The sequence below is a fragment of the Rhodohalobacter barkolensis genome, assembly GCF_002834295.1.
Lineage (GTDB): Bacteria > Bacteroidota > Rhodothermia > Balneolales > Balneolaceae > Rhodohalobacter > Rhodohalobacter barkolensis.
In genome coordinates this window covers 1-115,343 of the sequence record NZ_PISP01000002.1, presented here as the reverse complement: position 1 = coordinate 115,343, position 115,343 = coordinate 1, and the positions used below count along the sequence as shown (strand labels likewise).

Below are 115,343 nucleotides of genomic sequence, written 5' to 3'. Positions count from 1 at the left end.
CATCAGCCTGTTGGGCCTGATTTTCATCACCGATACAACCTACACAGAATTCTGGGCCTCATTGCTGGGTATTAGCCTTGGAGGCTGCTTTGGAATGGCCTTGCTCTTCATTGTTCTTCGTACAAAAGATTCAGAGACGGCAAATGAACTGTCGGGCATGGCACAATCTGCCGGATATACACTTGCCGCAATTGGACCTGCTCTATTCGGTGGATTGCACGATTTAATAGGCAACTGGACCACTCCGCTTATGTTTCTTCTGATTGTTTCCATTTTAAAATTTTGGTCAGGCTGGATTAGCGGCCGGTCGGAATACATTTAAAGTTCAAATTTCCTCAAATGAAAGCTTTTTTCCTGGATCGGGACGGCACACTGAATGTCGATTACAATTTTGTTCATAAGCCCAAAGAGTGGACATGGTGTAAAGACGCTCTGAAAGCCATTCGATGGATGAATGAAAACAAGTTCAAAATCATCGTTGTGACCAATCAATCGGGAATAGCCAGAGGACGATATTCTCTCGATGATGTTATTCAACTCCACAAATGGGTAGATCAACAACTTGAGAAGAAAGGACTCCATATTGATGATTGGTATGTTGCACCCCATCACCCCAAGTTTGATGAAAAACCTCATGATTTTGATCCTAACGATCGAAAACCCGGCACCGGCATGTTTCTTAAAGCGATCAATAAGTACGGAATAGACCCAAAACAGTCTTTCATGGCAGGTGATAAAATTACTGACCTGAAACCTGCTGTGGAGCTCGGTATTAAACCGTTTTTTATCCGATCAAGACACGAGCCCAATCAGAACAAAAAATGGCTAAAACAGTACAATATTGAAATGTTTGATACTCTTTTTGAAGCTATCAAAACCGTTTAGACCAAGAGACTAAACTTTAAAATTATTTTCTCTCCCTGATCATAATAATCAGTTTTCTGCGTATTATGCTAGTTGGTGTCGAACAATTCCGGACATCGATCAATAATAGCTTTCCCCAGGATGATACATGATCAAGATTCCCATCAAAAAACAACCCGACGAAACCACCTGCGGGCCAACTTCGCTGCACTCTCTCTACGAATACTATAAAGATCCGGTTACGCTGAGTACGGTTATCGATGAAGTTTTGCAATTTGAAGAGGGGGGTACGGTTGGAGCATTATTAGGCGTACATGCTCTTTTGAGAGGCTATAACGCTAAAATTTACACGTACAACCTTCAGGTATTTGATCCAACGTGGTTTGTTCTCGATAAGGAAAGTCTCATTGTAAAACTCAATGAACAACAATCCATAAAAAACGAAACTAAACTCACAACTGTGACCGAGGCCTATGTAAGCTTTCTGAATTTAGGCGGGAAACTTCATTTTGAAGATCTAAGGCCTGCACTGCTGAGAAAATACCTTAAAAATGGCCACCCAATTATTGCAGGATTAAGCGCTACATATCTGTATAAATCGAAAAGAGAATATGGACCTAATTCTGATTATGATGATTTGCGCGGAGAACCCGCCGGACACTTTGTCCTATTGAGTGGTTATGATCCTGAAACACGGGAAGTTCAGATCGCCGACCCTATTAGCCACAATCCGTTGGGAGAAGGGATGATTTACAGAATGAAAATTGACACGGTAATTAATGCCATTTTACTTGGAATTATCACATACGATGCCAACCTGATTATTATCACACCGAAAAAGAGTCCGAGAGATCATGAAACAACTTATCATCGTTGACAACCCGAAAAGCTGGGATTTTGATATTCCGGGTGTAGATGTTGTGCCCGCAAAAAAGTACCTGATGGATGAGATGTACAGCAAACTCAGGCGTGCAAAAGTTTACAATCTATGCAAAAGTTACAGGTACCAGTCCACCGGCTACTATGTTTCACTTTTGGCAGCTGCCAGGGGTCATACTCCCATACCCAATATTTTAACCATTCAGGACTTTAAATCTCAAACCATTCTACGGTTTGTATCCGAAGAGCTGCAGAAGTTGATTCAGAAGAGTTTCTTAAGCATTCAATCAGAATCGTTTACCTTGAGCATCTACTTTGGTAAAAATCTTGCCAAACGATATGATAAATTGGCATCACGGCTTTTTAATCAATTCCAGGCTCCATTTCTTCGGGCAGAATTTTTTAAAAAAGATGGGGAGTGGAACCTGCGAACCATTCATCCGATTTCTACCAGTGACATCCCTGAAGGGCATCGGGATTTTGTAATTGCTGTAGCTCAGGAGTATTTCAAAAAACGGAATAGAACCGCCGAGAAAAAGCAATATGTCTACGATTTGGCCATTTTAGTGAATCCTGAGGAAGAATTTCCTCCATCCGATGCCAGGGCGATCCAACGATTTACGAAAAGCGCTGAGTCGATGGGGTTTTACACCGAAATCATCACACGTGAAGATTACTCACGGCTCAATGAGTTTGATGCACTTTTTATCAGAGAAACAACCGGTGTAAACCACCACACATACAGATTCGCCCGGCGAGCAATGGCCGAAGGCCTGGTTGTCATTGATGATCCGGAGTCGATCCTGAAATGCACCAATAAAGTTTACCTTGCTGAACTGTTGACTCGACATCAAATTCCGGCACCGGAAACACTTATCATCAGCAGTGAGAATGCCCAAACTGCAGCCAAAAAGCTCGGATTTCCGTGCATTCTTAAACAGCCGGACAGCTCATTTTCGCAGGGTGTGGTTAAAGCGGATGACCAGGAAAATTACGATCGGTTGACGAAAAAGCTCTTTAAACGATCTGATCTACTGATTGTTCAGTCGTTTATTCCGACCGATTTTGATTGGCGAATCGGAGTACTAAACAATAAACCGATCTATGCCTGTCGATATCACATGGCCAGAAAACATTGGCAAATCTACAAAAGAACCGGAGATGGTAAAACTCACGCCGGAAACTCAGATACCATTCCCATTCAAGAGGTTCCGAAAAGCGTATTGAAGATTGCACTGAAAGCCGCCTCTTTGATTGGCAACGGGTTATACGGTGTAGACATAAAAGAGAAAGACGGCCAGGTTTTTGTTATTGAAATTAACGACAATCCAAGTATTGATTCAGGCTTTGAGGATGTTTTACTGAAGGAACAGCTCTACGACATCATTATCGGAGATATATTGCGCCGAATTGAGGAAAACAAAGGAGTTCGAGCAAAATGAGTCTTTTGATCAATAAAAATAAGCCCCTTCATCTTTTTGAAGGATTTGGGGTGGAGCTGGAATACATCATCGTAAACCGGGAGAGCCTCGATATCATGCCAATTTCTGATCGGGTACTCAGAAATTCTTCAGACAAAATTGTAAATGAATTAGTGCTGGATGGTGTAGCCTGGAGTAATGAACTGGCTCTGCACATTATCGAAATAAAAACTGCCGGACCCGCTAAAGACTTGTCCACCGTTGGATTTGAGCTTCAAAGGCATGTAGAACAAATTGACGCTTTGCTCGAACCTTTTGATGCACGCTTGATGCCCGGCGCTGCTCATCCCTGGATGGATCCATTCAGCAGTGTCGAATTGTGGCCACACGAGTATAACCCGATTTATGAAGCCTATAATCGAATATTTGACTGCTCAGGCCACGGTTGGTCGAATGTACAAAGCACACATCTGAACCTCCCTTTTTACGGTGAACAGGAGTTTGAAAAATTACACGCTGCCTTACGTCTTGTCTTGCCTCTTATCCCCGCAATGGCAGCAAGTTCACCTATTGCCGATTCGGAACGAAAGCCATTCCTGGATTTCAGAATGGAGATGTATCGAACCAATGCAATCAAAATCCCGTCTATTACGGGGCTTATTATACCGGAGGCAATTTTTAGCAAGGAGAAGTATCAAAAAGAAGTTCTGGATAAAATGTACAGAGAAATTGCCCCCTATGATCCGGATAAAATACTCCAGGAAGAGTGGTTAAACTCCCGTGGATTGATGCCTCGCTGGGATCGAAATTCAATTGAAGTGAGGGTAATGGATGTTCAGGAGTGTCCTACTATTGACCTCGCTATACTCGAGTGGGTCGTTGCTGTGACAAAAATGTTCATTTTTGAAGATTTATATCCTCTTGAACACCAAAGAAACTGGCATGAAGACGAACTCTACCCAATACTTTTATCAACTATAGAGCATGGAGAAAAAGCTGTGATTACCGATCAGAAATATCTCAACATATTTGGGCTTTCAACTCCGTCTATATCAGCAGGTGACCTTTGTGAGCATATTTTCAGGGAGTACATTACGCCTAACAGTTACACATCCGAAACCTCGGAAATCTTGGAGCTTATTTTTGAAGAAGGGCCGCTTGCAAGAAGAATTCTAAACTCATTGCCACAAACCATTCAAAAAAATGATTTAGTGAACACTTACCATCGATTATGTGAATGCCTGAAGTATGGAAAACCATTTATACCCTGAAATTATTATTAGTTGTGAGCATGCCGGCAACCAGATTCCTGTAAAATACCGGCATCTGTTTCTGAAGGCTGCTGACATATTAAGTTCCCACCGGGGCTGGGATCCCGGAGCTTTAGGTTTGGCTTTGACCGTTTCTGACCATCTAAAAGTCCCCCTATTTAAGTTTAACATCTCACGTCTGCTTGTTGAAATCAATCGCTCTGAAGGCCATCGAAGAGTGTTCTCTGAGTTTAGTTCGGTACTATCCGAGCTGGATAAACAACGACTCCTCGAATCCTATTATCTTCCTTACAGAAAGTCGGTTGAAGAGAAAATTGGAGAGTTAAACAGATCCGGTAAAACGGTCCTGCATATCGGGATCCATACATTTACACCGGTATTTAAGAATAAAACCAGAAACTGTGATATTGGCATTCTATATGATCCCACCCGAGATTTTGAAAAACAATATTGTAAACGTTTAAAACAACTTCTAAAAGAAAATCTGCCGCACTTAAATATCCTGAGTAATCAACCCTACAAAGGTGTTGATGACGGACTGACCAGTTATTTACGTTCTCAGATCAACGAAACACAATATCTGGGAATTGAGTTGGAGGTCAATCAACGATTTTTAAATCGGAAAAATCAATTTCCAAAGGACACCGGCCGGGCAATTGCTCATTCTATCGAGTTATCGCGCTTGAAAGCCAGCTAACTCCAGGGATCAATTCCCTCTACAATCCAACCATTTAGCGGGTGCCGCGGTGAGGAGCTGCATAAATTATAATGCTCCGGTTTATGAACCCATCCATATTGAACCATTCGGTTGGATATCATCTCAGCGTGTTTATCATGCTGTTCTTGTTTGATCAGTTTCTCGATCACGGGAGATAGTTCCCAAATATTACTGTTTCCGGCCTGATCCTTATCTCCAAATCGATCAATCAATTTCAGCATCCAATCGGCTTGCTTTGAGTGCCTTTCTGATTGCAATACCTTTAGTATCGCTTTGGAAGAAAACCCTCGAAAAGAATCAATAACATCCTGCAGTGATCCCCAGGCTGTTTCAGCAACGAACATCAAACGATCCGGTAAAATGGTGTAATCATAAATTCGAAGTCCTCTCTTCTCACAACACCATTTTAAACCATCTGTCACCTTAGAAAGGGTTGATTTTCTCAGGAAAACCGGAATGTCTCCGGCCACTTTCATTTCAATAAAATAGAGCTCCTTTGTTCTGTTTCTTGATCTTCTTCTCATATCTTTTCCCTTTAAATGTTCTCCTTTTTCTATAAGAGGCGAAATTTTGAAAAGCCTTACACAGAAACCTTTCCCTCACTTTTATTTGCCTGCTTATTTGGGTATTATTCATCCGAATTTATTTAACCAAAAAGCTGACTGATTAACCAATTGAATTATGAAAATTCACGAGTATCAAGCCAAGGAGCTATTTAAAGAAGCCGGTGTTGCTGTTCCCGACGGAGTAGCCACATCATCCGTTGAAGAAGCGGTGAAGGCTGCTGAAGAGATGAAAGCCAACGGCACAAATTTATTTGTTGTAAAAGCTCAGATTCATGCCGGGGGACGCGGTAAGGGACGCACCAAGAAAAATAATGCAAAAGGAGTTATTCTCTGCCGGTCTATTGATGAAGTTAGAGAAGCTGCCGAATCTCTGCTGGGCGACACACTGGTCACCATTCAGACCGGAGAAGAAGGGCAGGAAGTTAAAACCATCTATGTTACCGATGGTGTTGACATCGAAAAAGAGTTCTATCTTGGAATTTTGCTCGACCGTGCCAATAGTCAAAATGTAATTATGGTTTCAACCGAAGGTGGTGTTGAAATTGAAAAAGTTGCCGAAGAAACTCCGGAAAAGATCGTGAAAGAGTGGGTTGAGCCGGGAATGGAACTGTTTCCATCACAAGCTCGGCGTCTTGCTTTTGCACTCGGCTTCGAAGGCGCTGCTTTCAAAAAAGCCGTAAAATTCATTATGGCTCTTTACAACTTCTACGTTGATACAGATGCCAACATGGTGGAAATTAATCCGCTGGTTCTTACAACCGACGACGATGTGATGGCGCTTGATGCTAAAGTGACATTTGACGGAAATGCATTGTACCGCCACAAAGATATTGTAGAACTTCGCGATACTTCAGAAGAGAACCCGATTGAGCTGGAAGCTTCCAAGTTCGACCTGAACTACATTAAGCTCGACGGAAACGTTGGCTGTATGGTGAACGGCGCCGGACTTGCTATGGCAACCATGGATATTATTAAACTTTCAGGTGGTGAGCCTGCCAACTTCCTCGATGTAGGTGGCGGCGCAAATGTTGAAACTGTAAAAAATGGATTCCGCATTATCCTGGATGACAAGAACGTGAAAGCCATCCTCATTAACATCTTTGGTGGAATTGTACGCTGCGACCGAGTTGCCAACGGTGTGATTGAAGCCGTTAAGGACCCTGAAATTGCCGATAAGGTGAAAAACGTGCCGATTATTGTACGTCTACAGGGAACCAATGCTGAGGAAGCAAAAGAGATTATCGATAACAGCGACCTGAATGTTATTTCCGCTGTACTTCTGAAGGAAGCGGCAGAAGAAGTTTCAAAAGTACTGGCAGCCTAAGTCAGAGACTTTTAAATAATTAAAAATCTCCGTCACAAAAACCCCTTTCTCTTCATGAGATTGGGGTTTTTTATTATTGGTATTGGGCTTCTCCGTTGGTCGGTAATTCAAATCGAATAGTAAAAACTGCTCCATTGTCTGATTCAGCCTTGAATTCTCCCTTAACTTGTCTTGTAAAAGCGCGAATGAGTGTCATTCCCAGGGATTTTCCTGTTTTCTCTTCAAAATTTTCAGGCAGTCCCTCACCGTTATCTCTGACGATCAATGTAACTAGTGAATCTTCTTCCTCTTTTAATTTCACTTCAATTGTGCCGCTCTCTTTGTTTACAAAAGCATACTTGTAACAGTTATTCACCAATTCATTAACGATCAGGCCAATAGGAACAGCTTTTTTATTGTCAATTTTGATGGAATCAACATCGCTGATTAAATCAACTTTCTTGTATTCCGAACCCAGAGAACTCTTGATCATATTAACAAGGTCAACAATATATTCTGAGAGATCCACATCTGCGAGTGTATCCGCTTGATAGAGTTTTTCGTGTACAAGTGCAATTGATCGTATCCGGTCCTGAATCTCCTTTAAATCATTCTCTGTTATCTTATCCCTGCTATTTTTTTGAAGTTCAATCAGGCTTGATACAATCGACAAATTATTTTTAACCCGATGATGAATCTCCGAAAGCAACATCTCTTTATCTTTCAATGATTTATCAAGTGCATCGACGAACTTCTTGCGTTCCGAAATATCCCGGACATTTCCAATGATATACTTTGGATTCCCACTTTCATCACGCAGCAGAGTTCGCTTGTTATAAACCCAAATGTATTCGCCGTTACTTTTTTTAATGCGGAACTGAGTATCAGAAGCCAATCGATTCTCTAAATCATCAGAGTTGTAGTTTTTGACTTCTTCCTGCATCGCTTTCAGGTCTTCCGGATGTGTAAACTCAAGCAGGAATTCAGCCCCACCTGCTTTCATTTTTTCGATATCGTAACCGAGCATCGTTTCGGCAGAAGGGCTCATATATACATATTTACCTGTCTCAAGGTCCATTTGATAGATCACATCCTGCGAGTTGTTTAAAACACCTTTAAACTTCGCGTCCGACTCCTCCAGCTTCTCCGCCCATTTACGAATGGATCCCATTTGCAGGTAAGTAAATGCACCCAGCATAAGAACCAGAATCATAATCGCAGCCAAATTGATTCTGTTTACAATGTTATCGACCCAGATTCCCGCCTCATTTATAGATGTGAAAAATTGCTGATCAATAGAGGTGATCTGTTCAGAAATTGCAAAAACCCTGATCAAATATTCTTGTCTCGTAGCCTGATCCAGCTCACCATTTTCAGATAGATTTACTACCTCATCTGCAACACTTTGCAGTTCTGCTACTTTTTGATCGGCTTGCTCCCAAAGCGTAATTAAATTCTGAACAGATTGCCTGTGAGACAAAAACTCATAAAGCCTGATCAGCTCAATTGTACCATAAGGCTCACCTTCTCCAAGATGCAGGTACTGAGCAATTTGTTCTCTTTCCTCGTAGTCAGAAGTCATTAACTCACGGCCGCGTCGAAGATTTTCAACCACTGCCACATGATCATAAAAAGACTCAATGTGTTCAGGGTTATCGGTATGAATAAACTGAACAATTTCATTGACAGCTTGCTGTTGAGACTTCATAAATTGGCTGCTTCCAAAATTGAAGGAGCGCATTCCAATCTGCAAACTGCTGCTATAATACTGAACTGTATACAGAGCTCCCGCAAGCAGCAAAAAGCTGAGTACCAACCATACCGTTGTTTTGTTCCGAGAGTTAAACCAAGCGCTTAATAGCATGATTTTTTAACCGTAAAATAGCCTGTCTTAGTTTTCAAGCTTATTACCCTAATATCTTAATCTTTTATGGGTTGATTTCTGAAGTGAAATCAAATGCCTAGCTTTGAAAAATACAATATTTACCGAATTAATCTACCCCTTTACCCGTATAATATTATCTAATAAACTGTTCACTCTCAATACATCTTTCTGTTCAGAAATTGTACACTCGATTATAAAGATCTATAGTTATCAGTGTACTAAACTTAATGAAAAACGACTTTTGATAATTCCGAACGGATATCCCTTAAGTTCGGATAATTTCCATTTTCATTAACACCAACGTGCTGTCTGTTGGTCAAAAATATATAATACATGTTACCATTCGGACTCAGAACAAAGTTTGTCCCGGTAAACCCTGTATGTCCGACGCTGCCGGGCGGAAGCTCTTCGGCATTGAGAAAATCCGGATCCATTGCCCATCCCAAACCATTTCCAAATTCATCCTCAGAAATAAATTCGTTAATGGTTTCAGGTGAAATCAATCTGTTATCATCCCAATTACCATCATTCAGAACAAGCTGAAGCAGCCTGGCCAGATCTTCAGCTTTTGCAAATAGGCCCGCATGACCCGCCACACCATTAAATGTATAAAACGCATTACCGTCATTAACTTCTCCCTTTAAAGAGTACTCTCTCCATTCATCCCAAAGCTCGGGATCAATATCTATTTGGTAGCCAAATTCATCATCATAAACCATCTTCTTCTCAAACGGATTACCGTGAGAAGTAGAAACAATTTGATCTGAAATAGCTGGTCCGAGACTAAACCCAATCCGGGTCAGACCAAGTCGTTCATATAGCCTCTTATTTAAATAGTCTGATAGTGATTCACCGGATTCTCTTTCAATTATTTCTGCCAATACCATGAATCCTAAATCACTGTAACGGCGAGTTTCTCCGGGAGTTCCAATCAATGACTGATCTACAACCCATGGAATAAAATCTTCCGAATCTGAAAGAACATAGTAGGTAGGATACCACTGTAAAAGTCCCGAGGAGTGCGACAACAGATGACGTATTGTAATATCAGAGTGAGAATCCGTTGCAAATTCATCAATATAATCGGCTACCGGGTCATCCAAGTTGATTCGGCCATCACTATGCAGCGCCATGATTCCATAGGTGGTTCCGAAAATTTTAGTCAGGGAAGCAATATCAAATAGATGAGAGATCGTCATACTGTCCGGTTCCTCAACCACAGATAGGTCTTTATCATAAAGTGTGGCATATCCGTATGCTTTCTGATACAGAATCTCCTCATCATTCCCAATCAAAACAACGGCACCCGAATATAGTGACTCGCTCAATCCCTCCTCTATAATTTCATCGACTTCAGGAAACTCCTCGTATGAATCTGTCTCCTCTCCTTTACCACAGGAAACTGCGAAAAGAATAAAAGTAAAGATGAATAGTAAATTGGTCCGGCTCAAAATTCCCATATTATTTACGTGTCGAAATTCTCACTACATGTTCGCCTTTACTTCCAAATAATACTCTTCATAGATCGATACAATCTTGTCGATCTCAAACAATTCTGCGCGCTTCCGGGCAGCTTTAGACATTTTTTTGTGAAGTTTCTCATCCTTTAAGATTTTGGTGGCAAGACGCCCCATACATTCCACATCTCCCAATTCACAAACATACCCGGTTTCACCATCAATATTGACTTCCGGCAAGCCACCAACGTTGGAGCTTATCACCGGAACACTGCAGCTCATGGCTTCCAACGCAGCGAGACCAAACGTTTCACTGCCTGATGGAATCATAAACAGGTCAGCAATAGAGAGAACCTCTTCTACCTGTTCCTGTTTTCCTAAAAACCGAACGTGTTCACACACCTTCAAATCCCGACATTTCTGCTCAGCTTTTGAACGATCCGGGCCATCACCGACCATGAGGAGCTTCGAAGGCACACCATTTTTTAGTAGCTGTGCAAAAGCTTCCACAACATCTGTAACCCGCTTCACCTCCCTAAAATTAGACACGTGAGTTATTACTTTTTCTCCTTCGGGACATATCGCTTTTTTGAAATGCTCTTTTTTGGATCGTTTAAACCTGTCCAAATCAATGAAGTTTGGAATCACTTTGATCTCTTTCTTGATATCAAAAAGTTTGTAGGTCTCCTGCTTCAGATATTCTGATACGGCCGTAACACCATCACTCTGGTTGATTGAAAAATCGACAACTTTTTTATAGGTGGGATTACTCCCAACAAGTGTAATATCTGTACCATGCAGAGTTGTTATAACTGGCACTTTACAGGAGTTCTCATTCACAATCTGTCGGGCAAGGTATGCACTTGTAGCATGCGGTATTGCATAGTGTACGTGTAGTACATCCAGATTAGCATACTCTATTAACTCAACCATTTTATTGGCAAGGGCCAGATCATAGGGAGGATATTCAAAAAGCGGGTAACTGCTGAGGTCTACTTCGTGAAATGTAATATCTGTGCGAAGTGTATCGAGCCTGGCCGGCCGGGCATAACTTAAAATATGCAGATTGTGTCCGCGATTGGCCAATCCTTTAGCCAGTTCGGTTGCTACAACACCACTGCCACCGTAGGTGGGATAGCAGACAATACCAATATTCATATCAATCTTTTTTAGTCGTTATTTCCATTTCATGTTGAAGGAATATTAATCTGAACTGAATGTACCAATATCCTCACTTTGCTCTAAACTGAACTTTAAAACAAACCCCGTTGATGATTCGTTTTTAAAACAGAATAAAATTATTTCAATGCATTGTATCCATTAGGGTAAATTTGACAATTCCTTTATATTTAACCCTTCAAATTCCTCTTTAATAATAGAATAGACACTTATGGCAGGACATTCCAAATGGGCTAACATCAAGCATAAAAAAGCCAAAGAAGATGCTAAGCGAGCCAAAGCTTTTACCAAGCACATCCGAGAAATAACTGTTGCAGCTCGTGAAAGCGGAGGAGACCCTAGTGCAAACCCAAGGTTATCTCTGGCCATAGAAAATGCCAAAGCCGTAAACTTACCTAAGGACAACATCGAACGTGCCATCAAAAAAGGCACTGGTGAGCTTGATGACGGGTCAGGGAATTATGAGGAAGTAACATATGAAGGGTACGGACCCGGTGGGATCGCCTATTTTGTGGAAGCTACCAGTAATAACCTCAACAGAACCGTAGGGGAAATTCGACACATTTTTACAAAGCACGGCGGAAACCTGGGTACAGACGGATCGGTGGCCTACTTGTTTGAACAGAAAGGTTCCATAAAAATAAGTGCCGATGGACTGGATGAGGATGAGTTTATGCTAACGGCTATTGATGCAGGCGCCGAAGATGTAAACATTGAGGAGGAATTTTTTGAAGTGATTACATCGAGGGAGCAACTGTTTGAAGTTCGTGAAAACCTTGAGAACAATGATATTAAAGTTGAAAGCGCCGAACTTATCCGCATACCCATGACGGAAGTATCTGCCGAGCCTGATACTGCACGGAAGAATCTTAGAATGATGGATAAATTTGACGATAATGACGATGTATCCAATATTTTTACCAATATGAAACTGGATGATGAAACGTTGGCTCTGCTCGACGAAGAATCCTGATTTCATCTATACTTCCTGAACTCTTCCGACGTTAGTTCAATCGACCGTTCGACTATATCTGTGATCTACCATGAATAAGCTGATTCTTTTATTTATCGGATTCATTTTTCTTGCATCCTCGCTAAGTGATGCAAGAAAAGCCAATGAAGCGTTTAAAAATGGTGATTATGAACTCGCAGCCCAGCTATATCGTCAGGCGATAGACCAAAATCCTGATGATGCACGACTATATTTTAATCTGGGTAATGCACTCGCCGAAGCCGGATATCATGAAGAGGCCATGAGTGCTTTTGAGCAGTATCGGGGTATGACAGAACCTGCCGAGCAGAAGGCCTTGGCTGATTATAATCAGGGTAAGATTTTGTCTGATCTTGAAGAGTATGATGAAGCAATTTCTCATTTCAAAGATGCACTCCGAAAGAATCCTAATGATGAGGATGCTCGTTTCAACTACGAATTGGCTCAACGAAAAAAACAGCAGAAGCAACAAGAGCAGGAAGATCAGCAGCAGGATTCAGATTCTGATGACGAAGATTCTGAGAGTGATGAAGACCAGGAAAGCGATCAAAACCAGGATCAGGATCAGCAACAGGATCCTTCAGAACAACAGCCCCAGGATCAACCTCAAAATCAGGACGGGCAGCCCGAACCTCAAAATATGAGCCGTGAAGAAGCTGAGAATATTCTCGATGCATTAGAACAGCTTGAAAAAGATTTGCTAGAGAACCGAGAAAAAGAAGCAACCGATAGCAGACCGCAAAATGATAAAGACTGGTAAAACGTTTTTTGCTTATTGGTGTGGATTATTGATCATTTTGCTCTTCCCAAATCTCCTGGCTGCGCAGGATTTTTCGCTTGAAGCAACAGTTTCCGAAAACAAAATCTTTGTCGGGGAGCAGTTTAATCTGAATATAGAAGTCAAGGGTTCATCCATGCGTGATGTTTCCCTGCCAACTCTTCCTCAGTTGTCCGGAGTTCGCGTTTTATCATCAACTCCCTCACGAAGCACAAGTATCTCCATTGTTAATGGAAGAACAACTACCAGTACCACCTACAGCTTCTCACTCATCGCGCGGGATACCGGTTTGCACACCATTCCGCCCGTTTCTATTCAGATAGACGGAGAAACCCGTACCACAAGCCCCATCCAGATAGAGATTATTGAAAAGGGCAATCTCTCTACAGATAGCAGCCGACAGCTTCCGGATATCTTTCTGGAAGTTGAACTGGATGATGAAAATCCGGTTACCGGTCAGCAGATTGTAGCAAGTATCGTTCTCTATTTTAAGCAGGGTATTGAAATCACATCTTTTCAACCTACAGCCGGGTGGAAAACGGATGGATTCTGGAAAGAAGAGCTAGAAAATATTCGTCAGCCCGAACCCGAGTCCGTCATTTTAAACGGCGTGCGTTACCGTACTGCAACCCTGCTTCGCTATGCGCTATTCCCAAGCAGAAGCGATTCACTTACCCTGGCGGAATATCCCATGAGCGTAGGAGTTCGTACCCGACCCGCGAGAAATGATCCTTTTGGCAGTTTTTTTGGCGGTGGCACTAATCAGCGAAGAGTTTCTCTGGAATCTGAACCTGTAGAATTGAACATTCGTCCACTTCCGGCTGCTAAATCCGATGCTGTTACTATCAACGCTGTCGGGGAATTAAGCATTGAACGCCGGCTGAATCGCAATGAAGTGATTACTGGCGAATCGGTAGAGCTCATCACCACCATTCGCGGAACAGGAAACATTCCATTGGTGCGCCGGCCGGAATATAATTTACCGGATGGCCTGGATCTCTACACCCCACAGGAGAGCAGCAATGTTGAGCGAAGAGGACTTAATATTCGCGGTGAAAAAACGTACACAGAACTGTTGGTTGCACGAGCTCCCGGCCAATTTACTGTTCCTGAAGAACAAATTGCTGTATACGATATTCAAAATAATCGCTATCGATACATTACACTACCTGCTGTTTCTTTTGTAGCAAATCCGGGCACTGAATCGGCTTTAACCTCAGCGAATCGTTCCGTCTCAGGAAACCCTCAGCCCATTACAGGTCTCGCTGTTTGGAATAGTAATGAGACACCACCCTTTCACAGAACTCCACTCTTCTGGATTCTGCTTGCCCTTCCTGCTGTTGTACTCATCGCCGGATATCTAAAAAAATCTCAATTAGACCGGCTCCACTCAGATCGGAATTATGCACGATCGCACCGTGCAATAGATAAAGCGAATGAGCGCATCAATCAAGCCAAGGAGGCCAAAGAAAATCAACAACCTAAAGAACTTTATAACCATCTACACAAAGCATTGGCAGGATTTATCAGCGATAAAATTGGATTACCAGAAGCGGGTTTGTCAGACTCCCAACTCATCGAGAAAGTAAAGGAAAAGGGTGCCTCGCCGGAAATCTTAAAGTCTATCAAACAACTGCTTAACAAATGTGCTACCATAAGCTATGCCCCGGCAGGATCGTTGGCTGACCAGCAATCCGATATTGACAAAACTGAACAGTTAATTAAGGATTTGAAGAAGCTGCTTTGAAAAGATTAATCGTTTCAACATTTCTGCTCTTATTAACGGCTCACCTCCTTTCTCCGGTTGCAAATGCACAGCAAGCACAATTCGACCGTGCTACCGAATTCTTAACAGAGCAGAACTATCGTGAAGCCATTTCTGAATATCAAACTATTGTAGAAAATGGTCATCAATCCGGTGCTTTATGGTTTAACCTTGGCATTGCTTATTCACAGCTCGATTCCTTAGGCCTGGCAAAATATTATTTTCTAAAAGCTGCTCATTACCCTGAAACCGAAAGGGAAGCACTAGCAGCCGTTGATTTTGTAAACGATCGCTTCAGCAGAAGATCTGCCGTGTTACCACCTCTGCCATGGGACCGTTTTTTCAATTACCTTGAACATGACGTGGGTATAGAATCCCTATTTGTGATGGGTTTTATCTTCCTCTACATCGGGATTCTGAGCCAGTTGATTTTTTGGTTTTATAAAAAACATCAAACCTACTCTTACCATTTCAGCATTAGTTCTTTATTCATGTCGTTGGTGCTATTCGCCACATCATACTATGTTCAGTATCTTGATAACAGGTACGACACAGGAGTTATGATTGATAGAGAATCCGTTGTTTATCAAACTCCCGATTCAACCTCAGCTGCAATTAGCACTGCCTTCGAGGGATATACGATGAGAGTAGATAATAGCACCAGTAACAATCATCAAAATTGGATCTATGTCAGGCTGGAAAATGGAATGGCGGGATGGGTTCAGGATAAATCTGTTAAGCTATTATAGCATTCTCAGATTTTCAAACTCAGCTTGAAGCCCAATCCAAAATGACTTTCGGCCGCTAATAACGTATCTTTTTTTAAATAATCTAACTGACAAAATCGATTTATGAGTTCTGTAGAAAAATATATAAAGGAAAACGCTAAAAGTTTTGAAGAACAACTATTTAATTTTCTCCGTATTCCAAGTGTAAGTACGGATTCCAAGCATAAAGGAGACGTAAAAAAAGCAGCACAATTTTTGATTGATCAGCTTAATGAAATTGGACTTGATAAAGTAACATTGCATGAAACGGAAGGACATCCAATCATCACAGCAGAAAAATGTCCACACGAAGATCGTCCTACTGTTTTGATTTACGGACACTACGATGTGCAGCCGTCTGATCCCGATGAACTGTGGGAAACACCGCCGTTTGAACCAACCGTAAAAGACGGACGTGTTTATGCTCGCGGTTCCAGCGATGACAAAGGGCAATCCTTTACTCACGTAAAAGCCATTGAGGCATACATGAAAACCGGAACTGATCTGCCGGTAAACGTGAAGTTTATTCTGGAAGGTGAAGAGGAGATTGGCTCGCCAAATCTGATTCCGTTCATCAAAGCGAATAAAGAGCTGCTGAAATGTGACATGGTATTAATTTCAGATACAGCCATGTTTGGTGAAGATCAACCATCCATCACCTACGGACTGCGCGGATTGGCTTACATGGAAGTTCATGTTACCGGACCAAACCGCGACCTTCACTCCGGGGTTTTCGGAGGAGCCGTGGAAAATCCCGCCAACGCTCTGGCTGAAATCATCGCTAAGCTGAAAGATGAAGATGGAGTTATTCAGATTCCCGGATTTTACGATGATGTGGAGCCGATGACAGCCGAGATGCGGGAAGCATACAAGCAGTTGCCGTTTGATGAGAAGGGTTATAAAAAGGATTTAAATCTAACGGCTCTTCATGGGGAGAAAGGTTACGGCACTTTAGAACGTGCATCAGCCCGCCCTTCACTGGACGTAAATGGTTTATGGAGTGGTTACCAGGGCGAAGGAGCTAAAACCGTTCTACCTGCTAAAGCGGGAGCAAAAATCAGTATGAGACTGGTGCCGGATCAGGAACCGCAAAAAATTGCCGAGCTCTTTTCAGATTACGTCAACTCCATCGCGCCCGATACCGTTACTGTAGAAGTTGAAGAGCATCATGGTGGATACCCTGTAGTTATTGATCTCGATTTCTATGGCTTGAAAGCAGCTGCCAAAGCTTTTGAAGAAGTCTATAACAAAGATGTTTTGTTTGCACGTGAAGGCGGTTCCATCCCTATTGTTGCGGATTTCAAAAAGGTACTGGGAGTAAACTCTATTCTGATGGGGTTCGGACTGACCAAAGATGCCCTGCATTCGCCAAATGAGAGTTTTTCTCTGAAGGATTTCCACAGAGGAATCCAAACTTCTGCAAAGTTCTTTGAACTGCTGCCGGAGTATTCAGAGTAAGAGATTAAGGCCTCCCCCCTTCGAAGGGGGGAATTCCAACAAAAAAGCCCCGATCTGAAATTTCAAATCGGGGCTTTTTTTCATTCTCTGAATTTTTCTTTATTCCGGATTCTCAATCATTCCGTTCTCGAGACCGTATTTTTTACCGTGACTCACACTTTCAAGAACATCTTTGGGTTCGTTATTCTCATCCACCACCACAACGGTCGGTTTGTAGTTCCTGGCCTCTTCCGGATCCATCTGAGCATACGCCATAATAATCACACGGTCATCAACCTGAGTTAGACGTGCCGCAGCACCATTCAGGCAGCATACCCGACTGCCTCGTTCACCGGGAATAGTATAGGTTTCCAACCGTGAACCGTTGGTAATATTCACCACCTGTACCTTCTCATAAGGAAGGATATTTGCCATATCCAGTAAATCTTCATCAATGGTGATACTTCCCTCATACATCAGGTTCGCTTCGGTAACCCGCATCTGGTGCAGTTTGGATTTAAACATCGAAAGTTTCATAACGGATTTTACTTCTTACAATTCAATCAAAAAATTATCTATTAAACGCGTTTTACCCAACCAAACGGCGCCGGCAAGTATATATTCTTCACTCTTCTTTAACACCTTTGCCGGCTGCAACGTTTTTTTGTCAAACACATTAAGATAATCAATTTTAAAACCTTTTGCTTCAAGCTCGCTCTTCTGATGATCCAACAGCAGTTTTGGAGTATCCACTCCACCCCGAATCTGCTTTTCAATATAGGTCAAAGTCCGATAGAGCCCCGGAGCAATCTCACGCTCTTCATTTGACAGGTACTTGTTACGGCTGCTTAGTGCCAGTCCATCATTTGCACGTTTGATCGGTGCCATTAAAAGCTTCACTTCATGATTGAACTCCTTCACCATCTGGTTGATGATCAGAAACTGCTGGATATCTTTCTGACCAAAAACAGCTACATCGGGTTCTACAATATTGAACAGCTTATTTACAATCAGAAGAATCCCCTCAAAAAATCCGGGACGGCTTCCACCGCACATATTGCGATTCAACTCATCTACTTCAATTCGGATGAATTTTTTCTCATCATAAATGTCGTCCCGATTTGGAGCAAATACCGCAGCGACGCCCTCACTTTCACATTTATCTAGATCAGACTGTAACTCTCTGGGGTAGTTTTCAAAATCTTCATTTGGGCCAAATTGTTCCGGATTTACGAAAATTGAAACAACTACCACATCCGATTGCTCTTTTGCGATTTGAATCAAAGAGAGATGACCTTCGTGCAAAGCACCCATTGTTGGTACAAATCCAACACTTTTCCCCTCTTTCTTATACGCTTTGATTACACCCCGGATTTCATCAATAGTTTTGCAAACGTCCATTCCAACTCAGTTAATTTTTTTCCTAAACTAAACAAAAGAAGCGGCACAATCACTTATGCCGCTTCTTTAAGAATTATACGATTTTACTTTACACGAAATCAGATTGCCCGATTGGGATCAAAGTTTTCGAGCAGTTCTTTTACGCGGGTTGTAAATGCACCGCCGTGAGCGCCATCAATAATTCTGTGGTCGTAACTCATGGTCAGATACATCATATGTCGGATTCCGATCATATCCCCTTGCGAGGTTTCCATTACAACCGGTCGTTTTTCAATCACACCGGTACCCAGAATGGCCACTTGTGGCTGATTGATAATCGGAGTACCCATCAGGTTCCCCACACTTCCGTAATTGGTTAATGTGATCGTGCCACCAACCAGGTCATCCGGACTCAATTCTTTATTCCGAGCTTTTCTTGCCAGATCATAAACCGCTTTAGCAATTCCGATCAGATTCAGGTCCTGTGCTTTCTTGATCACCGGAACAATCAATCCGCCTTTACCACCTTCGCCGAGCGCAACCGCCAGGCCAAAGTTGATATCCTTCTTCAGAATAATTTCATCTCCGTCGACGGAACTGTTTAGAAGCGGGAATTCACCAATTGCTTTAATAAATGCTTCAATAAAGATCGGAGTATAGGTCAGTTTGATTCCTGTCTGCTCCTGAAATTTCTTCTTATTCGCATTTCTCCAGTTCACGATGTTGGTCACATCAATATCACTGAATGTACTTACGTGTGCAGAAGTCTGCTTGGATCGAACCATATGTTCTGCAATCATCTTGCGCATACGGTCCATCTTGATCACTTCAATATTCTCATCCGGACTGGCGATATTCAGCTCGCCCGCCGAAATCTTACCGGAACTTTTACCGGATGCAGACGCTCCCGGTTTGGTCAATCCGCTGCTTTTCGATGCGGATGGGGCTTTCACCTTACCTGCCTTGCGATCTTCAAGATATTGAAGTACATCGTCTTTGGTTACGCGATTATCTTTTCCGCTTCCCTCAATAGACTCAAGTTCTTCCTGGCTAATTCCTTCCTCTTTGGCAATAGATCGAACCAGAGGTGAGAAGAAACGACCGTCACTTCCCATTCGTTGAGGCTCTGATCCTTCAGCAGCTGCGGGTGCCGGCTCTGCGTCATCCTTGTCCTGTGCTTCCGCTTTTTTCTCTCCAGCTTTTGGTTTAGACTCTTTTTTAGGTGCAGAGGAACCGCCTGAGGCTGCTTTTCCGGTACCAATAATTGCAATGGGCTGACCCACTTCCACCGTGTCGCCGGCTTCAACTAAAATTTCCACAAGTGTACCGCCTTCGGGAGAGGGTACTTCGGTATCCACTTTATCAGTGGCAATTTCAAGCAGCGGTTCATCCACCTCTACGGTGTCGCCCACGCTTTTCAGCCACTCGATCACTTCTCCTTCCATTACAGACTCACCCATCTGTGGCATAACCACTTCAATGCGTTCACCCTCATCTCCACCGTCTGATCCTGAATCCGGCTGTGGTTCTGATGCTTCCGGAGCAGCTTCCACTTCTTGTTCTTGCGGTTCTTCCTCAGCAGAGTCCTCTTCTTTCTCGTCATCTCCCGAGTCATCAGAGGAGGAGGCGGAAGCGTCACCATCAGTGTCTATTATAGCAATAGGCTGGCCTACTTCCACCGTTTCATCGGCTTCAACTAAAATTTCTACAAGTACTCCTGCCTCTGGGGATGGGACTTCGGTATCAACCTTGTCTGTTGCAATTTCAAGAAGAGTTTCATCTACTTCTACCTTGTCCCCTACTTTTTTTGCCCACTCAATAACGGTTCCTTCCATTACGGATTCACCCATTTGGGGCATCACGACTTCAACCTTTGCCATGTTAATGTATACTTAATTTCTGATTGTGAATATGTTTTTTGCGTAAAAAAATTATGAGCTGAAAGATCAGAATAATCGCTATCAGATCAAAATTGAGACCGTAAGTTCTGCGCCTTTGATTCGTATTTAATCGTAAGAAAAACGCTTTTTTAAAAGTTTTTATCTATTATTTTAATTCCCGTTGCGCCAAAACAATGGCGGCACTCCTTTTTATTTCGGTTTAATCTTTAAACTGCTATACTCCAACCTTGCACAATCAAACCTGAGTTGTTCGCATGCTCTCATTTTTTATCATTTTTATTCTAACCTGGGTTTTGAACCTATTCCTTCCTTGGTGGGCAGGAGTTTTACCTGCTTTTATTATTGGCGCCTGGATGCTCGACCGATGGGTCCACGCCTTTTTAATTGGTTTTTCGGGAGTTGGCTCAGCGTGGTTTATACAAGCATTTTACATCCATGTAATGAACGAGGGTATCCTTTCTAACCGAATCGCCACTATGCTGCAAGTGAATACACCTGAAAATGTATTGATTATCACATTTGTAGTAGGCGGCTTGATGGGAGCCGTTGCTGCGTCAACAGGATTTCTATTTAAGGCAGCTTTTAAACCGGAGCTTACTGCCTACTGATCTGCAAAAAATCAAACCTTAGACATCTCTTAGCTTTATGAGTGAATATCCAAAAACTGACGATCCTAATGTACCGGAACAAAATTCGGAGAAGAGATCCCTCTTTACCCGTTTTCTCGATTTTGTTGAGTGGCTCGGGAATCTACTTCCTCACCCCGTTACACTCTTTGCGCTTTTTGCATTTGGCGTAGTATTGCTCAGTGGATTTGCAGAATGGATGGACTGGAGTGCAGCCGATCCACGGCCTGAAGGTTCCGGCGGACGAGCACCGGATGGCATCATCCGGCCGGTTAGCTTGCTGAATGCCGAAGGTCTTCGAATGATCATCACAAATATGGTCTCCAACTTTACAGGTTTTGCACCTCTCGGTGTTGTACTGGTAGCTCTGTTGGGAGTCGGCGTTGCTGAGCATTCAGGACTGATAAGCGCCGTAATTCGAGGAATTGTTCTTAAAGCCGCCTCATTTAAACCGGAAGGCGATATCGGATCCGGCATTACAGCCATCCCTAAAAGAATCTATCGATTTATTGTTACCCCGAAAAACCTGGTAACAATCGCAATCTGTTTCTCCGCCGTGATATCAAATACAGCTTCAGAGATGGGTTACGTGGTACTTGTACCTCTCTCCGCAGTCATTTTTCACTCCATGGGACGTCACCCAATGGCAGGTCTTGCCTGTGCATTTGCCTGTGTTTCGGGCGGTTACAGTGCCAACCTACTTCTCGGAACCATTGACCCGCTTTTAGCCGGATTGACCCAGGAAGCTGCCAACCTGATCGATCCCGACTATGTAGTGGTTGCCACAGCAAACTACTACTTCATGTTTGTAAGTACTTTCATGATTACAGCTCTCGGTGCATTTGTTACACTCCGGATTGTTGAGCCGAAACTTGGCGAGTACGACGAAAGCATGGCGATGGAAGATCTCTCCGACGAAGCCTCCATGGACCCATTGACTGAAAAAGAGATCCGTGCGCTTAAATGGACCGGAGTCTCCATTGTTATTATGTTTGGTATTTTGGCGCTCACAATCGTTCCGGAAAACGGTGTTTTAAGAAACCCCGAAACCGGTGATTGGAAAGACTCTCCATTCCTTCGTGGTGTAGTGGCATTTATTTTTATCTGCTTCCTCATTCCTGGTTTTGTATATGGAAAGCTTGTAGGTACCATGGAGTCTGATCGCGATATCATTAAAGGAATGTCGAACGCAATGTCCACTCTTGGGCTCTATATTGTGATCGTCTTTTTTGCTGCTCAGTTTGTGGCTTATTTCGGATGGAGTAACCTGGGGCAGATTTTCGCAGTGAAAGGTGCCGAGTTTCTTCAAAGCATGGGAGCAACCGGGCCGATTATTTTTATAGGATTCATCCTGGTCTCCGGCTCGGTCAACCTGATGCTAGGTTCCGCTTCTGCACAGTGGGCGGTAACAGCTCCTATCTTCGTGCCCATGCTGATGCTGATTGGATATACACCGGAGGTGATTCAGGCAGCCTACCGAATTGGTGACTCAGTCACTAATATCATCACTCCGATGATGAGTTATTTCGGACTAATCTTGGCTTTTGCCAACAAATACGATAAAGATCTCGGTATCGGAACTATAATAGCCATGATGTTGCCCTATAGTATTTTCTTTTTAATCGGCTGGATCATACTATTTTATGTTATGGTATTCGGACTTGGAATCCCCGTCGGACCGGGAGAAGAGATTTACTACATGATTGAAGGAGCAGTTGGAAACGGTAATTAAAATATACTTTCCCTCATAGGTAGTCTCTAAATTTGAGCAGACATTTATTTAATCTTATAAATCATAAAAAATCCTTTCAACTTTTAGCCTGTATTCTTACCTTATCGAAACCTTGAAACAGAGCTGATGAATTCGCCAAATCCGACCATCTGCACATACGAAATTTCTTATCACAAATCCGACGCGGTTTCCGTTGTCGGATTTTTTTTGGCCCGCCAGTTTCAGTTTTCTCTTCCCGTTTCAAAGTTCTTGAAACCCCAAAATATTATCTTCGAATCCTCGAAAAAGACCTCTAACTCAATTCAGATATGACTCCAGTTATGCCTAATACTACACCTGCAAAACTTGCACTCTCCGATGGAACCGTTGTTAAGGGTCGTGCAGTGGGACATATTGGAACCACAGGCGGTGAGCTCTGCTTTAACACCAGTATGACCGGCTATCAGGAAATTTTCACCGACCCGAGCTACTACGGTCAGTTGATGATGATGACCTACCCGCACATTGGAAACTACGGGACCCAGCCGCGGGATGATGAAGCCCGCAAGGTGATGGTTGCAGGTATAATTTGCCGCGCTTTTTCTGATGAATACAGTAACCCGATGGCCGACCGAAGCCTTCAGGAGTACCTTGAAGACAATAAAATTACCGGCATCAGCGGAGTCGACACCCGCAAACTGGTCCGCCATGTACGGGAAAAAGGTGTAATGAATGCGGTAATCTCCAGCACGGAAATGGATGACGAAAAACTTGTCCGGATGGCTAAAGACTGGGACGACATGGAAGGCCTGGAGCTGGCAACAAAAGTTACCCGATCCGAAGCTCAAACCGTAAATGGTAAAGATGACTTCAGAGTAGCCGCTTTTGATTATGGAATTAAACAGAACATCATCAATAATTTGAATCAACGCGGCTGCACCCTGCGGGTTTTTCCGGCTAAAACTCCACTCGAAGAGATCAAAGCCTGGGAAGCAGACGGTTACTTTTTCAGTAACGGTCCCGGCGACCCAACCGCCACTGCAGAATATGCAATGGAAGCTGTGAATTATGCGAAGGAATCCGGCAAGCCGATGTTTGGAATCTGTCTTGGCCATCAATTGATGGCCCTCAGTGAAGGCCTTAAAACAACCAAAATGTTTGTGGGACACCGCGGAGCCAATCAGCCCGTAAAAAATCTGAAAACCGGTCTTGTGGAAATTTCAACCCAGAACCACGGATTTGCCGTAGATGAGGATTCGCTGGATGAAAAGGTTGCAGAAGTAACTCACATCAACCTGAATGACGGAACTATCGAAGGGTTGAAGTTCAAAAACTTCCCGGGATTTTCGGTTCAGTATCACCCCGAAGCATCGCCCGGTCCGCATGACTCAGCGTATCTGTTCGATCAGTTTATCGACATGATGAAAGAACAGAAATAGATGTGAGATCTGAGTCTTGAGATTTGAGATCTAAAGATTCCTACAGCTGAAAAACCACCAACTAACATTTTTTAAAACGACTACAAAAAACCTCGAAAAATGCCCAGACGCGACGACATCAACAAAATTTTGATCATTGGTTCAGGACCTATTGTAATTGGCCAGGCTTGTGAATTTGACTACTCAGGCTCCCAGGCTTGCCGCTCTCTTCAGGAAGAGGGATACGAGATTGTACTCATCAACTCGAATCCGGCTACCATCATGACAGATCCGATTATGGCCGATGCGGTCTACATGTTACCCATGACTACTGATTCCATCCGGGAAATTGTAGCCAAAGAGAATCCCGATGCTGTTCTGCCAACCATGGGTGGTCAAACCGGCTTAAACCTCTGCCGTGACCTTGAAAAGGTGAATTTCTGGAAAGAGAACAATATTCAAATCATTGGAGTGGATATTGATGCGGTAGAGCTGACCGAGGATCGCCAGTTATTTCGCGACAAAATGGAAGAGATTGGCATTGAGCAGTGTAAAAGCCGAACGGCTCAGTCTCTGCTGGATGCAAAGGAGATTAAAGAGGAGTTGGGTGGTTTGCCGATCGTAATCCGTCCGTCATTCACCATGGGTGGCGCCGGAGGCGGAATCGTCTGGAATGAAGATGAATTTGAACGAAAGGTGCTGCGCGGACTGGAAATGAGTCCGGTGCACCAGGTGCTGATCGAGGAATCCATTTTTGGGTGGAAGGAGTACGAGCTGGAGCTGCTGCGTGATGCAAACGACAATGTGATCATCATCTGCTCCATTGAGAATATGGATCCGATGGGTGTTCACACCGGAGATTCTGTAACTGTTGCTCCGACACAGACGCTCAGCGACAAACAACTGCAAAACATGCGTGATGCCGCCATCAAGATGATGCGCAGTATCGGGACCTTTGCCGGAGGATGTAACGTGCAGTTTGCGATGGAACCGGGATCAGACCGATTGGTAGCGATCGAGATCAACCCGCGAGTGAGTCGCTCATCAGCGCTTGCGTCCAAAGCGACCGGTTATCCGATCGCAAAAGTAGCAACCAAACTTGCCGTCGGTTACACGCTCGACGAACTTAAGAATCAAATCACGGGAACCACTTCAGCTTGTTTTGAACCGAGTATTGATTATGTGGTCTGTAAAATACCGCGTTTCAACTTCGACAAATTCCCCGGTGTAGATGAAGAATTGACCACACAAATGAAAGCTGTGGGTGAAGTGATGTCGATCGGGAGAAATTTCCCTGAAGCGCTGAACAAAGCATGGCAATCCCTGGAAGTGGGTCGAGATGGCTTGGGAGCTGACGGCTATGAAGATTTCGACCGAAAAACGGTTCGTGAGCGTTTGTTAAAACCATATTGGGATCGTTCTATGCAGATTCGAAATGCTTTTAAGCTGGGTGCCTCCGTAGAAGAGATCGCAGACATCACCAAAGTAGACGCGTGGTTCCTGCAACAGATCCGTTATATGGTTTCGCTGGAAAACCGAACCGAAGGGCAAGCATTGAAAGAGATCTCCAAAGAGGATTTCTTTGAATTGAAGCAGGCCGGTTTCTCCGATTCGCAGATCGCTTACCTGCTTAGCAAAAGCGGGGAAAAAGTAAACGACAAAAAAGTTCGGGACCGACGAAAAGAGCTCGGGCTTACACCATCCTTCAAAATGGTGGATACCTGCGCGGCTGAATTCCCGGCTCAAACGCCCTATTACTATTCCGCTTACGAAGGAGAGAATGAAAGCGAAGTTACAGATCGCAAGAAAGTGCTGATTCTCGGCAGTGGTCCAAACCGAATTGGGCAGGGTATAGAATTCGATTACTCCTGTACGCATGCTGTCTTAGCAACCAAGGAAATGGGCTACGAAGCGATCATGGTGAACTGTAACCCTGAAACGGTATCCACCGACTTTGACTTTGCCGACAAGCTCTACTTTGAGCCGGTGTATTGGGAGCGTGTTCTGGATATCATCGATCACGAAAAACCGGAAGGAGTAATTCTGCAAGTGGGAGGACAAACGGCCCTAAAACTCGGAAAACGATTTGTAGAGGAAGGAATCAGAATCTTCGGCACCGATTTTGCGATGATCGACTTTGCAGAAGATCGTGGAGAGTTCTCCAAATTTCTGAAGAAATTGGATATCCCGTTTCCGGAATATGGAACAGCAAGAGAAGTAGAAGAAGCTATAAAAATTGCTAAAAGAATTGGCTACCCGGTGCTGATCCGGCCAAGTTACGTACTCGGCGGACAAGGAATGCGGATTGCCGTGAAGGAAGAGGAACTGCGAAAATATGTAGCCAACATCCTGAAAACTCATCCGGAAAATGCCTTCCTCATTGATAAGTATCTGGAACACGCCATAGAGGTTGATGTGGATTCGGTGTACGATGGAGATCAGCTTCATATTGCCGGAATCATGCAGCATATCGAGCCGGCCGGTGTTCACTCCGGTGACTCAACTGCCGTTCTACCTCCCTACTCTCTAAGTGATGAGGTTATCAAAACGATCGAAGACCATCAGCTTAAAATCGCAGAAAATATGGAAATTCTTGGGTTCCTGAATGTACAGTATGCGGTGAAGGATGATAAAGTATATGTACTGGAGGCCAATCCCCGAACCACCCGAACCATTCCGTTTCTGGCCAAGGCAAATCAGATTCCCGAAGCGGCCATTGGTGTAAAAGTGATGCTTGGTGCCAAACTCAAGGAATTCGACCTGAAGTCAAAATTGGTGAACTGGGCCATTAAAGAGCCTGTGTTCCCATTTGATAAATTCCCGGAAGTGAAGAAGGAGTTGGGGCCGGAGATGAAATCAACCGGAGAAAGCATCTACTTCGCGAAGGACTTTAATGATGAGCACTTTAAAAAGCCGTATGAGTTTAAGAGTTTGTATTTGTCTAAGTAGAGCCGCGGATTAAGCGGATTTTTGGATTTCACGGATTTTCTTTCTGTATTCTAAATCAAAAACTGTAAGGGTTTTAAATATTGGGTTCCATTTATCAAATACAGCGATATAATGGACCATTTAAAACACAAAGAGTTAACAGGCAGGATCATAGGGGCTTGTATGAGAGTTCATTCAGAACTTGGAAATGGGTTTCCCGAGGTCATATATCAGAGATCACTGGCAATTGAGTTCAGTCATTCAAATCTTGAATACGACCGTGAAATATCCATGGCATTATATTACCAAGGACAAAATGTCGGCTCAAGAAGAGTTGATTTTTTAGTTGAAGATAAAATTCTTCTTGAATTGAAAGCTGTATCTGAAATTACATCAGTCCATTATGCTCAAATATTGAACTATCTAAAGGCATACCAATTACAAATTGGCCTTCTTGTAAACTTTGGTGAAGAAAGCTTAAAGTTTAAAAGGTTTATTAATTCAAAATTTGAGTAAAATTCATCTGTGAAATCCAAAAATCCGGTCAATCCGCGTCACTATCAGCGACTAAACGTACCACTCCGCGTCATCTCTCCCCAGCTTTTGTTCCCTTTAAAGAAGTCAATCAGCCCCTTTAATCTCCACCAGGCATGGATTTGTCGATAGCCTATATTTTCGAAAAAGGCATACAGAATTAAAATCGCCACATCCCTCATTCGATCATATCTGCGAAACGTCAGTTCCTCCATCAGAACGGACAGCACAGACAGTATCATACCCAGCAGTATTGCAGCGGCTAAGAAAAGAAGAGCAAACTGCACGTTGATCACACCCAGCCAAAGCGAAATAAATAAAATGATAAATCCCCCAAGCTCAATAATTGGGGATAGCAGCTCCACAAACAGAAAAAATGGCATCGCTAAGAATCCAAGCCTGCCATATTTAGGATTGAACAGCATTTTTTTATGTCTCCATAACGTATCCGCTAATCCACGCTGCCAACGGTTTCTCTGCCTTCCCAAAACCGTCCAGGTCTCCGGAACCTCTGTCCAGCAGACCGGTTCAGGCAGAAAACGTACCCGATATTTTTCATTCCGATCCCGGTAGTAGCGGTGTAGCCGAACCACCAGCTCCATATCCTCACCAACCGTATCATGCAGGTATCCGCCCACTTTAATCACAGATTCCCGATCAAAAACACCAAATGCTCCGGAGATAATCAACAGGCTGTCAAAGTAGTCCCAGCCGGTGCGGCCAAATAGAAATGCCCGGAGATACTCCACGGCCTGAATGCGTCCAATAAACGTTTTCGGGACTTTTACCTCAGAAACTTCCCCCATCTCAAATTTGCAACCGTTGGCTACACGAACCACTCCGCCCACTGCTACCGTTTTGGGATCGGCTACAAATGCCATCAACATCTGCTGAAGTACCGTCGGTTCAAGAAGAGTATCAGAATCCACCGCACAGATCAGATCTTTTCGTGAAACATTGATACCGGCATTCAACGCGTCTGCTTTCCGTCCGTTTTCCTTGTCTACAACAAACAAATTCGGATAACGATGACTCCCATATATTGCCTTTATTGGCTCTGTCTCAATCGATTTCGGCACATACCGGTCAATCTTTTTCAGCTTAAAATGTTTGATCAGCTTCTCCAACGTACTGTCTTTACTCCCATCATTCACAACGATAATCTCATAGTCTGCAAATTCCAGGTGCAGCAGTGCCTCTGTCGATTCAATTATCGACGCCTCTTCGTTATAGGCCGGGGCCAGAATACTAATCGATTTATAAAGGCGGGTGTCGAAAAGTCCACTGAGTTGAAATATTGAACTCTCTTTTTTTGATCGTTTCGTCTGGATGTAGGAAAATATAATGAGAGTGATATACGAGAAATTCACAAAGATGAAGTAGAAGAAAATCAGAACATTAATCGCTACCAGTACTGAAGCTAATATTTCCATCAATACCCCAGCTCTTTTGAAGATTCAATCTCTCCCAGAAGTTCTCGGTAGTCCTCACTGTCCGAACCGGGCAGATTCAATTCACCCAACTGAATATCCGGATAGTTGGAAAGCGACTTAGCCGCATAAAACCGCACATAAAAATCAGGATCGAGCATCATCCATTTTAAAATCGGTTTGCTGACAGGATCAGTAAAAGCTCCCAAAGCCCTGGCCGCTGACTCCCGTACTTCCCGGTTTTCTGAAACAGAATAGACCGTATGCAGATCTTCAAGAATTTCATCCATCCCAAATCCTGACAGCACGTCAATCAATGCACAAGCAATTTCCGGGGAGTAATGACTTTCATCAAGATTTAAAAATTCTTTCAGCAAAAGCCCGGCACTTTCATAAAAGTGGAGCTCCCCCAAGGTTCGAATCAATAATGACGTCCGTTTATCGCTGTAACTTTTATCATCAATAAAATCCATCAATAGCTGAGATTCTACTTTACTGTCTTCACTCGACTGGGCCTGAAACTCTTTGAAGATGTCATTCAAAGCTTGGTCAGAGATCCCCTCATTAATCAACAAATTATGTATAGCCTTCTCAATTTGATCTGCAGATCCGTGAATAACAACTGCCATACAGGCTGAATACGCCAGCATCGGATACTTACTCGATGTGTGAGCCAGTAACTTAGGCAGGATGCTTTTTTTGATCTTACTCTGTCTGGAAAAATAAAGACAGGCTTTTGCTTGCTCAAGTGGGTCATTAGTTTCGAACCGATCCACAAAAAAACTTCGGATTGGAGGTAAATTCAGCAACCTTTTAAGACGTTTCTCCTCTTCACCTTCCAGCGCTTTATCCAGTTCATTTGTAAGCTGCATTAAGATACTGTAGTCCGTTTCCGTAGAAAGCTTTGACTTCAACTCTTCAAATTTTAAATCGCCGGACACATATCGGATTACAAGGTTAGACAACTTATCCCGAATCTGTTTCTCTCTTTTTTCCCTCAAATTCAGCCTCCACCGGCTGTAAATGGCCCCGATAAATACCATTAAACTAAAAATTGCCAACACGATGACAACTAAGAGCACGATTCGCTCGGCATGTGTATTTAGAAAATCGATCAGCAAATGCTATTGATTTAAAACCCTGTTCAAACGCAGCAAAAACTCATCCATTTTGAACGGTTTAGGAACATACTCCATCGCTCCAAGGTTAAACCCGCGAGAAACGTCTTCTGCTCTTTTTTTACTGGAAAGCATCAACACTTTTATACTGTCTGAATCAAAACTTTCATCATCCTGGAGTTTTTGTAAAATCTCAAATCCGGAAAGCCCCGGTAACATGATATCCAAAACCACTAAATCCGGTCTGAATTCCTTAATTGTTTGAAATCCCTTCACACCGTCTTTTTCGTGTTGAACTTCGTGACCTAAAGATTTGAGCCTGTAGGTAATCAGCCGTGCCGTCATCTCCTCATCTTCAATAACAAGGATTTTATGTTTAGACATCTATACAATTATGAGTTGAATTCAAGAACTAACGAACAGCCGAATATAAGAATTTTAGCACCAACTCGGGACAGAACCGTTTGATATGCAAATAAAATCAATATAAGCAGATAAGACGCTGTTAATTAAAAAGTGAACTTTGTATCATCAATCAAATTCAGTAAAAATAATTATGGAAAAAAACTTAGTTGTAGCATTTGGCGGTGCATCTCCGGAGCATGAAGTATCTGTTTTAACTGCGATGCAGGCCATTTCAGCTCTTGAAAATACTCCCTATCAAATTATACCGCTCTACATTGCAAAAAACGGAATGTGGTTTACCGGAGATTATCTTTTAGACCTGAAGCATTATGAAGACCTTGGAAAGATTACCGACAATGCAACTCCCTGTCACATTACCCATAATGAATTGGGGCAAGCTGTTTTAGAAAAGAAAAAAAGCGGGATATTCTCAAAAAATGAGCATACCGTTATTTATGCTGTATTGACCGCTTTTCACGGTTCTGCGGGTGAGAACGGATCATTTCAAGGTGTATGCGAAACATATAACATCCCCTATACCGGCAGTGGGGTTATGGGATCTTCGGTTGGTATGGATAAAGTTACAGCTAAAGCGCTTTGTCGATCGGCCGGAATTCCTGTAGTGGATGGCATTGATTTCTTCGAAAACGAGTGGGTTGACGATCAAGCCGGAATTCTGGATAAGATTGAAAAACTTTCCTATCCCGTCATTATCAAACCGGTCCATCTGGGAAGCAGTATCGGTGTTGAGGTCGTTAAAGACAGAGATGCTTTAATCGAAGCTGTTGAGACCGCATTTCGATATGATGATCATATTTTGGTTGAAAAGGCGATTTCTCCCTTAACTGAAATTAACTGTTCGGTAGTGGGAACACCTCAGTCACCAAAGGCTAGTGTTTGTGAGCGCCCCATGGGAACTGAAGAGCTACTTTCGTTCAAGGATAAATACATGCGTGATGATGCTTCCAAAGGAATGGCATCTGCAGATCGCGTGATTCCCGCAGATATTTCAGAATCTTTGACAACGTCCATTCAGGAAACCTCTGCAGAAGTTTTTAAGTTATTTAACTGCAGCGGATTGGCCAGATTAGACTTTTTGGTCGAATCCGGAACCGAAACCTACTTTTTCAATGAAATCAACACCATTCCCGGATCTTTCTCGTTCTACCTTTGGAAAGAGTCCGGTATATCATTCGATAAACTGCTTTTGGAATTGATTGATATTGCCGTATCAACTCATCAAAAGAAAAATGGCCGAATTCTCACTTACGAAACAAACTTACTAAGCCAAAAAGCTGTTAAGGGGATCAAAGGTCTAAAAGGAAATAAATAGATATGAAAAAACCGATTACCAACTCACTTCTCCTCCTGATCCCTTTAATCATTCTATTTTATGGATGTGGCTCATCAGATACCATTACGGTAGTAGAACAAAATCCGGAATCTGCCTCAGGCGAATCTTCCGAAAGCACCGATCAGCCGAATGGTGATGACTTTACGCAATTGCGGGTTGGCATCCTTGAACCAGTCACGAATTTTGATCCGCTCTACGCAGAGAATCTCAGCACACTGCGAGTAGTTTCCCTGATATATGATGGCCTCTTTAAATTGGACAGTGACGGCAACCCCGAACCTGCACTCATTAATGACTACACAGTTTCTGATGATGGCACACAGTACGAGTTTAAATTAAACCGGGATCTTTACTTTCACGACAGTACTGTTTTCGGGGCAGGTGTTGGCCGGAGAATTCACGCAGAGGATGTCCGGTGGGTATTCGAGCGTACCGCCAAAGTTGATGTTCCTCCCACAGCTTCTCAGCTTTTGATGAATATTGTAGGCTACGACAACTATTTTACTGAGCAGCGAACAGTTTTTGATTCCTCCAAACGGGTACTCGATGGGATATCCGGAATTGAAGTTATCGATGCTGAAACGATTCGATTCACCTTAAAAAACCCGGATGAGGATTTTCTCAAGAAATTGGGCTCTCCATATCTTTCCATTTATCCAAGTGAAGCTTTGCAGAATAGGGATGATGATTTACGTACAAGTCCTGTGGGAACCGGTGCTTATATTCTTAATTCACAAAATGAAAATGAGATTGTGCTCACCCGTAATCCTTCCCCAAGATTTACCGACAGGCAAGTAGACTACCCGGTAAATCGCATCGATTTTATTTACCAGTCCAGCGAATCCGATGCTTTTCAGCAGTTTGCACGGAAAAACATCGATTGGGTACCGGAACTGGGTCCGCAGATTAAAACACAGGTAACCGACAGTAGCCAAAATCTTGTTTCATCTTATCAGGATCAATTTGAGCTGGTTCAAAATTCTGCAACCCGTTTTACCATGATCTATCTAAATGAAAGCAGTGAGCGTGATCTTGACTATGTCAAATACCGGTTGGCGCAGTTGGAGCAAGATCAACTAACATCACCGGGAGAAATCTCTTTCGAAGAGCCGGAAATTCCAACAGAATATGAGCCCGAATCTGTACCATCCGAACTTTACGTTACCTTTACGGAAAATCCATTCGCCACAATGCTCTTTACAGATATCAATAACTCTGTCTTTAGGCCGGATGTATCACTTTCGTTTCTTGACATACGAATCCCAACTGCTGAGTCTGTACTTTTTAGTCGTTCCGTAGATTCGTTTCACTATCCATACTTCAACACCGACAATGATCAAGGCCAATGGCTCACTGCAGAATCGGTCATTATCGGTATTTATCACAGCTACATTGACGGCATTGAGCCGACGGCTGTTCCATGGCAGTTGCCTTTACGAGGACTTGAAATTGATCAGGCTGAAAGGGACGCCTCATGAAATTTTGCATTTTAGCAAATCCGGAAAAATATTCCGTTCAGGAACCGCTTGAGCAGGTTTTAAATTGGTGCTCAGCCAATAAACAGACACTTTATATAACAGCTTCTTTAAAATCTCACTTTCCAAAAGTGAGTGAACATAACAATATTAAAATTGTAGACTCTGAAAAAGAAGCTGTTGAAAATTCAGAAATCGTGATCGCGATCGGTGGAGACGGAACGCTGTTACACACTGCTCATCTGATAAAGGAAAATGACATTCCTGTGCTGGGGATCAACTCAGGAAAGTTGGGCTTTATGGCCAATGTACAACCTGATTTTATTCATCATTCCCTGGAACAGATCGTCAACCATAATTTCAAAATTGACAAACGGCACTTGCTCCGAGCCGACTCATCTGCCGGTAACACATACTACGCACTGAACGAGTTTCTCTTCACCAAAAAAGAGACCTCATCCATGATCACGCTTCGCGCAGATTATGACGGGGAGTTCATCAACAACTATTGGTCTGATGGATTACTGGTTTCCACACCAACCGGTTCAACAGCTTATAATTTGTCGGCTGGCGGGCCAATTGTATTACCGTCCACTCCGGTGATGCTGCTAACTCCCATCAATCCGCACACGCTCACCACCCGGCCACTGGTATTGCCCGATCACAACACGCTGACGATAAAAAGTGCTGAAAGCGGGAATCACACACTATTTGCATACGATGGCATTACTCAGCCAAGTGAGTCTGAGTTTGAAGTGCACATCAAGCGAAGTGAATTCTCCATAAAGCTGATTCAGCTTCCCGAGCAAAACTACTTCGAAACACTTCGCAATAAGCTCATGTGGGGGCTCGACCGGAGAAAAGGATAAAACTCTCCAAAATTACTTCAATTCTACTCATTTTTCCTTTATTTTAAAGAAGGGCATTTTTCAAGGAGAACTACTTGAAATGCTAAAGAGTCTTTCGAAATACTATATTTAAAACTTAAAAAATAGAAAAATCATGAAAGTAACAGTTGTAGGAGCCGGTGGTAATGTTGGCTCAACCGTAGCACTAAGTATTGCTGAACGGGATTTCGCGAAAGAAGTTGTAATGGTTGACATTGAAAAAAAAGATGGGGATAACACTTTTTACCCTTCAAAAGGACGCGCACTCGACCAATGGGAAGCATCACCCATCTCAGGATTTGACACACGACTGACCGGAACCGTCGATTACGAAGACACCAAAGGATCTGATGTTTGTGTGATTACAGCCGGTGTGCCCAGAAAACCCGGAATGAGCCGTGACGACCTGCTCGAAATTAACAGTAAAATTGTAAAGGGTGTTACCGAAGAGCTGGTAAAATATTCACCGGATACAATTATTATCATTGTTTCTAACCCGCTTGATGTGATGACCTATGTAGCACACACTGCCAGCGGTCTGGACAAAAGCAAAGTAATGGGAATGGCCGGTATTCTGGATACTGCCCGATTCAGATCCTTTTTAGCACAAGAACTGGATGTGTCACCAAAAGATATCCAATCTCTGCTAATGGGTGGACACGGCGACACAATGGTTCCACTTCCGCGTTACACAACCGTTTCCGGTATTCCGGTCACTCAATTGATCGACAAAGACAAACTGGACGCCATTGTTGAGAGAACCAAGAAAGGTGGCGGCGAAATTGTTGGCCTGATGGGAACATCCGCATGGTATGCACCCGGCGCAGCCGCTGCACAGATGGTTGAGGCAATAATGCTCGATCAGAATCGTATATTCCCATGTGCCGTGCTACTTGAAGGCGAGTACGACATTAAAGATATTTTCCTCGGAGTACCGGTAAAACTGGGACACGGTGGAATTAAGGAAATAATTGAGGTTGATTTAGACGAATCAGAAACCGACCTTTTAAGAGCATCAGAAAAAGCAGTCCGCTCCACGTTGGAAGACTTCAAAAAGCTGATGGACAAATAAACAAACCGCAAATAAAAGAAGGCTTAGTCTTCACTACTTGCATTTTAAGCCCCAATATGGTCCCGCCGTATTGGGGTTTTTTAATCGCAGAGCCCCTCAATTAAGAAAACTGTAACAAAATCGTCCCCATTTTCTCTTTATACTATAGATGGTACGTCAGCTTAAGTAATAGCTGACCCAAAACATTTAATTTAATTCCTAACGTTATGATGGGATATACTGAAGTCATACAGGTCATGGGAGCCATGATCATTTTTGCTTTAGTGCTGACTACAGCAAATCGCTTCATGCTGAACAACGATACCGTTAGAGTCAGCTCTGAAGTTGAAGTCCGTGCTGTTTCCATTGCGCAGGATCTGATCGAATTTTCAAAAACAGTACCTTTTGATCAGGCAACTGCCGGTAATACCGTTCCTGACGATGTTCCCGATGATTTTGTGAATGGCAATCCTATCTCCACAACAACAGCTACGAATCGCCAGACTATTGATTCCTTTGAAGAGTTAAACGAATACTCCGAAACACTGAATACTGATCTGGGAGAGTTTGAAGTCACTTCAATCATTGAGTATATGGATCCCGCCGATTTGACATCTAACGCACCAACATCTGCTACGATTTATAAAAGAATTTCCGTTACTGTATCGAATGAATCCATGATGAATGACGTAAATCTGAGCTATATTCGGGTTTACAATAATACCAACTGAGAGAAATTATGAACTTAGGCTTAGTTACAAGTTTTATTATCGCCGCGCTTCTGATGCTCTCTATCGTATCCATGAACTTGAGAATGAGTCAGAGTACACAGGATATTTCCCTGCATACCATGAGCCAAAGCCATGTGAGTGCAATCAGTGATTTGATCCAGTATGACTTCCCAAAAATCGGCTATAATGTATCGGGCCCGATTAGCAATCCGATTGCTTTTGCTGATGAAGATGAAATTCAATTTCAAGCCAATTTAGATAATGATGCAGGTGAGTCTATTGAAGCCGTTACCTGGAGGCTGGAAGATGATGTCTTAGCCGGATCAAACAACACAGACCATCGTTCACTGGTTCGGATAACGGGTGGAGATACACAAGAAATTAATGTAGGCGTAACCCGGTTCGAAATTCGATACTACAGTTTTGGAGATCCAAATCCACTGACAACTCCGGTAGCAAATACTGCTGATATTAATCGAATCGAAGTTATTTTAGAAGTACAGCCGAGAGAGGGTACCGGCCGCAATAACCAATACACAACATCATCCTGGCACCGAGTGTTTACTCCGCCAAATTTAAATTTATGAGGTAATTCCTATGGGACGAGCCATGCTTATTATTGTAGCCGGCGTGTTGATTTCGCTCGGCATCACACAAACATCCGTTTTTGGTGGGCTGAACAATTTAGCCGGCCATTCGGCTAACTACGCTGAGGCAACGCAAGCGCAAAATATTGCCTATATGGGATCAGAAATAGCTATTCGGGCTATGCTCGATGATCCGGATTGGAGAAATGGACAAAGAACGTTCAATGTGGATGGTGGCCAGGCCTCCGTTGGGGTTGAAGAAACCGGTACAGATGATCAAATCAGACTGGTTTCCGTTGGTCGATTTAATGGTGAAACACAGAGACTTTCTTTACTTCTTGATGAAAGTGAAAATAGTTTAGTGCCAAGAATTAATTCCGCATTAGGTTTATATATGGATAATGCATCAGATTATTCTTTCGGTATAAGTGGTGGCGGAAATAATAAAGGACAAATTATTGATGGACGAGATGCTTCAGGGCAATGTGAAGATTTGCCGGGTGTTATGGCATCAGACTCAGATGTGTATAAAGATGGCAGTGATTTAGATGATGAATCTGATAACATTAATGGAGATTCAAAGTTTGGATATGATCCTGACATGGATTTCAATGATGTCGTTACATTGATTGAAGCATTGCACTCCGGAACTTCCGGCGTTGATTACACAAATTTGCAAAATAAAGTTGATCAAGATGATTTTGGTGATGTAAACCCTGAAACAGGCATACCTGATCCCGGTGTTTTTGTTGTGGATAATACCACTGCTAAAATTAGTGGGAATACTGTGGGTTCTGGTATTTTAATTGTTAGAAGTTCCGGAAATGTAGATGTTGAAGTAGAAGCTGATCTGCAAACAGCCGGTACTCCTGAATTTCATGGATTAGTTATTTTTGAAAACGCATTCGCATTGAGTTCAAGTGGTGCTGTGGAAATCTTTGGCTCTGTTCTAGTCGGAAAATCAAATGAAAATGCTCCCAAATTTGACATTCAGTTTAATGGAAAGGCAAAACTTCAGTATGATTGCAGGGCTCAACAATATGCTGATATGGCAGCTTCACGTACTGCCCGGAGGGTTTTTCAACAGTTAAGTGTATATCAAACGTCCGTAAACCCATCATCCAATAGTAACTCTGAAGAAGATGATAGCCTTCTTGAAGATGTTATTAATGGTTTACTCTAATATCCAACTCATCAATTTCTATCCCGGAACTCCGCAAGCTAATTGCGGAGTTTTGTAGTTTCTGGCCGCTATCATCTCCGTTCGGGCCGTAGATTGGATCGTCAACAATGGGGAATCCTGCATATTTTAGGTGGAGGCGAATCTGATGGGTTCTGCCTGTTAGCGGCTCACATCGAACTACTGTTTTCCCGTCTTGGACTTCTTCCGGAAAGAATTTCGTAATCGCAGACTTTGCTCCAGTTAATCCTTCTCCGCACTCAAACACGAATCCTCTTTTTCTTCGGATAGGCACTTCAATCGTAATCGGTTCCGTCATCTCTCCAAGCACAACCGCATGATACACTTTTCGAACAAGGCCACTCTCAAATGCGACTCTCAAATTTTTAGCCGACTCTTTGTGCTTTGCCAGTAAAACTACACCGGAAGTCACCGCATCCAATCTGTGAACCATTTTCAGATTATCGTATCCCATCTCCTTTAACATGTAGAGAAGCGTGTTTTTGTAATATCTTCCACCCTGGTGCATCGGCAGGGGTGCCGGCTTATAGACTGCCAGCCAGTCGTCGGTCTCATCCAACACACGAATATCGGAAGCAACTGCGGGCTCTTTCACTTTTGGTGAAAAGTGGTTCAGACGCAGATGTGGTTTTATGGTAAAGTCTGATGAAACGGGTTGAGTACCTTCAGTTATCCAACCGTGATTGATTCGATCGATCCAAATATCCCGCCCTAAATAGGGAAACCGTTCATCAAAAAAATCGAGTACGGTTTTTCCGGCATCAGCGGGTTTAATGTTAATAGTGCGGTTCAGCTCATATGGAGCAACCACCCGAACCGGGCACGCTGACTTCTCTCTCTTTAAATTCATCATCGAAATAATTATACCATTTTCTGAACGGGCGGAAGGCATTCTCGGGATCAAACGGCCGCCTAAATTCGCTCTGTTTACACTCTTCGCTGCAGCAGCCTTCCATTAATCTTGCCCCCTCTTCGGAGCAGACAAAAAGCTTATTGCACTCCATATTCGCACAGTTGATGTAATTATCAGCCGGTTTTCCGGTAATTTCGCAGTGCGCCACCGGCTCCAGGTTGTTCTTATTGACCGGAACCACAAGACGATCATCAAACACAAAACACTTCCCTTTAAAGTGCTCGCCGCCCTCCTCTTTAGCATAGTTCAATATTCCGCCGTGAAGCTGATTGACATCTTCCCACCCCTTCTTTTTCATCAGAACGGAAAACTTTTCACAGCGGATACCACCCGTACAGTACATCAATACTTTTTTATCCTTTGGAATCTCCTTCTCTTTTTCTTCGAGCCACTTTGGGAAATCGAAAAAGTTTTCAACCTGTGGTTTTACTGCACCATCAAAGTGGCCCACTTTAGATTCATAATCATTTCGCACGTCGATCATTACATAATCCTCGCCGGACTCCATCGTCTCTCTCCACTCGCTAGGAGGCATATGGTAACCGCCATCTTCGGGGTTTACTCCGTCCATATGAAGCGCCACAATCTCTTCACGAACTTTACACTTCAGCTTGGCAAAGGGTATTGTTTCGTGTTCATCACACTTGAACTCAGTGTCTTCAAAACCGGGCAGACTCCACACATACTCCTTGTAAGCCTGCATCTGTTCAGGTGTGCCGCCAAGCGTACCATTCAGCCCTTCATCACTGATATAAACCCGCCCTTTTGCACCCAAGCCTTTCAAAAAGGCTTTGTGATCCTTGCAAAACTGTTCCGGATTTTCAATATGTTTAAAGTTGTAATAGAGAATGACTTCGTACTTCATGGTCATAGACGTTTTATTCACGGGAGTCGTTATGCTTGTGATTATGTGTTAACTTTGCGGTGCCGGAAAATATTTTGAGATTGATTTTTAAACGTTAATTAAGCAGCTGAAAGTCCCCTCATTTTCAAGGAGGGGATTTAGGGGTGGTTGAAAAAGTAAATTCTGTACATTGAAGACAAAAATTTATTAGGCTACCACCCCTGTCCCCTCCTTACACAGGAGGGGAACGCAGTGATCAAATTCATCAATCAAACTCAAGGTAATACCTGTTTTTACACAGCCTTAAAATTACGAATTTTTCAATACTTTATTATCTCTCTTTGTTGTAAAACATGTCTAATTCTAAATATCTGATTTTACTTTTTCTGCTGTTTGGCTTAACCGTCGTTTCTGTCGACAGTTCTGCCCAAACTGCGCAGCATCCGGTCTTCAGAGAGTTGGATGAAGCATTGAATCGTGGGGAAATCACAAGGGAAACTGCACTGATTGAAAAGCTTCGGTTTACATATAGATCCGGCGAATCAGATCAGCAGTTGAATGATAACATTGAGCACCGACCGATCAAATGTACGGTTCCCATCCATGCCGAATTTCACCATTTAAAAGATCAATTACCTCATTCTGATGTTTCAGAAATTGAATCCTATTTTAACCGGCCCGAATCCACTCACCTCAACGAGTATATTTCCTCAGAAGGTAATTTTATTCTCTACTACGAAACTGAGGGAGATCACGCCGTGCCGTCAGAGAGCACCATCGAAGCCGGTGTGCCCGATTACATTTACCTGGCCGCAGAAGCCGCTGATTCATCATACAGATATCAGGTTGAAGAGCTCGGCTTTGTCGATTTTATACAAAGCGAACCGTATGAGATCTACTTTGAGAACATTAATTTCTATGGCACCACCACGTCATCCGGATCTACGAGCTACATCACCATTCACAACAATTTTCAAAACTTCCCGCCAAATACTCACCCCGAGGGCCAAGTATTTGGAGCGCTCTACGCAACCATCGCACACGAAATAAAACACGCTATCCAATATGCCACCAATCGCTGGGACGGCAGCGCAGGCAGTACGGACTGGATTGAGATGGATGCCACGCTCATGGAAGAGATTGTCTACCCCGACGTAAATGATTACTACAACTATATCCGGGATGGATTTGATTCGGAAGAGCCCAACAGTCAATCCATATTTGGTACACCCGGCAATCCTACACCCGGCGCATACAATCATATAACCTGGATGCTCTATTTTGCCGAGCAGTACGGAATGGAATTCTGGGTAGAAGTTTGGGAGCAGTTTATAGACGACCGCACCAAACCCTTTTTCGATGCAGTTGAGGTTTCACTGAATAACAGGAATCGACAACTGAGCCGGGAACATCTGAATAATATGCTTTGGCATCTCGGAGCGGGACCGGTCTACTCACTTTTTGATTACGGTTTTGAGGACAAGGAAAACTATCCGAATCCGAATTTAACGAACAATATCGGAATGGCTCCGGGCAGTACACAGGGGTTTACACTACGGAGTAAAGCTGCACATTTTTTGAGCGCGTCTCCTTCTAATGTGGCTCTCGGGCAACCTCTTTTTACTCTTGAATCGGACGAACCCGGAGTAGGACTGGGTGTTATCGGTTATTTCACTGACGGAAGTGCTGAAGTTCAATTGGCCCTTCAGTCTGATAGCGACATTCAAACATTGCAAACAACCTGGGAATGGGAGGATCTTATTGATATTTCCATAGCCATTGTAAATACCAATCGATCCGGCACTGCCAATTACACTCTCAATATTACATCAGCACTGCCTGAGGAAGATCTGATCGCTCAAAATTATCCCAATCCCTTCAACCCTGTCACAAAAATTGAATACGCTATCACTGAAACACAGCCCGTAAAAGTTGAAGTTTTTGATGCGATTGGCAGAAAAGTTCAAACCCTGGTGAATGAAGAACACTCAGCCGGTTTCTACTCTGTTGATTTTAATGGAAGCGGGCTCGCTTCGGGATTGTATGTATACCGGATTACAACAGACCGGACTGTTCTTTCCAAAAAAATGTTATTGGTCAAGTAGAGACGCGGATTGAATGGATTACTGGATTTCGCGGATTCCGTCAGGCGGATTTCCAGCTTCATACGTACCCTCTTGAGCCCATTTTCTACTAAGTAGTGGAAAGGCTCGACTCATAGTGAACACACCTCTGAAGGAAATGCTGAACGCATTTACCTTCTGTCTCCTCTCAAGAGGAGAGGATAGTTAATCAAACCCGTCGGTCCGCTTGAAACGTTTTGACGTAGAACCTGTCTCAGAAACTTTTGTGACACGACTTTGAAGCGTGATACGAGAACAAAAATTTATTCTTGCTCTCTCTTCTAGTTGTTCTCAAAAAATGGAAGGCGCCTGAAATACGAATTGTTATCAATTAACAATTCCGTAGGAGTGACCTGTATATAGCCCGGGGTTTCACCCCGGGTTTGTTGAGAGCTCACTATTGCCCGCCGAACAGAGGGATTGGCTTGCAGTAAACATGAATAGAGGCGAATTCCAATGAACAATATTTCAAACAAAAACTCCATGGCTAACCGATTATATTTCCAATTCAAATCCGTCTGACTGCTTGAAGCGTTCTGACGTTGAAAGTGATAAAAACACTCGTGGCACGACTTTGAGGCGTGCCACGAGTTCTTTCAAACCTCACCAACCCAATTGACCGACTTTAGCGGTCTGTCGGGGACGAAGATCAATAATTCTCTTTTATAAACTCCATAATTTTCTGCATCTCCAGTCTCATTTGGTTATTACCGATAACGTAATTGTTGTTCAGAATACTAAAGTTCAATCGCCGGCCGGAATCGGTAAAGATGTATCCACTCAGTGCAGTGGTATTACTGAGCGTTCCTGTTTTTGCATAGACGTACGGTTCTTCCCCTTCCGGTGCTCTGTAAAGTCCGCTAATTGTACCCCGAACTCCCCCAATTGGGAAGTAGCTTAGAACTTTCTCTTCACCGAAATCATTAACCAGTTTTTCAAGCAACATCACAAGAGAGTGTGGCGTAACCAGATTGTATTTCGTCAGACCGGAGCCATCACGCCAATTTGGTCGTTGCGGCAGATCATCAAAATATTCATCCAGTGCAAACCGGATACCCCGAGTGGTATTCATCTCTCCAAACTGCTGTTCAGAAATCATAAGCATGAGCTGTTCTGCGATGAAATTGTCGCTAACCACCATAAATCGCTTGTAAAGTGAATCAGCCGGTGTAGCATATAGGGTATCCGTGAAATCAAGATCTACAGATTCTGCATATTGAACCTCTCTGCCCAGTGTATCTGACAGCATCTCTACAAAAAGATCATTGTCATAAACAAACGGCACATTTCGCTCCTGCCTTGCGGTATCTGCTTTCGGGGTGTACAGAATGTCGTTTGATCTCTGTGAACGTTTCACCAGCTGAATCTCCTCACCGTTCCATTCGTCGCGCTCAATATATCGCTCGAAAAATTTCGGCTTCACTGGTGTCTCTTCATTCAATTGAACCAATGCAACCTGCTCGGTCTGCAGTCTCATCATGTTACCATAGATGGGGAACGGTGATTTTTCGGGAGCATAGGCTGCCGGATACCAATCCCACGCCCAGCCGGCACCAAAATGTTCATCCGAATAATTCTGATCCGTAAACACCATCACTTCATCCCGACTCTTTAAAAAATCATACACCTCTGTAAATTCGAAATTGGGATTCAAAAATCCCGGATCCCCTGTTCCCTGGAAATAGAGAGTATCGTTTCTAACTGCGTACCTCAGAGAGGGGAGCGTGTCCGGCAACTCATTCATTGCAGCGTACAGTGTCAGGATCTTGGTATTGGATGCCGGTACATAAAATTGGTCGGACTCCCTTTCGTAGAGCATAGTTTCCGTTTCCGGATCATAAAGAGCAAAACCGGTCATACTTTGAGAGAACACTTCAGACTCTTCAAAAATCTGATGCAATTTGGGCATATCATCTGAATCGGACTCATCTGAGGTAACAATCTCCGAAGTTTGGCAGGATAAAAAAATCAGGCTAATAACGGATAAAATGAGAAGTCTGACTATTGATTTAAGGAGCATGAGTAGTGATAATTATATGGTTTATGAGAAATTAGAACACGCACCAAAAATGGTGAACTTATCAATGAAAGTTTGTAAAAGAATTCTGCATTGCAAATTAGTAAAAACAGCCCAATACAAGTGGTTGAAACTTCATCTAATTATTTAATAAGAACTTAAAACAATATTTATCCTGTTTTATATCAAAAAATCCTTATCTCGTGCTCCCATTCTTTCTATGAATAAAAGCGCTTTTTCCATTGATAATGATTCAGATATTGGTGAATATTGAGAGTGTTATATTCAGTAAGAACTCACATTTACTGAAACTGCTTAAATAAAAAATGATGGGAAAAAATCGGAAAGTAAGCTCAATTCAACTTTCGAACTCTCATATCATCTAAATAGAAACATATAAGAAGGAGAATTATGCAAAAAGTGCTACGATTCAAATTACTCTCTTTGCTCGGTATTTTCTTCCTGTTATCCGCCTCACAGGCCTTTGCACAAGGTTCTGTTTCCGGTACGGTAACAGATGCAGAAACCGGCGAAGAATTGATAGGTGTGAATGTGGTATTACCCTCACTCAACATCGGTGACGCAACAGGATCTGACGGAACTTATCTGCTTACAGATGTTCCTGAAGGTGAATACCGTATTGAAGCTCGATACGTCGGTTTTGAAACAGTTCGCCGCACTATTACAGTAGAAGATGGCCAGGAAACCATCGTTAATTTCGAAATGAGCGCTGCTGTTGACGAACTGGGCGAAGTGATTGTAACCGCCTTCGGTGTGGAAAGAGAAAGCCGGTCTATCGGCTATTCCATCCAGGACGTAAGTGCCGAAGACATTGGACGTGCCGGCTCTGACAACCTTTTGGGTGCACTCCAGGGGCAAGTATCCGGTGTTCAAATTAATCAAGGTGGTGGTGGTGCCGGCCAGGGAATGCAAATCTTCATTCGAGGATTTAACTCTCTTGACCCAACCGCAGATAACCAGCCTCTTTTTGTTGTAGATGGAGTGCCTATCGACAACTCTACCACTGAAGCCTCTATCGGAGTCAGAGGTATGTCTAACAGAGCCATGGACTTAAGCCCTAATGATATTGAATCAATTTCAGTTCTTAAAAGTGCTCCAGCTACCGCTCTGTACGGCGTACGTGCTGCAAATGGCGCTGTCATCATTACAACTAAAAAAGGAGAGGCTGGGGACATTCAAGTTGACTTCGCACACAGCATCAGCCGCGAAGATGTAATTAACCAACCTGACTACCAGGATGTTTATGGGCCCGGTTTTGGTTTCTCATCTGCACCCGATGGATTCTGGCCAGCATGGGGAGCACCATATAGTGAGACTCCCGAATTGACCTACTATAACAATTGGGAGAACTCCATGAGAACCGGGATTGGTATTAACAATTCAGTAAGTGTTTCCGGTGGTACAGAAAACGTCACTTTTTATACTTCTATTTCTAATTCTAACAATAGAGGTATTCTCCCGAACAACGATTGGGACAGAACTTCTATCCGGGTTTCCGGTGAGTTGTTTCAAGGACCTTTAACTGTAGCAGCTAGTGCTAACTACATCAACTCGGGTGGTAGCCGGGTACCATTTATTAACTTTATGGCGCGTCTTGCTTATTGGAATACAAGTGCTGATGTAACAGACTGGAGACACGAAGATGGCACCATGAAATCTGACAGCCGCGACGGAAGAGGATCTGGACGAAATCCTATTTATGATGCCGAAATAAATACATATGAAGATGACGTTAACCGCCTCATTGGTAATCTCAGAACATCTTATGAGTTTGCAGACTGGTTGTCTCTTGAGTACATGTTGGGTATAGATACCTATTCTGATGAACGTACCGACATTGAACCCGGTCCGCGGGGATTAGAAAATGAATTCGTTTGGAGTAACGTTGGCGGATATCGTCAAGAAGGACGCATTTCCAGTACTGATTTATCTTCCAACCTTGCTGCTAACATCAATTTAGATCTAACGCAGGACATTGGAATGAGTTTACGTGTGGGTAATGATATTTTTGATAGATCATCTAATACTGTGCGAGCTAGAGGTGAGCGATTTTCAGCTAGTGAATTCAATCATTTTAGTAACGCAGCGAATATCAGCATTTATCAAAGATTATCACAACGTCGATTAATTGGTCTTTATGGGGACCTAAATCTTGATTGGAATGACGTTTTATACTTGAATGTAACTGGCCGAAATGATTGGACTTCTACACTTCCTAAAGATGAACGCTCATTTTTCTATCCATCAGTTAATCTAGGGTATGTGTTCAGTGACATGATTGAATTACCAAACTGGATGACGTATGGTAAATTCCGAGCTTCTTATGCAGAGGTGGGTAAAGATGCCCCTCCATATTCAACTCAAGACGTTTACGTTGCACCATCTATTTTCCCACTCGATAGTCAGATTGGATTTACCAAAGGAGCTACTATTAACAGTTCAGATTTAAAACCAGAAAGAACAACTTCATCTGAACTTGGTTTTGATTTACGATTCCTGAATAATAGATTAGGTTTCGACTTCACATGGTATAAGGCAAACAGTAAAGACATGATTATTCCTGTACCTGTTTCAAACGCTACAGGATCTTCTCAGTTTATAACTAACGCCGGTGAAATTGAAAACAGAGGAATTGAACTTTCTGTTAGAGCTACTCCGGTTGAGACCCGCGATTTCCAATGGAATATCAATTCAAACTTCACCCGAAACCGCAACGAAGTTGTGGCAATCCGTGATGGTGTAGATGCGATTTTCCTGGGACAAATTTCAGCCTACATTAACAATCCGTTTATGCAGCTGATACCGGGTGAATCTTATGGAGCCATCTGGGGCACCCATTATGCTCGCTACGGAGCGGATCCCGAGTCGAACACAATAGACACCAGTCTTCCAATTATCATTGGCGACGACGGATTTCCTGTTGTAGAAAGTGATCCGAAAATTGTAGGTGATGCTACACCAGACTGGACAGCGAACTTATTCAACCAGTTCAACTATAAGTCATGGGACTTCTCCTTCAACATTGACATTGTTTACGGTGTTGACAAATACAACAAACTGGATAACTGGGATGCTGCTTTTGGTCACACAACCAAAACACTCAACAGAGAAGATTATGTTGTGTTTGACGGCGTTTTAGAAGACGGTTCTCCCAACACTCAGGAAGTTTGGCTGGGACAAGGAGTGGATCCTGAAACAGGACGCAATTACGGAGCAGGTTACCACAGAAACACATATCGTGTTGCTGTAGAGGAATCAACCGAAGATGCTTCATACGTTAAATTGCGAAGCGTGGCTCTCGGTTATACGTTACCGCAGTCTGTACTCGAAAATATACCGTTTACAAATATTCGGGCCGGCGTGAATGCTAACAACATTCTGCTTTGGACTCCCTTCTCACAGTACGATCCTGAAGCGTTCGTAAGTTCAGGAAGTAACCTGGTGGGTTTGGTTGATCTGGCATACCCGGGTACAAGAAGCCTGACGTTCTCACTTAATTTCTCCTTTTAATCCATGAGGTATTACACAATGAAACATTCAATAAAATTACTTTCTGTATTTGTATTGACTACACTCATGGCATTAGGGTGTAGTGATTATTTAGATATTAATGATGACCCGAACAATCCGACTTCAGCACCTATCGGGGCACTTTTATATCAGACAACATTTGAAACCACTCGTAACACACAGCGAGTCGGTTCTACTACTTCATTCTTTGTTCAGCACTTTGCATCACCAAACCAGGCCTCAAGTACGGATATCCATGAGTCTGTTTCTTACGGCGGAACATGGTCTAATCTTTATTTTAATATTGGTGACCTTAATGAAATAATTAAACAAGCCGAAGAAGAAGATTCGCCTCACTATAGTGGGGTAGCCAAAGTATTACGTGCTTATAACCTTGGGTTATTAGTAAATATGTTTGGTGACGTTCCATATTCAGATGCTTTCTCTCAGGAGTCACTACAACCTACCTATGACAATTCTGAAGATATCTATGAAAATATTCTTCAGGATCTGAGTGATGCCGTTACTGAGTTATCAGCTACTGAATCAACAGCTTCTCCTAGCGACGGAGATATGATTTATGGTGGTGACCTTACAGCCTGGACGCGCACTGCCTATTCATTGCAGGCACGATTCCTGAACCACTACAGCAAACTCGGCAATTATGACCCAACAGCCGTTTTAGAAGCTGTAGATAATGGGTTTTCCGGAAATAATGAAGACTTCGAAATGGAGTTTTTTGACGAAAGCACTGCCAGCCAGAATCCATGGTACCGGGTTGCTGTAAATAACGCGGATCTGCTTCTTGGCGGATGGTTATCTGAACAAACAGTTAATCAACTGAACGGTGACACATACGGTGTTGAAGATCCAAGAATTGAATTCATCACTGAACCTGTTTCAGATGAAGAGGACCCACGATTTGGTGAATATGTGGGTACCCGTAACGGTGCAGGTCGTGGCGAAGATCCTGAACAGGGTGTACGCGCTGTTCTTGCCGTAGACTCATACTATGCATCAGGACCAACCGCTCCCCTGGAGAATATGACCTATGCCGAGTTAAAATTCATTGAAGCTGAAGCGGCATTGGCTGCAGGCGGACAGGAAGCTCGTGCATATGCTGCATACGAAGAGGGCATTCGTGCTCACATGGAAAAACTCGGTGTTGAGCAAGCTGATATCGACGCCTACTGGAGTGATCCAGTTGTTTCCGTTGGCTCAGCCAATCTAACCATCGACGAAATCATGAAGGAGAAGTACATCGCTACTTTCCTGAATCCTGAAACATGGAATGATGCACGCCGATACGACTATCAGTATGCTGATTTTGAAGCACCGGAAAACTCAGCACTTGGTGGTGAGATGATCCGATTGGTACGCTATCCCGACTCTGAACTTCAGAGAAACGAGGCAAACGTGCCTAACCGGTCTATGACTGATCGTGTATTCTGGGATGCTCAGTGATTCACTGAATAAAGCTTAGAAACTGAACGAAGCCCGATCTCTTCACTGAGGTCGGGTTTTTTTATTTTCAATAAGCTAGAGTATCAGGTTTTTCAAAAGCATTTTTTCCCAAAAAAGATGGTGCATTATTAAAGCCAAAAAATCTCCTGCTTTGGTAATCTTAAGAGCCACATAAACTTAATGTTTGAATATTGTCCGGATTTTAACCAATATAGTGAGTGGTTAACCAAAATATTTCATATGCGAGATTTTGATACAGATAAATTATTAATTCAACTACGCTTGGGTGACGAGCAGGCATATGAGAAAATTTATAGCCGCTACCATAAACGGATCTACTGTTTTGCATTTTCATATCTAAAAAGCCGCGTGTTATCAGAAGATGCCGTCCAGGTTGTGTTTATCAAGCTTTGGGAAAATAGGAGCTCAATATCATCGAACATAAAAGCTTTTCTGTTTACAACAACACGCAATCATGTGTTAAATATGATTCGAAACCAGAAAGGGAAAGTGTTGAAATCCATAAAGTACGAGCAGCAAAAAACTTCCAGCTCAAATCAACCGGAATATATTGTCCTTTATTCACAGTATCAGGCTATCCTGGATAAAGGGTTGGAACAACTTTCTGAGGGGAAAAGAGAGATTTTTAATATGAAATCTAATTTGGGACTAACCAACAGTGAAATCGCGAACGAGCTGGGAATCACAATTCACACTGTAAAATCACAGTATTACCAAGCTTCAAAATTCATAAGAGAGTACCTCAGCCGCCATGCGGGGATTAAAACAAATAAAGCCAAACACAGTTAGCTTAGTAAACTCAGTTCGAGTTATAAAATTTTCAATTATTTGGCTTTAAGTTTCCCCAACAAGGCGTTCCGAGCCGCAACCGTTTCCCGGTGATGCGAAATTTTGAGGTCATTATTAAACACTCCTTACTTGATGTCTCGCTGATTAATTCGTCTTGCCAATTATAAAAGCACTCTCCTTACGGCCATGATATGCCCATATTTCCAGGGTAATGAAAAAAATTTATAAATCTCGCCATACTTATGCCCTCGGCGTGTGTCTTACTTATAAATCACATCAAAATTACTATTTGTTGAATAAACAACTACTTAAAAAGTTTTTTAGAAATCAGTGTAACTCTGAAGAGTTGGAGCAGGTTTACGATTGGTTTAAAACGAAGGAAGGTGCCGAGTATCTTGAAATGAAATTAGAGCAAGATATGCATCATTACGCAGAAGAAGAGAATCTACTGCTCTTCCCAGATGTCCCCACGGATCGAATGCTTCAAAATATTCGAAAAAAAAGATCCAAAAGTATAAATAAACAGGATGATTTTAAATGGATCATACGAGCTGCAGTTGTACTATTGTTTTTTACCATCCTGGGTGGCAGTTATTTAATCCTGCAGCATTCAAATCCTGTGAGTGAGCAAACAGCTAAGCAGGTGTACAAAACCATATCAACTCAAGAAGATCAGCACAGGTTAATGACTCTGTCTGATGGCACACAAATTAGATTAAATTCAAATTCTTCAATTGTTCTGCCTGAGGTATTTTCTGACAATGTGAGAGAAGTACGTCTTAAAGGGGAGGCTTGGTTTCAGGTCGCAGAAGATAGTTCCAAACCATTTATTATTCAGGCTGATAAAGCTCAAGTGAGGGTTTTAGGAACTGAATTTAATGTAAAAGTAGATACTCTTGCCCGCAATGTACAAGTAGCAGTGACCGAAGGGAAGGTTTCGCTCAATAATGTAAATCGAAGTGAAAACAGAGCGATTCTTACTAAAGATACTTTTGCTCTTTACAACCTTCAAAATGATGAAATTCTGATTGAGCAAGCGCCGGTTATAAACTATTTAAGCTGGATTAATGGAAGGCTCACATTTTACAATGATCCCTTATGGCAGGTAAATCGTTTTCTTGAAAGAAAATACAACGTTCGAATCCGTTATGACCAACAGCACATAGGCAAACTTGCATTAAGCCTGGATGTAGCTGCGAAAGACCTTGAATCTATACTCGACATCATCGCCAATACACTGAATCTCCAGTTCAGCTATAATCCGGATAGGAATGATGTTTTATGGACAAAACCCAATAACCCAATCAACTCTTAATCTCAGATATGATGAAAAAAGCTACACTTATAATAATTGAGTGGCTGCAGATAGGATTGTGCACCATCATAATCGGGCTGATGTTTTCATTTACTTCAAATGCAAACTCCCTTGCTTCGACTATGAATATGGCAGACAATTTAATGTTGCAGCAACAGCAAACTGAAATGTTATCTCAACTGTATGTCTCTAAATCAGACAGTGAAAATCTTCGGATTTCAATCCATGTCGAAGACAAACCGTTAATCGATATTTTACACAAGATTGCTGAAGAATTGAATGTTGGTATTTCAATTAATACAAAAGCTATAGATGACACGAATGTCACATACAATGTGGATGATAAATTGATTTACGAAGTTCTCAATGATCTGTTGGAGGGAACCGATCTAAGCATCATGCTCAGCGAGGATCAAAAAACCCTCATCCTCTATGAGAAGGAAGTGGAGGTTGCGGAGGAAGTTGAACTATTTCAGGGCTCCATCACAGGTCGAGTAACAGATTCTGAAAATGGTGATCCTCTCATTGGAGTAAACGTTGTTATTCCGTCATTAAATATCGGAGATGCTACGGGCTCTGATGGTACATATCTTTTAGCAGATATTCCGGAAGGGGAATACCGCATCGAGGCCCGTTATATCGGGTATACAACCTCCCGCCGCACCATAACAGTAGAAGATGGCGAGGAATCCATAGTCAATTTTGAAATGAGCCAAGCTGTTGATGAACTCGGAGAAGTGGTCGTCACAGCTCTTGGTATAACTAGAGATCAGCGATCCATCGGATACTCTACTCAATCTGTATCGAGTGAAAACATAACCTATGCAAACGAGAAAAATGTAATCGGTTCCCTGGCAGGTAAAATTTCCGGTGTGCAAGTTGTCGGTTCATCCGGAGCAAGCATGGGAGGGACACAAAAAATTAAAATTCGGGGTGTAAACTCTATCGGCGGAGGAGGTGAACCACTTGTAGTTTTAGATGGAACACCAATTTCAAATGCCAATTTTGCAGGTAGTACCGGACGAGATTATGGTAACCTTGCCCAAGATGTAAACCCAGAGGATGTCGAATCCATAAACGTTCTAAAAGGACCCGCAGCTTCTGCTCTCTATGGTATTCGGGGTCAATACGGTGTTATTATGATAACAACCAAAAAAGGTGCAAAAGACTCCGAAAGATTTACTGTTGAGCTAAACGCAAGTACATCTATTGATCGTGTTGGAAATTTAATGCCTCTTCAAAATAAATACGGCGCCGGAAGTATGCAGACTTTTCCTACTCTTCCCAATGGAGACCCATACGTGCAAACTAACTATGATGAAAGTTGGGGACCAAGAATGGACGGAACACCAGTCAGACATTACGACAGTTTCTATCCACAAGATCCAAGTTATGGAGAACTACGCCCGTTTGATCCACAACCGGATAATATTAAAGATTACTATGAAACCGGTACTAATTTTAGTCAGGGTGCTACCATTTCAGGTGGAGGAGAAAACACTCAGCTTCGCATTAGCTTTAACAATACTAGCATAACTGGTGTAGAACCTAATACTGAATTACAGAGAAATAATGTAGGAGTAAGTGCCGGAGCAGATATGTCTGACAAATGGAGTGTTTCGTCAAATGTCAACTTTGCTACAAATAGTGCACGCAGACCTTCACAAGGCGTACAGGCCGGCTCAAGATATTTTGGCCAGTGGTTCCAAAGAAATATCGATATGAACAGGATGAAAGACTACCGCTATGAGGATGGGACCATAAAACATTGGAATTTAACAGGATTGCGTACTGCTGAAGGAGAAGCAGCACACTTCAACCCACTCTATTTTAATAATCCCTATTTCAATGCTTATGAAAATATTGGCGAAGATAGTCGCACAAGGCTTTTTGGAGATATAGGAACTACTTATCAACCAAGCGAAGTTTTGTCAATCAGCGCTTTCGTTCGATCTGATATGTATACACAGAATATTGAGAGCCGGACTGCTTTTGGAGGAACCGGTACCCCCTCATATTCTACAGGTAAGTATGAAAACCGCGAGATGAATTATGAACTGCTTGCACAATATGAAAATCGCTGGGGAGAATTCTCACTCGATGGTAGTCTTGGAGCAAATATCTATGATCGCAAATATTCATATGTATCACAATCTACTTCTGGCGGTTTATCCGCACCCGGGTTTTTCAATATTGATGCCTCAATTGACAGACCAAATACAAGTTCTTATCTACTTCAGAAAAAAATCCTGAGTGCCTATGGCTTGGCATCATTTGGATATATGGATACATATTTCATTGACGTATCACTTCGAAATGATAAATCTTCTGCACTTCCCGAAGACAATAACTCCTACTGGTATCCTTCTATTTCAGGTAGTTTTGTTTTTAGTGAAGTTGTTGATTGGGAGCCTTTAACACTAGGTAAACTGAGAATGAGTTATGCACAGGCTGGGTCTGACCTTTCTCCATATCAAACCACTCAGTCTTTTGTTGTTGGAACCGAATATGGATCAATCAGTACATTAAGACTCCCCGGCACACTAAACAATCCTAATATTGAACCTTCGTTTTCACACTCATATGAAGCAGGCTTCGATCTCGATTTTTACAGCCGATTCGGTATAGAATTTACATGGTATACACAACGTAATGAAAACCAGATTATTAATCTGGATATATCAGGTACCAGTGGATATGGCGGAGCTACAATTAACGCAGGGTTGATCGAAAATTCCGGGATAGAACTCAGCTTAAACGCTACACCAGTTCAAACCCAAAGCTTTACATGGGACGCCACATTTAACATCAGTCGAAACCAAGGTGAAGTTGTAGAACTTTATCCAGGTATCGACGTTTATGGCTACTCATCTACAACATATTCTGGAGTTACAACCTATTTAGATTCTTTTGAAGGCCAACCTTTCGGAAGTATTGTTGGCCAGGCATACCAAAGGGATGAAGACACAGGACAAATTCTAGTAGATGAAAATTTTATACCACTCTACACAGAAGCAACTCATGATTTCGGCAGTGCAGTCCCAGACGCAACTGGCGGGCTTCAGAACTCATTTTACTATCGTAATTTTCAGTTAAGCGCCATGATTGACTTCCAAATCGGCGGGCAATTTTTCAGCAGAACTCAATCTTTAGCTGACCGAACTGGGCAATCAGAAAAAACGGCTGCTTTAAACGATCTAGGAAATAACGTACGCGACCCCGTTGATGAAGGCGGAGGCGTTAAGGTAACAGGTATATCCGCTGAAACTGGTGAAGAAGTTACTGGTTATGCGGATGCCAAAACTTATTATGGCATCTTGGGGCAGCGTATTGCAGAAGAGTATATCTATGACTCATCCTACATCAAGCTTCGGGAAGTTAGACTAGGCTATACATTCGGTTCTAATATTTTGGGTCATTTGCCAATTCAACAGCTAAATGTTGCTTTAACTGCAAAAAATCCATTTATGATTTGGCAAGACGCACCAAAAGGGTTAGATCCTTCCGAATTATCCTCCGGTAGTCAGGCAATAAGCTGGTACGAATCCGGACAACTTAGCACCGTTCGTTCATTCGGAATTGATCTTAATCTCACTTTTTAAAATTTACTACCATGAAAAAAATAACCTTATTATTCTTTACAGTAATTTTGTTCGTGAGTTGCGATTTAATCGAGTTAGATGATGATATCAATAACAACCCAAATTCGCCTAGCGAAGCATCCGCTCCGCAACTACTCGCAAATGCAATGCGCTACACATACGATACAAGTTCAAACACTTCCGGCCAATTTTTGGGACAGTATATGTCTGAAACACAATATGTTGTAGCATCACTGTATCCTCAGGAGGGCACGAGCTTCTATGGCTGGTATCAAAACCCATTGATTAATGTTGAAACTGTAATTAATACAGCTTCTGCTGATAATCAATTAGCTGTAGCTAAAATTCTTAAAGCTTACTTCTTCTGGCACGTAACCGACCGATGGGGAGATGTACCATTTTCGGAAGCATTAAATGGAGGAGATAATATTACCCCTGCCTATGACACACAGGAATCAATCTATAATAATTTATTTGAACTCTTAGAAGAAGGAGTGAATCAGATTGATGAATCCACATCTCTGAGCAGTGATATAATGTTTGGTGGGGATATGGCAAAATGGAGAAAATTTGGAAACTCATTAAAACTACTAATTGCACTACGCCTTTCAGAAGTTGATGAAATTAAGGCTGAGGATCAATTTAATGATGCACTTTCCTCTCCAATTATCGATTCCATAGATGATAATTTCGCTTATCAACACTTAGATGACCAAAGCAACGAAAACTATTGGTATAATCAGGTTGAACGCCAATCGAGAGAATGGTGGGCACTTACTGAAACATTAGTCAACATTATGGAACCCGTAGATGACCCAAGGCTTTTAGTTTATGGTGAACCTGCTAGAACAGATGGGGAATACCGTGGGCTACCAATTGGTTCAGATCCTGTTAGTGAAAATACAGAAGCGTTTTCACTGATCGGTGAAGATATTAGAAGGCAAGATGCTACAATCCATTTGGTAACTTATTCTCAAATTCTGTTTGCAAGAGCAGAAGCCGCTGCACGTGGGTGGACAACTGAAGATGCTGAAGATCTTTACAATCAAGCTATCACACAATCAATTATCCAGTGGACTGGGAGTGATGATGATGCAACAGACTTCCTCTCGCAACCAGATATTGCATTTGATGTATCAACTGCAATCGAACAGATTGCCACCCAACGATATGTTCATCTCTTCTTAAATGGATATGAGGCTTGGGCAGAATGGAGACGTACAGGTTTTCCCAATTTTGTTACTTCCGGTGGAAATGATGTACCCACCCGTCAGGCGTACACTTCTGAAGAATCATTCAATAATACTGAAAATTACGAAGAAGCTATCCAGAGACAATTTGGAGGTGAAAATACACTCTATGGAAAAGTTTGGTGGGATGTCAACTAAAAATCCCTCATAAATTCCTTAACTCAAAGCCCGTCTCCTTTTTGGAGGCGGGCTTTTTATTTCCAGCTAACTCTCTTCCCACCATCGCTGCTTTTCTCACACTTCCCCACCGATAATTACCAATCAACCCGCTTGATGCAATCACTCTGTGACAAGGAATGATAAAGGCCACCGGATTTTTCCCAACTGCCGATCCCACAGCTCGAGATGCTTTGGGTCGACCGTTTATTCCGGCCAAATCCCCATACGTGGTTAACTCTCCTTTAGATAAGGTGAGTAGAGCTCTCCAAACACTTAACTGAAAAGGTGTGCCTTTGACATGAAGATTCAACCTTTTCTCATTGGAATCACCGGCTTTCTCTTGAAAGAACTTCAATGCCTCTTTGTGAAAATCATGTTGTTCATTGATCACAAAAGATCCCGGAAACGCCCTTTTTAATAGGTCCGCTCCTGAAGCAGGTTGATCTATGAATGAAACATAACAGATCCCTTTTCCTGAGGATGCGATCAAAATATCACCGTACATCGTTTGAGACGAACTGTAAAAGATTTTTAATCCATTTTGGAGATCGGCGGGTTTTATCGGTTCTATTTCAACATAGCGATCCGGACTTATTTCTGGCTCAGATTTCTCACCATCAAACATATAATCGAAAAGTGTGACGGCCCCATCCATTTGCGATTTGATAAAAGCAGGTTTTAAACATTTAAAAAACACAGCAGGATCTGCACCCGCCCATTCTTCAAATAATATTTTTAACTGAGAGGAGTCCAAACCCACATGTGCTGCAGCTCTATCCGGCTGAAAATCTTCTCTCGAGCTTTTCAGATAAAACTGAATGACTTTTTCTATTTGATGATAATCATCGTTCATGGTGGAAATGTAGTGAGGTTCATTAAATAATCCTCAAAACAAAAAAACCTTGGAGGTTTTCAAAACCTCCAAGGTTTTTATACCCATCTGACCGCGGGAAGCGGTCTGACGGAGACACTTTATTTCACACCGGGCCGATACTCACGAATCAGCTGTTTTTCTACATCTTCATCCGTAAAGGCAACCGGAGTCATCTCATTATTGGTGAAGATCAAAAGCTGATCATTGAAATGAGGTGAATCTTCTTTGATACTCTGTCCATAAGCCAGCACGGTGTAGGCTCTTGGAATTTCACCAAACTCAACCGCAAACACCCAGCCGTCGCCGCCACGTACCTGTAACTTCTGATCATCCTCTTCATGATCTGTAAACCAGATCACCCTGTAACAGCCAAGCAGGCCTGTACAACCGCCAACCGGCAGGTCCAGTTCGCCAATCACCGCACGGTGGACTTCGCCCCATGGTAAATTCCAGTGGCCGTAACGATCCTTGGCCTCTTCAACCGCCCATTCAAACGACTCGGCTGCACGTTCAAAGTCCGCCAGTCCATAGGGGGTCTTTACCGGATCATCATACGACCAGGGTTGAGTAAACAATTTCTCCGGAGTTGCCGAGTATCCAACAGATTCCGGAGAGCTCTGAACTCGCTGGCTGTCGGCTGTGGCAGAATAACGGTTCCACCAGGTTTTAAAGAGGACTCCACCGCGGCTGTCTCTTGCAACAGTATTGTCCCATTCTCTCATTAGCTGAAGAGCTTCGGCAATTTCACCCTCCGGTTCCGTCTGTTCAACGGCGGTAATCAAATTAGCTTTCACCCGGTCGGCCATCAGCATTCGTTCACTGTGTTTAAGCTCAACTATATCCTCCAGGGAGAATTTCTCATCATTATCAATCAATTCAAGAGAGTGCTGACTGCGAAGACGCAACTGTGGTTCGGGGTAGAAAGATGGGTAATCTTCGGGACGCAGTATTTCATTCATATTCGTAAAATGAAACGTGTCATTCTCGTTCCGCAGATATCCGCCTTCAGGATTCTCGAGCTGGGGAAGCATCTCCCAATCGGTAAAATCGTGCCACATCTCATCCGATGAGGTCACGTGAAATGCGGTTGTATCCCCTCCGGCTTCATGCGGCCGTTCCGGCATGCTCGCATTCCAAACATAAAAGATATTTCCATCGGCATCCGCATAGGTCAAATTGGATGATACCCGCGCGCGCATGTGCATCGCCTCTTTCCATTCATCCAGATTTTGAGCCTTCATCATCTTGAAAAATTGCTCACCTGTTCTGAATTCACCGTCACCGGCCGACTTTATTACATAAACCTTTCCGTCTTCCCGAAGGATGACCGGCCCGTAAGGTGTAGACCAAAACTCCCGGGTTTCTGTACCAGTTGCTTCACCGTATTTAAACTCAACAGAAACGGTCTCCTTTTGAAGTGGAACGGACGCTCCATCCAGTAGATAGTGATCAGGACGTTCGGGATCAGCTGTGAATGAATAGATCTCATCCAGGTCGGGACTGTTATTTGTGGTTGACCACCCAAGCTTTTCATTAAAACCACCAATGATTCCTACTGCCTGACCAATTCTGAAATCACCGTAAAAATTGAACTTACCCGGCACTTTCACTTGAGCCTCATAATATCCAGCATCCCAGGAGAGATGGGGATTTCTCATCAGAATGGCATTCCCTGATGTGGTTCTCTCGGGCGCAAAGGCCCAAACATTTGACCCTACATCCGGATGAGGTTCTTCGGATTTTGCGGCCAGTCTGGCCCAGACCGTTTGATCTTCCAGTAGGGAAATTTCATTCAACCTGTCGCCCATTGCAACTTCATTATCCTCTCGTTCCCTTTGTCTTTCAAAAGCCGATAGAAACCGCCGAATGGAACCGCTGCTTGGAGAAACTATATTTCTGGCATGCACATCGTACGCCGTGTAGTGAGGCTTGACCCAATCATCAAATTCATCAGGATGCATCTCAATATAGCGGTTCACACCCTGGGCAAATCCACTGATAAAATCACGTGTATCTTTTTCAAGGGCAGGCCAGGTTTCAACCGCACGTTTGTAGTCGAGCCGGTTTGAGGCATCGCTGTCTATAGCGGATGACCGCTCTGATCCGGTCAAATTATTATATTTCGCCCACTCACCGCGAGACTTCAGCAACAATTCTGCAACTCGATCACCGTGATCCTCCATCTGAAGGAATCCAAGAGCAAATCCGGCCGCTTCCAGGTTTTCGGCATTCATATGCGGTACGCCAAATTCAGTCCTCCGGATCACAACCTGTTGAGACAGATCATCCGGATCGGTTTGTGTTTCGATTTGCTCATCCGGATCACCGGAAGACGATGAGGTTGCCCCGCATGAAAACAAGCTCAACGAAATAATAATTATGGTAAGTAAATATCGCATAGGGATGGTTTGATGTTAATTGAGAACTAAGGTGAAAATTCCCCCTTTGAAGGGGGAAGAGTCCGCCAAATGGCGGGCCAAGGGGGATGACCTGCTATGTACGAACTGAGTTAAAAAAATTTAGATTAAAACATTAATTTGGTTTATATCATCCCCCATACCCCCTTCGAAGGGGGATTTTTTTAATCAAATTTATTAAAGAGAACTTTTCCTACGAGCTCCTGCTGGTATTCGCCGGCTTTCATGGCAAACTTTCCGCCAATCAACACATACTCAACACCTTCCGAGAGTTGATGAGGATCGTCAAACGTTGCTTTATCCTGAATTTGCTCCAGATCAAAAATTGCTATATCCGCAACCTGTCCGGATCGAATAACACCTCTGTCGTGGAGGTTAAATACTGATGCCGACAAGCTGGTCATACTTCGGACTGCGTACTCCAGATCAATGGCTCGCTTCTCTTTTACATACATTGATATTTTTCGGGGAAATGAACCGTAATTCCTTGGGTGAACAACTCCATCGCCCATTTCAACCAACCCGCCGTCAGAACTTGTCATCATCCATGGCTGCTTCATAAATCGGGCAACATCATCTTCATGCATATTAAATGAGACAATTTTTGGATTCTGTTCTTTTATCATGTTCAGAGCCGCATCAATTGCATTGGTGTCCATCTGATCAGCTATTACATTCAAGCGAAGACCTTCAAGTGAACGGTCTGCAGAATAGTCAGCAATCTGAATGCTCTCCGCACCTCCTCGCCTGACCAGGTTTGCCTCCATTTCAACTTTAATCTCGTCGATCAATTCCGGGTCATCCAGTCGCTGGAGCATCTCGGTTCTTCCGCCTTCACGTGCCCAGGCGGGAATCAGAACAGCCGTCAGATTTGTTGAAGATGCCGGATATGGATATTGATCGGCAAAGACTTCAACACCACGATCGCGCGCACGCTCAACCCGGCTCACAACCGCTGCCGAATATCCCCAAACTCCCGTTCCCAAAGCTTTAATGTGAGAAACAATTCCGGGAAGTTCGGCTTCTTCAGCAACCTGAATCACTTCATCCACAGAGTAGATCAGGCCAACATTGTAATCCGATTCATCGCGGATATGGCTGCTGTACACCCCATTATATCTTGAGGCTACTTTCGCCAGTTCAATCACCTCTTCGGTTTCGGCATAGGCGCCGGGAGTATAAAAAAGACCACTTGAGAGTCCGAAGGCTCCGTTTTGCATTCCCTCTCCCACAATCGATTTCATCTCTTCGAGTTCATCCGGTGTTGGAGCACGATCTTCTTCACCCATCACGCGACGACGAACAGATCCATGCGGGACAAATTGAGCAACATTCACCCCCAGCCCATGCTCTTCAAGTGAACTTCTTTGTCCGGCGATATCTGTACTTCCGCCACCATCCGGATTTACCATCACCGTGGTAATACCCTGCGCAAGCAAAGGCCTGCCATGACTCAATGACTCCGATGCCAGTCCGGATCCCGCATGTGAGTGGACATCAATAAAACCCGGTGAAACGTATAGACCGGTGGCGTCAATCACTTCATCAGCCGTAACGTTATCCGATTTACCAACCCAAACAATCCGATCGTCATTAATTCCTATGTCTGCATAGTACCAGGGATTTCCTGTACCATCCAGCACTTTTCCATTCTTGATAAGGATGTCATAGTTATGGGGTGTTGATTGAGTTTTAACGCCAATTGGTTGAGTAAACCAACTGATTAGAAATACAAGAAGAGTGAACTGTTTCATATCAAAACTATATCTATGGAAAGATTATGATAATTGAGCTTAATTATATCTATGGAGCAAACTAAAAAAGCCTGACGGAAATGCCAGGCTTTTGTAAATATCAGTTTACTTACTTTACATGAACATCCAGCCAGTCGACCCAGCGAGTCCACATATCGAGCAGTGTCTCTTCGGCTGCAGGTCCGTGAGCTTCGTGCGGATACCTGTAAAGTGCAGCTGTTTTGCCGAGTCCGTTCAGTGCATGAAACATTCTGCGTGAGTTCGTTGGCCAGGTTCCGACATTCTGATCCTCCTCGCCATGATACATCAGTAGCGCACCGTCCAAACGGTCGGCCCAGAAAATCGGAGACATCTGCATATACCGATCCATTCCTCTCCACAGATCACTCCGCTCACGCTGAAAACCAAGCGGTGTAAGCGTTCGGTTGTAGTTACCGGAACCTGCAATTCCCGCTTTAAAGAACGAGGTGTGAATCATCGCATTGGATGCACCGAATGCTCCGTAGCTGTGACCGCCAATCGCCATTCGGTGACGATCCACATATCCTTTAGCTTCGGAGCTGTCAATCACGGCAGTGCTGTTTTGGACGATACTCCATACAAAGTTGTCATTCGACGTGCCGCTCTCACCCATTATCGGCCAGTCGGGCTTCAGAACCGCATAACCCGCCTTTGCCATGATATCGGCCGTACGGGCTCCGATTCTCGGGTAGCTGTTCTTGTTGTGCCGGCGTAAACTCTCGTTATAATCTTCCTGATCATCATACTCACGAGGGTAGTGCCAGATAAATCCCGGCAGCGGCTCACCGTCCCATTCCGGGGGCATCACAATTTCCATCCAAAATTCAATCCCGTCTGCACGAGTCACTTTAAACCGATCTCTTGGTGCCTGGGCAAGAGCCTCATTGTAATCAGTATTTTCAGTGAGTTGAGTGCGTGAACCTGAGTTTACATCTACGTACCAATAATTTGGGAACTCATCAGAAGATTCACGCTCGATGATAATCTCATCTGAATTTGATGTCAGAATCGACTCCACAGATTCATAATAGTCAGCCGCACTTTGAAAAATTCGCTCACTGTCACCCGATTCGATCTCCACACGGTCAATAAATGGCCGGGGAGCCTCTTCCTCAACATCCTCAAAGTATTCCGTTCCCGTAAGGAAAACGTGCGACTGTTCATCATTCAGACGAACGGCCCATTTACCGTTGGGTGATGTTTGATAAGAAAGATTTCCGGGATTGTCGTAAAAGTCGTCCGTATCGTATCGATAGATTTGATACGTCTCCTCTGTGTTGTCGGAATAAACAGCAAACAGTTCTTCATTTCCATTTCTTCGCTGGGTAATGAACAGTATTTCACCATCATCCGAATATGCAACAGACTGCATTTCACGTTCAGACTCAAAAATCACATTCTGATCGTTCTCACCGAACGGTGGCAGCCACTGAATGACGCGATCCGCAATTTTTGTCTCATCCGATTCCTCTTCCTCCTCTTCAGGGTTCTCATCTCCCTCTTCTTCATCCTCCTCTTCGGGCTTCACTAGCAGGCTGAGGCCATCTCCATCCGGTCGCCACTGAATATTTCTGCGGCCGTTATCTTCCATGTACTCTTCATCCGAATCGCCCTCATTGGCTTCGCTTGAACGTAAAGTAACGAGTGACTCCCCATCCAGATTCCAAACTTCTTCGGTCCAGCCAAAACGGCTTACCGGAACGATGTAGGAGAACGGTTTCTGAACGGTCTGTACAATTACATGATTTCCGGATGGAGCTGCATCGACATTTCGAATCATCGCGGGCGAACCGATATTAGTTACCCTTCTGTTTTGAGTATCAATTTTAGCAAGCTGCCCCGTGATATAGTACTCAAGCAGTTCACCTTCAAACCTGTCTTCGAGGAGTGACTGATACGTTCTCAGGCTGTTTTTCCCTTCTGTAGTAGAGCGAACAATCAGTTCTGCAGGCGTATCCGGACGAACCGGCTCACTTCCGCGCTGTTCAGGGATCAGTACTGTGAATAGAGACCGGCTGTCGGACGCCCACTGAATGGAGTTGTGCATCGTTGCTAAAAGCGGTCTTCGTGTAACCCGGCTCGAATTTCCGGAATTTAAATCCGTTACATAAATATGTGTGGCATCCTCTGTATGACCAAGCCACGCAATCTTAGAAGCATCCGGTGCCCACTCCACATTACTAATGGTTATATTGTCCGGAGTTTGCAGCTCTCGTTTATCTCCCGATCTCACATCCACCAGTTCTAGGCCGGTTGTGGCGCGCTGGGTTGTCAGCGACCGAACTCGATTGGCGTTTTTATCGATCTGCAAACCAGCAATGTTGTAGTACGGTTTGGCAAACTTAGAAAGCGGGCTTATACCCGATCGCTTTCTGTTGATGACGTAATTCCCATCGGGACTAAACTCATCAAATGACACATTCAAATGATTTGGTGCAAGAATTTCTTCAGAAATTTCTTCCGGCGGGGTGAGGTACCTATCGTTGAAGTCAGGAGACTGTTGGGCTTGCAAGGCAATATTAAAGCTCAACAACAAAATGGATGAAACAACCCAAAAAACTATTCCGTTAATCTTATTCATATACTGAATTTAGTTATTGTTTATACAATCATCTTTTTCACACTACAAACAATCACCCTAACAGACAATTCTAGTTTACATTTTTTTGCTTAACTTTTTGTGGCTTCCATTTCTATCAAAAAAAGGGTACAATTTCAATGAGTTAGGCGCACCAAAAATAAACTCACTATGCAGAAGATATCTGACTTCATTTTTTCTTATCCGCCAAACCTTCAGGAGCTGGACCTGGCCACCATGGTTAGCATGTACCGAGACAGAGGTGAACCCCGGCGGGCTGCTCCCGGCAAGTATTTAGCATGTGCCATTACAAAAAAATTATTAAAGGAGGCAAAATGGTGGTTCGGCCTCTACTACAGCCAAACCGCCTGGGACGAACTTTTAACGAAAGGCTCTGAGGGATACCCCTTAACGGAATCGGAACTCAATCTACTTGGTCTTATCGTCGTTTCTGAAGAACCTCCTCACCGGGAGTACGTTGAAAAAAATATCGGTATACTCCCAAAATTGGCTTACCTCATTGTAAACGACATCAAACAGTTTGGGTTTATTCAAGAAGATGAACACGGTTTTTTACGAATAGCACCACGGGGTGAACAGGCACTCCAAGGTATTGCCCGCAGAATTTACGGCAAACGCTTCATGCCGGAGATGCTTCACGCCTATCACCAGGATCCTTCACTCTCTAAAGACGATAAACGCGGAAACGACCAGGCCACTCTTTTTTAATTCCGGTTTCTTCAAGAAATGAGCTTTAAAAAATCATATCTTTGGATCTGAACAAATCGCACCGATAATTTTCAAATATCTCGGTAACGGATCAACTAATGAAGCCGCACAGGCTGTTGAAGGAACAAATACACTGATGGATCAATATCTGCAAGACGCCATTCGAAATGCACTGCTAAATATGGGGCTGAATGAAGATCAGATTCCCGAAATTGTGATAGAAACACCACGCGATCCTTCGCACGGTGACGCCGCAACCAATGTGGCGATGCAGCTTGCCAAACCACTTCGAAACAATCCCCGGAAAATTGCTGAACAGCTGGTTAAAGAAATGGAAACGGACCCGGGTAAAGTCAGCTCAACAGAAATTGCGGGGCCCGGCTTTATCAACTTCAGATTTGCTACCCATTATCTTTATGATGAGCTGTCTGAAATTCTGAAAGCTTCAGAGAACTACGGGAAGTCTGATCAACACAGCGGTAAAAAAATACTGGTCGAGTTTGTTAGCGCCAACCCAACAGGGCCGCTTACCGTTGGTCACGGGCGAAATGCTGTTTTAGGTGATACGGTTGCCCGTCTTTTTGAATGGACAGGTGCTGACGTTCAGCGCGAGTATTACTTCAACAACGCGGGGCGGCAAATGCGTGTGTTGGGACAGAGTGTTCAGGTGCGATACCTGCAGATTTTAGGAAAAGATGCCGAACTGCCCGAGGGCGGTTATGAGGGTGAGTACATTAAGGAGATTGCACAAAAACTAGTTGATCAGCACGGTGATGCTCTTTTAGATCAGGACGACGAATCTAAATTTAAGCAGGAAGCAGAATCCGCCATTTTCGATGAAATTCGAAAAACCCTGGAGCGGATGAACATTGTAATGGACTCCTTCTTCAACGAAAATACACTGTACGAAGATGGCTCCATCGACGAAACCGTTCAGACTTTCCGTAAAAAGAATGTGGCTTACGACAAAGACGGTGCCGTTTGGTTTAAGACCACGGAGTTCGGAAAAGATAAAGACACGGTATTGATAAAAAGCACTGGAGAGCCGACCTATCGCCTGCCCGATATTGCCTACCACGCCAATAAACTAGACCGCGGTTTTGACCTCTGTATTGATGTTTTTGGTGCCGACCACATCGATACGTACCCCGATGTAATGAACGGCATCAGCGTTTTGGGCTATGATAAATCAAAAGTTGACGTGTTGGTGTATCAGTTTGTCACATTGGTAAAAGATGGCAAACCTTTCAAAATGAGTACGCGTAAAGCAAATTTCGTCACGCTTGATGAACTCATGGATGAAGTGGGAGAGGACGTAACCCGATTTTTCTTTTTGATGCGCTCCCCGAACACACACCTGGAATTTGACGTGGCTCAGGCCAAAGAAGCCGGTGAGAAAAATCCTGTTTTCTATCTGCAGTACGCACATGCACGGATTCAATCCATTCTTCGAAAAGTAAATGAAACTACAAACTTATCTGATGATGTTGACCTTTCACTTCTCAAGCATGAAGCAGAAGTTGCTCTCATCAAAAAGATGCTGGGATTCCCTGAGGCCGTTGAACTCGCCACGAAGCACCGTGAACCTCACCGGGTCATTACATACCTGAATGAACTGGCTTCGGGTTTCACCACATTCTATCACGACTGTAGAATTTTAGGAGAGGATGAAGACCTGATGCAGGCCCGAACCGAGTTGGCAAAAGCGACCGCTCAAGTATTGGCAAACGGACTCTCCATTCTGGGAATTACCGCTCCGGATCGGATGTAATTCAAGACCTGTCAGGTTTCCAAAACCTGACAGGTCTAATCAAAGCAATCAGATCGGCTTCAGTACTTGAATACGAATTGCCACGGGCGCAGCAGACAATGTCTGCGCAACCCGTGGGTGAAGAACGAACAAGGCACCAGAACCCTGAAAGGGTTCAATTCTACTCAGGCTAAACCAAATACTTCTCGTTAAAATCTATTTCGTGCTCCTTCAAAAGAGATTTGAACTCCTGCTTCCAGCTCATCGTTTTGTGGTGATCTTCCTGATTTTTAATGTACTCGATCAGTCGAGGTTTATCCCGCACGTGATGAGTAAATACACCATATCCTTTTTACCAACCTTTGAATTTGGGAAACAAATTCTTCCTTTTGATAAAATCACTGCTGGCCAGTTTAATATCCTTAATCAGATTCGCCAGCGAAACCGAAGGGTGCAGGTGTATCAGGATATGAATATGGTTTTCAGTTCCGTTAATGCGGTAAAGATAACACCTATTCTTTTTGAGAATGCCCCAAATGTATTTGTAGAGCAACTCGCGGTGCGGTTTATCTAAATAAGGCACTCTGTTTTTTGTGCTAAAGACGATGTGATAGTGGATTTGGCGATAGGTTCCCATAACAGTAATTTTTGATTTTAAACAATTGAGTCTACACTGAAATGGAACTCAAATTCTGTATTCCTTACAGAATTGAACCCCATTCGGGGTTCTCTCAAGGGATGTGCATGACACCCCGATTTTCAATCGGGTCTAATTACATTCATCCGCCTAAGGCGGATAGGGATTGTATTAAAACCGATTCGTATGTGGTTTTGGGAGAATAAATGGAGAATGATCTATCTGCATTGGAATTTCATTCGAATAAAAAGGCTTGTTGAATTGAAAAGAATACTTTGTGAAGGTTTGACTTCAATAATAGCTTTTAGCTGGGGTACGCTGGTAGACCGATATACATTAGAGCAACCCGAAACTGATGGTTGTTCAGTGAAGATCCGTCAATCGGCGGATCAATACAATTAGGCCCAACTGGAAGTCGGGTTGGAGGGGTAAGAAGAATACATAACTCTGAAGGGATTCAATAGTACTCGGACTGTACCAAATACTTTTCGTTAAAATCTATTTCATGCTCCTTCAGAAGAGTTGTGAACTCCTCCCTATCTTACCAGAATTGAACCCCATATGGGGTTCCCTCAATGGATGTGTATGATGACCCCGATTTTTCAATCGGGGCTAATTACATTCATCCGCCTTAGGCGGATTGATAAAAAAAGGTTCGAATAGAGGAGGGACCATCACGCTTCGGAGTTCAAAGACTAGTCGACCTGGAAAACAGATAAATGCAAATTTGATCTTTGATTATAGTATTAGATGTATGATCGTGTAGGGTACAAGATTCTTGTAAGATCAGGTTTACTCCAAGCTTCAGAAGCAAATGTAGTTGTTTTTATTGGAGAGTTGTCTCAATCCAGATCCGCCAACCGGCGGATCAATACGATTAGCCCCGACTGCAAGTCGGGTAGAAAGATTCAAAGCAATTCAGAACCCTGAAAAGGGTTCAATCTTTCAGATGCTAAATTTCTTAATTCAACCTTTTCAGGGTTGAAGATTTATGTATCCTTAATTCCCCGGGTTGCACCCGGGGCTAATCATGTTGCTTCCCTTCAGGAAGCTGTAATCAGATCGGTCTCAGTTTCGAAAAGCAGACGATTCCTTTTGTAAACTGTTCTTCTACTTTAAAACCGGCTCTTCTGAAGAGTTCGTTACTCTCTTCTACCGACCAAAACTGCAGCCCGCCCCATTCTGCCGAGTCTTGAAATAACCTCCAGTACCAGGAAGCAGCTTTAACAAGATGCATCATAAAAAAAACACCGTCGCTCTTTAAAACTCTCCGGCATTCGTACAGCACTTTCAATTCGTCAGTCAATTCATTCAACGTTCCGCCCATACTCAGTCCATCAAATGTACCGGCAAAAAATGGGAGATCCCGCCCGTCAGCTCTGATCAGAAAGAGATCCATCTGTTCTGCTTCTGCTTTCAATCTCGCCTCTTCAAGCATCACTTTTGAAAAGTCTACAGCAACATGGTGACTTTTCGGCTCACGCTTTTTAAGAGTTCTGGCATAAAGAGCCGTAGAACAACCAACATCCAGATACCATTTTCCGGGTTTTGGATTAATCCAATCCGCCAGCAGTTCCTGTTCTTTTTCTATTGGAAATTCATCACCGGTGAGCAGTGATAGTGATCTTTTTCTCCACAAATCCTCATATACAGAGGCCGTCAGTTTCCAGTGATTTGTGCTCTGTGCCATCGAGTAGCTTTTTTCTTCCGGCAGTAGATCAATAATATTATTCTTTATCGGGTATTCATCACCTTTTGGAGAGGCAATCGTGCCATTAAACAGTGATGACAACTCAGCAGCCTTAATCGGAATCTCAATCACTTCACGATCGTGTTTTGGAGAGCGAACCTGTAATTTCATATTGAATGGAGCTTTTTCATTGATGAACTATAACTTCCTGACATTAATTCTACGAACAGATCTCAGCAGAGTTACAATCCAACTCCAATAGCAAAAATTGCTACTTCTGTATGATTATAGATACCTGAGCTCCTTTCTGCACACCGAGCATCTGCTGAGCATTGCCTTTATTGATCGCAATTTCAAGAGTATCAGAGCTGCCAATATATGCGGCAGGCTCGCCATCGGCTACAGAATTAAACGTTGGTACGATCTCGTCCAGAATAGTATTTCCGGTATAAATCCGAAACTTGGATGATCCAATCGCTTCGTCAATCAGTGAAGACGAAATATTGGTAATCAGATTACCATACCTGTCGATATGCATCACCCAACCCTGGATGCCATCCTTATCTGAAATCGGAACTGCCCAGCGGTAGGTAACCAGTTCCTCAACCGGATCTCCAAGTTCACTGAGGTTTGCACCACTTGCAAGGTGAGCCGCTACCGGTGCAAAAATATCCCTGCCGTGAAAGGTGTTTGAGGGTTCCTTTTTCCAGAAAGTCTGGTTTGTTAAGCGATAAGCTTCGTATTCAAATTCATCGCCAATCAGAGAAAAAATTCCGTTATCAGGACCAACATACAACTGATCTTTAATCTTTACCGCAACGGCATCGCGCTCGGTGCCCACTCCTGGATCAACTACTACAAGATGAACTGTTTTAGGGGGAAACTCCAGAGAGGCATTTCGAACCACCCATGCTCCCGCCATGATATCCTGAGGTGGAATTTGGTGGGAGATATCAACAAAGCGAAGATCGGGATTGATCCCCAGCATCACCGCTTTCATTACACTTACGTAGTGATCCTGCAGGCCAAAGTCTGTTGTAAGTGTAACAATGTTCGACATATTTGCCTATGCATAATTGTTTAGCATCACAGGCATAACGAGCATCAGCATCTCTTCACCTTCACTCTCCTCAACAGGTTTTACAATACCCGCACGGTTTGGTGTTGAGAACTCAAACTTAGCTTCTTCACCATCCACATTAGACAGCACATCAGCCAAATATTTTGCGTTGAAACCAATCTCCATGTCATCAAAACTGTAATCACAGGCAATGGTTTCTTTAGCCTCACTGCTCATATCGATATCCTCGGCACGGATTGTCAGTTTATCCGGACTGAGCTGTAATCGAATCTGCCTCGTGGTTGAGCTCGAAAATACAGACACCCGTTTAACGGTAGAGAGCATCTGGTTTTTGTCTACGGTAAGTTCTTTGTCGTTATCGCGCGGAATAACGGACTCATAGTTTGGATACTGCTCGTTGATGAGACGTGTGATAATAATTGTATTTCCACTCTTAAATTGAGCGTGATCATCAGATACCGTTAAGTCGCAATCTGCACCATCCAAAGCTTTCGAAATAAGGTTTAACGCCTTATCCGGGACGATAAAGGAGACCGGTTTTTCTGATTTCAAATTCCTGTTCACAAACCGGACCAATCGGTGACCGTCGGTAGCTACAAATTTGCTTTCTGTTTCACTGATGTCAAAATAGACACCCATCATAGCCGGACGCAAGTCGTCTGTTGAAACGGCAAACATGGTTTTTCCGATAGCGTCCTGAACCAATTCCGTTTCAGTTGTGAGCGTCATTCCCTCATTCATATTCGGTATCTCGGGAAACTCATCGGCTTCCTCACCCATCAGCTTGTAATTCCCCTTATCTGTCTTGAACTTAACATTGTGGGAAGGGTCCACGTCAAAAAAGACAGAAATATCAGGCAGCTGACGCAGCGTCTCGAGCAGACGTTTTGCAGGAATGGCAACAGCTCCTTCTTCCTCGATTTCTGCATCAATATATTCAATGATGGAAATTTCCAGATCGGTTGCCGTCAGTTTTAACCGCCCCTCTTCAGATTCAAACAGAACGGTTTCTAAAATTGGGAGAGTTGCTTTGCTTGGAACAGCACCAAATACAGCTGCAAGTCCCTGATTTAAATCACTGCTGGATACATTAAATTTCATAATCTGATGTCAATCTATTTTAAATGACTGATAAGTCTCTTTTTTGCAATAAATGCAGGTCAGTTCAAAAGATCTATACTAATAAATCCTGCCTCGTCCTGCAACTGTAAAGTAACGCCTTTAGCAGACAATTTCATTTATTTAGATGACCTCTGCTAGATGATTTCTATCTGTAGAGTTCCTTGATATCCGGTATCTTAAGGCATTATGAAAAAACGAATTATTATTGCCGGTCCAACAGCTTCCGGTAAAAGTTCACTGGCCGTTGCACTTGCTCTCAAAATTGATGGAGAAATCATCTCTGTCGATTCCCGTCAGTGCTACAAAAAAATTGATATCGGTACCGCAAAACCCACTTCAAATCAGCTGAATCTGGTACCTCACCACAATGTATCCATACTTGATTTAAATGAGCCGGATTCCGTAGCAGACTTCCGAATGCGTGCGCTCAAAATGGCCGACGATATTGAGAAACGCGGTAAAACTGTGATCTTTTGCGGCGGAAGCTCCCTGCACTTAAAGTCACTAATCCAGCCGCTTGATGATCTTCCATCCTCAAACGATGAGAACATTGCCCGGCTTAATCAACAAGCAGAAAATGAGGGACTCGAAGCTCTCTACCAAAAACTGAGTGAAGTTGATCCCGAGTACATCAAAAAAATGGATGGGATGAACCGACAGAGAATTATTCGCGCCCTGGACGTTTGGATGCAGACCGGAAAACCGTTCAGCAGCTTTCATTCAAATGAAGAACTGACTCTGCCGGATCGCTATGCTTTTTTTGCTCTTCATCACCCAAGAAAAGTCCTTCATCAACGAATTGAAAAGCGAACAGATCAGATGATTGAGCAGGGCATCGTAGAAGAGACCCAATCCATTTTGAATGCAGGTTACAGCCCCGATCTTCAAGCCCTTCAAACGGTGGGATACAAACAGGCCATTCAGTTTTTGAACGGTGAGATATCGCACGAACAGATGGTTGAAGATATTAAAACAGCTACCCGAAGATACGCCAAAAGACAGATCACCTGGATCCGAAAATGGACGTTTGCAGATGTTATTGACAGGCATACAAAAAGCGAAAAGGAGTGCGTTGAGTATATACAACAACGGGTAGCAGCTGAGTCGCAGAAAGGTTAACTTATACTTTTTCCAAAAACCGCCAAAAACCACCTATGTACAAAGCAAAAGTTAATGTCACCCTTCGCAAGTCTATCCTTGATCCAAAAGGAAAAGCTACACACCACGCTCTGCAAAACCTGGGACTTAATGACGTGAAAGAAGTTCGAATCGGCAAGCTGATTGAATTGGACATTGAAGCCGAAACAGAAGATGAGGCACGGAAAATTGCCGACACCGCGTGTACCCAGTTACTGGCTAATGAGGTAATGGAAGATTATACCATCCAGATCGAAAATAATTAAACCTCACATGACCCAGCCTTCGCACATACGAACTATTCTCAACTCCGGTGAAAAACCGGCTGAGACACCCGGTGCGGACGTGCTCGAAAAAACTGAAGAGGAAGAGTCTGTAGATACTCCATGGCGAGTCATTCTTTATGATGATGATATTCACACATTTGATGAAGTGATCAATCAGCTCATCAAGGCTTTGGGGTGCACCGTTCATCAGGCCGAAAAGTATACTCTTCAGGTTCATAATGAAGGTAAAGCCACCGTTTTTGAAGGAAGTTTTGAGGAGTGCCTGAAAGTAAACGGCGTGCTGCAGGAAATTCAATTAATCACAGAAATAAAAGGGTAGATATTATCACACCCTACCCTATCCCATCTTAAGACACCACATAATACAGCCTAAGGCACTGTAATACATTAACTTATCTCTGAACGTCTCGTTTTTCCTTTCTCTATCTTATTCTTTCCAAGTGTCCTAATTTGTGTCCTATATGTGTCCTAATTGTCTCAAATTTTTTATATTGGATTCACGCATCAATTAAATGACTCTCAAATATGGCATCTATTAAGCTTACTCACAGGGCAATTGAAAGCTACCCATTCACGGAAAAACAGAAAGAATACACAGACACAACCCAAGGTTTAAGTTTAAGAGTGTCCAAAACTAAAAAAGTCTTCTGTTTCAGATACAGAGATTCAAAAGGTAAATCGAAACGAAAAAATATAGGTGATTACCCTGCTCTATCATTGGCGGAAGCAAGAGAGATAGCCACGGAATACTATCTCAACATTCAAAAAGGTGTATATCCTGATGATTTGAATAAGGAATCTGTTTCATCTGTACCAACTCTAAAAGAAGTGTATGAGAATTACAGGGATTACACAATGAAACCCAATCTACGTGAGGCATCATATACTACCAATACATCCACGATTGAAAAACATATATTACCTGTATTCGGATCTCAAAAAATGGATCAAATTAGAACAAAAGATATCACCTACTTTTTACAGGATTACCAAAAACAAGAGTATTCTGTATCACATATCCGAAAATTAAAGCAAATGCTTTCATCACTTTTCATTCATGGTAGATCTTTAGCAGACGAGTTACACAATCCTGTTATAAATGCAATGGTAGGTCTCCCAAAACCAAAACCAAGGGAAGTTTTTTATAGTAAAGAAGAGATAAAAAGCATCTTCAAACACGTAGATTTAACAACTCAACCATTTAAAGATTTAGTACAGGTTCTTTTTTATACAGCCAAACGGAAAAAAGAAACGCTCAAAATGACATGGGATCAATTAGATCTTGATAATCAGATATGGACTATACCGCCTGAAAATACAAAAAATGGAAATGGTGATACGGTGTATCTCTGCGATACTATTATGAATGATATCATTATTCCAAGATCCAAGAATAAAAAATCTAAATATGTCTTTCATTCCAATTGGAAGAGCCATTATCATACATATCCGACAACATTCAAGCCGATGAAAAAACTGATCAGAGAGAAAACAGGTATTGATAATTTCAATTTTCACGATTTAAGACGGACTCTCAATACACATCTTAGTGAAAAGGGTATACAGCCACATATTATTGATCATCTGTTAAATAATGCTTCTGCCAATGAACACTCTGCAATCCGTTCAATATATAATCGCTATGATTATCATTCAGAAAAGATAGAAGCTTTAAAAGAGTATGAATCATTTTTAAATGAGATTAGATTAGACAAGTAGTTCCATTCTCAAGTATCATGAATTACTTTTTATATAATAAATAATATTCCATAAATATCTGTTTTTATTACACTCAAGTAATAAATATAGCTTGTAACAATACGGATTTGATATGCTCTTTTAATACACAATTGAATGTATTAAGAAATGGAAGCGTATGTAAAATGAATGGATTAGTTACACGGAATGAATTAGCGGAATTACTAAACGTTAGTGTTCAAACGGTTGATCGGGAAAGGAAAAGAAATAATAATTTTCCACCTGTACTTAGAATTGGCACTAAGTTAGTACGATTCAAAGAGTCAGATGTCAATAACTACATGGAATCACTAAGAGAAGATAACACAATCAATTGATAACTACTTATAACTCATATTATCATTTAGATTGGGTTTTTAATCGCTGTAATTATATTTATATCAATGAGTTACAGCACTAATGAAAACAATATACGGTGTCTTATGTTCTCTCCTCTCTTATAATATTTATTATACACTTATTATGTATTAATTTTATTTTAATATATATACATAAATAATAAAGATTGCTTGTAACAATATGGATTTAACATACTCTTTATTAATGTAAAAGGGATTATATACAAAGAGAAAAAGTAATAATAGTTATCCACTCTCAAATATTAAAAGACTTTTAACTCTTATATAGATCTATAAACTTGTAAGTTTAACCATTCCAATGGTTTATAGAATCAAAGGATTTTATTTAAAAAAGAGAGTAGTACAATAGTTATTTATAGATGCTTTGGTGAAAGTGAAAGTGAAACAGGGTGGAATAATGATCTACCCTGTTATCCACTCTCAAATATTGATCAGAGTATTAACACCAAGAAATACAACAATGAATAATAACAAATATATGATTTGATATAGAATCAGATAGACACCAAAATTACAGATGGAAACTTTCACGTTTAAAACACCAAATAACCCAGTTCATTATTAGATAATGATGATATATATCACTCATTTCTTGAGAAGAAAAATAAACAGCTTTCCCCTTATTACTTCTCAAAGTTCAAAGAGAGATTTAGAATAAAACTTTCCTTTTTCCTCAATGATTTTTATGAGATAGATTCAGAGAATAATTCATTAAAAACCTATTCACAGGTTGAACAATCATCAAATAGATTGATTAAGCTATTTTCGAGGGAATGGTATTCAACGGTGTTAGACGTATTAGATGAATATGAAATAATACATCCCGTTCGCAAATGGTCTTACAGTCAAAATAAATGGGTACATAGCTATATACCTCAAGAGATGGCAGAAGAGTTAGCACGGTCAAGAGGGATTAATGAGCCTGACATTTACGGCACGTGTAAAAAATACAAAATGAATCCCAATATAGAATTAGATGCTACTGTAAACGGTTTTGAATCAATTACTGTGAACCTGAAACCACATAGTAAGACCTATCACATGCTTAAGGATTTTTATACCTATTCGGATCTAAATGATAATCCTGCATTACAATCTCTGTTTAACTCATCCAAGAAAATTACCCTTGATTTACCTGAAAAAGAGATTAAAAAACGAGAGAATTTCACTGCTTACAATAACGTAAAAAACTGTGATACAAGGATTTACAAGAAACGTTTAATTGATAACCGTATTATTACGGATCATTGCCACATCAAAAAATCACACCTTAGACACTTCAAAACAAATACAGGTGAAAATGTATCTTTCTATGATATACGGTCTTCAATGGCTACATATACGCTTCTACAACTCAAACAGAGAGATGATCTGCCAACCAATTATACCCTATTCAACCATTTAGAGAACGGTAACATCTATGAACATTTACAGGATCTTATTTTTAAGAAATTTTCAAATGATGAAATCGAATCAACCTTAGATAAATCATTAGCCAATCTCATTGATGAAGATGAACACGATTACAAGTATAGGGAATTAGCCCATATTCGTAAGTGTATCTATCATCCAAAAGATCATCTAAATGATACCCTATTCAAAAAATTCTTGAGAAATACGGTTAAAGAAGCGTTTATGACATTGGCTTACCGTTCACACTATACCCATCATTGGAAAGGAACTATTGTAAATCAATTGCATCAAGTGATTGACTCAAAATATCCTGAATGGATAGTTACACTCAAATCATTGAATACAGCAAAGAGATTCAAACTCGTATTTGGCGACAGGTTACATCAAGTAGAAAAAGATAAATCATATATCTATTACTTGTATACTCAATGGGAGTCTCAGTATATATTATCATTGCTATCAATGATTTATACAAAGTATCCATCAATACCATTGGCTACACGTTACGATTCAATTATAGTACCTGAATCAATGCAATTAGAAATCTTTTCTATCATATGCCAATTGAATATAAGTCTATACGGATCAGCTCAAGCCGTACCATTTAAACAAGAAACTTTTAATTAATCACAATCAAAATACAATGAAGAGAGAACACTATAATCTTATATATCAATTTTACAAGCCTATAAATAACAATTCGTTTACCGTTGAGGGGTTAAAAAAAATAGTACTGACATTTTATCCCGATAACTATTCTGTAATCTGTTTTGAAATTGATCAAATTGAAGAACACCACGATAAGCAGGGGTATTTAGCATTTTTGAAGAAGTGGTATAAACTAAAATAGAACGACTTTCATATTTTGATTCTAAATGCTTCAAATTAAAATAGGGGAGAAATTGATTATTACAATGAATAACCCTTACTCATATAACGCATGGCTTCTGACGCAATATCTGTAGTATATATCAACACTGACCATAGTATACTACGTGAATCCCATTAGCAGAATCTGTTGGTTATAATTCAGGTATATCCATTAATGGTTTAGAATATTTTACTTTACTGTCATTTCTTTCAAGAATATCTGCGTACTTCACAGTAATATCATTAGATCTTAAATCGGAAGCTAATTTCTGTATATACTTAAAATCAGGTTTTGGCTGAATTAAATTGAGCATTTCACTACCTATTGAAGTAAATAATAAAATTGAGAAATTTATTCTTGGGGCATTAGGTTTTTTCTCAACAACCACAAATTTGTTTCCTACTATGAAGTTCGCACTTACAACAGATGATGATTTATCTAAATTATAGCTTATTCCTGAATGCAATAGATCAATCTCTTGTAATAAGGTTGTCTCTTTAAAACTTATTCCAAAATCTTTTAATACATTTTTCTCATTATATACAAACCATTCATTTTGAGATTTGATTGCATAATTTGCTACTTTGGCAAATATAAAAGCCTCTTCCCTTGATAGATTTCTAAGAACTTGCAAGGTTCTTAATGAATATGAATTTGGTCTTTTAATTTCCCCTGCTAAAATTTGAGCCCATAAATTTTGCATTTCTTCATTTGAAATCTCCTCTGCATAATTAAAAAACCTTGTCGTCCAATCTTCATCTACAGGTTCTTTTGAAACATTTTCCTCATTCCCCAACTGCTGAGCAGCTTTTTGAGTTATATTTTCTATGTTTTTTTGTTTTTTCTGCTCTTGAAATTGATTTCTATTTTCTGCTCGTACTTCTAAAGTATCTTCTGTTTTTAATTCCTTTCTATCTATTGAAGTAAGACTTAATTGGTTATCAGAGTAAGTGATCTCTTTTAGATTAACTTGATTCACTTTTATTGCATCAGAAATTTTTTTTATTTCATATGCTTTAGCATCAGCTGTTTTTCTGATTAAATACGGCTTGAATACTGCACCAACCCCTTGAGATATTACCTCAATCAATTTCTTAAGTGGATCGCTTAATCCTGTCACGTCCTTTATTTCCATTTTTCTCTCAATAGTAATTAGTGATGTTGTTATTTTTTAGCAGTTCTCAATAAAATCATTCTGAGTTATAACATATAATTCCATTTAGGGTACCGCACACTTAAATTTTTTAAATAGTAATTCAAATAACGTATTCCTGCAAACTATAAAGAATAATAGCCTGACTATGAATTAGTACTTTAAAATCTACAATCTGAAATAATACAGCTTTCATATTTTGAATACGCCACTACTAATCTAACCTTAATTATTTAGTTTATAAACCATTATTTTCTGGGAAGATATGGATGTGATCAAAGGTTAAATCTCTTATCTTTAAAGGCATGAAAATTCCCATCCCTAATCAAAAATGTGCCTATGGAAACCTTGACCACATTCACATCGTCAACCTCCAAAAAATCTGATAATACCGTTGCTCACCTATTAACAGAAGCGAAAAAGTACTTCTCAATTAACAACTCAAAGAAATACAAGAACGTCGTATTAGATCAGGGACCCCTTCTGTCATTCCCCCCTCATACGATTGAATCTGAAATTCCATCAGGCATATATTATCCGTCTTCTACTCGTCAAGATAATTTCGTTTTATCAAAAGTATCTGCACGAGAAAATTATAATGATGCCGATGAAGATATGATGGATCTACTCGAAGCTCTCGGTGATGAGCCTGACCTTTATAGGGAAATGGGATCAGAGTACTTGCGTCTGCTACAGAAAGAAAATCGGACTAAGTATTTCGGTAGCCATTACTTTCCGACCCACGAGTATAACAGCACCTTGAAACGAGTACATGAAGGCATAATCAATTTTTTAAACAACAAAGAATTCTATCAGAATAATAATTTAGGGTTTAAGAGGTCTATATTACTATATGGTAGACATGGGGTTGGCAAGAGTCGATTTATTGATTATGCAATAAATTTTTTGCTCATTGACGAACTTGACGCAATCATAATTAGAATTGGTAGTTCTCAAGATGTTAAGCTGCTTAATGACTTCGGGCTGTTGACCCTTAACAGAGTTGTAGAAAATAGACTCATTGTTCTCGTAATTGAAGAAGTCGCATCCATTGTGACAGGTCGAGACGGGCATATTGGATTATTGAACATCTTGGATAATTCCTTACTTAGGGAGAATCTACTCGTTCTTTCGACAACAAATACACCTGATCGAATTCCATCCAATGTACTTAGAAACCAAAGGGTGGATGTACTTGAGGAAATCAGAGCTGACAACTACAATGACCAATTCCCGATTGATTTCTATGAGTTCATATTTCAAGAGGAATTCCCCGAGAAATATAGAGAATCAGAGTGGGTGGAAATGAAGTTAAATCCTGCAGATTTAAAAGAACTGTTTCTTTTTGCAAAGATTAACGACGTTGATATCGACACTTCGTTCAAACAGCTACAAAAGAGAAATCGGATCGTTGAAAGACGGTTCCAATCTACTGCGCATTTGGGTTTTTAATCCAATTTTGAAATCAAAATACAGGAGGATCATTTTGGTGATTCTCTTTTATAATTCCACACCCGTCAACTACCATTACAATTCCTCATGAGGCTTCCATATTTCAATTCTGCCGACCCCAATTCAGCAAGTGATACAATGAGATGAGTAAAACTCAGAACGACCTATAAACGGAAATTTAATAAATAGATGAATGGATCAGGATAGAACATATACAATCAATGAAGTCAAGGATATGATTATGAGAATTCAGGTTCTCTATTCTTTCTTGACACCCAAATCCAAGAGAAAATTTAAGAAAGCTTGCAACGGCAATAAGATGAAGAAATTAATTAGTATTGAGGACCTACAGAAATACATAGATCCTACTTTCCCGAGTAAGAAATGTGTGCTGTTTCTCCTGCCCGAGGGCGGAAAGGAATCGGTGTCCGTTGATTCTTTTCCAACATTACTTAAAAATTCTTCTGTGCTTTTAAAGAATGAGTTAACACTTAACTAACAAATGCGAATCAAAATCGAATGGACATAGAAGAAGTATTTTCTGTAGATAAACCTTGATACATCAAGAATTGCTTCAGGAGGATGATGTTTTCATCAGAATTTAATTGTTTATAATATTCTAAGTTTGTCAAATTTAAATCTGACCATTCAAATTGTGGTGCAATATCACTTAGAAAATCAGAAATATTTGGATAAGCAAATTCATGTATGTCAGATGATGAAAAAACTTCCCACTGAGAGGTGTAGGTTTCACCTGCGTAATAATTATTATACCTATAAATGTCTGCATCCCCTTCATTGAAAATATTATAATGCTCGTTATCAATATTTATCAATTCGTATTTAACATCAATTAAATCAAGTTCGTTAATTATATTACCAATCGATCTTTGCTCATAATAAATAGTGGTTTCAGAATTACTATTTAATTCATCATAAAGCTGAACGATATGCTCCTCTACCTCTGCATTTGTAGGGGTAAAATGTTTAACTCGTGGAATATTTGTAGTCCTGTCCGTAATAAAATTAGTTAATGAGTAGACATATCTATTCTCGCCATATCGAACATAAATTCCGTTAAAAATAAAATTCAAATTATTGGGTATTAGTAACGAACTTTCAACTGTACCTATTCTATCATCATTATAATCTATAGTATAAGTTGAATCCTTTATTGCGTTTTCTATAAAATAAAAACTTGATGAAAGTTTATGTTCAATTAGAATATCTGACGAATGATTTGCAACATCAATATTTAACTCATAATCATATAAATCATTATTTTCGTTAAATTGGAAATATTCATATCCGCTATTTTGATCTCCCTTCCCTACATATACTAAGAACCAATTAGACCCACTCCCTTCTATGTTTTCAACAATTACGTTTACTCCCCCTTCATGTTCAGAATTTGAATTAACTGATGGAAATGGCTCCATTATATATATATTATCCTCGTTATTTTCAATGGTTCTTAAATCTTCTTGGTAGGAATCATTAAATTTACTGACTGATGGAAATCCTCCAAGTTCATCCTGATTAATCTCTGTCCATATTTCATTTCCTGTTACTGATTGTAACTTCAAATATTTGTAATCACTATTATTAGAATAATACCACGTATGCATTAATGTCAGGTTAAAGTAGCTCGGTAGATTAAAATCAAATTCCTCAGGAGCCCCAATACCAACCCACTCATGTGATTTACTCGTAATTTCTTCTATTCCTATTAATTCCCCATTTGGTTTAGATGCAATTAAATAAACTTGATCATCCAATGGGTTGTCAGTTAAGTCATTTACAAAGTTTCCAACTTGCCACTTAAATAGATAATTTTCAAAGACTGCATTAGTTGTACTGCTTATTAAATCTCCGTTAGTAGTAATGGCTTCTAATTTCACCTCTGCATTACCATTTGCGAATTCCCAAGTTGTTAAACTAAAATTACTTTCATTGGGTTGTAATGAAGCAATTTTGTTTCCTCTCACTTTAATAATAATTTGATTCAGCTCATCAGCGGCATTTATTGATAAATTCAAATCTACTTCACCGCTTAAAATGTCCCCATTTGAAATGTTTGTAATTGAAATTTCACCTAATTCTTCAGGCTCTGTGTTTGATGGAGAATCACTGCATGATGCGATCACTATTAGTGACATAAAAATCAGCAAGTTTAGAGAAAGCTTAAAATTATTCATAAATCGTATCATAAAGGTTGGGGTTCATAATTCGCATCAGTAAAAATAAATGTATTATTCAGGGCAAGTTCCCCATATTGGTTTGTTTTCTTCAACGAGAGGGCTATCTGTAGCAAAATCGCTTGGTTCAGATATTATGTTCGAAACACACCATTTATTTATTGGTTGATTAAAATTGGTATTCCTAAACATGAGATCCATTTCAGAAACATTACTCACATCCCATTCATTTAATGGATAATTATATGGCGAGTGTCCAAACATATTGTACATACTCTCAACATTACTGACATCCCAATTCCCTATTGGTTGGTTAAAAGAAGAGCGTGCAAACATTCCCACCGTATTAGTAACTTTACCCACGTCCCAACCATCCAAAGGGTGATTGTACACAGAAGTGTGAAACATTAATCTCATATTTTCCACGTTACTTACATCCCAATTCCCTATTGGTTGATTAAAAGTAGAATTAATAAAAAACATATTACTCATATCTACTACACTGCTAACATCCCAATCTCCTATAGGTTGATTAAATTCAGCGGAGTTAAACATCATACTCATACGTTCTACATTACTTACATCCCATTTATTTAATGGTTGATTAAATTCAGCACCTACAAACATACCCGACATTTGTGTAACATTCCCAACATCCCAACTTTCAATGGGCTGATTGAATTGTGATTCCCTAAACATGGAAGACATTCCTGTTACATTACTTACATCCCATTTCTCAATATTTTTATCAAAAACCGTTCCTCTAAACATCGCATACATAGATTTTACACTACTAACATCCCATTCCTCTATTGATTGGTTAAAATTAGATAATTCGTCAAAATTGGAATTCCAAAACAAACCACTCATATCAGTTACATTACTTACATCCCAATTTCCTATAGGTTGATTAAAGTCTCTATTTCTAAAAAGGTCTACCATGTCTATTACCAATGAAGTACAAACCTTAGTTAAATCTTTATTTTCATCTAATCGCTGAATTACTAAATTTTTGTCAACCGCCTCATACTCGACCCCTTCTACAATTCCCTTTTCTCCAACATTTGCATTCGGACACATTATGGTAATTCCATTATCATGTAAGTAAAATGTCTTTTCAAACAATGCTTTAACTACTAATTCATTATTTACAGAAATGTTAATCTGACTTTCATTACTTGAAAAATCACCACTCCATTCTATAAAACTCCACCCATCTAATGGATTTGCTGTTAATTGAACAACAGTTTCATATGGGTACTCTGTAGTTTTGGCTTGAATAACTTCTTCAGATACTGTTCCCTCTCCTTCAATATTTATTGTAAGCGGATAGTCTCTTCTTTCAAAAACTGCGGTGACTTCCCTCTCTGAGTCAACTTCAAGGGTTTCAGGGTTTTCTTCGCTTTCAACAGATCCACTCCAATGAGAAAAATACCAACCGTCTGTAGGTACTGCTGTTAACTCAACTACAGTACCATGTTCATAGTCAGTGTTTTTTGTATTCACAACTTTCTCTTCTACTGAACCTTCCCCTTCAACATTAACAGTTAATGGGTAATCTCTTTTCACAAACAGAGCTGTTACATTTTTATCGCTATCCATTGATACACTTGCAGGATTACTCGTTCCTCTATGATCTCCTTGCCACCTGTCAAACACCCAATGCTCATTTACTAATGCTGTTATTCGAATAGATTCACCCTCTTCAGCTTCTGAATTTGACGGTGTAACACTACCTGCTTCTGTTGGTTCAACATCCACGGATAGTTGATAGACAGGAGTACTCTCTGTGGAGCAAGACAAGAATAGAAATAGTGAAAAAATAACGGCAAATGAATAGTACAGATTCCCCATAATAACGTAGATGATTTGTATGATTTTAAATGAGTCCCCGAAGACTTCTTAAATCTTGATTTAATTATAACTTAACGTTTCAAGCCCAAAATCGGTAAAAAAAATAGTTAACAGATAGTTGCAGATACTTAACTGATATTTTCCTAATTGCCTCTTAGATACTTTAATGGGCTTTTTATAGCTATAATGGAATGAAGGTCAGAATAGAAACTACATATCTATAACTCCTAACATTCCTTCAGCCTTCCATATTCCAACGACATCCCCGTTCATCAAGGTAAGGCACATACCACGCCACCATTATTCTTTTTGAGCCTTACATCCAAAATTTATCTAATATCCAAATTCAGTTCTCACAGCCCCACATCCAACTTCGTTCTGTAGTGATCCATGATCTCATAATACTTCAACCCATTCTTAATCTGACAGACTATCTTAACTCCCAATTCAAGACAATGCTTCAAATATTGATTTGAAACGGAAGGATTGAGAGACTTATCGATCAGGGCGACTGCAAAGATCGTTGGGTCTTCGATTTTAAGGTTGGGAAGGTTATGAAGATAGTTAGTTGAAAAAAGTCAAAAGAAATTTCTACTTGAGTTCAGTTCTTAGACTCCCACAGAAACTCAGTGAAAATCATCGTTCTAAACAAATTCGCACCTTTATTGTTTATGGCAGAGATGCTTTCTATCTATCTTGTTAAAAACTTCAGTCTGATTCTATCCATAGCCTACTGATCTTATTGCTTGCGTTTGAATCCGTTTATCCCATCAAAATATACCCACCACCGATTGTGAAGAATATATCTAAACCTTGTTCTCTTTTACTGACACCTATAGTCTTCTTACGTTGAATATTACCATTCTATATCACCATTCAAGGAGAATTTCATAGCGAATATATAAATATCTCCTTTATCTATACCGCGGAAATCACCGCTCGTGGAATTTGTAAATCCTGTCAAAATATACCTGCCATCGGTTGTTGAAGTCATACTATACCCCATATCAATTCCACCACCACCGTAGGTCTTATTCCATTGAATATTTCCGTTGGAGGAGAGTTTTACTATGAAAATATCAACACTTCCTTTGTTCATCCCACTGAAATCACCGTCATTGGAACCTGTATTCCCCGTTAATACATAACCACCATCGGTTGCTTGGAAGATATCCGATCCTACATCATATTCACTACCACCAAATGTGTTATTCCATAGAATATCACCGTTGGAGGAGAGTTTTATGACAAAACTATCGGCACCTCCTTTGTCCATTCCACTAAAATCACCATCGTTGGAACGTGTATTCCCCGTTAATACATAACCACCATCGGTTGCTTGGAAGATATCTGATCCTACATCAGATTCAGTGCCACCGAAGGTGCTGTTCCATTGAATATCTCCGTTGGAGGAGAGTTTCATGACGAAAATATCATTTGAACCTCTGTTCATCCCACTGAAATCACCGTTGTTGGAGCGTGTATACCCCGTCAAAACATATCTACCATCGGCTATTTGGATGATATCTGATCCTCCATCATTTCCACTACCTCCGTAGGTCTTATTCCATTGAATATCTCCGTTGGAGGAGAGTTTCATGACGAAAATATCATTTGGACCTCTGTTCATATCACTAAAATCACCATCATTGGAGCCTGTACTCCCCGTCAAAATATATCCACCATCGGTTGTTTGGATGATATCTTGCCCCCCCTCAGATCCACTACCACCGAAGGTATTGTTCCATTGAATATCTCCGTTGGAGGAGAGTTTCATGACGAAAATATCATTTGAACCTCTGTTCATCCCACTAAAATCACCGTCATTGGAACCTATGAACCCTGTCAACACATACCCACCATCAGTTGTTTGGATGATACTATTTCCCATATCAGATTCACTACCACCGTAGGAGTTATTCCATTGAATATCTCCGTTGGAGGAGAGTTTCATTACTATAATATCGTTTGAACCTTTGTTCATCCCACTGAAATCACCATCGTTGGAACGTGTATTTCCCGTCAGAATATACCCATCATCGGTTGTTTGGATGATATCTGATCCTGCATCAGATTTGCTCCCACCAAAAGTCTTAATTTTTGACTCAAATTTTACAATCACATTTTTTTCTCCTGAAACTGTAATCTGTATTGGTTCTTCATTTCCATTTAAATCACCACTCCATTCTATAAATCCCCATCCTTCTTCGGGAATAGGGGTAAGTTCTACAATAGTTTCAAATGGGTAATCAGTACTTTTTGGTTGAGATATGATTCTTTCTTGGACAGTTCCTTCTCCCTCAACTGTAATATTCAATGGATAATCTTTACGCTGAAAATTCCCTACTACATTTTTATCAGAATCCATATTAATAGAAACTGAAGTTGATGACCCTGAACCATCACCACTCCAACTTTGAAACATCCATCCTTCATCTGAATTTGAAGTAAGCGTTACCACTTCACCTTCTTCAAATTCACCACTCGAGGGAGTAACAGTTCCTTCACCGTTAACAACTGTGGTAAGGGTGTATACAGGTGTGGATTCAGTTCCGCACGAGGTTAAAATTAAAACAAAGAAGGTGAGCAGGATAGAACAGTTTTTCATGTTTATTTAAGTATAGAGTTCGGAGAAACCTGATTTGTATTAATACTGAAATTGATAGAGTTTAATTAGGACAAGTTCCCCATATGGGTTTATTAGATTCATCTAAAGGTGAACCATCAGAAAAACCTTGTGGTTCAGAATCGATATTCAGAACACACCATTTAGATATATCTTGATTAAATGAGACTGCCGAATTAAACATGTAATCCATATTTATTACAGAACTAACATTCCAATTTCCAATTGGCTGATCGAAAGGACTATTTGAGAACATACCATCCATATCTGCAACGGAGCTAACATCCCAATTTTCAATCGGATGATTGAATGGGCTCATAAAGAACATTCTATACATGTTTGTTACTGAGCCTACATCCCAATTTTCAATTGGTTGGTTAAAATTACTATCATAAAACATAGCTTCCATAGTTGTTACTGAGCTGACATCCCAATTTCCAATGGGTTGATTAAATACAGAAAATGAAAACACTCTTACCATATTTTCCACATTACTGACGTCCCAATTTCCAATCGGATGATTGAATTGACTGTTATTAAACATGTCAAACATACTCACCACTGAACTTACATCCCAATCCCCAATGGGTTGGTCAAATTGACTTCCATCAAACATCCAATCCATTCTTGTTACTGAGCTGACATTCCAATTACCAATTGGTTGGTCAAATTGACTTCCATGAAACATCCAATCCATTCTTGTTACAGAACTGACATCCCAATTTCCAATGGGTTGATTGAATGTGCTATTTCTGAACATATTCGACATGTTTGTTACAGAACTGACATCCCAATTTCCGATAGCTTGGTTAAAATCATTATCTTTAAACAAATCAGACATTCTTATTATCTTAGAAACACAAATTTTAGTCAGATCTGCATTTTCTTCAACTTTTTGCCATAATCTTTCTCTTGATACAACTTCATACTCTACACCATTTACAATCCCAATATCTCCTAAGTTTGCATTTGGACACATAATTGTGACTCCATTTTTAGCTAAATATGCAATAGGTTCGAATACTGCTGTTACGTTTTTTTCCCCATCAATCGTAATTTGAACAGGACTCTCTCCTCCTACCAAATCACCCTTCCATTCAATAAACTTCCATCCATCACTTGGAATGGGAATCAATTCAACAACTGTTTCGTAGGTATAATCTGTTTGCTTTGGTTGTGATACAATTTGTTCTTCTACCTCCCCTTCACCTACAGTCGAAATAGTTAGTGGATAATCTTTCCTCACAAACAGAGCTGTTATGTTCTTATCACTATTCATTGAGATACTTGCAGGATTGCTCATCCCTGCATGATCACCTTGCCATCGATCAAACACCCATCCGACATTTGCTGAAGCTGTTATCTGAATAGATTCACCCTCTTCAGCTTCTGAATTTGACGGTGAAACAGTCCCTGCCTCATTTGGTTCAGCCGATGTGTTTAACTGATAAACAGGAGTGCTCTCTGTTGAACAGGAAGAAAAGGTAAAAAAGGATGCAAGAAGGAGTAATGGTGAATAACGCATAGCCCGATGTAGATTTGTTAATTAATCAGCTCTCTTTTAGCTGAAACGTAGATGATATTATTAATAGTAATTTACAATCTACTGAATCAGGGTATACTTCACCACTAATTTAATTGACAGATAGTTGCAGATACTTAACAGATAGTTTTCAAATCAGCCTTTAAATTAAACAGGTGATACATTCCTTATCTATTTAGCCTCATTTAGAACACACAATTCCATATCTAACCTTCCTCTTTAGTGATCAACAATTTCATAGTATTTCAATCTATTCTTAATCTGCTTGACCATCTAAATTGCCAATTCGGGATAATGCTTCAAAGATTTATTTGAAATTATCGAATAGAGATAACTATCGATAGGGAGGTAGCAAAGATTGTAGGGTGTTCTACATATAAGGTTGGTAAGGTTAAGAAGTTAGCCTGATCCTTACCAATAGCATGTCACCTCATATTAATTTTAATAGTTGAAATTTTGCGATCTATATCATCAATTTCTGATTCAACTTCTTTTTTTAGTTGCTTTAAACCCTTCTTTAATTTGTTCTGAGACTGAAAAATAAATATCAAAGAAAACGTCATAGGAATAAAAAAGAGAAATATAATCATAGTGAGCTCTACCTGATTACTTAGTTCAGGATCGGCCAAAACAAGCATAAACAACAAAAAAAATGAAGCCATCCCAAAACCAAGAGCCATTTTATGCAACTTGTCCACTTCAGGGATAAATTCCTTTATGTTTGATTTTAGAAACCCTTCTACTATAGATGTTTTGTATTCTGCGCTGATAAAAAAATTTCTATTCATTACTGTTGACGGTAGACTGAATCCTTTGTAGCCCTCACTTTTTAATTCTTGATTAGATATCGGAACCTTGTCTATAATTTTTTTATCATTATTTAAAGCAATTCTCAGTTTATCTAAACCATTTTCTATTTTTTCTTTAGCAATTAAAACCACCTCTTTAGAAGAATTACGAAGTAAGAATTCTAAGTCCTCAACTGAGAGTACATCCGTATTTTTTTTAATGATTTTCTCAACTTTGCCAAGAGTATCTTCTCCATTACCTTCAAACACTGATAGGAGTTCATCAACCTTAGTATCAACCTCATTTATAAAAGTATCCGTATCGTCCTCTATCTCAGTTAACAAACCATGTAAATACTGTGCTTCATCAAAACTAATTGGTAGAGGATAATCTCTTAAGTCGTGTAATGTTCCCATCCCATTTATTTTATCGCCAAGTGAATTGTATTTCTTCAAATGGGTAATAAGACTTGTTAAAGAGCTACCGCCATTTAATTCATTTGCAATATTTATTTTTAATCTCTTAAGATACTTTTTAGTGTTTTCGCTCTGCTCACTTAGAACATCCTTTTTTGATTTGCTTAAAAGTTCTGCCCCTAAAACAACACTTTGAAATTGAATTAATGATTCAGCCAACTCACTTGAAAATTCTTCGATAACACCTTCATAATTTGAGTTGATCTCACTATACTTTTCATCTAACTCATGTAAATAATCAAAGAAGTTAATATCATTTACCAACCCTTTATGCTCTCGCATTTTTTTGATATTTAATTCTGAATGTCTTAGCAAAAAACTGATTGTTAAATCACCATATTCGTCTTTGTTATGCTCAATTTTTTTCAACAAAGATTTGGTGGCAGGTCCTAATTCTAACACCTCCGTTTTTAATTTCTCCTTTTTTTCTTTTTCTCTTTTATCCTTTTCATTTTGATCCATCAATTTTTCGAATCTTTCAACTTCCTTCTTCCTTAACTCATTCTGCTCATTAAGAAGTGAATTATTGAGCACTTCAAGTTGTGCTAACTGTCTCTGATTTTTTTGAATTTTGTTATTTTGCAAATAACTTAAAACATGCCCTGTTGTATTGATTGTAGAATGGTTCTTATCTAAAAACTCCTTTAATGACATCGAATCCCCGATATTATATTTCTTTGTGTATAACTTTAAGCCATAAAACCAAAATATACTTTTATAAGCAAGTTATTTTCATCAGGTACAATTTTGATGATTTTATTGTTGAAGTAAAACAAATTAAAAAGTATCGTTTAAAACTAATTTTCACACAAAATCCTCTGAGGCTAAATGAAATCGTCAATGAGGAAAATGTCGAGTTAATTCACGGAAATAAACTTAATTCAATCATTATATCATGAAAGAATCCTTTGCTGATTTCATCAACCGAACAAGAAAAGGGAAAAAGAGAGTAGTTAAAACAAAAGATATTTCACGAAAAGCCAATGTGTATTTCGAAATTGAAAGCATGACTACTATGCAGCAGGAAAATAATCCTGAGAAATACTTTATCATTGAAAGACTAAGGCGAACCAAGATTGAAGGTAAATTAGCAAATCCCAAAGACGCTAATAAGATAGTTGTTGAATACCGAATTGGATATTACATAGTTGGCAAAAATGGGCGCATGGATGGAAAATGGACGTGGGGACAGTACACCCCAATGATTCCTATCAATGATTTTTGGGGGTTAATTAATAAGGCGAAGGAAGAAGGGACAATACTTGATGAAGATTTAAATCAATAATTCACTTTAGCATAATATGATGTTCGTACTTTGTTAATAAGTGAGTTTTCTTAATCTTGACCATAACATTTTAAGAAGCAATTGAACAAAACTTAATTACGAAATAAGGACATCCTCAATTGAATGTTGATATGCCTGTGTTAAAAAGCATATCCACAAATTGACTTGAAAATAATGTAGAGACGTAAGATGTATAAAATTCAAAAGTTAGCCTTAGCCATTACTTTGGTTTTCACATTAAATAGCTGTTCAAATCAATTAAATGAAAATGATTGGACGAATGATAATTTAAAAGGTGAAGTTCAATCATACACTGAGATTTCATATGAAGCTGTAGACCGTTTTGGAGAAATAGAAAAAGGTAAAAGAGCAAAACAATATTCTTGGCAAAATGATGAGCAGATAGAATATGATGAGAAAGGAAATAGAGTTGTAGTTAACTCGTATGGTTCAGACGGTAGCTTAGAATATAAATATATTTCTAAATATGATGAGAAGGGAAATCATATTGAAGAGAACATGTATAATTCAGATGGCAGTTTAGAATCTAAATATACTTATAAATATGACGAGAAGGGAGATATTAGTGAATCAAACTCATACAATTCGGACGGCAGTTTGGCTATTAGTTATACTTACAAATATGACGAAAATGGAAATCAAATTGAAACAAATAAGTACAATTCAGACGGCAATTTAGTTGCGAGAACAACTTATAAATATAACGAGAGAGGATATGTAAATGAATGGAAAGAGTACGATTTAGAAGGTGACTTTGATTTTAAATATACTTACAAATACGATGAAAATGGTAATCAGATTGAAAGGAACTCGTATTCTGACGACAGATTAGCTTTCAAGTATCTTTCTGATTTTGATAAAAATGGTAATCTGATTGAAATGAAACAGTTTAATTCAGAGGACAGTTTGATAGAAAGAGAAACTTATAAATACGATTATGATGAAAATGGGAATTGGACGAAGAGAATTCAGTTTATTAATGAAATTCCAAAGTATATAATAGAGCGAGAATATGAATACTATGAGTAATAAGCAGCCTGCTTATAAATTCACCCTTTGACTTCACATTTTCAAATTACACATCTATTACAGAAAAATCATTTCTAATACAGCCACATTCAGTTCACGCAGACCCATATCCAATCTTGTACTTTAGTGATCAACAATTTCATAATATTTCAATCTATTCTTAATCTGATTAACCATCTTAACTCCTAATTCAGGCTAATGATTCAAATATTGATTTAAAATGATAGGATGGAGAGATCTATCGATTAGGGAGATAGCAAAGATTGTGAGATTTATGACCTATTAAGTTAGGAAGGTGAAGATAATTTTGACATAAATTGAATACTTTGATATCAAGTAGTATAATTTATTAACTACTAACAGTTGCATTTATGGGAGAAAGAGAAAACAAAATTGATCGAGATTTTGAGAAAATGAATACCATATCGAGAATTGAAGGTAAATCGGATAAGTTCATTTATGCAATCATTGGATTTTCATTACTACTGTTATATGATTTAGTAGTCAATGATGCTAAATTTTCAGTAGTTATAATAGTATTAATCGTCTTTTCATTTTATATGAGTAGAAAACTAAAAAAAGATGCAACTGCTATGAAACAAACATTTTATAGCGAAAACTCTGATAATTAACACCGTTGAACAAATATACCCTAAATACAATTATAGCATTTATCCTATTATCGACATCAGTTGATGCACAATCTTTATGGACTAACAACGAAGAAAGATTTGCCGCACGCTTTCCTTCAAATCCAACTAAAGTAGAAGCAGCAACAAGCATGGGTTCAGGTTACGCATATCAAAGTATTGAAGAATATAGTAATGGAGGTGCTCTCTTCACTATAACTGTTACGGGATCTATTCCAAGGAACCAAAGCGTAACTCAATTAAGGAATTATATGGAAGAATCGAATAATGAATTCATTCGATCTATGGGTGTTAATCCTGAAAGAGCAAATAATAATTGGACAGAATTTGGTGATGGTCGTCCCAAATTGAGCTACGACTTTAGTTTTCAATATGAAGGAGCATTATTAAGATTGAAAGGATATTGGATATCAGATGACAATAGAATTATCAGAGTGGGTATCACAATAGTAGGCGAACTTTCAGATCAGAAGTCAAATAATATTATTGATTTTTTAGACACCTTCGTCATACTTCATAATTGAAGATTTTTAAATACTCTTACCAAAAAGTTTTCATATAAGGTGGCTTAAAAGGTTTTCTATTTACATATTGGGTACTAAATAATAGCCTACACTTCAATACCAAAATCCATCTCCAATAAAGCCTCATTCTGTTCACATAGATCCATATCCAATCTCGTTCTATAGTCTTTAATTACTTTGTAGTACTGCTCACGATTTTCAATTTGGTTAACCATTTTGATCCCTAAATCAGAAAAACTTCTCAAATATTTGTTTGAAATAATAGGATGGACCAAACCTATGAGAATCTCAGATGAGACATAATACACAACTGTCCTTGTTGAAAGGTACTTCAAATACTGTGTGAGAAGTCGTGCACTATATGAGTATGGGTTACCCTTCGAAACAACTAAGTTCTCTCTGAACAAGGGAAATAACCCTACATGAAATGGCAGTACAATCTCGTCAAACCACTCATCATACTCTTTTCTTGATTCAAGATTAATAAGTTGGTTTACGTCTATCTGCTCCAATATTTCAATAACTTGATCTTTCGTCCCCTTCTGAAAAATTCCAAGATTGGCGGGTGTCAAAATTGCCCGTTGGCTGTACTCAAATAATTCTTTTATTAGTGACTCTTCAATTTCTGATGTTATCATTTTTGCTAAATTTTATTACTACTGATTTGTTTCTTGTAGTAGTAATTATTAGCCATTTACAGTTTTATGAAAAGAAATTTTGGTAGCCCTTTTTATTTATTTCAGGTTTGAAATCTGATTATATTTTTTGCATTTAAAATTATAATCCAAGAAAAATAACATGAGTTAAAATAAGCTTAAGATAAGGTCAATCGCTACTGCGATTGCCAACGCTATCCATATCAAAGCTATTTTTAATTTATGCCATACGATAGCAATACAGCCTTTCGGCTTGTTCTGCTGCTCTCTCAGTTCCCATGGTTTTAAGCGCTCTTTATTCATTTTAACTAAAAAAAATTATAGTAGGCTCATCACATTGAAAACATCTCGATATGCTCTCCTTGTTTATCATATTTATCAATCACTGTTATTGTACTTTCAACTCCCATTGCATTAGCTCCTATGGCACGTATCAATATTGACAATCCATCATCGTCAGTAGAAACAAATACAGCATTATCTTTTTCAGATAGCTTAAAAGATCTCGGATAGTTCAATTCATATTGCGAACGAATTATTGATAGTCTAATCAATGATAAAACTTCACCTTCCGAAAATCCTAAGTCATCAAATACATCTATAGTTACCAAAGCATTTGCTATTTTCTCATTCTCTTGCCCATCATCATATTTGAATTTTACTATAAAACTATCCCCCGTAGCTGTTTCTTCAAATTTATTTATTGGTACTGCTTCTGTCTCTTGAACAGTATTATCAGTTTCAGTTTTTGAACAACCTGTCAAAGAAAAGCTTAAAAACAAGATGGAAATATAGAACCCTGATATATAAATATATTTCATTAGCTATAAGTTTTATTATGGTATGTTAGCAACATAACCCTTAGAAATTTTCTAAACAAAACAACAAAGAACCGACTATCTTACTTTTGGACTTGGACAAGGCATTTTGTTTTAAAAGTGCAATATATGAATGCAACAATAAGGTTTACATAAATATAGTTTAAATGATCTAATTAGATGACTAAAACTGTTTACACACAAATCTGAGAGTAAAATTTATCTGCTTCTAAGTCAGTATTTCTAAAATTTTGCAGGGTGTAAGATCCTAATCCCACCTGTTTTATTGATTGTTGTTTCTAATTTACTAAAAACAGTATACTTACACTTCTATAAACACCTGTAAAATATGTTTTTATACTATCAAATTGACCCCTTGCATTAACTACTTAATAGCTTTACTAATTCTGCAAAATTCAGTAATAACCCGTATCATTGCAGAAGCAGTACAGATGGGTTAGCATTTCCCAACACAAACGTCCATCAAATCCCTTTGAAATTAATACTTTGTGTCCTATACGTGTCCTAATTACACGATGATACATTAAAAAATTACAGTAAATTATTGTTATTTAAATTTTTAAGGGGCATATATCAATTAATCACAGAAATAAAAGGATAATACAGTGTCAAAGAAAATAGGAGTAATCGTATTTCCCGGATCCAATTGTGATCACGATGCTTATCACGCAATGAAACATGTAATGAACGCAGAAACTAAATTTCTGTGGCATAAAGATACCGACCTGACGGATATCGATCTTCTGATTGTTCCCGGAGGATTTTCCTATGGAGATTACCTTCGTTCCGGTGCCATCGCGCGATTTTCTCCAATTATGAATTCTGTGATTGAATACGCTGAAAAAGGGAATCCAGTTTTAGGAATTTGCAACGGTTTTCAAATTCTGCTCGAATCGGGATTGCTGCCCGGAGCTATGCTTCACAACGAGAAACTCCGATTTGTTTGTAAAAATGTAAATATTCGAGTTGAAAGCACACGCTCGCTATTCACCACATCCATGAAAAAAGGTCAGGTGATTAATATTCCTGTTTCTCACGGAGAAGGAAACTACTTCATTGATGATGACGGTTTAACTTCCCTGGAAGAGAATGACCAAATCGCTTTTCGCTATTGCGACCAGAACGGAAATTTAACAGAAGAGTCCAACTTTAACGGATCTGTTTCAGCCATCGCCGGAATTACAAATAAAGAAGGCAATGTTCTTGGTATGATGCCTCATCCCGAACGAGCGATGGAAAAAGTACTTGGATCCGACGACGGTAAACTCTTTTTCGATTCCGTTTTCGACAGACTGCAAATCGCTTGATAAATGAAGTTAAACTTTAAACTTCTTAAAGAAATTGTATCCACGCCCGGTGCACCCGGTCATGAGTCTCCTATCCGCAGTGTACTCATCAATCATATAAGGGATCATGTTGATGAGTACTCCGTGGATCGAATGGGCAATCTTATTGCCCGGGTTAAAGGTGACGGACCGAAAGTAATGGCGGCAGCTCACATGGATGAGATCTCTTTGATCACAACCCATGTCGACAGCAAAGGATTTATTCGATTTTCGACACTCGGTGGTTTTGATCCCGAAACGCTTATCACTCAACGGGTACTGATTCATGGGAATGAAACGATTCCCGGAGTTATCGGTTCCAAACCGATTCACATTCAGACCGACAGTGAAAAAAAGTCCAAGTCCAAACTGAAAAACCTCTTTATTGATACCGGACTACCAGCCGACAGGGTAAAAGAGTTGATTCCGAATGGAACACCGGTAACTCGCGACAAGGACCTGCTTGAGTTGGGTGAATGTATCTCGTCAAAGTCACTGGATAATCGCATCTCTGTCTATATCCTGATTGAAGCTTTACAGCGGGCAAAAAAATCCAACTGTGATTTTTATGCCGCATTCACCGTACAGGAAGAAGTCGGTATTCGGGGAGCAAGGGTAGCAGCACAAGCCATTCAGCCTGAGATAGGTTTAAATCTTGATGTAACGCTGGCAAATGATCTCCCCGGAGTGAGTGATCACGAAGTGTGTACTCTATTGGGGGAAGGAATTGGTATTAAGATCATGGACAAAAGCGTTATTTGCACCCCTACACTGGTTCGGCACCTTGAGGATTTAGCAAATAAAAACTCGATCAAAATTCAGCGGGAAGTATTAACAGCCGGCGGCACGGATACTTCGGCTATGCAATATCTGGTGGGAATAGGCAGCCATGTCACCTCAATTTCCTGCCCTGTTCGTTATATTCACAGCACAGCAGAAACTTGCGCTATTTCGGATGTGAAAGCGGGAATTAAACTGACTACATTGTGCATTGAGAATATTGGATCCTATTCATTTAAATGACTCAGACAGATAAGACATATCAACCCATGACGCTTCACAGCCATGATCTTGTGAAAAGTTATCGGAAACGCGTGGTTGTAGATCACGTTTCAATTAATGTCAATCAGGGTGAAATTGTTGGCCTGCTGGGACCAAATGGTGCGGGCAAAACCACTACATTCAACATGTTTACAGGAATTGTTAAACCCAACTCCGGCAGTGTATATCTGAATGATAAAAACATTACCCGAAAACCCATGTACCAGCGTGCACGAATGGGGGTGGGATATCTTGCGCAAGAAGCCAGTGTATTCCGCAATTTAACGGTCCGCGATAATTTAAAATCGATTCTCGAATTTCACTCAATGCCCAAAAAGGAGATCCGTCAAAGAGTGGATGAATTGATTGAAGAATTTGGATTACAAAAAGTGGTGAACAGTAAAGGATACAGCTTGTCGGGTGGAGAAAGAAGACGGACTGAAATTGCTCGGGCTCTTGTAACCGATCCCAAATTTATCCTGTTGGATGAACCGTTTGCCGGAGTAGATCCAATTGCCGTTGAGGACATTCAAGAAATTGTAGCCGGTTTAAAGGGAAGAAATATCGGAATCTTTATAACAGATCATAACGTGCACGAAACGCTTGCCATTACAGACAGAGCTTATTTAATGTTTGAAGGTAAAATTCTCAGGGAAGGAACCGCTGAACAACTTGCCGAAGATGAGGAAGCCAAGAAATTATACCTCGGCACACAGTTTAAATTAGACAGATATCAATCGTGATAGGAAAATGAAAGAAACAACTGTAGAAGAGCTTAAAGAAAAACAAGACAGCAACTCCTCCTTTGTACTTCTGGATGTTCGCGAGGCGCACGAATATTACATTGCGGATATGGACGGGACCACTCGAATACCCTATAACGAGTTAGATAACCGGTATGAGGAGCTCAATCCGGAAGATGAGATTATTATTATGTGCCGTACCGGCAGCTCCGCCTCGGATGCTGCAGAGCTTCTCCAAAAGAAAGGATTCGACAATGCTTCCGTTTTGAAGGGCGGAATAAACGAGTGGGCCAAAAAAATCGACCCGTCGCTATCTCAATACTGAGACATTCTTAAGTAGTTGCGGCTATTTGCTGAAATAGCTCCTCATTACTTTCAGTTCTTCTCATAACCTGAAGGAGCATGCTCATAGACTCTTTTGGTGATTTCTTAAGCAAGAATCTTCGAACCATATTTCTCTCTTCCAGGGAGTCTGAAATAAATTTATCCTCATTTCGGGTTCCGGAAGCTGCAATATTAATTGCCGGATAGATTCGATCATTGGCAATTTCCCGATCCAGAACCAACTCCATATTCCCCGTTCCCTTAAACTCTTCAAAGATCAGGTCATCCATTCTGGAGTTCGTTTCTACAAGACAAGTAGCTATGATGGTCAATGAACCACCGCCTTCAATTTTACGAGCTGATCCAAAAATCTTTTTCGGTATCTCCAAAGCACGGATATCCAATCCACCGGAGAGTGTTCGCCCGCTATTACTTTGAACGGCGTTATATGCGCGGCCCAGTCGTGTTAGCGAATCAATCAACAGTACAGCGTGCTCACCTGCTTCTGCTTTACGCTTTACGTGGCCGAGCGCCATTTCTGAAATCCGAACGTGACTTTCTGTAGGTTTATCATTTGATGAAGCAAAAACATCTGCATTGGTTGACCTAAGGAAATCGGTTACTTCTTCCGGTCGCTCATCTACAAGCAAAATCCCCGTATAGATGTCCGGATGGTGCTCTGTTAAGGCCCGGGCAATTTTCTTCAATAAAACTGTTTTCCCTGTTCGCGGAGGTGCAACAATCAGTGCACGTTGACCACGACCGATTGGTGAAACCAGATCTATGACTCTCAGTTCAATATCATCCGCGTTATACCCAAGTTTGATATACTCATTAGGCATGATTGGAGTCTGAAGCTCAAATCGATTTACCTTTTGCCACTCTTCAGCCGGTTTGCCGTTAATGCGTTCGATAGAGTGAACGTGACGATTTCCGCTTTGATCCTGCTCAAATTCTCCTTCCAGAATCAGTCCGGAACGTAAATCATGATGCTTCACTTCATCCGGTTTCAGAAATGGGTCTTTGGGATCCAGACTAAACTCAAAGTCCAGTTTCCGGATAAAACCATACCCTTTTTGGTTTATTTCCAGAACACCATTATAGCGGCCGCCAATTCGGGTCTGCTGATTATGATGAAACTTTGGGATAAAAACGTTTTTATTATTTCCCTTGCTTTTCCCTTTAGGCTTATTACGGCCCTTATTTTTACGCGAACGTGCCATGCACAATAGATTTTATTAAGTAGTAATATTTCTTGAAAGTATCGATTTCAAATAGCTTGAAAATAAGACGAGCTGAAAATTCCACAGAGTAGCAGAATCGAAGAAATGAGAGAGCGACACTCCGTTTGCATCGCTCTGCTCAGTAAGATAAGGAAGGAATTGATAGATCAAAAATTATCGGACTGTTGTTGTTTCATCAATCCAGGCATAGCAATCAGAAATGTTGCTGCCAATTTGAATTTCGTCTCCGGGTTCCCATCCTCTAAAAAATTTGTCTTCTGACGAAGGTGTTACAGGTTCGTAAGTTCTATACTGTCTTTGAACCGTATTAGCCACAGATGAATCGGTATTACGCGCTCTGTCCAGGTAATCTAATACCAGCCAGTAAACAGACCTGTCATCACGATCCATTTGGCGGCCCGATGTACAATCAGAAATTGCTGATGCATATATACCTGCAATTTTTATGTACGGTTCACCCCAATTACTATCTAACTGTATTCCCTGCCGAGCATATCTCCTGGCAGTTTCAAAGTTTTTAAGATTCTGCTGTACGTCTACAAGCTCCATTAATACTGTTTTCTTTTGTGAATTTGATTCAGCTAAATCTAAAGCTTGCTCTAAAAATGTTAAGGCCTGTCTGTTTTCTCCATCCGCAAGAGCATACTCAGCTAATCGCTCTGCATTTTCGAAGGTTTCTTCTTCATCAAGTACTCTTTGAGCATACTCAATAGCCTTTTCACGATCTCCTTCTCCTTCATAAAGATCTGCGATCTCCTTCAGCAATGTGATATCTCCAGGATTTTCTGCAAGTCTGCCTTCCAAGAATTCAATTCGTTCTTCCGGATCAGAAAACAGACCGTCCCGAATTTCGTCAATCTGATCTTGAAGCGAACTTCCTGCCAACTCTTCAACTTCATCTATCACTTCAAGAGCTTTTTCACGCTCGCCATTTGAGACATAATTGGAGAGGAGGATATTAATGTAATATCCGTCTCCGGCTTGTGTAAGACGTTCCGGATCAAGCTCATATGCTTTTTCGTATTCCTGGTACGCCTTATCCATTCCACCGGAAATGTTGCTTTGATTTTCCTGATAAAAACGACCTTTGTTAAAGTGCCAGGTATAATGATCGATCTCATCTTCAGAGAATATTTCAAATGCTTCATTATAAATAATCTCTACGGTATCGAGATATGCCGTACTTAATGAAGGATCTGATTCTTGTTTAGAAAGCTCCGTATATACATTAATCATTCGCTCAAACTGGCGAGGCAGGCTAAATCGATTAGCGCCTTCAATAGACCTGGGTTTAGCTTCTAACATCCATTTACCGAACTGAAGAGCCATATCATAACTACCGGTTCTGTAGTTCTCGTAAAAAATGGAGTAGGCCTGCAATTCGCTCATCCCATACGGTGGCTCACCTTGTGAGTAAGCATTAGAGGAGAATGCAAACAGTAATGCTAAGACTGCAATATACTTTTTCATATTTCTTCAGTTGGTTACTTATGTAATAAAACCTTGAAACGATCTCCAATTACTGGAATTTTGGCCTTACAAACATGTATTCCGCAAGATTCAATGAAAGTTTAAAACCCCATATATTCTCTTTAACTAAACTAGCGGATTCTGTTCCCCGAATACCATATTGAAAACTCAGATCAATGGATGATGATGATTGTCTTGAAATAAAGCCAATTCCGGCATTTAAGTTAAGTGTATTAATATCTTCGCCATTTATGTTTAAATGACCTGTATCGTATGATGAACCTAAACTATATTTGAAGTTTGAGAAAAATCCTCCTCTCTGTTCAGTTCTATATGGATGGTATTGAACACCAAATCCGGCTTTAAGCCTATCTTTAAAATACGCTTCTTGAGTTTGATTGTAACTGTATTCCGAATCGCTCCAGCTTTGAAGCAACATTTCGGAAGTTAAAACAACAAACCTATTTAAATTATACGTAAGGCCTGTGTTAATTTCCATAGGCAATTTTACAGTTCCGTTTCTGGCCGCTTCGCTCTCTTCAAGTTCAACCAGTGTTCTTTGGTTGTTAATAGAACGAAAAGCAGAAACAGATCTTTCTGCATCAATAGAGACAGGCAGCCTAATCGTTGCCCCCAAAGCTATTTGATCTTCAGAGCCAAATAGTGAGTTTTTGTTGGCAAAAATTCCAAATTTATGACTGAACGAATAACCTTCTATATCCCGGTCGTATGTAATTGACCTGTATGTCAAATCGGAAAATGATGCTGTAACCTGCTGGTTCTGGGTTAACAAATAAGCTCCCATCGAATATCCGACAGCAACATTATTGAAAAGCCGATAACCTGCACCAAACTCAAATTTATTAATTCCACCTGAACCTTGCGTATTGGTAATATAATCAATGTCATCCAACTGGATACCATCAACAGGTGCAAACGAATCCTCAGTTATCCTTTGAAAGTCGGACCTTGTAACCGGACTGAATGATAAAGAAACTCCCAGCTTGTTACGCATTACAGGCAGTACTAACTGAAACTGTTCAAAAGCAAATTTCGCTTTACTGGATGATTCAAACTGATCTCTTGCATTGTAGTTCAGCAAACCTACCGCAACAGAGCCTTGTGTAAAGCCCGAAAGTCCCCACTGTGCCGGGTTAGATATACTTGCCGAAGAGCCGGAATAAGTACTTACACCCGATAAACCCATTCCCATAGTATTTGGTGAATTTATATCTGATGGTGAACCAAAACCAAATCCGGAATAGAATGACCCGGAATTTGCCAAATCCTCATCAAGGCTTTGGGCTCCCGCAACTCCATTAATTGAAACGCTTAATAGTATTGTGATTATGGATACGAAATATTTCATGTATAAAACCTTATTCAACTGAAGTAATGATTAGCCTTGGCTGCTTTCCCTGGGGAGCGGTGTCATCGTGCAGTTTAACTGAATAGAAAATTCCATTAACAGTTTGTACCGAAAAGTAGAGCGGTCCTTCATCTGCATCACCATAGGCTGCATTTAACACATACTGTGTAACATCAACTTTAAAAATATCTTCATCTTCATTCAGATCTGCTCCAAATCTCGGACTGGAAATAAATATCTCAGAAATCAAGTCTGAAGGAGTGGAAGAGAATGAGTGTGCACGAATTGTTTCAACTTCCGGGCGTACAATATTACTAAACATCTGTTCCTCTGAGCGATCAATACTAAAAACGAGACTCGCATTTATAATATTTTCAGCCTGAAGATCCTCAGTGGGTAAATCCAGATTCAGTTCCATTAGCTGATCAATATTATGAAGTACATAACCGGAGTTATGCTCTTGTTCATCTGTGCGCACGGAGTACGATCCCCAGTCTCGAAGACTGATTGGATTAACAATCTCCACCTCTTCATCTTCATCATTCAGTTCTGTTGAGTATGCACGGAACTCTGTAACATCCGGGTCTTCATCTTCATCCTGAGGAGTATGTCGCAAAAACCGAACTTTAGAGTTTGTTTCGGCCGGTACAATTGCCAATCCGTGAAACTCATTTACATATACAGAATCTCGATTGGCATCCGTAGAGTTAAAATAAGTGCTGAACTTATCAACCCACTCACTGCTCAACTCAACTTCAACTGTATCATCTTCGGCCACCTGGAAGTCCGCAACCTGACTGGCAAAGTCTATTGCTGCCTCTTGGTTGTACCTAATTTCATTTCCACGCCACGGTTCGGCAACCTCATAAATTTCAAAGTCCGATACGCTCATCTCTTCCCCGTAAACCGGTGAATTGAATACAAGCCGAAGGGTCATTGTATCTCCCTCAGCCAGCGTATCCACATCTGCCCTGGAAATGGACGGCTTCAGAACGGCAACTGCATTCAGTGTGCCATAAACGGGATCCTCAACATAGCCGAGCGCTGAATTGGAGAGCCGACCGGAAAAAGTATTTGCATCAATCGATGAAATATTTTCAACAGAAAACTCCTCACTTGAAACAGAACTGCCGTCAGGGCCTAAGCCTTCACCTACAGAACCGGGCGATTCACAGCCCATCATTAATGGAATAATTAGAAGAAGAAAGGCAGCGATAGAGAATCGACTGCCTTTAAAATTCATCTCTTTTGGATTGAGATTAACTTGAGATGGATTACTCATCTTTTCCGGTGATCTGCCGGTAGTAGTCTGCAAATTTTTTAGATACATCTTCGGGCGAACCCTGAATTTTTGTTGGGTTAATATTCAATTCTTTAAAAAGATCGTCGAATTGATCTTTTAAGTGGTTTCCGGTTACGACATGGTCACTGTGTTTCAGCCCGGTTTTCAAAAGGTCAATCTTACCATCTTCCAGGTACGAATCTACATCAACTTCTTCGGGAAGTCCCAAAAGGTCTAAGATATTCGTGCCTTCAAAATGGCCTTTGTTTTCAGAATGATGAAGATTATAAACAATCTGTGTATCCTGAAAAATGTCCTCGTTTTTATACTTGGTACGAACAAGAAGTGGAATCAATCCGGCCGGCCAGTCATGGCAGTGAATAATATCCGGTTTCCATCCAAGATTGATAACTGTCTCAAGCACTCCTTTATTGTAAAAAGCCAGGCGTTCGTCGTTATCATCATAAAACTCTTCAGTTTTAGGATTTTCAAACATCCCTTTGCGCTTAAAGTATTTATCATTATCCAGAAAGTATACCTGCAATTTTGCATTTGGTATACTGGCTACTTTAATCTTCATGGTATCTATATCATCACCAACTTCCACTTCAATACCTGAAAGCCTGATCACTTCGTGCAATCGGTTACGGCGATCGTTGATAGTACCAAATTTTGGCAGTAAGATTCTAATTTCAAAACCCTGGTCTTGCAAAGATGCCGGCAAAAATCGCAGTAAATCTGCAGTGTATGTCATTCGGGCAAAAGGGGCAATTTCGGCGGCTGCGTATAGTATTTTCATAATTATAGATCTTACTTTTTATTCTCTCGGGAACCGTTTGAATTAGAGTTACCGGAATAGGCTTCCTGTAACTGGTTGTCTTCTATTGAGTAAAAATCAAATAGCGTGTCTCCTCGCAAACCTAAACGAATGGTCTCTACAGAAATTACTTCTGCCGGCTGGATATTGCCGAGGTTCACATTACTTCCGAATTTTTTGATAAACCAAACTTGCTGATCTTTTTGCGGGGCTTCAAAAATAAGATCTTTCATAGGGATCTGATCGGTAATTTCATCAATTAATCCCGACCGGATTTCACCATTTGGACGAAAAACTCCAACGGTGCCACTTTCTCGCGCTTCACAAATAACCTTCCAGCTTCCGGCCTCCATCTCGTTCTGAATCATTTTAACCCATTTATAGGGCGGTATGATTGAGTCTGGATTTTTACTCCCCACTTCAGACAGCACCGTAAAATCCTGGCTTAATTTGTTTATGATGTCAAGCTTCTTGTTTTCAGATAACCAAATTGTACCATTCGAAACTTCCAGGTACTGAATTTCATACCGCTTCAGAAGTTCTACATACGCATCCAGCTGATCGCGGAGTACGTACGCTTCAAATAGGGTTCCTCCAAAGTAAACCGGAATATCGTACTTTTTATATACATCCAGTTTATCTGAGAGATTTTGGGTTACATATGAAGTTCCCCAACCCAACTTTACAATATCTGTATAGGTAGAGGCTACTTCACAAAAATCTTCAACTTGACGAACACTATACCCTTTATCGAGTGCGAGAGTAATTCCTTTGTTTCGAGGTTTTTCAGTCCGTTTTGGCAGATGATTAAGTTGAAATTGCATTCAATGCTATTTATTCATTATTGAGACGGCATAAGATACAAAAACGCTACTTTTATTGAAAAGGCTTAAATGAATCATTAATCTTCCTTATTAGCTGAAGGGACTCTATTCCCCATCTCAGCTAAAAGTTTAATCCTTCCTTCATCAACGGAATTGAGCATATCATTTGTATATCGCCAAAGCCAATTATCCCCAACAGTTCCGGGTAAATTCATTCGATGCTCCGTACCAAGACTCATAAAATCCTGCAGCGGAAAGATTGCCTGATCGGCCACAGAGAGCATTCCCAGCCGTACTAACTCCCATTCCGGCTCACGCCCATCCGATTTTGTATACTCGCGCATTCTATGCTTTTCAACATCCGGTGCCTGAACATACCAGCCAATGGTTGTATCATTATCATGAGTACCGGTATAGACCACACAATTTTGCGGATAATTATGCGGAAGAAAATTGTTTGTTGAATCTGAATCGAAAGCAAACTGTAGAATTTTCATGCCCGGGAAATCAAATGAATCCCTGAGCTCTTCAACCTCAGGAGTCATTACACCTAAATCTTCGGCTATAATGGGTAACTCTCCCAGCTCTTTCTTTATGGATTTGAAAAGTTTTTTTCCTGGACCCTTAACCCAGCGGCCTTTAATTGCAGTCTCTTCACTTGCCTTTACTTCCCAATATGCATCAAACCCCCTGAAGTGGTCTACCCGGATGGAGTCGTACAAATCAAACATCTGCCGGAAACGGTCTACCCACCACGAGAAATTATCTTTTTCCAAAGCATCCCATTTATAGAGCGGATTCCCCCATAACTGCCCGGTTTCACTAAAGTAGTCGGGCGGCACACCGGCTACCAGCTGGCGATTTCCCTGCTTGTCTACAGCAAAATATTTTGGATTAGACCAAACATCCGAGCTATTGTGGTCCACAAAAATTGGGATGTCTCCAACAACACGAATCCCTTTTTTATTCGCGTAACTTTTCAGCTCATACCACTGATTGAAAAACTCAAACTGAAGCCACAGCTGATACTCAATCTCCTCTTTTTGATTTTTCTCTACTTTAGCGATCGCTTTCGGTTTGCGTTGCGCCAAATCTTTATCCCACTCATTCCAGGGCTGTTTGTCGTTGGCTTTCAGACATGTCATAAAAAGGCAATAGTCATGCAGCCAAACGCTGTTTTTCTTCTTGAATGAATTCAGGTTTTCTTTATCCTCATCAGACATATCAGCATAAAAACTCTTCGCTGCTTTTTTAAAAAGCCTCTCTTTTAGCTCATATGATTTCTCATATTCTGCCTTATTCATCACAGGAAGTTCTGCTTTCTCCACTTCATCTTTATTCAACAACCCCTTATCAACCAAACGGTCCAGACTGATCAAATAGTGGTTACCTGCAAAAGCCGAATAACTAGCATAAGGTGAGTTACCATAACCGGTAGGACCCAGAGGCAGCACTTGCCAAATGGTTTGATTGGTTCGAACCAGAAAGTCGATAAATCTTTCTGCCTCATATCCGAGATCACCCATACCATATTTTGAAGGAAATGAAGTGGGGTGCACTAACGTGCCGCATGAACGTGAAAATCTCATATATCTCTAAACTTTGTTTAATAAAAAATTCTTCCGAATAGCGCTTTATTTCTTTGGGCGTAAAATCACTCCCGCAAGTGGCGGAACCGTTACTGTGATGTTTGCAGGCTGACTATGCCAGGCTCCTTCTTGTCCCCGAATCAATTTCGGACCGGCATTACTGCCACCATAAAATTCTGAATCACTGTTCAGCACAACCTCATATTCACAGGCTTCCGGTACACCAAATTTATATTGATTGTGTAAGGTTGGCGTGAAGTTGAGCAGAAAAACAAGATAATCATCCGGGTTTTTGCCTTTACGAATAAATGAAAGCATACTGTTATCCGCATCGCTAATATCAATCCACTCAAACCCTTCCCATTTATAATCAACTTCGTGAAGTGCCGATTCCTTTTTATAAATGCGGTTCAAGTCTTTAACAAGATGCTGCACTCCTTTATGATTTTCCCATTGAAGAAGATGCCAGTCTATGGAGTATTGTTCAGTCCACTCACTCCATTGAGCAAATTCATCGCCCATAAAGAGTAGTTTTTTACCGGGGTGGCCAAACATGTATGTATAGAGCAACCGCAGGTTTGCAAATTTCTGCCAGTCGTCACCGGGCATTTTCGAGAGCAAAGACTGCTTCATATGAACCACCTCATCATGAGATAAAGGCAGGATAAACTGCTCAGAAAATGCATAGATCAGTGAAAACGAAAGCTGATCCTGATGATACTTTCTATAAATCGGGTCCTTCTCCATATAATCGAGGGTGTCATTCATCCAACCCATATTCCATTTAAAATCGAAACCCAATCCGCCGGATGATGTTGGACGTGATACTCCCTGCCATGATGTAGACTCTTCAGCAAAAGTAAGAACTCCGGGGAAGTAGTCGTGAATCACCTCATTAAATCGCCGTAAAAAATAAATCGCTTCTAAATTCTCGCGCCCGCCATATTCATTTGGAATCCACTCGCCGTCTTCGCGCGAGTAATCCAGGTAGAGCATGGAGGCTACGGCATCCACCCTCAGTCCATCAATATGAAACTCCTCAACCCAATAGACCGCATTGGAGATCAGAAAGTTTTTAACTTCCGTCCGGCCAAAATTAAAAATATTGGTCCCCCAATCTTTATGTTCGCCCAAACGCGGATCTTCATGCTCATAAAGAGCCGTACCGTCGAATCTGCGTAAACCATGATCATCCTTTGTAAAGTGCGCCGGAACCCAATCCACAATCACACCGATATTGGCCTGATGACATTTATCAATAAAATATTTTAAATCTTCCGGGTTACCGAATCGGCTTGTCGGCGCAAAGTACCCGGTAATTTGATAACCCCAGGAGGGATCATAAGGATGTTCGGCAATTGGCATCAATTCAACGTGAGTAAATTCCATCTCATCCATATACGGAACCAACTCATCCGCCAATTCACGATAAGATAAAAAGCCCGGGTCTTCCCCTACTTTCCGCTTCCACGATCCCGCATGAATTTCATAAATAGAAATGGGCCGGTCATGCTGCTGTATATCAGCGCGGTTATCCACCCACGAACTGTCTTTCCAGCTGTAGGAATCTGTCCAGATTTTAGAAGCCGTTCCCGGTCTGAGTTCAGAGTAACGCGCATATGGATCTGCCTTTTTCATGGGCGCCTGATCGGGATGAGATTTAATCTCAAATTTGTATAGATCACCCTTGGTTACGTGTGGGATAAACGTTTCCCAAATACCCTGGTCAGGGTAAAAGCGCATGCCATGAATTCGCCCGTCCCAATTATTGAATGACCCGATCACGCTCACTCGAACAGCCGATGGAGCACAAACCACAAAATGAGTTCCATCAACTCCGTCTATGGTTTTAGGGTGAGCCCCCATCCAATTATGTGCGTAGTGGTGATTTCCTTCTCCCCAAAGCTGCAGGTCGTAGTCAGAAATTTGCGATGCGAAACGATAGGGATCCTCAATTGTATAGACCTCGCCTTCGTAAGGTGTAACTTTAATTTTGTAGGGGAAACGATTTTTTCTGCGAGTAAAAACGTGTTCAAACAGTCCCTCTTCAGACGCTCGCTTCAATTCAATCGGCTTCCCTTTTTCCGGTAAAACATTGATTGATTTAGCATTCGGCCGGAAAACTCGCAGAACTAATTTCTCTTTTCCGTTCACGTTTACAGTCTGTAATCCCAAAACAGAAAACAGATCGCCATGCTTACCGTTGGATATTGCCTGAATTTCTTCGATTTTAAGCGTCAAGTTATTCACATCCCCTATATTTGATTTATTAGTACTTTAAAATAAAAATTTTATAGCCAAATTGATGGGCCCTTTTTTACAAAGTTCAACTAATGGGTAGAAATCGAACTCAATGAATATCATTCGCTTTATATCAAGACGCTACCTGTTTTCCAGGAAACACATTTCACTGATCTCTGTTCTGACATCGATCAGTATTGCCGGAATTACTCTTGGCACGGCACTTCTTATTATCATTTTATCGGTTTTTAATGGCTTTTTTGATGTCATTCGCGGGTTTTTGCTCTCTTTTGATCCTGATATTCGTATTGAGATGAATGAAGTTAATGCAATGCCTTTTGATCCCGATCTGATCGATCAAATACAAAACCATCCCGAAGTTGTACAGGTTGCCCCTTATGTAGAAGGCAAAGCCATGCTTATCTCTGAAGATAATCAAAATGATGTGGTTATTGTGCGGGGTATTGAAAGAAGTTCGCACATCAGAATCTCTGATCTTGAGCAGAGCGTTCAAAATGGGGTTTTTGATCTATCCGTCCAAGACGGCCAGCCGGGACTTGTAATCAGCAGCACAATTACCAATCAATACGGGTTGGAATCCGGTGATGAAATTGCACTGCTAAGTTCCGCCGGCATGAGGAGGGCCATCACTCAGTTTTCAGCACCCAGGGTGAGTCGGTTCCAGGTTCGGGGAAGTTATAACATTCAACAGATTATTGATGATGACATAACCTACATCAACCTCGAAGCCGCTCAGCGACTTTTCAACATGCGAAACGAGATCACCGGGTTAGACTTACAGCTTGTAGACACCGATAACGCTGAAAATGTTAAGCAGGATTTACAGCAAATGTTAGGACCTGATTACAGGCTGCAAACCTGGTACGACCTGCAAAAGCCTCTTTATGATGTGATGTATCTTGAAAAATGGGGATCCTATTTTATCCTGATGATTATCGTGCTGGTTGCTGCACTGAATATCGTAGGTTCGCTCACAATGATCGTCATTCAAAAGAAAAAGGATATTGGTGTGCTGATCTCCATGGGTATGACATCCAAAAAGATCAAACAGATCTTTATCAGCCAGGGAATTCAAATTGGATTGATTGGCTGTGGAATTGGCGGTGTACTGGGTGTTCTTACAGCGTGGATTCAACAAGAGTATGGACTGGTTAAACTTACCTCATCCTTTATTATTGACGCCTATCCCGTTTCCATTCAGCCACTGGATATAGCTTTGGTTGTTGGCGGCAGTTTGATTTTATGCCTGGCTGCAAGCTGGTACCCCGCTACAAGAGCCGCCCAGGTCCAGCCCGCCGATGCCCTCAGGGGAGAATAACTACCTCCCCCTGATAATAACTGCATTTGGCGGCACTCTGCGCCCAATTCTGTGGCACGATACTGCCGGAGGCTGATGTCCCGGCGGTCGGTCAACATACCAAACCCGGCATTTCCCTCTGGGTGGCATATGCCCCAGAGGTATCCTGAAATGCGATCGATTATGCTTTCTGCTCTGTTTTGCTCTGTGCTCTGCATGTCGTGGCGGGTCTCCGATAATAATCGGTTCCGGCTCAATAACGAGTCCGCCCGAAACCATACAACCGCTTGCAGTAAATCCTAAGAAGAGTAATAAGCCGGTTTTTAGTATCCATCCTTTCATAGTAGTGTGGTTTAGTTATTCATTACACACCTAAACCGCCTGAGAAAGGAGTTGTTTCACAAATTTGGCAAAATCACATGTTTATGTGATGCTGCAAAGCGTTTAAGAATTGTACGTGTCGGGCAGGTCATTTTCGTACAGAACTACATCTCCCGGAGAAGCGTAATCCTTTAGAAGATCGTTTGCCTCAAACAGAGTGTTTACCACACGAACATCCGGAGCCTCACCATTTTGCACCGAAGAAAGCCCCTTTTGTAGCGGTTTTGTTTGATTATCACCAACCAGAATCACGAGGTCCAGACCTGCTTTGGCTATGTGCTCACCCAGTTTTTGATTCTCCTGCTCCTCCAATTCCCCCAGTTCAATCATTCCCGGAGTAATAATGATCTTCTTACCCGTTTTAAAAGAAGCCAGAATATCTACTGCATTTTTTGCACCCACCGGATTTGAATTGAACGCATCATCAATCACGGTTAATCCATTTCTCTCCTTGAGTTCCAGGCGATGCTCTACCGGCTCCATTTTAGAAGCTGCGATTGACATCGTTTTGAGGCGAATATCAAACTCGAGAGCAACTGCCGCTGCGATCGACATATTCTGAATATTGTGCTTACCAAGGAGTTTTGTTTTAAATATTTCCTTATCAATCCGGTTATTCTCATCATCAAAAATACCCATTTCAAACCGTGTCCCTTCTGCATCGGTTTCACTGTCGGAAATGCGAACTTTACCCTCACTGCCGGCGAACACAATATTCACATCATCCCGAAGATCAGCCATCTTCCGAACCAACGGGTCATCTCCATTCAGAATGAGTGTTCCGCCCGATTTCAGCTCTTTGGCCAGGGTCGATTTTTCTTTTGCTACCGCTTCCTGAGAGCCGAATGTTTCCAGATGAGATAGCCCAACATTTGTAATGACAGATATATCCGGCTGAGCAATATCACACAGCTCTTTGATATTCCCCTCATAGCGTGCACCCATTTCTAAAATCAACACCTGGTGGTGTGCATCCAGATCGTTGTTTATCACTTTACAGATACCCATCGGTGTATTAAAGCTTCCCGGGGTAACACAAACTCTCACCCGTTCTTTCAAAAAGGCGTCCATCAAAAACTTTGTGCTCGTTTTGCCGTAGCTTCCTGTAATGGCAATCACTTTTAAATGTGGAAGAGACGCCAGTTTTTTCCGGGCTTGCTTCTTAAAACCATTCTGAATCTTCTTCTCTACAGGCTTCATCAGATAGGCAGCCATAAAGAGAAAAATTGGGATAAAAATATCTACTACAACCATCCCGAAACTCAAAAAGTAGGGATCAACATTTATAAAAGGTGCAACAAAATCCCGAAGCTGCACGCCTCTGTATGCGATATCGATCATGTAAAACCAAAGAAATCCAATGATGATCAACGTAGTAACCATCAGCCGTTTTAGCCGGGCGGTGTATACCAATGGTTTTTTCTCTTTTTCGGCTTTATACCGGGAAAGATCTAAAAACCAGAATAGCGTAAAAATAAACATGGTAATTGATCCGGCGGTGAGCGTGATGCGATCGACCAGCAAGGTGATCATACCCAAAATCAAAAGATTAAAGAAGATATGCTCTGAAGTAAAAAAACGGCTGTAAAAATGATCCATCAACCAATGGCGAAACTCATTGGTTTTATACCCCAATTGCTGGAACATGTGTAAAAAGTATCGCAAACGATGGAGTGAGTGCCTTATAAAAATCGCGATCAGCAGAATAATAATCGCGTTCATAATCAATGTGTAGATATCCAAATCTGAACGATGTATTAAGTGAGTAATTCAACGTTGGCAACTAAGTAATTGGACCAACCCCTAAAAATTAGTTCTTGTTCACGGTTCGATAATCAACCGTTGAACCGTTATATTTGATCCGAAAATTGACTTAATTCCAAACAACAAGATAGTAAACATCCAAAACTAAACAGTTCACAATCATAGAGTGATTAAAAATCCGGATGTTTCTGATAATTTATAAAAAGATTAAACTGATTTTATGAAACTTATAATACCTATGGCCGGCCGCGGAACACGTGTGCGCCCGCACTCCCACACAACACCCAAACCACTTCTTCCCGTTGCCGGAACCATGATCGTTGAGAGAATTGTAGAGACATTTGCGCGAACTCTCGATCGTACGATTGATGAAATTGTTTACATTTTGGGACCTGACTTTAGTCGTGAAATCAAGGAGACGCTTACCGATATGAGCAAGCGGCATAATGCCAAAGCTACCTTTCGTGTACAGGATGTTGCACTTGGAACCGCTCACGCCGTCTCATGTGCAGGCGAAGATCTGGAAGGTGAAGTGATTATCGTATTTGCCGATACCATTTTCGATTCCTACGAAAAAGTTACCGTAGATGATGCCGACAGTGTCATCTGGCTGAAAGAAGTTGAAGATCCATCCAGATTTGGCGTTGCCGTTCACGACGGAGATACTATTACCGATTTTGTAGAAAAACCGAGTGAGCCTATCTCAAATCTGGCCATTATTGGGGTTTACTACTTCAAGCAGGGTGAAGATCTGATGAAAGAGATTCAATATCTGCTGGATAACAATGTGACCGGTCACGGAGACGAATATCAGCTTACCGATGCCCTCGACAGACTGTTGAAAGATGGAAAGAAGTTCAAAAAAGCAACTGTTGACGAGTGGCTGGACTGCGGCACACTACCGGCATGGCTCGAAACAACCGGCGAAATTCTAAAAAAAGAGAACCATCCGTACGACGATTATAAAGGAACGACCATTCATCCTCCGGTTTATATTGGAAAAGGCGTTGAGATTTCCGGTAGTGAAATTGGTCCAAACGTGAGTATTGAAGATGGAACCAAAATCAAAAATTCTACTATTGAGCGTACTATTATTCAAAAAAATGCTCAATTAAACGGCTGCAAACTGGAAGGTTCAACCATTGGCAACCATGCCGAAGCGCACAATGCCAAAGGAGAGATTCATATTGGCGATCACTCCATTCTGAAACAGTAGAGTAGGGATATTTTCTGAAGAAAAGCGTGATTTGAGTTTTCAGATCACGCTTTTCTTATGGCTTAAACTTTTTCTGCCGATAAACAAAGTGATGCTCCTCTTCACCGACAATCACAGAAAATTCTATAAGATTTGCGTCTTCTACAACCGGATAGAGCACTTCTCCTGCAATCGCTTCGTCGGGGTATAGATCTGTTTTCCTGAGTACCTCCGTCTCCCAGTAGGCCCTTTGCTCGTTCAGACTAGAAACCCTGGCATAGAACTGATCTCTGCGTTCGGCACGTTCAATGGCCAACCGGGTCCTCTCATTGTCTCTGGCATTTCTCTCCTCTGTAGTTTGATTTCCGGCATTTGCAATATCTGAAGCGATATAGGCTGTAGCACTAAGCCCATCAAGCAGCTGACTTGTTCGCTCATCTGCTTCAGCACGGGATGAAGCTAAGTCCAGGTTTAATAAAATCTGTTCCGGATCGTAGGCAGTGCCACCATTCAGAGGGTCAAAGCTCCCGTCACTGTAATCGTGTTTTGCACTGAATTTAAAGTTTGGTGTGTCTATTTGAACAATAGAATCGGAATGGTTCATTACTTCAATATCCATCACAATATATTGCCCCATATGCCTGTAGTACGCCATAGTAACCGATGATTGTTCACCTTCGCTGAGAAGGTATTCCATACCACGATAATTCAGAACCTCATCATGTTCTGATTCCAACCTGAATACCGGTTCAGGAGCACAGCCGGAAATTAAAATTGTACTGCTGAATGCTATGACTAAAAGAGCTTTTTGAATCATAAAATTTAATCTGATTGCTTAATCGAATTGAATTCTAAAGAACTAATGTTTCCTTTTCAACCACATCATCATGTGATGAAATTCGTTTAGGTCTCTGCGCACTATTTAGCTAAATTGTAAGGTGTTTACTTTTGTTTGGTAAAGCATTGGTAACCTTACAAGAAACAAATTCATCTGTATACAGTTTTAACGAGAGATTGTTTTATACAATAACCAAACCAAAAAAATATGTTCCGTATTACAAAAACGTCCACAATAATATTATTGATACTGGCTTCCACATTAATCATTTCGGGCTGTTCGAATTGGAGTAACACCGCTAAAGGCGCTGTTATTGGCAGTGGTGGTGGTGCAGCCGTAGGAGCAGTGATTGGTAAAACATTAGGAAATACCGCAGCGGGTGCAATTGCAGGTGCTGCAGTTGGAGGATCTGTTGGCGCAATCATTGGCCGTAATATGGATCAAAAAGCAGAAGAACTTGAGCGTGAACTCGAGGGAGTAACCGTTCAGCGAGTTGAAGAGGGAATTGCACTTAGTTTCGACAGTGGATTGCTGTTTGGGTTCGATTCTTCAGCACTTAGAGATGCATCCAAAGAAAATTTACAGAAATTAGCCCGAATCATGAACGATGATGATGACACCAATTTGATGATTGTAGGCCATACCGACTCAACCGGTGACGAAAATTACAATCTTCGGCTGAGTGATCGTCGCGCACAATCTGCAGCAAATTATTTGATTGAACAAGGTATAGATACAGACAGAGTTCAGGTAGAAGGTCGTGGAGAATACGAACCCATTGCCGAGAACGACACTGAAGCCGGAAGACAGGAAAATCGTCGCGTTGAAGTAGCCATCTTTGCCAGTGAAGAGTATATCTCAAGATTGGAGCGAGCTCAGCAGTAGTTTTTCCTAAAACACAATTTATTCTGAAAGGCGATACCAAAGGGTGTCGCCTTTTCTATTTTTAAGACGTTTCATGACTGGCCTAATCCGAGAAGAATTGAACCCTTTCAGGGTTCTGAATTCTCCTAACTCCTATAACCCGACTTTCAGTCGGGGCTAATCGTATTGATCCGCCGGTTGGCGGATCTTCCCTGAATAAATATTTCGGCAAAAATCTTTTAATTTCAAACCGACCTGACAGCATTGGAATATTCACCGCAGAGGTGCTAAGGCAGCACTAATAGGCTGAATTGGAAAACTCTTGCCTCCTTCGTTATTCGATATTCTTCTGTTCAGTATTCGATATTTTTCATCCACCAACCCCCTCTCATTCGTCAATCCGCCGGTTGGCGAATCTTTACTGAATAACCATCTGTTTCAGATACTTTAATGAATAACGGCCTATCAGCTTCAAGCTTCTATTGAAGTAAAACCTTCATTAAATTTCCTTTACTATTCCTATCAATTCGACCAGCCTTGTTTGTCTTTTAAAAGATATCCTAAATCGGAATTTTAAATTTCTGTTTATTCTCCCAAAGCCACAAACAAATCGGTTTCAACACAATACCAATCCGCCTAAGGCGGATGAATGTAATTAGCCCCGATTGAAAATCGGGTCAATTGAGCACATCCCTTGAGAGAACCCCGAATGGGGTTCAATTCTGTAAGGAATCCTCAATTTGTGTTCCATTTAAGTAGAAACTCTATCTTATAATGATCAATCTTTACTGTTATGAGTACCTATCGCCAAATCCACTATCACATCGTCTTTAGTACAAAGAACAGACTGTCTTCTTTAGAGAAACCGCACCGCGAGTTGCTCTACAAATATATCTGAGGAGTTCTCAAAAAGAACAGGTGTTATCTTTATCGAATCAATGGGACTGAAAACCATATTCATATCCTGATACACTTACACCCTTCGGTTTCGCTGGCTAATCTGATTAAGGATATTAAATTGGCCAGCAGTGATTTTATCAAAAGGGAAAATTTATTTCCAAAATTCACAGGATGGTAAAAAGGATATGGTGTATT

General features: G+C 41.1%; 92 protein-coding genes and 2 pseudogenes (1 of these 94 running past the window's edge). 53 read left to right on the top strand and 41 right to left on the bottom strand.

What is annotated here, in order from left to right:
* The 6 genes from CWD77_RS08150 to CWD77_RS08125 form a co-directional block, all read left to right on the top strand.
* A protein-coding gene (locus CWD77_RS08150; protein WP_101073076.1) for a CynX/NimT family MFS transporter crosses the window boundary here: on the top strand, positions 1–322 show its 3' end. Its footprint begins 854 nt before the window's first position; the window shows 322 of its 1,176 coding nt (coding positions 855–1,176); the start codon falls outside the window, past its left edge; it ends in the stop codon at positions 320–322.
* A gap of 17 nt (positions 323–339) precedes the next feature.
* Positions 340–885, top strand: a complete 546-nt coding sequence (locus CWD77_RS08145) for a D-glycero-alpha-D-manno-heptose-1,7-bisphosphate 7-phosphatase (RefSeq protein WP_101073075.1) — start codon at positions 340–342, stop codon at positions 883–885.
* A gap of 127 nt (positions 886–1,012) precedes the next feature.
* A complete protein-coding gene (locus CWD77_RS08140; protein ID WP_101073074.1) occupies positions 1,013–1,741 on the top strand; it encodes a C39 family peptidase in 729 nt (242 codons plus the stop codon).
* A complete protein-coding gene (locus tag CWD77_RS08135; RefSeq protein ID WP_101073073.1) occupies positions 1,719–3,185 on the top strand; it encodes a RimK family protein in 1,467 nt (488 codons plus the stop codon). Before CWD77_RS08140 ends, CWD77_RS08135 begins: the two co-directional genes overlap by 23 nt.
* On the top strand, positions 3,182–4,435 hold the full coding sequence (locus CWD77_RS08130; RefSeq protein ID WP_101073072.1) for a carboxylate-amine ligase: 1,254 nt from the start codon (positions 3,182–3,184) through the stop codon (positions 4,433–4,435). The genes CWD77_RS08135 and CWD77_RS08130 overlap by 4 nt, the downstream gene beginning before the upstream one ends.
* Positions 4,413–5,132 (top strand): N-formylglutamate amidohydrolase, encoded by a 720-nt coding sequence (locus CWD77_RS08125; RefSeq protein WP_101073071.1) that lies wholly within the window; start codon positions 4,413–4,415, stop codon positions 5,130–5,132. The genes CWD77_RS08130 and CWD77_RS08125 overlap by 23 nt, the downstream gene beginning before the upstream one ends.
* On the opposite strand, the gene CWD77_RS08120 is transcribed toward CWD77_RS08125, so the two are convergent.
* Complete coding sequence (locus tag CWD77_RS08120) at positions 5,129–5,677, bottom strand: hypothetical protein (protein ID WP_101073070.1); 549 nt, start codon at positions 5,675–5,677, stop codon at positions 5,129–5,131. The genes CWD77_RS08125 and CWD77_RS08120 overlap by 4 nt on opposite strands.
* 157 nt (positions 5,678–5,834) lie before the next feature.
* On the opposite strand from CWD77_RS08120, the gene sucC reads away from it, so the two are divergent.
* Positions 5,835–7,043: an ADP-forming succinate--CoA ligase subunit beta gene (gene sucC / locus CWD77_RS08115; protein ID WP_101073069.1), complete on the top strand. Its 1,209-nt coding sequence runs from the start codon at positions 5,835–5,837 to the stop codon at positions 7,041–7,043.
* Positions 7,044–7,116: 73 nt separating this feature from the next.
* On the opposite strand, the gene CWD77_RS08110 is transcribed toward sucC, so the two are convergent.
* From CWD77_RS08110 to bshA, 3 genes are all read right to left on the bottom strand, one after another.
* Positions 7,117–8,730, bottom strand: coding sequence for a sensor histidine kinase (locus tag CWD77_RS08110; RefSeq protein ID WP_165779112.1), 1,614 nt, complete (start codon positions 8,728–8,730; stop codon positions 7,117–7,119).
* Positions 8,731–9,131: 401 nt separating this feature from the next.
* Positions 9,132–10,367, bottom strand: coding sequence for a serine hydrolase domain-containing protein (locus CWD77_RS08105; RefSeq protein WP_101073067.1), 1,236 nt, complete (start codon positions 10,365–10,367; stop codon positions 9,132–9,134).
* A gap of 24 nt (positions 10,368–10,391) precedes the next feature.
* The gene (gene bshA, locus CWD77_RS08100; RefSeq protein WP_101073066.1) at positions 10,392–11,522 is read right to left on the bottom strand and encodes an N-acetyl-alpha-D-glucosaminyl L-malate synthase BshA; all 1,131 of its coding nucleotides are present in this window, start codon (positions 11,520–11,522) and stop codon (positions 10,392–10,394) included.
* Between the two features lie 232 nt (positions 11,523–11,754).
* Between bshA and CWD77_RS08095 the strand changes: the two genes are divergently transcribed.
* From CWD77_RS08095 to CWD77_RS08075, 5 genes are all read left to right on the top strand, one after another.
* Positions 11,755–12,516 (top strand): YebC/PmpR family DNA-binding transcriptional regulator, encoded by a 762-nt coding sequence (locus CWD77_RS08095; RefSeq protein WP_101073065.1) that lies wholly within the window; start codon positions 11,755–11,757, stop codon positions 12,514–12,516.
* Positions 12,517–12,586: 70 nt separating this feature from the next.
* The gene (locus CWD77_RS08090; RefSeq protein WP_101073064.1) at positions 12,587–13,294 is read left to right on the top strand and encodes a tetratricopeptide repeat protein; all 708 of its coding nucleotides are present in this window, start codon (positions 12,587–12,589) and stop codon (positions 13,292–13,294) included.
* Positions 13,278–15,059 (top strand): BatD family protein, encoded by a 1,782-nt coding sequence (locus tag CWD77_RS08085; RefSeq protein ID WP_101073063.1) that lies wholly within the window; start codon positions 13,278–13,280, stop codon positions 15,057–15,059. The genes CWD77_RS08090 and CWD77_RS08085 overlap by 17 nt, the downstream gene beginning before the upstream one ends.
* A complete protein-coding gene (locus tag CWD77_RS08080; RefSeq protein ID WP_101073062.1) occupies positions 15,056–15,826 on the top strand; it encodes an SH3 domain-containing protein in 771 nt (256 codons plus the stop codon). Before CWD77_RS08085 ends, CWD77_RS08080 begins: the two co-directional genes overlap by 4 nt.
* A 102-nt stretch (positions 15,827–15,928) precedes the next feature.
* Positions 15,929–17,302 (top strand): dipeptidase, encoded by a 1,374-nt coding sequence (locus CWD77_RS08075; protein WP_101073061.1) that lies wholly within the window; start codon positions 15,929–15,931, stop codon positions 17,300–17,302.
* 99 nt (positions 17,303–17,401) lie between these two features.
* Here CWD77_RS08075 and panD read toward each other — a convergent pair whose 3' ends face one another.
* The 3 genes from panD to sucB form a co-directional block, all read right to left on the bottom strand.
* A complete protein-coding gene (gene panD, locus CWD77_RS08070) occupies positions 17,402–17,818 on the bottom strand; it encodes an aspartate 1-decarboxylase (protein WP_101073060.1) in 417 nt (138 codons plus the stop codon).
* 15 nt (positions 17,819–17,833) lie between these two features.
* Positions 17,834–18,682 (bottom strand): pantoate--beta-alanine ligase, encoded by an 849-nt coding sequence (panC, locus tag CWD77_RS08065; RefSeq protein ID WP_101073059.1) that lies wholly within the window; start codon positions 18,680–18,682, stop codon positions 17,834–17,836.
* 98 nt (positions 18,683–18,780) lie between these two features.
* Complete coding sequence (gene sucB / locus CWD77_RS08060; RefSeq protein ID WP_101073058.1) at positions 18,781–20,541, bottom strand: 2-oxoglutarate dehydrogenase, E2 component, dihydrolipoamide succinyltransferase; 1,761 nt, start codon at positions 20,539–20,541, stop codon at positions 18,781–18,783.
* Positions 20,542–20,816: 275 nt separating this feature from the next.
* Here sucB and CWD77_RS08055 point away from each other — a divergent pair, with 275 nt between their 5' ends.
* The 5 genes from CWD77_RS08055 to CWD77_RS08030 all read left to right on the top strand — a co-directional run bounded on the left by CWD77_RS08055 (position 20,817) and on the right by CWD77_RS08030 (position 27,761).
* Entirely contained in the window at positions 20,817–21,170 is a 354-nt protein-coding gene (locus CWD77_RS08055) for a hypothetical protein (RefSeq protein ID WP_101073057.1), read from the top strand.
* A 37-nt stretch (positions 21,171–21,207) separates the two neighbouring features.
* Entirely contained in the window at positions 21,208–22,920 is a 1,713-nt protein-coding gene (locus CWD77_RS08050; RefSeq protein ID WP_101073056.1) for an AbgT family transporter, read from the top strand.
* Between the two features lie 320 nt (positions 22,921–23,240).
* Entirely contained in the window at positions 23,241–24,338 is a 1,098-nt protein-coding gene (gene carA, locus CWD77_RS08040) for a glutamine-hydrolyzing carbamoyl-phosphate synthase small subunit (RefSeq protein WP_206017983.1), read from the top strand.
* A 99-nt stretch (positions 24,339–24,437) separates the two neighbouring features.
* A complete protein-coding gene (gene carB / locus CWD77_RS08035; RefSeq protein WP_101073053.1) occupies positions 24,438–27,266 on the top strand; it encodes a carbamoyl-phosphate synthase large subunit in 2,829 nt (942 codons plus the stop codon).
* 111 nt (positions 27,267–27,377) lie between these two features.
* Positions 27,378–27,761: a GxxExxY protein gene (locus CWD77_RS08030; protein ID WP_101073052.1), complete on the top strand. Its 384-nt coding sequence runs from the start codon at positions 27,378–27,380 to the stop codon at positions 27,759–27,761.
* A 44-nt stretch (positions 27,762–27,805) separates the two neighbouring features.
* On the opposite strand, the gene CWD77_RS08025 is transcribed toward CWD77_RS08030, so the two are convergent.
* Genes CWD77_RS08025 through CWD77_RS08015 form a run of 3 tightly spaced genes read right to left on the bottom strand, consistent with a single transcriptional unit; the run spans position 27,806 to position 30,711 of the window.
* Positions 27,806–29,212, bottom strand: coding sequence for a glycosyltransferase family 2 protein (locus CWD77_RS08025; RefSeq protein WP_101073051.1), 1,407 nt, complete (start codon positions 29,210–29,212; stop codon positions 27,806–27,808).
* Positions 29,212–30,330 carry a HEAT repeat domain-containing protein gene (locus CWD77_RS08020; protein WP_101073050.1) on the bottom strand — a complete coding sequence of 373 codons (1,119 nt, stop codon included), beginning with the start codon at positions 30,328–30,330 and terminating at the stop codon, positions 29,212–29,214. Before CWD77_RS08020 ends, CWD77_RS08025 begins: the two co-directional genes overlap by 1 nt.
* Before the next feature lie 3 nt (positions 30,331–30,333).
* Entirely contained in the window at positions 30,334–30,711 is a 378-nt protein-coding gene (locus CWD77_RS08015) for a response regulator transcription factor (protein ID WP_101073049.1), read from the bottom strand.
* A 172-nt stretch (positions 30,712–30,883) separates the two neighbouring features.
* On the opposite strand from CWD77_RS08015, the gene CWD77_RS08010 reads away from it, so the two are divergent.
* The 7 genes from CWD77_RS08010 (at position 30,884) to CWD77_RS07980 (ending at position 38,000) form a co-directional block, all read left to right on the top strand.
* A complete protein-coding gene (locus tag CWD77_RS08010) occupies positions 30,884–32,065 on the top strand; it encodes a D-alanine--D-alanine ligase family protein (protein WP_101073048.1) in 1,182 nt (393 codons plus the stop codon).
* Between the two features lie 2 nt (positions 32,066–32,067).
* Positions 32,068–33,564: an ABC transporter substrate-binding protein gene (locus CWD77_RS08005; protein WP_101073047.1), complete on the top strand. Its 1,497-nt coding sequence runs from the start codon at positions 32,068–32,070 to the stop codon at positions 33,562–33,564.
* On the top strand, positions 33,561–34,430 hold the full coding sequence (locus CWD77_RS08000; RefSeq protein WP_101073046.1) for an NAD(+)/NADH kinase: 870 nt from the start codon (positions 33,561–33,563) through the stop codon (positions 34,428–34,430). Before CWD77_RS08005 ends, CWD77_RS08000 begins: the two co-directional genes overlap by 4 nt.
* 133 nt (positions 34,431–34,563) lie before the next feature.
* Entirely contained in the window at positions 34,564–35,520 is a 957-nt protein-coding gene (gene mdh, locus CWD77_RS07995) for a malate dehydrogenase (protein ID WP_101073045.1), read from the top strand.
* Positions 35,521–35,726: 206 nt separating this feature from the next.
* Positions 35,727–36,230: a hypothetical protein gene (locus tag CWD77_RS07990; RefSeq protein ID WP_101073044.1), complete on the top strand. Its 504-nt coding sequence runs from the start codon at positions 35,727–35,729 to the stop codon at positions 36,228–36,230.
* 8 nt (positions 36,231–36,238) lie between these two features.
* A complete protein-coding gene (locus CWD77_RS07985; protein ID WP_133120203.1) occupies positions 36,239–36,817 on the top strand; it encodes a hypothetical protein in 579 nt (192 codons plus the stop codon).
* Between the two features lie 10 nt (positions 36,818–36,827).
* Positions 36,828–38,000, top strand: coding sequence for a hypothetical protein (locus CWD77_RS07980; RefSeq protein WP_101073042.1), 1,173 nt, complete (start codon positions 36,828–36,830; stop codon positions 37,998–38,000).
* Here CWD77_RS07980 and CWD77_RS07975 read toward each other — a convergent pair.
* Positions 37,984–38,871, bottom strand: coding sequence for a pseudouridine synthase (locus CWD77_RS07975; RefSeq protein ID WP_165779111.1), 888 nt, complete (start codon positions 38,869–38,871; stop codon positions 37,984–37,986). The genes CWD77_RS07980 and CWD77_RS07975 overlap by 17 nt on opposite strands.
* Positions 38,813–39,796 (bottom strand): oxygen-dependent tRNA uridine(34) hydroxylase TrhO, encoded by a 984-nt coding sequence (gene trhO / locus CWD77_RS07970; protein WP_101073421.1) that lies wholly within the window; start codon positions 39,794–39,796, stop codon positions 38,813–38,815. The genes CWD77_RS07975 and trhO overlap by 59 nt, the downstream gene beginning before the upstream one ends.
* A 332-nt stretch (positions 39,797–40,128) precedes the next feature.
* Here trhO and CWD77_RS07965 point away from each other — a divergent pair, with 332 nt between their 5' ends.
* Positions 40,129–41,880: an MXAN_6640 family putative metalloprotease gene (locus CWD77_RS07965; protein WP_101073040.1), complete on the top strand. Its 1,752-nt coding sequence runs from the start codon at positions 40,129–40,131 to the stop codon at positions 41,878–41,880.
* A 667-nt stretch (positions 41,881–42,547) separates the two neighbouring features.
* Here the strand turns inward: CWD77_RS07965 and CWD77_RS07960 are convergent.
* Positions 42,548–43,807 carry a D-alanyl-D-alanine carboxypeptidase gene (locus CWD77_RS07960; RefSeq protein WP_165779110.1) on the bottom strand — a complete coding sequence of 420 codons (1,260 nt, stop codon included), beginning with the start codon at positions 43,805–43,807 and terminating at the stop codon, positions 42,548–42,550.
* A gap of 519 nt (positions 43,808–44,326) precedes the next feature.
* On the opposite strand from CWD77_RS07960, the gene CWD77_RS07955 reads away from it, so the two are divergent.
* From CWD77_RS07955 to CWD77_RS07930, 6 genes are all read left to right on the top strand, one after another.
* Positions 44,327–47,446 (top strand): SusC/RagA family TonB-linked outer membrane protein, encoded by a 3,120-nt coding sequence (locus tag CWD77_RS07955; RefSeq protein WP_101073038.1) that lies wholly within the window; start codon positions 44,327–44,329, stop codon positions 47,444–47,446.
* 18 nt (positions 47,447–47,464) lie between these two features.
* A complete protein-coding gene (locus tag CWD77_RS07950; RefSeq protein ID WP_101073037.1) occupies positions 47,465–48,910 on the top strand; it encodes a SusD/RagB family nutrient-binding outer membrane lipoprotein in 1,446 nt (481 codons plus the stop codon).
* 240 nt (positions 48,911–49,150) lie between these two features.
* A complete protein-coding gene (locus CWD77_RS07945; protein WP_165779109.1) occupies positions 49,151–49,720 on the top strand; it encodes an RNA polymerase sigma factor in 570 nt (189 codons plus the stop codon).
* Positions 49,721–50,012: 292 nt separating this feature from the next.
* On the top strand, positions 50,013–51,035 hold the full coding sequence (locus tag CWD77_RS07940; RefSeq protein WP_165779108.1) for a FecR family protein: 1,023 nt from the start codon (positions 50,013–50,015) through the stop codon (positions 51,033–51,035).
* 8 nt (positions 51,036–51,043) lie between these two features.
* Positions 51,044–54,637, top strand: coding sequence for a SusC/RagA family TonB-linked outer membrane protein (locus CWD77_RS07935; protein WP_240596735.1), 3,594 nt, complete (start codon positions 51,044–51,046; stop codon positions 54,635–54,637).
* Positions 54,638–54,690: 53 nt separating this feature from the next.
* Positions 54,691–56,025 carry a SusD/RagB family nutrient-binding outer membrane lipoprotein gene (locus CWD77_RS07930; protein WP_240596734.1) on the top strand — a complete coding sequence of 445 codons (1,335 nt, stop codon included), beginning with the start codon at positions 54,691–54,693 and terminating at the stop codon, positions 56,023–56,025.
* Positions 56,026–56,032: 7 nt separating this feature from the next.
* Here CWD77_RS07930 and CWD77_RS07925 read toward each other — a convergent pair whose 3' ends face one another.
* From CWD77_RS07925 to CWD77_RS07910, 4 genes are all read right to left on the bottom strand, one after another.
* On the bottom strand, positions 56,033–56,899 hold the full coding sequence (locus tag CWD77_RS07925; protein ID WP_101073033.1) for a methylated-DNA--[protein]-cysteine S-methyltransferase: 867 nt from the start codon (positions 56,897–56,899) through the stop codon (positions 56,033–56,035).
* 119 nt (positions 56,900–57,018) lie between these two features.
* The gene (locus tag CWD77_RS07920; RefSeq protein ID WP_101073032.1) at positions 57,019–59,319 is read right to left on the bottom strand and encodes a penicillin acylase family protein; all 2,301 of its coding nucleotides are present in this window, start codon (positions 59,317–59,319) and stop codon (positions 57,019–57,021) included.
* 182 nt (positions 59,320–59,501) lie between these two features.
* A complete protein-coding gene (locus tag CWD77_RS07915) occupies positions 59,502–61,091 on the bottom strand; it encodes an N-acyl-D-amino-acid deacylase family protein (protein WP_101073031.1) in 1,590 nt (529 codons plus the stop codon).
* 109 nt (positions 61,092–61,200) lie between these two features.
* Positions 61,201–63,693 (bottom strand): S9 family peptidase, encoded by a 2,493-nt coding sequence (locus tag CWD77_RS07910; RefSeq protein ID WP_101073030.1) that lies wholly within the window; start codon positions 63,691–63,693, stop codon positions 61,201–61,203.
* A 168-nt stretch (positions 63,694–63,861) separates the two neighbouring features.
* Here CWD77_RS07910 and CWD77_RS07905 point away from each other — a divergent pair, with 168 nt between their 5' ends.
* Together CWD77_RS07905 and argS are read left to right on the top strand one after the other, a co-directional pair.
* Positions 63,862–64,419, top strand: coding sequence for a hypothetical protein (locus CWD77_RS07905; RefSeq protein WP_101073029.1), 558 nt, complete (start codon positions 63,862–63,864; stop codon positions 64,417–64,419).
* Between the two features lie 136 nt (positions 64,420–64,555).
* Positions 64,556–66,190 carry an arginine--tRNA ligase gene (gene argS, locus CWD77_RS07900; protein ID WP_101073028.1) on the top strand — a complete coding sequence of 545 codons (1,635 nt, stop codon included), beginning with the start codon at positions 64,556–64,558 and terminating at the stop codon, positions 66,188–66,190.
* 169 nt (positions 66,191–66,359) lie between these two features.
* Here argS and tnpA read toward each other — a convergent pair.
* Positions 66,360–66,806 (bottom strand): annotated as a pseudogene (tnpA, locus tag CWD77_RS15790) (IS200/IS605 family transposase).
* 186 nt (positions 66,807–66,992) lie between these two features.
* Here tnpA and CWD77_RS07890 point away from each other — a divergent pair.
* The gene (locus CWD77_RS07890) at positions 66,993–67,208 is read left to right on the top strand and encodes a hypothetical protein (RefSeq protein ID WP_101073027.1); all 216 of its coding nucleotides are present in this window, start codon (positions 66,993–66,995) and stop codon (positions 67,206–67,208) included.
* A gap of 655 nt (positions 67,209–67,863) precedes the next feature.
* On the opposite strand, the gene CWD77_RS07885 is transcribed toward CWD77_RS07890, so the two are convergent.
* The 3 genes from CWD77_RS07885 to dnaN all read right to left on the bottom strand — a co-directional run bounded on the left by CWD77_RS07885 (position 67,864) and on the right by dnaN (position 70,678).
* Positions 67,864–68,667, bottom strand: coding sequence for a class I SAM-dependent methyltransferase (locus CWD77_RS07885; protein ID WP_101073026.1), 804 nt, complete (start codon positions 68,665–68,667; stop codon positions 67,864–67,866).
* Between the two features lie 100 nt (positions 68,668–68,767).
* The gene (locus CWD77_RS07880) at positions 68,768–69,556 is read right to left on the bottom strand and encodes an SAM hydrolase/SAM-dependent halogenase family protein (RefSeq protein WP_101073025.1); all 789 of its coding nucleotides are present in this window, start codon (positions 69,554–69,556) and stop codon (positions 68,768–68,770) included.
* Positions 69,557–69,562: 6 nt separating this feature from the next.
* The gene (gene dnaN / locus CWD77_RS07875) at positions 69,563–70,678 is read right to left on the bottom strand and encodes a DNA polymerase III subunit beta (protein ID WP_101073024.1); all 1,116 of its coding nucleotides are present in this window, start codon (positions 70,676–70,678) and stop codon (positions 69,563–69,565) included.
* A gap of 207 nt (positions 70,679–70,885) precedes the next feature.
* On the opposite strand from dnaN, the gene miaA reads away from it, so the two are divergent.
* From miaA to CWD77_RS07845, 6 genes are all read left to right on the top strand, one after another.
* Positions 70,886–71,818 (top strand): tRNA (adenosine(37)-N6)-dimethylallyltransferase MiaA, encoded by a 933-nt coding sequence (gene miaA, locus CWD77_RS07870; protein WP_101073023.1) that lies wholly within the window; start codon positions 70,886–70,888, stop codon positions 71,816–71,818.
* Between the two features lie 35 nt (positions 71,819–71,853).
* Positions 71,854–72,102 (top strand): phosphoribosylformylglycinamidine synthase subunit PurS, encoded by a 249-nt coding sequence (gene purS, locus CWD77_RS07865; protein WP_101073022.1) that lies wholly within the window; start codon positions 71,854–71,856, stop codon positions 72,100–72,102.
* A gap of 7 nt (positions 72,103–72,109) precedes the next feature.
* Positions 72,110–72,442 (top strand): ATP-dependent Clp protease adaptor ClpS, encoded by a 333-nt coding sequence (locus CWD77_RS07860; RefSeq protein ID WP_101073021.1) that lies wholly within the window; start codon positions 72,110–72,112, stop codon positions 72,440–72,442.
* A 206-nt stretch (positions 72,443–72,648) separates the two neighbouring features.
* Complete coding sequence (locus CWD77_RS07855) at positions 72,649–73,842, top strand: tyrosine-type recombinase/integrase (RefSeq protein ID WP_101073020.1); 1,194 nt, start codon at positions 72,649–72,651, stop codon at positions 73,840–73,842.
* Between the two features lie 164 nt (positions 73,843–74,006).
* Positions 74,007–74,198, top strand: a complete 192-nt coding sequence (locus CWD77_RS15785) for a helix-turn-helix transcriptional regulator (protein ID WP_101073019.1) — start codon at positions 74,007–74,009, stop codon at positions 74,196–74,198.
* Positions 74,199–74,990: 792 nt separating this feature from the next.
* Entirely contained in the window at positions 74,991–76,280 is a 1,290-nt protein-coding gene (locus CWD77_RS07845) for a hypothetical protein (RefSeq protein WP_101073018.1), read from the top strand.
* Positions 76,281–76,675: 395 nt separating this feature from the next.
* On the opposite strand, the gene CWD77_RS07835 is transcribed toward CWD77_RS07845, so the two are convergent.
* Complete coding sequence (locus tag CWD77_RS07835) at positions 76,676–77,659, bottom strand: DUF2806 domain-containing protein (protein ID WP_101073016.1); 984 nt, start codon at positions 77,657–77,659, stop codon at positions 76,676–76,678.
* A 357-nt stretch (positions 77,660–78,016) separates the two neighbouring features.
* On the opposite strand from CWD77_RS07835, the gene CWD77_RS07830 reads away from it, so the two are divergent.
* Complete coding sequence (locus CWD77_RS07830) at positions 78,017–79,129, top strand: AAA family ATPase (RefSeq protein WP_101073015.1); 1,113 nt, start codon at positions 78,017–78,019, stop codon at positions 79,127–79,129.
* 509 nt (positions 79,130–79,638) lie between these two features.
* On the opposite strand, the gene CWD77_RS07820 is transcribed toward CWD77_RS07830, so the two are convergent.
* From CWD77_RS07820 to CWD77_RS07800, 5 genes are all read right to left on the bottom strand, one after another.
* A complete protein-coding gene (locus CWD77_RS07820; RefSeq protein WP_101073013.1) occupies positions 79,639–81,327 on the bottom strand; it encodes a hypothetical protein in 1,689 nt (562 codons plus the stop codon).
* A gap of 54 nt (positions 81,328–81,381) precedes the next feature.
* Positions 81,382–83,088 carry a BspA family leucine-rich repeat surface protein gene (locus CWD77_RS07815; protein ID WP_165779107.1) on the bottom strand — a complete coding sequence of 569 codons (1,707 nt, stop codon included), beginning with the start codon at positions 83,086–83,088 and terminating at the stop codon, positions 81,382–81,384.
* A gap of 949 nt (positions 83,089–84,037) precedes the next feature.
* Positions 84,038–85,789 (bottom strand): InlB B-repeat-containing protein, encoded by a 1,752-nt coding sequence (locus CWD77_RS07810; protein ID WP_101073011.1) that lies wholly within the window; start codon positions 85,787–85,789, stop codon positions 84,038–84,040.
* A gap of 61 nt (positions 85,790–85,850) precedes the next feature.
* Positions 85,851–87,332: a BspA family leucine-rich repeat surface protein gene (locus CWD77_RS07805; RefSeq protein WP_101073010.1), complete on the bottom strand. Its 1,482-nt coding sequence runs from the start codon at positions 87,330–87,332 to the stop codon at positions 85,851–85,853.
* A 443-nt stretch (positions 87,333–87,775) separates the two neighbouring features.
* Positions 87,776–89,269: a hypothetical protein gene (locus tag CWD77_RS07800; RefSeq protein WP_101073009.1), complete on the bottom strand. Its 1,494-nt coding sequence runs from the start codon at positions 89,267–89,269 to the stop codon at positions 87,776–87,778.
* Between the two features lie 241 nt (positions 89,270–89,510).
* On the opposite strand from CWD77_RS07800, the gene CWD77_RS07790 reads away from it, so the two are divergent.
* The 4 genes from CWD77_RS07790 to CWD77_RS07775 all read left to right on the top strand — a co-directional run bounded on the left by CWD77_RS07790 (position 89,511) and on the right by CWD77_RS07775 (position 92,124).
* The gene (locus tag CWD77_RS07790; protein WP_101073007.1) at positions 89,511–89,900 is read left to right on the top strand and encodes a hypothetical protein; all 390 of its coding nucleotides are present in this window, start codon (positions 89,511–89,513) and stop codon (positions 89,898–89,900) included.
* Between the two features lie 189 nt (positions 89,901–90,089).
* Positions 90,090–90,950, top strand: coding sequence for a hypothetical protein (locus CWD77_RS07785; protein WP_101073006.1), 861 nt, complete (start codon positions 90,090–90,092; stop codon positions 90,948–90,950).
* A 371-nt stretch (positions 90,951–91,321) separates the two neighbouring features.
* A complete protein-coding gene (locus CWD77_RS07780) occupies positions 91,322–91,582 on the top strand; it encodes a hypothetical protein (RefSeq protein WP_101073005.1) in 261 nt (86 codons plus the stop codon).
* 5 nt (positions 91,583–91,587) lie between these two features.
* Positions 91,588–92,124 carry a hypothetical protein gene (locus tag CWD77_RS07775; protein ID WP_133120202.1) on the top strand — a complete coding sequence of 179 codons (537 nt, stop codon included), beginning with the start codon at positions 91,588–91,590 and terminating at the stop codon, positions 92,122–92,124.
* An 86-nt stretch (positions 92,125–92,210) separates the two neighbouring features.
* Here the strand turns inward: CWD77_RS07775 and CWD77_RS07770 are convergent, their stop codons facing one another.
* The 3 genes from CWD77_RS07770 to CWD77_RS07765 form a co-directional block, all read right to left on the bottom strand.
* Entirely contained in the window at positions 92,211–92,762 is a 552-nt protein-coding gene (locus tag CWD77_RS07770) for a hypothetical protein (RefSeq protein ID WP_101073003.1), read from the bottom strand.
* 165 nt (positions 92,763–92,927) lie between these two features.
* Positions 92,928–93,083 carry a hypothetical protein gene (locus CWD77_RS15545; protein WP_165779106.1) on the bottom strand — a complete coding sequence of 52 codons (156 nt, stop codon included), beginning with the start codon at positions 93,081–93,083 and terminating at the stop codon, positions 92,928–92,930.
* Positions 93,084–93,112: 29 nt separating this feature from the next.
* Positions 93,113–93,601: a hypothetical protein gene (locus tag CWD77_RS07765; protein WP_133120201.1), complete on the bottom strand. Its 489-nt coding sequence runs from the start codon at positions 93,599–93,601 to the stop codon at positions 93,113–93,115.
* Between the two features lie 623 nt (positions 93,602–94,224).
* Here CWD77_RS07765 and purQ point away from each other — a divergent pair.
* From purQ to CWD77_RS07745, 4 genes are read left to right on the top strand one after another with little or no spacing between them, the layout of a single operon-like run.
* Positions 94,225–94,926, top strand: a complete 702-nt coding sequence (gene purQ, locus CWD77_RS07760) for a phosphoribosylformylglycinamidine synthase subunit PurQ (protein ID WP_101073001.1) — start codon at positions 94,225–94,227, stop codon at positions 94,924–94,926.
* A 3-nt stretch (positions 94,927–94,929) separates the two neighbouring features.
* Positions 94,930–95,967, top strand: a complete 1,038-nt coding sequence (locus CWD77_RS07755) for a M42 family metallopeptidase (RefSeq protein ID WP_101073000.1) — start codon at positions 94,930–94,932, stop codon at positions 95,965–95,967.
* A gap of 26 nt (positions 95,968–95,993) precedes the next feature.
* The gene (gene lptB / locus CWD77_RS07750) at positions 95,994–96,728 is read left to right on the top strand and encodes an LPS export ABC transporter ATP-binding protein (protein WP_101072999.1); all 735 of its coding nucleotides are present in this window, start codon (positions 95,994–95,996) and stop codon (positions 96,726–96,728) included.
* Positions 96,729–96,735: 7 nt separating this feature from the next.
* Positions 96,736–97,053, top strand: coding sequence for a rhodanese-like domain-containing protein (locus CWD77_RS07745; protein WP_101072998.1), 318 nt, complete (start codon positions 96,736–96,738; stop codon positions 97,051–97,053).
* 7 nt (positions 97,054–97,060) lie between these two features.
* On the opposite strand, the gene rho is transcribed toward CWD77_RS07745, so the two are convergent.
* The 8 genes from rho to glgB all read right to left on the bottom strand — a co-directional run bounded on the left by rho (position 97,061) and on the right by glgB (position 107,897).
* Entirely contained in the window at positions 97,061–98,275 is a 1,215-nt protein-coding gene (gene rho, locus CWD77_RS07740; RefSeq protein WP_101072997.1) for a transcription termination factor Rho, read from the bottom strand.
* A gap of 174 nt (positions 98,276–98,449) precedes the next feature.
* Entirely contained in the window at positions 98,450–99,766 is a 1,317-nt protein-coding gene (locus CWD77_RS07735) for a tetratricopeptide repeat protein (protein WP_101072996.1), read from the bottom strand.
* A 49-nt stretch (positions 99,767–99,815) separates the two neighbouring features.
* Positions 99,816–101,135, bottom strand: coding sequence for a hypothetical protein (locus CWD77_RS07730; RefSeq protein ID WP_101072995.1), 1,320 nt, complete (start codon positions 101,133–101,135; stop codon positions 99,816–99,818).
* Positions 101,136–101,145: 10 nt separating this feature from the next.
* Positions 101,146–102,417: a DUF4270 family protein gene (locus CWD77_RS07725; RefSeq protein ID WP_165779105.1), complete on the bottom strand. Its 1,272-nt coding sequence runs from the start codon at positions 102,415–102,417 to the stop codon at positions 101,146–101,148.
* Positions 102,410–103,216, bottom strand: coding sequence for a glycogen/starch synthase (locus CWD77_RS07720; RefSeq protein ID WP_101072993.1), 807 nt, complete (start codon positions 103,214–103,216; stop codon positions 102,410–102,412). Before CWD77_RS07720 ends, CWD77_RS07725 begins: the two co-directional genes overlap by 8 nt.
* An 11-nt stretch (positions 103,217–103,227) precedes the next feature.
* Positions 103,228–104,058 carry a phosphosulfolactate synthase gene (locus CWD77_RS07715; protein WP_101072992.1) on the bottom strand — a complete coding sequence of 277 codons (831 nt, stop codon included), beginning with the start codon at positions 104,056–104,058 and terminating at the stop codon, positions 103,228–103,230.
* A 77-nt stretch (positions 104,059–104,135) separates the two neighbouring features.
* On the bottom strand, positions 104,136–105,647 hold the full coding sequence (malQ, locus tag CWD77_RS07710) for a 4-alpha-glucanotransferase (protein ID WP_101072991.1): 1,512 nt from the start codon (positions 105,645–105,647) through the stop codon (positions 104,136–104,138).
* Positions 105,648–105,692: 45 nt separating this feature from the next.
* Entirely contained in the window at positions 105,693–107,897 is a 2,205-nt protein-coding gene (glgB, locus tag CWD77_RS07705; protein ID WP_240596729.1) for a 1,4-alpha-glucan branching protein GlgB, read from the bottom strand.
* Positions 107,898–108,000: 103 nt separating this feature from the next.
* Here glgB and CWD77_RS07700 point away from each other — a divergent pair, with 103 nt between their 5' ends.
* The gene (locus tag CWD77_RS07700) at positions 108,001–109,227 is read left to right on the top strand and encodes an FtsX-like permease family protein (protein WP_101072989.1); all 1,227 of its coding nucleotides are present in this window, start codon (positions 108,001–108,003) and stop codon (positions 109,225–109,227) included.
* Here the strand turns inward: CWD77_RS07700 and CWD77_RS07695 are convergent, their stop codons facing one another.
* Together CWD77_RS07695 and CWD77_RS07690 are read right to left on the bottom strand one after the other, a co-directional pair.
* The gene (locus CWD77_RS07695) at positions 109,228–109,548 is read right to left on the bottom strand and encodes a hypothetical protein (RefSeq protein ID WP_101072988.1); all 321 of its coding nucleotides are present in this window, start codon (positions 109,546–109,548) and stop codon (positions 109,228–109,230) included.
* Positions 109,549–109,650: 102 nt separating this feature from the next.
* Entirely contained in the window at positions 109,651–111,330 is a 1,680-nt protein-coding gene (locus CWD77_RS07690; protein ID WP_101072987.1) for a UDP-N-acetylmuramoyl-tripeptide--D-alanyl-D-alanine ligase, read from the bottom strand.
* 241 nt (positions 111,331–111,571) lie between these two features.
* On the opposite strand from CWD77_RS07690, the gene CWD77_RS07685 reads away from it, so the two are divergent.
* Positions 111,572–112,567, top strand: a complete 996-nt coding sequence (locus tag CWD77_RS07685; RefSeq protein WP_101072986.1) for a sugar phosphate nucleotidyltransferase — start codon at positions 111,572–111,574, stop codon at positions 112,565–112,567.
* Between the two features lie 55 nt (positions 112,568–112,622).
* On the opposite strand, the gene CWD77_RS07680 is transcribed toward CWD77_RS07685, so the two are convergent.
* A complete protein-coding gene (locus tag CWD77_RS07680; RefSeq protein ID WP_101072985.1) occupies positions 112,623–113,363 on the bottom strand; it encodes a hypothetical protein in 741 nt (246 codons plus the stop codon).
* A 228-nt stretch (positions 113,364–113,591) separates the two neighbouring features.
* Between CWD77_RS07680 and CWD77_RS07675 the strand changes: the two genes are divergently transcribed.
* Together CWD77_RS07675 and CWD77_RS15780 are read left to right on the top strand one after the other, a co-directional pair.
* Positions 113,592–114,269: a YiaD family glycine zipper/OmpA-like lipoprotein gene (locus CWD77_RS07675; RefSeq protein WP_101072984.1), complete on the top strand. Its 678-nt coding sequence runs from the start codon at positions 113,592–113,594 to the stop codon at positions 114,267–114,269.
* Positions 114,270–115,161: 892 nt separating this feature from the next.
* Positions 115,162–115,326 (top strand): annotated as a pseudogene (locus CWD77_RS15780) (transposase); the annotation flags it as partial.
* Positions 115,327–115,343: the final 17 nt, after the last annotated feature.

Bases quoted from the DNA above. Each gene is read 5' to 3' on its own strand.
- CWD77_RS08145 (WP_101073075.1), top strand. From the start codon at position 340: ATGAAAGCTTTTTTCCTGGATCGGGACGGCACACTGAATGTCGATTAC.
- CWD77_RS08140 (WP_101073074.1), top strand. From the start codon at position 1,013: ATGATCAAGATTCCCATCAAAAAACAACCCGACGAAACCACCTGCGGG.
- CWD77_RS08135 (WP_101073073.1), top strand. From the start codon at position 1,719: ATGAAACAACTTATCATCGTTGACAACCCGAAAAGCTGGGATTTTGAT.
- CWD77_RS08130 (WP_101073072.1), top strand. From the start codon at position 3,182: ATGAGTCTTTTGATCAATAAAAATAAGCCCCTTCATCTTTTTGAAGGA.
- CWD77_RS08125 (WP_101073071.1), top strand. From the start codon at position 4,413: ATGGAAAACCATTTATACCCTGAAATTATTATTAGTTGTGAGCATGCC.
- CWD77_RS08120 (WP_101073070.1), bottom strand. From the start codon at position 5,677: ATGAGAAGAAGATCAAGAAACAGAACAAAGGAGCTCTATTTTATTGAA.
- sucC (WP_101073069.1), top strand. From the start codon at position 5,835: ATGAAAATTCACGAGTATCAAGCCAAGGAGCTATTTAAAGAAGCCGGT.
- CWD77_RS08110 (WP_165779112.1), bottom strand. From the start codon at position 8,730: ATGAAGTCTCAACAGCAAGCTGTCAATGAAATTGTTCAGTTTATTCAT.
- CWD77_RS08105 (WP_101073067.1), bottom strand. From the start codon at position 10,367: ATGGGAATTTTGAGCCGGACCAATTTACTATTCATCTTTACTTTTATT.
- bshA (WP_101073066.1), bottom strand. From the start codon at position 11,522: ATGAATATTGGTATTGTCTGCTATCCCACCTACGGTGGCAGTGGTGTT.
- CWD77_RS08095 (WP_101073065.1), top strand. From the start codon at position 11,755: ATGGCAGGACATTCCAAATGGGCTAACATCAAGCATAAAAAAGCCAAA.
- CWD77_RS08090 (WP_101073064.1), top strand. From the start codon at position 12,587: ATGAATAAGCTGATTCTTTTATTTATCGGATTCATTTTTCTTGCATCC.
- CWD77_RS08085 (WP_101073063.1), top strand. From the start codon at position 13,278: ATGATAAAGACTGGTAAAACGTTTTTTGCTTATTGGTGTGGATTATTG.
- CWD77_RS08075 (WP_101073061.1), top strand. From the start codon at position 15,929: ATGAGTTCTGTAGAAAAATATATAAAGGAAAACGCTAAAAGTTTTGAA.
- panD (WP_101073060.1), bottom strand. From the start codon at position 17,818: ATGAAACTTTCGATGTTTAAATCCAAACTGCACCAGATGCGGGTTACC.
- panC (WP_101073059.1), bottom strand. From the start codon at position 18,682: ATGGACGTTTGCAAAACTATTGATGAAATCCGGGGTGTAATCAAAGCG.
- sucB (WP_101073058.1), bottom strand. From the start codon at position 20,541: ATGGCAAAGGTTGAAGTCGTGATGCCCCAAATGGGTGAATCCGTAATG.
- CWD77_RS08055 (WP_101073057.1), top strand. From the start codon at position 20,817: ATGCTCTCATTTTTTATCATTTTTATTCTAACCTGGGTTTTGAACCTA.
- CWD77_RS08050 (WP_101073056.1), top strand. From the start codon at position 21,208: ATGAGTGAATATCCAAAAACTGACGATCCTAATGTACCGGAACAAAAT.
- carA (WP_206017983.1), top strand. From the start codon at position 23,241: ATGCCTAATACTACACCTGCAAAACTTGCACTCTCCGATGGAACCGTT.
- carB (WP_101073053.1), top strand. From the start codon at position 24,438: ATGCCCAGACGCGACGACATCAACAAAATTTTGATCATTGGTTCAGGA.
- CWD77_RS08030 (WP_101073052.1), top strand. From the start codon at position 27,378: ATGGACCATTTAAAACACAAAGAGTTAACAGGCAGGATCATAGGGGCT.
- CWD77_RS08025 (WP_101073051.1), bottom strand. From the start codon at position 29,212: ATGGAAATATTAGCTTCAGTACTGGTAGCGATTAATGTTCTGATTTTC.
- CWD77_RS08015 (WP_101073049.1), bottom strand. From the start codon at position 30,711: ATGTCTAAACATAAAATCCTTGTTATTGAAGATGAGGAGATGACGGCA.
- CWD77_RS08010 (WP_101073048.1), top strand. From the start codon at position 30,884: ATGGAAAAAAACTTAGTTGTAGCATTTGGCGGTGCATCTCCGGAGCAT.
- CWD77_RS08005 (WP_101073047.1), top strand. From the start codon at position 32,068: ATGAAAAAACCGATTACCAACTCACTTCTCCTCCTGATCCCTTTAATC.
- CWD77_RS08000 (WP_101073046.1), top strand. From the start codon at position 33,561: ATGAAATTTTGCATTTTAGCAAATCCGGAAAAATATTCCGTTCAGGAA.
- mdh (WP_101073045.1), top strand. From the start codon at position 34,564: ATGAAAGTAACAGTTGTAGGAGCCGGTGGTAATGTTGGCTCAACCGTA.
- CWD77_RS07990 (WP_101073044.1), top strand. From the start codon at position 35,727: ATGATGGGATATACTGAAGTCATACAGGTCATGGGAGCCATGATCATT.
- CWD77_RS07985 (WP_133120203.1), top strand. From the start codon at position 36,239: ATGAACTTAGGCTTAGTTACAAGTTTTATTATCGCCGCGCTTCTGATG.
- CWD77_RS07980 (WP_101073042.1), top strand. From the start codon at position 36,828: ATGGGACGAGCCATGCTTATTATTGTAGCCGGCGTGTTGATTTCGCTC.
- CWD77_RS07975 (WP_165779111.1), bottom strand. From the start codon at position 38,871: ATGATGAATTTAAAGAGAGAGAAGTCAGCGTGCCCGGTTCGGGTGGTT.
- trhO (WP_101073421.1), bottom strand. From the start codon at position 39,796: ATGAAGTACGAAGTCATTCTCTATTACAACTTTAAACATATTGAAAAT.
- CWD77_RS07965 (WP_101073040.1), top strand. From the start codon at position 40,129: ATGTCTAATTCTAAATATCTGATTTTACTTTTTCTGCTGTTTGGCTTA.
- CWD77_RS07960 (WP_165779110.1), bottom strand. From the start codon at position 43,807: ATGCCCAAATTGCATCAGATTTTTGAAGAGTCTGAAGTGTTCTCTCAA.
- CWD77_RS07955 (WP_101073038.1), top strand. From the start codon at position 44,327: ATGCAAAAAGTGCTACGATTCAAATTACTCTCTTTGCTCGGTATTTTC.
- CWD77_RS07950 (WP_101073037.1), top strand. From the start codon at position 47,465: ATGAAACATTCAATAAAATTACTTTCTGTATTTGTATTGACTACACTC.
- CWD77_RS07945 (WP_165779109.1), top strand. From the start codon at position 49,151: ATGCGAGATTTTGATACAGATAAATTATTAATTCAACTACGCTTGGGT.
- CWD77_RS07935 (WP_240596735.1), top strand. From the start codon at position 51,044: ATGATGAAAAAAGCTACACTTATAATAATTGAGTGGCTGCAGATAGGA.
- CWD77_RS07925 (WP_101073033.1), bottom strand. From the start codon at position 56,899: ATGAACGATGATTATCATCAAATAGAAAAAGTCATTCAGTTTTATCTG.
- CWD77_RS07920 (WP_101073032.1), bottom strand. From the start codon at position 59,319: ATGCGATATTTACTTACCATAATTATTATTTCGTTGAGCTTGTTTTCA.
- CWD77_RS07915 (WP_101073031.1), bottom strand. From the start codon at position 61,091: ATGAAACAGTTCACTCTTCTTGTATTTCTAATCAGTTGGTTTACTCAA.
- CWD77_RS07910 (WP_101073030.1), bottom strand. From the start codon at position 63,693: ATGAATAAGATTAACGGAATAGTTTTTTGGGTTGTTTCATCCATTTTG.
- CWD77_RS07905 (WP_101073029.1), top strand. From the start codon at position 63,862: ATGCAGAAGATATCTGACTTCATTTTTTCTTATCCGCCAAACCTTCAG.
- argS (WP_101073028.1), top strand. From the start codon at position 64,556: ATGGATCAATATCTGCAAGACGCCATTCGAAATGCACTGCTAAATATG.
- CWD77_RS07890 (WP_101073027.1), top strand. From the start codon at position 66,993: ATGTGGTTTTGGGAGAATAAATGGAGAATGATCTATCTGCATTGGAAT.
- CWD77_RS07885 (WP_101073026.1), bottom strand. From the start codon at position 68,667: ATGAAATTACAGGTTCGCTCTCCAAAACACGATCGTGAAGTGATTGAG.
- CWD77_RS07880 (WP_101073025.1), bottom strand. From the start codon at position 69,556: ATGTCGAACATTGTTACACTTACAACAGACTTTGGCCTGCAGGATCAC.
- dnaN (WP_101073024.1), bottom strand. From the start codon at position 70,678: ATGAAATTTAATGTATCCAGCAGTGATTTAAATCAGGGACTTGCAGCT.
- miaA (WP_101073023.1), top strand. From the start codon at position 70,886: ATGAAAAAACGAATTATTATTGCCGGTCCAACAGCTTCCGGTAAAAGT.
- purS (WP_101073022.1), top strand. From the start codon at position 71,854: ATGTACAAAGCAAAAGTTAATGTCACCCTTCGCAAGTCTATCCTTGAT.
- CWD77_RS07860 (WP_101073021.1), top strand. From the start codon at position 72,110: ATGACCCAGCCTTCGCACATACGAACTATTCTCAACTCCGGTGAAAAA.
- CWD77_RS07855 (WP_101073020.1), top strand. From the start codon at position 72,649: ATGGCATCTATTAAGCTTACTCACAGGGCAATTGAAAGCTACCCATTC.
- CWD77_RS15785 (WP_101073019.1), top strand. From the start codon at position 74,007: ATGAATGGATTAGTTACACGGAATGAATTAGCGGAATTACTAAACGTT.
- CWD77_RS07835 (WP_101073016.1), bottom strand. From the start codon at position 77,659: ATGGAAATAAAGGACGTGACAGGATTAAGCGATCCACTTAAGAAATTG.
- CWD77_RS07830 (WP_101073015.1), top strand. From the start codon at position 78,017: ATGGAAACCTTGACCACATTCACATCGTCAACCTCCAAAAAATCTGAT.
- CWD77_RS07820 (WP_101073013.1), bottom strand. From the start codon at position 81,327: ATGAATAATTTTAAGCTTTCTCTAAACTTGCTGATTTTTATGTCACTA.
- CWD77_RS07810 (WP_101073011.1), bottom strand. From the start codon at position 85,789: ATGAAAAACTGTTCTATCCTGCTCACCTTCTTTGTTTTAATTTTAACC.
- CWD77_RS07805 (WP_101073010.1), bottom strand. From the start codon at position 87,332: ATGCGTTATTCACCATTACTCCTTCTTGCATCCTTTTTTACCTTTTCT.
- CWD77_RS07800 (WP_101073009.1), bottom strand. From the start codon at position 89,269: ATGTCATTAAAGGAGTTTTTAGATAAGAACCATTCTACAATCAATACA.
- CWD77_RS07790 (WP_101073007.1), top strand. From the start codon at position 89,511: ATGAAAGAATCCTTTGCTGATTTCATCAACCGAACAAGAAAAGGGAAA.
- CWD77_RS07785 (WP_101073006.1), top strand. From the start codon at position 90,090: ATGTATAAAATTCAAAAGTTAGCCTTAGCCATTACTTTGGTTTTCACA.
- CWD77_RS07780 (WP_101073005.1), top strand. From the start codon at position 91,322: ATGGGAGAAAGAGAAAACAAAATTGATCGAGATTTTGAGAAAATGAAT.
- CWD77_RS07770 (WP_101073003.1), bottom strand. From the start codon at position 92,762: ATGATAACATCAGAAATTGAAGAGTCACTAATAAAAGAATTATTTGAG.
- CWD77_RS15545 (WP_165779106.1), bottom strand. From the start codon at position 93,083: ATGAATAAAGAGCGCTTAAAACCATGGGAACTGAGAGAGCAGCAGAAC.
- CWD77_RS07765 (WP_133120201.1), bottom strand. From the start codon at position 93,601: ATGAAATATATTTATATATCAGGGTTCTATATTTCCATCTTGTTTTTA.
- CWD77_RS07755 (WP_101073000.1), top strand. From the start codon at position 94,930: ATGAAGTTAAACTTTAAACTTCTTAAAGAAATTGTATCCACGCCCGGT.
- lptB (WP_101072999.1), top strand. From the start codon at position 95,994: ATGACGCTTCACAGCCATGATCTTGTGAAAAGTTATCGGAAACGCGTG.
- CWD77_RS07745 (WP_101072998.1), top strand. From the start codon at position 96,736: ATGAAAGAAACAACTGTAGAAGAGCTTAAAGAAAAACAAGACAGCAAC.
- rho (WP_101072997.1), bottom strand. From the start codon at position 98,275: ATGGCACGTTCGCGTAAAAATAAGGGCCGTAATAAGCCTAAAGGGAAA.
- CWD77_RS07735 (WP_101072996.1), bottom strand. From the start codon at position 99,766: ATGAAAAAGTATATTGCAGTCTTAGCATTACTGTTTGCATTCTCCTCT.
- CWD77_RS07730 (WP_101072995.1), bottom strand. From the start codon at position 101,135: ATGAAATATTTCGTATCCATAATCACAATACTATTAAGCGTTTCAATT.
- CWD77_RS07725 (WP_165779105.1), bottom strand. From the start codon at position 102,417: ATGAGTAATCCATCTCAAGTTAATCTCAATCCAAAAGAGATGAATTTT.
- CWD77_RS07720 (WP_101072993.1), bottom strand. From the start codon at position 103,216: ATGAAAATACTATACGCAGCCGCCGAAATTGCCCCTTTTGCCCGAATG.
- CWD77_RS07715 (WP_101072992.1), bottom strand. From the start codon at position 104,058: ATGCAATTTCAACTTAATCATCTGCCAAAACGGACTGAAAAACCTCGA.
- malQ (WP_101072991.1), bottom strand. From the start codon at position 105,647: ATGAGATTTTCACGTTCATGCGGCACGTTAGTGCACCCCACTTCATTT.
- CWD77_RS07700 (WP_101072989.1), top strand. From the start codon at position 108,001: ATGAATATCATTCGCTTTATATCAAGACGCTACCTGTTTTCCAGGAAA.
- CWD77_RS07695 (WP_101072988.1), bottom strand. From the start codon at position 109,548: ATGAAAGGATGGATACTAAAAACCGGCTTATTACTCTTCTTAGGATTT.
- CWD77_RS07685 (WP_101072986.1), top strand. From the start codon at position 111,572: ATGAAACTTATAATACCTATGGCCGGCCGCGGAACACGTGTGCGCCCG.
- CWD77_RS07680 (WP_101072985.1), bottom strand. From the start codon at position 113,363: ATGATTCAAAAAGCTCTTTTAGTCATAGCATTCAGCAGTACAATTTTA.
- CWD77_RS07675 (WP_101072984.1), top strand. From the start codon at position 113,592: ATGTTCCGTATTACAAAAACGTCCACAATAATATTATTGATACTGGCT.